The 113034-nt window shown below is 71.2% G+C and carries 108 protein-coding genes (1 of these 108 only partly in view); 62 read left to right on the forward strand and 46 right to left on the reverse strand.

Annotated elements, in window-relative coordinates; genetic code table 11:
* Positions 1-1021: the 3' portion of a hypothetical protein gene (locus RWE79_RS03055; RefSeq protein WP_475938428.1), read on the forward strand. It extends 92 nt beyond the left edge of the window; only the last 1021 of its 1113 coding nucleotides appear in the window; its start codon lies beyond the left edge, outside the window; the stop codon is at positions 1019-1021.
* A 176-nt stretch (positions 1022-1197) separates the two neighbouring features.
* On the opposite strand, the gene RWE79_RS03060 is transcribed toward RWE79_RS03055, so the two are convergent.
* On the reverse strand, positions 1198-1605 hold the full coding sequence (locus RWE79_RS03060) for a DUF3224 domain-containing protein (RefSeq protein ID WP_475938429.1): 408 nt from the start codon (positions 1603-1605) through the stop codon (positions 1198-1200).
* Between the two features lie 315 nt (positions 1606-1920).
* Between RWE79_RS03060 and RWE79_RS03065 the strand changes: the two genes are divergently transcribed.
* On the forward strand, positions 1921-2514 hold the full coding sequence (locus RWE79_RS03065) for a flavin reductase family protein (protein ID WP_475938430.1): 594 nt from the start codon (positions 1921-1923) through the stop codon (positions 2512-2514).
* A gap of 116 nt (positions 2515-2630) precedes the next feature.
* Here the strand turns inward: RWE79_RS03065 and RWE79_RS03070 are convergent, their stop codons facing one another.
* Complete coding sequence (locus tag RWE79_RS03070) at positions 2631-3488, reverse strand: SGNH/GDSL hydrolase family protein (protein ID WP_475938431.1); 858 nt, start codon at positions 3486-3488, stop codon at positions 2631-2633.
* Positions 3475-4044, reverse strand: a complete 570-nt coding sequence (locus tag RWE79_RS03075; RefSeq protein WP_475938432.1) for a PadR family transcriptional regulator — start codon at positions 4042-4044, stop codon at positions 3475-3477. The genes RWE79_RS03070 and RWE79_RS03075 overlap by 14 nt, the downstream gene beginning before the upstream one ends.
* 94 nt (positions 4045-4138) lie before the next feature.
* On the opposite strand from RWE79_RS03075, the gene RWE79_RS03080 reads away from it, so the two are divergent.
* Positions 4139-4555, forward strand: coding sequence for a nuclear transport factor 2 family protein (locus RWE79_RS03080; protein ID WP_475938433.1), 417 nt, complete (start codon positions 4139-4141; stop codon positions 4553-4555).
* A gap of 49 nt (positions 4556-4604) precedes the next feature.
* Here the strand turns inward: RWE79_RS03080 and RWE79_RS03085 are convergent, their stop codons facing one another.
* Entirely contained in the window at positions 4605-5324 is a 720-nt protein-coding gene (locus RWE79_RS03085) for a DUF998 domain-containing protein (RefSeq protein WP_475938434.1), read from the reverse strand.
* 303 nt (positions 5325-5627) lie between these two features.
* Between RWE79_RS03085 and RWE79_RS03090 the strand changes: the two genes are divergently transcribed.
* Positions 5628-6215 carry an AMIN-like domain-containing (lipo)protein gene (locus tag RWE79_RS03090; protein ID WP_475938435.1) on the forward strand — a complete coding sequence of 196 codons (588 nt, stop codon included), beginning with the start codon at positions 5628-5630 and terminating at the stop codon, positions 6213-6215.
* Positions 6216-6252: 37 nt separating this feature from the next.
* Here RWE79_RS03090 and RWE79_RS03095 read toward each other — a convergent pair whose 3' ends face one another.
* Positions 6253-6777: a hypothetical protein gene (locus tag RWE79_RS03095; RefSeq protein ID WP_475938436.1), complete on the reverse strand. Its 525-nt coding sequence runs from the start codon at positions 6775-6777 to the stop codon at positions 6253-6255.
* A gap of 436 nt (positions 6778-7213) precedes the next feature.
* Here RWE79_RS03095 and RWE79_RS03100 point away from each other — a divergent pair, with 436 nt between their 5' ends.
* The 12 genes from RWE79_RS03100 to RWE79_RS03155 all read left to right on the forward strand — a co-directional run bounded on the left by RWE79_RS03100 (position 7214) and on the right by RWE79_RS03155 (position 23783).
* Positions 7214-9592, forward strand: coding sequence for a penicillin acylase family protein (locus tag RWE79_RS03100; protein ID WP_475938437.1), 2379 nt, complete (start codon positions 7214-7216; stop codon positions 9590-9592).
* 172 nt (positions 9593-9764) lie between these two features.
* Positions 9765-10379 carry a uridine kinase family protein gene (locus tag RWE79_RS03105; protein WP_475938438.1) on the forward strand — a complete coding sequence of 205 codons (615 nt, stop codon included), beginning with the start codon at positions 9765-9767 and terminating at the stop codon, positions 10377-10379.
* A gap of 433 nt (positions 10380-10812) precedes the next feature.
* Entirely contained in the window at positions 10813-12912 is a 2100-nt protein-coding gene (locus RWE79_RS03110) for a hypothetical protein (protein ID WP_475938439.1), read from the forward strand.
* A gap of 32 nt (positions 12913-12944) precedes the next feature.
* On the forward strand, positions 12945-14489 hold the full coding sequence (gene pelF, locus RWE79_RS03115) for a GT4 family glycosyltransferase PelF (protein ID WP_475938440.1): 1545 nt from the start codon (positions 12945-12947) through the stop codon (positions 14487-14489).
* Complete coding sequence (locus tag RWE79_RS03120) at positions 14486-15970, forward strand: hypothetical protein (RefSeq protein ID WP_475938441.1); 1485 nt, start codon at positions 14486-14488, stop codon at positions 15968-15970. Before pelF ends, RWE79_RS03120 begins: the two co-directional genes overlap by 4 nt.
* Before the next feature lie 45 nt (positions 15971-16015).
* Complete coding sequence (locus tag RWE79_RS03125) at positions 16016-17017, forward strand: SDR family NAD(P)-dependent oxidoreductase (protein ID WP_475938442.1); 1002 nt, start codon at positions 16016-16018, stop codon at positions 17015-17017.
* A 63-nt stretch (positions 17018-17080) separates the two neighbouring features.
* Positions 17081-17794, forward strand: coding sequence for a nucleotidyltransferase family protein (locus RWE79_RS03130; RefSeq protein WP_475938443.1), 714 nt, complete (start codon positions 17081-17083; stop codon positions 17792-17794).
* A 9-nt stretch (positions 17795-17803) separates the two neighbouring features.
* Positions 17804-18718 (forward strand): NAD-dependent epimerase/dehydratase family protein, encoded by a 915-nt coding sequence (locus RWE79_RS03135; protein ID WP_475938444.1) that lies wholly within the window; start codon positions 17804-17806, stop codon positions 18716-18718.
* A complete protein-coding gene (locus tag RWE79_RS03140) occupies positions 18715-19416 on the forward strand; it encodes a spherulation-specific family 4 protein (RefSeq protein ID WP_475938445.1) in 702 nt (233 codons plus the stop codon). The genes RWE79_RS03135 and RWE79_RS03140 overlap by 4 nt, the downstream gene beginning before the upstream one ends.
* On the forward strand, positions 19413-20267 hold the full coding sequence (locus tag RWE79_RS03145) for an endo alpha-1,4 polygalactosaminidase (RefSeq protein WP_475938446.1): 855 nt from the start codon (positions 19413-19415) through the stop codon (positions 20265-20267). Before RWE79_RS03140 ends, RWE79_RS03145 begins: the two co-directional genes overlap by 4 nt.
* A 155-nt stretch (positions 20268-20422) precedes the next feature.
* Entirely contained in the window at positions 20423-22006 is a 1584-nt protein-coding gene (locus tag RWE79_RS03150; protein WP_475938447.1) for an FMN-binding glutamate synthase family protein, read from the forward strand.
* A gap of 13 nt (positions 22007-22019) precedes the next feature.
* Positions 22020-23783 carry a thiamine pyrophosphate-dependent enzyme gene (locus tag RWE79_RS03155; RefSeq protein ID WP_475938448.1) on the forward strand — a complete coding sequence of 588 codons (1764 nt, stop codon included), beginning with the start codon at positions 22020-22022 and terminating at the stop codon, positions 23781-23783.
* 123 nt (positions 23784-23906) lie between these two features.
* Here RWE79_RS03155 and RWE79_RS03160 read toward each other — a convergent pair whose 3' ends face one another.
* On the reverse strand, positions 23907-24980 hold the full coding sequence (locus RWE79_RS03160) for a mechanosensitive ion channel family protein (protein WP_475938449.1): 1074 nt from the start codon (positions 24978-24980) through the stop codon (positions 23907-23909).
* Positions 24981-25228: 248 nt separating this feature from the next.
* On the opposite strand from RWE79_RS03160, the gene RWE79_RS03165 reads away from it, so the two are divergent.
* On the forward strand, positions 25229-25717 hold the full coding sequence (locus tag RWE79_RS03165; RefSeq protein WP_475938450.1) for an N-acetyltransferase family protein: 489 nt from the start codon (positions 25229-25231) through the stop codon (positions 25715-25717).
* 30 nt (positions 25718-25747) lie between these two features.
* Here RWE79_RS03165 and RWE79_RS03170 read toward each other — a convergent pair whose 3' ends face one another.
* Positions 25748-26305 carry a DinB family protein gene (locus tag RWE79_RS03170; protein WP_475938451.1) on the reverse strand — a complete coding sequence of 186 codons (558 nt, stop codon included), beginning with the start codon at positions 26303-26305 and terminating at the stop codon, positions 25748-25750.
* A gap of 603 nt (positions 26306-26908) precedes the next feature.
* On the opposite strand from RWE79_RS03170, the gene RWE79_RS03175 reads away from it, so the two are divergent.
* The 3 genes from RWE79_RS03175 to RWE79_RS03185 all read left to right on the forward strand — a co-directional run bounded on the left by RWE79_RS03175 (position 26909) and on the right by RWE79_RS03185 (position 30068).
* Positions 26909-27538: a hypothetical protein gene (locus RWE79_RS03175; protein ID WP_475938452.1), complete on the forward strand. Its 630-nt coding sequence runs from the start codon at positions 26909-26911 to the stop codon at positions 27536-27538.
* Positions 27539-27654: 116 nt separating this feature from the next.
* On the forward strand, positions 27655-29352 hold the full coding sequence (locus RWE79_RS03180) for a hypothetical protein (protein ID WP_475938453.1): 1698 nt from the start codon (positions 27655-27657) through the stop codon (positions 29350-29352).
* Positions 29349-30068 carry a TIR domain-containing protein gene (locus RWE79_RS03185; protein ID WP_475938454.1) on the forward strand — a complete coding sequence of 240 codons (720 nt, stop codon included), beginning with the start codon at positions 29349-29351 and terminating at the stop codon, positions 30066-30068. Before RWE79_RS03180 ends, RWE79_RS03185 begins: the two co-directional genes overlap by 4 nt.
* A 36-nt stretch (positions 30069-30104) precedes the next feature.
* Here the strand turns inward: RWE79_RS03185 and RWE79_RS03190 are convergent, their stop codons facing one another.
* Positions 30105-30926: a macro domain-containing protein gene (locus RWE79_RS03190; protein WP_475938455.1), complete on the reverse strand. Its 822-nt coding sequence runs from the start codon at positions 30924-30926 to the stop codon at positions 30105-30107.
* Between the two features lie 176 nt (positions 30927-31102).
* Between RWE79_RS03190 and RWE79_RS03195 the strand changes: the two genes are divergently transcribed.
* A complete protein-coding gene (locus tag RWE79_RS03195) occupies positions 31103-32446 on the forward strand; it encodes a macro domain-containing protein (protein WP_475938456.1) in 1344 nt (447 codons plus the stop codon).
* Between the two features lie 303 nt (positions 32447-32749).
* Here RWE79_RS03195 and RWE79_RS03200 read toward each other — a convergent pair whose 3' ends face one another.
* Positions 32750-34318, reverse strand: coding sequence for a flavin-containing monooxygenase (locus tag RWE79_RS03200; RefSeq protein WP_475938457.1), 1569 nt, complete (start codon positions 34316-34318; stop codon positions 32750-32752).
* Positions 34319-34729: 411 nt separating this feature from the next.
* Between RWE79_RS03200 and RWE79_RS03205 the strand changes: the two genes are divergently transcribed.
* Positions 34730-35260 carry a hypothetical protein gene (locus tag RWE79_RS03205; protein ID WP_475938458.1) on the forward strand — a complete coding sequence of 177 codons (531 nt, stop codon included), beginning with the start codon at positions 34730-34732 and terminating at the stop codon, positions 35258-35260.
* Between the two features lie 69 nt (positions 35261-35329).
* Here the strand turns inward: RWE79_RS03205 and RWE79_RS03210 are convergent, their stop codons facing one another.
* Positions 35330-35758 carry a hypothetical protein gene (locus RWE79_RS03210; protein ID WP_475938459.1) on the reverse strand — a complete coding sequence of 143 codons (429 nt, stop codon included), beginning with the start codon at positions 35756-35758 and terminating at the stop codon, positions 35330-35332.
* 229 nt (positions 35759-35987) lie between these two features.
* Here RWE79_RS03210 and RWE79_RS03215 point away from each other — a divergent pair, with 229 nt between their 5' ends.
* Complete coding sequence (locus RWE79_RS03215; RefSeq protein WP_475938460.1) at positions 35988-36665, forward strand: hypothetical protein; 678 nt, start codon at positions 35988-35990, stop codon at positions 36663-36665.
* Positions 36666-36846: 181 nt separating this feature from the next.
* Here RWE79_RS03215 and RWE79_RS03220 read toward each other — a convergent pair whose 3' ends face one another.
* On the reverse strand, positions 36847-38415 hold the full coding sequence (locus RWE79_RS03220) for a M1 family metallopeptidase (RefSeq protein WP_475938461.1): 1569 nt from the start codon (positions 38413-38415) through the stop codon (positions 36847-36849).
* A gap of 299 nt (positions 38416-38714) precedes the next feature.
* Between RWE79_RS03220 and RWE79_RS03225 the strand changes: the two genes are divergently transcribed.
* The 3 genes from RWE79_RS03225 to RWE79_RS03235 all read left to right on the forward strand — a co-directional run bounded on the left by RWE79_RS03225 (position 38715) and on the right by RWE79_RS03235 (position 41300).
* On the forward strand, positions 38715-39182 hold the full coding sequence (locus tag RWE79_RS03225) for a DUF6924 domain-containing protein (protein WP_475938462.1): 468 nt from the start codon (positions 38715-38717) through the stop codon (positions 39180-39182).
* Positions 39183-39478: 296 nt separating this feature from the next.
* Positions 39479-40432: an IS481 family transposase gene (locus tag RWE79_RS03230; protein WP_475938463.1), complete on the forward strand. Its 954-nt coding sequence runs from the start codon at positions 39479-39481 to the stop codon at positions 40430-40432.
* 265 nt (positions 40433-40697) lie between these two features.
* Entirely contained in the window at positions 40698-41300 is a 603-nt protein-coding gene (locus RWE79_RS03235; RefSeq protein ID WP_475938464.1) for a DUF4328 domain-containing protein, read from the forward strand.
* A gap of 115 nt (positions 41301-41415) precedes the next feature.
* Here RWE79_RS03235 and RWE79_RS03240 read toward each other — a convergent pair whose 3' ends face one another.
* Both RWE79_RS03240 and RWE79_RS03245 read right to left on the reverse strand, forming a co-directional pair.
* Positions 41416-42618: an acyl-CoA dehydrogenase family protein gene (locus RWE79_RS03240; protein ID WP_475938465.1), complete on the reverse strand. Its 1203-nt coding sequence runs from the start codon at positions 42616-42618 to the stop codon at positions 41416-41418.
* A gap of 360 nt (positions 42619-42978) precedes the next feature.
* Positions 42979-43737, reverse strand: a complete 759-nt coding sequence (locus tag RWE79_RS03245; protein WP_475938466.1) for a TetR/AcrR family transcriptional regulator — start codon at positions 43735-43737, stop codon at positions 42979-42981.
* 90 nt (positions 43738-43827) lie between these two features.
* Here RWE79_RS03245 and RWE79_RS03250 point away from each other — a divergent pair, with 90 nt between their 5' ends.
* Positions 43828-44700, forward strand: coding sequence for an NmrA family NAD(P)-binding protein (locus tag RWE79_RS03250; RefSeq protein WP_475938467.1), 873 nt, complete (start codon positions 43828-43830; stop codon positions 44698-44700).
* Between the two features lie 78 nt (positions 44701-44778).
* Here the strand turns inward: RWE79_RS03250 and RWE79_RS03255 are convergent, their stop codons facing one another.
* Positions 44779-45834 carry a helix-turn-helix transcriptional regulator gene (locus RWE79_RS03255; RefSeq protein WP_475938468.1) on the reverse strand — a complete coding sequence of 352 codons (1056 nt, stop codon included), beginning with the start codon at positions 45832-45834 and terminating at the stop codon, positions 44779-44781.
* 63 nt (positions 45835-45897) lie between these two features.
* Here RWE79_RS03255 and RWE79_RS03260 point away from each other — a divergent pair, with 63 nt between their 5' ends.
* The gene (locus tag RWE79_RS03260; RefSeq protein WP_475938469.1) at positions 45898-46641 is read left to right on the forward strand and encodes an alpha/beta fold hydrolase; all 744 of its coding nucleotides are present in this window, start codon (positions 45898-45900) and stop codon (positions 46639-46641) included.
* Between the two features lie 73 nt (positions 46642-46714).
* Complete coding sequence (locus RWE79_RS03265; RefSeq protein ID WP_475938470.1) at positions 46715-47467, forward strand: SDR family NAD(P)-dependent oxidoreductase; 753 nt, start codon at positions 46715-46717, stop codon at positions 47465-47467.
* Positions 47468-47615: 148 nt separating this feature from the next.
* Here the strand turns inward: RWE79_RS03265 and RWE79_RS03270 are convergent, their stop codons facing one another.
* Positions 47616-48194, reverse strand: coding sequence for an EF-Tu C-terminal domain-related protein (locus RWE79_RS03270; protein WP_475938471.1), 579 nt, complete (start codon positions 48192-48194; stop codon positions 47616-47618).
* 131 nt (positions 48195-48325) lie between these two features.
* Here RWE79_RS03270 and RWE79_RS03275 point away from each other — a divergent pair, with 131 nt between their 5' ends.
* Positions 48326-49069, forward strand: coding sequence for a hypothetical protein (locus tag RWE79_RS03275; protein ID WP_475938472.1), 744 nt, complete (start codon positions 48326-48328; stop codon positions 49067-49069).
* Between the two features lie 251 nt (positions 49070-49320).
* Entirely contained in the window at positions 49321-50208 is an 888-nt protein-coding gene (locus RWE79_RS03280) for a Ppx/GppA phosphatase family protein (protein WP_475938473.1), read from the forward strand.
* A gap of 106 nt (positions 50209-50314) precedes the next feature.
* Here RWE79_RS03280 and RWE79_RS03285 read toward each other — a convergent pair whose 3' ends face one another.
* A complete protein-coding gene (locus RWE79_RS03285; protein ID WP_475938474.1) occupies positions 50315-50941 on the reverse strand; it encodes a TetR/AcrR family transcriptional regulator in 627 nt (208 codons plus the stop codon).
* Between the two features lie 123 nt (positions 50942-51064).
* Here RWE79_RS03285 and RWE79_RS03290 point away from each other — a divergent pair, with 123 nt between their 5' ends.
* A complete protein-coding gene (locus tag RWE79_RS03290) occupies positions 51065-51976 on the forward strand; it encodes an alpha/beta fold hydrolase (RefSeq protein WP_475938475.1) in 912 nt (303 codons plus the stop codon).
* 171 nt (positions 51977-52147) lie between these two features.
* Here RWE79_RS03290 and RWE79_RS03295 read toward each other — a convergent pair whose 3' ends face one another.
* Positions 52148-52822, reverse strand: a complete 675-nt coding sequence (locus tag RWE79_RS03295) for a TetR/AcrR family transcriptional regulator (protein ID WP_475945565.1) — start codon at positions 52820-52822, stop codon at positions 52148-52150.
* A gap of 85 nt (positions 52823-52907) precedes the next feature.
* Between RWE79_RS03295 and RWE79_RS03300 the strand changes: the two genes are divergently transcribed.
* On the forward strand, positions 52908-53930 hold the full coding sequence (locus RWE79_RS03300) for an NAD(P)-dependent alcohol dehydrogenase (RefSeq protein WP_475938476.1): 1023 nt from the start codon (positions 52908-52910) through the stop codon (positions 53928-53930).
* A gap of 204 nt (positions 53931-54134) precedes the next feature.
* Here RWE79_RS03300 and tpg read toward each other — a convergent pair whose 3' ends face one another.
* Complete coding sequence (tpg, locus tag RWE79_RS03305; RefSeq protein WP_475938477.1) at positions 54135-54689, reverse strand: telomere-protecting terminal protein Tpg; 555 nt, start codon at positions 54687-54689, stop codon at positions 54135-54137.
* Positions 54690-54698: 9 nt separating this feature from the next.
* Positions 54699-56660, reverse strand: a complete 1962-nt coding sequence (gene tap / locus RWE79_RS03310) for a telomere-associated protein Tap (RefSeq protein WP_475938478.1) — start codon at positions 56658-56660, stop codon at positions 54699-54701.
* A gap of 1065 nt (positions 56661-57725) precedes the next feature.
* On the opposite strand from tap, the gene rox reads away from it, so the two are divergent.
* The 3 genes from rox (at position 57726) to RWE79_RS03325 (ending at position 61564) form a co-directional block, all read left to right on the forward strand.
* Complete coding sequence (rox, locus tag RWE79_RS03315) at positions 57726-59204, forward strand: rifampin monooxygenase (RefSeq protein ID WP_475938479.1); 1479 nt, start codon at positions 57726-57728, stop codon at positions 59202-59204.
* Positions 59205-59603: 399 nt separating this feature from the next.
* Positions 59604-60824, forward strand: coding sequence for a riboflavin synthase (locus RWE79_RS03320; RefSeq protein ID WP_475938480.1), 1221 nt, complete (start codon positions 59604-59606; stop codon positions 60822-60824).
* Positions 60821-61564 carry a class I SAM-dependent methyltransferase gene (locus RWE79_RS03325; RefSeq protein ID WP_475938481.1) on the forward strand — a complete coding sequence of 248 codons (744 nt, stop codon included), beginning with the start codon at positions 60821-60823 and terminating at the stop codon, positions 61562-61564. Before RWE79_RS03320 ends, RWE79_RS03325 begins: the two co-directional genes overlap by 4 nt.
* A 58-nt stretch (positions 61565-61622) precedes the next feature.
* On the opposite strand, the gene RWE79_RS03330 is transcribed toward RWE79_RS03325, so the two are convergent.
* On the reverse strand, positions 61623-62138 hold the full coding sequence (locus RWE79_RS03330) for a GNAT family N-acetyltransferase (RefSeq protein ID WP_475938482.1): 516 nt from the start codon (positions 62136-62138) through the stop codon (positions 61623-61625).
* A 93-nt stretch (positions 62139-62231) separates the two neighbouring features.
* Positions 62232-62675, reverse strand: coding sequence for a DUF4232 domain-containing protein (locus tag RWE79_RS03335; protein ID WP_475938483.1), 444 nt, complete (start codon positions 62673-62675; stop codon positions 62232-62234).
* Positions 62676-63610: 935 nt separating this feature from the next.
* On the opposite strand from RWE79_RS03335, the gene RWE79_RS03340 reads away from it, so the two are divergent.
* From RWE79_RS03340 to RWE79_RS03365, 6 genes are all read left to right on the forward strand, one after another.
* Positions 63611-64333, forward strand: a complete 723-nt coding sequence (locus tag RWE79_RS03340) for a VOC family protein (protein ID WP_475938484.1) — start codon at positions 63611-63613, stop codon at positions 64331-64333.
* Positions 64334-64597: 264 nt separating this feature from the next.
* On the forward strand, positions 64598-65101 hold the full coding sequence (locus RWE79_RS03345) for a hypothetical protein (RefSeq protein WP_475938485.1): 504 nt from the start codon (positions 64598-64600) through the stop codon (positions 65099-65101).
* On the forward strand, positions 65101-66498 hold the full coding sequence (locus tag RWE79_RS03350) for a hypothetical protein (RefSeq protein ID WP_475938486.1): 1398 nt from the start codon (positions 65101-65103) through the stop codon (positions 66496-66498). The genes RWE79_RS03345 and RWE79_RS03350 overlap by 1 nt, the downstream gene beginning before the upstream one ends.
* The gene (locus RWE79_RS03355; RefSeq protein WP_475938487.1) at positions 66495-67934 is read left to right on the forward strand and encodes a VWA domain-containing protein; all 1440 of its coding nucleotides are present in this window, start codon (positions 66495-66497) and stop codon (positions 67932-67934) included. The genes RWE79_RS03350 and RWE79_RS03355 overlap by 4 nt, the downstream gene beginning before the upstream one ends.
* Positions 67935-67946: 12 nt before the next feature.
* Complete coding sequence (locus RWE79_RS03360) at positions 67947-69059, forward strand: ATP-binding protein (RefSeq protein ID WP_475938488.1); 1113 nt, start codon at positions 67947-67949, stop codon at positions 69057-69059.
* Entirely contained in the window at positions 69056-71866 is a 2811-nt protein-coding gene (locus RWE79_RS03365) for a DUF5682 family protein (RefSeq protein ID WP_475938489.1), read from the forward strand. Before RWE79_RS03360 ends, RWE79_RS03365 begins: the two co-directional genes overlap by 4 nt.
* Positions 71867-71905: 39 nt before the next feature.
* Here the strand turns inward: RWE79_RS03365 and RWE79_RS03370 are convergent, their stop codons facing one another.
* Positions 71906-72850, reverse strand: a complete 945-nt coding sequence (locus RWE79_RS03370) for an alpha/beta fold hydrolase (protein WP_475938490.1) — start codon at positions 72848-72850, stop codon at positions 71906-71908.
* A gap of 335 nt (positions 72851-73185) precedes the next feature.
* Positions 73186-73776, reverse strand: a complete 591-nt coding sequence (locus RWE79_RS03375) for a TetR-like C-terminal domain-containing protein (RefSeq protein ID WP_475938491.1) — start codon at positions 73774-73776, stop codon at positions 73186-73188.
* Between the two features lie 98 nt (positions 73777-73874).
* Here RWE79_RS03375 and RWE79_RS03380 point away from each other — a divergent pair, with 98 nt between their 5' ends.
* Positions 73875-74246 carry a DUF4267 domain-containing protein gene (locus RWE79_RS03380; protein ID WP_475938492.1) on the forward strand — a complete coding sequence of 124 codons (372 nt, stop codon included), beginning with the start codon at positions 73875-73877 and terminating at the stop codon, positions 74244-74246.
* Positions 74247-74279: 33 nt separating this feature from the next.
* Entirely contained in the window at positions 74280-74774 is a 495-nt protein-coding gene (locus RWE79_RS03385; RefSeq protein WP_475938493.1) for a cupin domain-containing protein, read from the forward strand.
* A 39-nt stretch (positions 74775-74813) separates the two neighbouring features.
* Here the strand turns inward: RWE79_RS03385 and RWE79_RS03390 are convergent, their stop codons facing one another.
* The gene (locus tag RWE79_RS03390; RefSeq protein WP_475938494.1) at positions 74814-76001 is read right to left on the reverse strand and encodes a sulfotransferase family protein; all 1188 of its coding nucleotides are present in this window, start codon (positions 75999-76001) and stop codon (positions 74814-74816) included.
* 230 nt (positions 76002-76231) lie between these two features.
* Between RWE79_RS03390 and RWE79_RS03395 the strand changes: the two genes are divergently transcribed.
* Positions 76232-77719, forward strand: a complete 1488-nt coding sequence (locus tag RWE79_RS03395) for an FG-GAP and VCBS repeat-containing protein (RefSeq protein ID WP_475938495.1) — start codon at positions 76232-76234, stop codon at positions 77717-77719.
* 124 nt (positions 77720-77843) lie between these two features.
* On the opposite strand, the gene RWE79_RS03400 is transcribed toward RWE79_RS03395, so the two are convergent.
* Positions 77844-78500, reverse strand: coding sequence for a TetR/AcrR family transcriptional regulator (locus tag RWE79_RS03400; protein WP_475938496.1), 657 nt, complete (start codon positions 78498-78500; stop codon positions 77844-77846).
* Positions 78501-78662: 162 nt separating this feature from the next.
* Here RWE79_RS03400 and RWE79_RS03405 point away from each other — a divergent pair, with 162 nt between their 5' ends.
* From RWE79_RS03405 to RWE79_RS03415, 3 genes are all read left to right on the forward strand, one after another.
* A complete protein-coding gene (locus tag RWE79_RS03405; protein ID WP_475938497.1) occupies positions 78663-79217 on the forward strand; it encodes a cysteine hydrolase family protein in 555 nt (184 codons plus the stop codon).
* Between the two features lie 125 nt (positions 79218-79342).
* A complete protein-coding gene (locus RWE79_RS03410; RefSeq protein ID WP_475938498.1) occupies positions 79343-79789 on the forward strand; it encodes an SRPBCC domain-containing protein in 447 nt (148 codons plus the stop codon).
* Positions 79786-80151, forward strand: coding sequence for an ArsR/SmtB family transcription factor (locus RWE79_RS03415; protein WP_475938499.1), 366 nt, complete (start codon positions 79786-79788; stop codon positions 80149-80151). The genes RWE79_RS03410 and RWE79_RS03415 overlap by 4 nt, the downstream gene beginning before the upstream one ends.
* Positions 80152-80211: 60 nt before the next feature.
* Here the strand turns inward: RWE79_RS03415 and RWE79_RS03420 are convergent, their stop codons facing one another.
* Both RWE79_RS03420 and RWE79_RS03425 read right to left on the reverse strand, forming a co-directional pair.
* Entirely contained in the window at positions 80212-80673 is a 462-nt protein-coding gene (locus tag RWE79_RS03420; protein ID WP_475938500.1) for a hypothetical protein, read from the reverse strand.
* A 57-nt stretch (positions 80674-80730) separates the two neighbouring features.
* Positions 80731-81561: a class I SAM-dependent methyltransferase gene (locus RWE79_RS03425; protein WP_475938501.1), complete on the reverse strand. Its 831-nt coding sequence runs from the start codon at positions 81559-81561 to the stop codon at positions 80731-80733.
* Positions 81562-81641: 80 nt separating this feature from the next.
* On the opposite strand from RWE79_RS03425, the gene RWE79_RS03430 reads away from it, so the two are divergent.
* Positions 81642-82241: a TetR/AcrR family transcriptional regulator gene (locus tag RWE79_RS03430; RefSeq protein WP_475938502.1), complete on the forward strand. Its 600-nt coding sequence runs from the start codon at positions 81642-81644 to the stop codon at positions 82239-82241.
* Between the two features lie 43 nt (positions 82242-82284).
* Positions 82285-82755, forward strand: coding sequence for a GNAT family N-acetyltransferase (locus tag RWE79_RS03435; protein WP_475938503.1), 471 nt, complete (start codon positions 82285-82287; stop codon positions 82753-82755).
* A 47-nt stretch (positions 82756-82802) separates the two neighbouring features.
* Here RWE79_RS03435 and RWE79_RS03440 read toward each other — a convergent pair whose 3' ends face one another.
* Complete coding sequence (locus RWE79_RS03440; RefSeq protein WP_475938504.1) at positions 82803-83603, reverse strand: hypothetical protein; 801 nt, start codon at positions 83601-83603, stop codon at positions 82803-82805.
* 102 nt (positions 83604-83705) lie between these two features.
* On the reverse strand, positions 83706-84449 hold the full coding sequence (locus RWE79_RS03445; protein WP_475938505.1) for a GNAT family N-acetyltransferase: 744 nt from the start codon (positions 84447-84449) through the stop codon (positions 83706-83708).
* A gap of 146 nt (positions 84450-84595) precedes the next feature.
* On the opposite strand from RWE79_RS03445, the gene RWE79_RS03450 reads away from it, so the two are divergent.
* Positions 84596-85210: a DUF6461 domain-containing protein gene (locus RWE79_RS03450; RefSeq protein WP_475945567.1), complete on the forward strand. Its 615-nt coding sequence runs from the start codon at positions 84596-84598 to the stop codon at positions 85208-85210.
* Between the two features lie 212 nt (positions 85211-85422).
* On the opposite strand, the gene RWE79_RS03455 is transcribed toward RWE79_RS03450, so the two are convergent.
* The 6 genes from RWE79_RS03455 to RWE79_RS03480 all read right to left on the reverse strand — a co-directional run bounded on the left by RWE79_RS03455 (position 85423) and on the right by RWE79_RS03480 (position 91031).
* Positions 85423-86109 (reverse strand): response regulator, encoded by a 687-nt coding sequence (locus RWE79_RS03455; protein WP_475938506.1) that lies wholly within the window; start codon positions 86107-86109, stop codon positions 85423-85425.
* Positions 86106-87410 (reverse strand): sensor histidine kinase, encoded by a 1305-nt coding sequence (locus RWE79_RS03460; protein ID WP_475938507.1) that lies wholly within the window; start codon positions 87408-87410, stop codon positions 86106-86108. Before RWE79_RS03460 ends, RWE79_RS03455 begins: the two co-directional genes overlap by 4 nt.
* A gap of 89 nt (positions 87411-87499) precedes the next feature.
* On the reverse strand, positions 87500-88354 hold the full coding sequence (locus RWE79_RS03465; protein ID WP_475938508.1) for an ABC transporter permease: 855 nt from the start codon (positions 88352-88354) through the stop codon (positions 87500-87502).
* On the reverse strand, positions 88351-89286 hold the full coding sequence (locus RWE79_RS03470) for an ABC transporter ATP-binding protein (protein ID WP_475938509.1): 936 nt from the start codon (positions 89284-89286) through the stop codon (positions 88351-88353). The genes RWE79_RS03465 and RWE79_RS03470 overlap by 4 nt, the downstream gene beginning before the upstream one ends.
* Positions 89287-89418: 132 nt before the next feature.
* Entirely contained in the window at positions 89419-90588 is a 1170-nt protein-coding gene (locus RWE79_RS03475) for a metallophosphoesterase (protein WP_475938510.1), read from the reverse strand.
* A 170-nt stretch (positions 90589-90758) separates the two neighbouring features.
* The gene (locus tag RWE79_RS03480; protein WP_475938511.1) at positions 90759-91031 is read right to left on the reverse strand and encodes a hypothetical protein; all 273 of its coding nucleotides are present in this window, start codon (positions 91029-91031) and stop codon (positions 90759-90761) included.
* A 139-nt stretch (positions 91032-91170) separates the two neighbouring features.
* On the opposite strand from RWE79_RS03480, the gene RWE79_RS03485 reads away from it, so the two are divergent.
* Both RWE79_RS03485 and RWE79_RS03490 read left to right on the forward strand, forming a co-directional pair.
* Positions 91171-91512: a hypothetical protein gene (locus RWE79_RS03485; protein ID WP_475938512.1), complete on the forward strand. Its 342-nt coding sequence runs from the start codon at positions 91171-91173 to the stop codon at positions 91510-91512.
* 338 nt (positions 91513-91850) lie between these two features.
* The gene (locus tag RWE79_RS03490) at positions 91851-92570 is read left to right on the forward strand and encodes a ribonuclease H family protein (RefSeq protein ID WP_475938513.1); all 720 of its coding nucleotides are present in this window, start codon (positions 91851-91853) and stop codon (positions 92568-92570) included.
* Between the two features lie 37 nt (positions 92571-92607).
* On the opposite strand, the gene RWE79_RS03495 is transcribed toward RWE79_RS03490, so the two are convergent.
* Entirely contained in the window at positions 92608-93063 is a 456-nt protein-coding gene (locus RWE79_RS03495) for a DUF2000 family protein (protein WP_475938514.1), read from the reverse strand.
* A 52-nt stretch (positions 93064-93115) separates the two neighbouring features.
* On the opposite strand from RWE79_RS03495, the gene RWE79_RS03500 reads away from it, so the two are divergent.
* Entirely contained in the window at positions 93116-93973 is an 858-nt protein-coding gene (locus RWE79_RS03500; RefSeq protein WP_475945570.1) for a helix-turn-helix transcriptional regulator, read from the forward strand.
* Here the strand turns inward: RWE79_RS03500 and RWE79_RS03505 are convergent.
* The 3 genes from RWE79_RS03505 to RWE79_RS03515 all read right to left on the reverse strand — a co-directional run bounded on the left by RWE79_RS03505 (position 93926) and on the right by RWE79_RS03515 (position 97017).
* Positions 93926-94885, reverse strand: a complete 960-nt coding sequence (locus tag RWE79_RS03505; RefSeq protein WP_475945572.1) for a phosphotransferase family protein — start codon at positions 94883-94885, stop codon at positions 93926-93928. The two genes, RWE79_RS03500 and RWE79_RS03505, sit on opposite strands and share 48 nt — an antisense overlap.
* A gap of 160 nt (positions 94886-95045) precedes the next feature.
* A complete protein-coding gene (locus RWE79_RS03510; protein WP_475938515.1) occupies positions 95046-96050 on the reverse strand; it encodes an NHL repeat-containing protein in 1005 nt (334 codons plus the stop codon).
* Between the two features lie 64 nt (positions 96051-96114).
* A complete protein-coding gene (locus tag RWE79_RS03515) occupies positions 96115-97017 on the reverse strand; it encodes a helix-turn-helix domain-containing protein (protein ID WP_475938516.1) in 903 nt (300 codons plus the stop codon).
* Positions 97018-97149: 132 nt separating this feature from the next.
* On the opposite strand from RWE79_RS03515, the gene RWE79_RS03520 reads away from it, so the two are divergent.
* Positions 97150-97692 (forward strand): SRPBCC family protein, encoded by a 543-nt coding sequence (locus RWE79_RS03520; RefSeq protein ID WP_475938517.1) that lies wholly within the window; start codon positions 97150-97152, stop codon positions 97690-97692.
* A gap of 27 nt (positions 97693-97719) precedes the next feature.
* On the opposite strand, the gene RWE79_RS03525 is transcribed toward RWE79_RS03520, so the two are convergent.
* Entirely contained in the window at positions 97720-98379 is a 660-nt protein-coding gene (locus RWE79_RS03525; RefSeq protein WP_475938518.1) for a PadR family transcriptional regulator, read from the reverse strand.
* A gap of 69 nt (positions 98380-98448) precedes the next feature.
* Between RWE79_RS03525 and RWE79_RS03530 the strand changes: the two genes are divergently transcribed.
* Together RWE79_RS03530 and RWE79_RS03535 are read left to right on the forward strand one after the other, a co-directional pair.
* Entirely contained in the window at positions 98449-99147 is a 699-nt protein-coding gene (locus RWE79_RS03530; RefSeq protein WP_475938519.1) for an ABC transporter ATP-binding protein, read from the forward strand.
* Positions 99148-99152: 5 nt separating this feature from the next.
* Positions 99153-101963, forward strand: coding sequence for an FtsX-like permease family protein (locus RWE79_RS03535; RefSeq protein ID WP_475938520.1), 2811 nt, complete (start codon positions 99153-99155; stop codon positions 101961-101963).
* A gap of 226 nt (positions 101964-102189) precedes the next feature.
* Here the strand turns inward: RWE79_RS03535 and RWE79_RS03540 are convergent, their stop codons facing one another.
* Together RWE79_RS03540 and RWE79_RS03545 are read right to left on the reverse strand one after the other, a co-directional pair.
* A complete protein-coding gene (locus RWE79_RS03540; RefSeq protein WP_475938521.1) occupies positions 102190-102756 on the reverse strand; it encodes a cysteine hydrolase family protein in 567 nt (188 codons plus the stop codon).
* A gap of 115 nt (positions 102757-102871) precedes the next feature.
* Complete coding sequence (locus tag RWE79_RS03545) at positions 102872-103438, reverse strand: GNAT family N-acetyltransferase (RefSeq protein WP_475938522.1); 567 nt, start codon at positions 103436-103438, stop codon at positions 102872-102874.
* Positions 103439-104091: 653 nt separating this feature from the next.
* Here RWE79_RS03545 and RWE79_RS03550 point away from each other — a divergent pair.
* The 3 genes from RWE79_RS03550 (at position 104092) to RWE79_RS03560 (ending at position 107106) form a co-directional block, all read left to right on the forward strand.
* A complete protein-coding gene (locus RWE79_RS03550) occupies positions 104092-104652 on the forward strand; it encodes a GNAT family N-acetyltransferase (RefSeq protein WP_475938523.1) in 561 nt (186 codons plus the stop codon).
* 346 nt (positions 104653-104998) lie between these two features.
* Positions 104999-105760, forward strand: coding sequence for an NUDIX hydrolase (locus RWE79_RS03555; RefSeq protein WP_475938524.1), 762 nt, complete (start codon positions 104999-105001; stop codon positions 105758-105760).
* A gap of 614 nt (positions 105761-106374) precedes the next feature.
* A complete protein-coding gene (locus RWE79_RS03560) occupies positions 106375-107106 on the forward strand; it encodes a hypothetical protein (protein WP_475938525.1) in 732 nt (243 codons plus the stop codon).
* Between the two features lie 30 nt (positions 107107-107136).
* Here RWE79_RS03560 and RWE79_RS03565 read toward each other — a convergent pair whose 3' ends face one another.
* Together RWE79_RS03565 and RWE79_RS03570 are read right to left on the reverse strand one after the other, a co-directional pair.
* Positions 107137-108336, reverse strand: coding sequence for an MFS transporter (locus RWE79_RS03565; RefSeq protein WP_475938526.1), 1200 nt, complete (start codon positions 108334-108336; stop codon positions 107137-107139).
* A gap of 139 nt (positions 108337-108475) precedes the next feature.
* Positions 108476-109447 (reverse strand): NADP-dependent oxidoreductase, encoded by a 972-nt coding sequence (locus tag RWE79_RS03570; protein ID WP_475938527.1) that lies wholly within the window; start codon positions 109445-109447, stop codon positions 108476-108478.
* Positions 109448-109516: 69 nt separating this feature from the next.
* Here RWE79_RS03570 and RWE79_RS03575 point away from each other — a divergent pair, with 69 nt between their 5' ends.
* A complete protein-coding gene (locus RWE79_RS03575; RefSeq protein ID WP_475938528.1) occupies positions 109517-110569 on the forward strand; it encodes a GlxA family transcriptional regulator in 1053 nt (350 codons plus the stop codon).
* Here the strand turns inward: RWE79_RS03575 and RWE79_RS03580 are convergent.
* Complete coding sequence (locus RWE79_RS03580; RefSeq protein WP_475938529.1) at positions 110556-111719, reverse strand: FAD-dependent monooxygenase; 1164 nt, start codon at positions 111717-111719, stop codon at positions 110556-110558. The genes RWE79_RS03575 and RWE79_RS03580 overlap by 14 nt on opposite strands.
* Before the next feature lie 150 nt (positions 111720-111869).
* Between RWE79_RS03580 and RWE79_RS03585 the strand changes: the two genes are divergently transcribed.
* Positions 111870-112139, forward strand: a complete 270-nt coding sequence (locus tag RWE79_RS03585) for a Thoeris anti-defense Tad2 family protein (RefSeq protein WP_475938530.1) — start codon at positions 111870-111872, stop codon at positions 112137-112139.
* Positions 112140-112346: 207 nt separating this feature from the next.
* Here the strand turns inward: RWE79_RS03585 and RWE79_RS03590 are convergent, their stop codons facing one another.
* On the reverse strand, positions 112347-112931 hold the full coding sequence (locus tag RWE79_RS03590) for an NADPH-dependent F420 reductase (RefSeq protein ID WP_475938531.1): 585 nt from the start codon (positions 112929-112931) through the stop codon (positions 112347-112349).
* Positions 112932-113034: the final 103 nt, after the last annotated feature.

Genomic DNA, 113034 nt, shown 5'->3' on the forward strand with positions numbered 1-113034 from the left:
TCTGCAGCTCGACGCGGGCGGGAGCGCCGCGCTGGACTTCTCGGTGGAGCCTGACGAGACGATCATCGAGGCGACGCTCAAGGTGACGGCGCTGGCCTCCAGACTCGGGCGCTCGCCCGGCTTCGCTCCGATGGACATCGAGGTCAACGGCCGGACCGTGGTGGAGGCCCTGACGCTTCCCGGGGGTGGCGACCTGCCGCAGACCATGGTGTTCGCGGTGCCCGGCGAGCTGCTGCGGCCGGGGACCAACACCGTGACGGTGCGCAGTTCCCCCAAGGCCGCGACCATGCTCTGGCTCTACCGGGTCACCCTCGACTCGGTGTACGAGCGAGACCGCTCCGAGCGGGCGATGGGCGCCAAGGCCGCCGAGCGTGCGGTGTTCGTCTTCCGTACGGAGCGCCATGCCGCCGGCACGGCCGACTGGGCGCCCGCCGGACAGCTGCACCTCTACGTCGAGCGGGGCGAGAACTCCCTGCCCGCGCAGATTTCCTGGCGCAGTGTCGACGGCGCCGAGGGGGCGGCCAGCTTCCAGTCCGCCATGACCGACTTCCTGGGCCACCACCGGGACGCGGACGGCACGATCGCCGAGTTGCGCGGTCGGCTGGAAAGCCGCCGGGCCTTCCCGGAGGGCACCGCTGACGCGCCCCTGCATCATTTCAGGACCGAGGAGGGCTGGGGTGGTGGCTGGCACACCTCCGGTGACCTGCGCATCCTGGTGGACCACGGTGGGGTTGCCATGGAGCGCATCACCTGGCGCGACCAGCGCACCAACGGCGGCTCGATATGCCTGCACGCCGACGGCTCCGGCTTCGTCGGGTTCTACCAGCGGATCAACGAGGGCCCGATCGGCTACCGCGGCACCGCCGTACCCGCCGCGCCCGCCGCTCCGAAAGCCACGGGTGAGCAGATTCCCGCAGGGCGTGGCGAGTTGTCCGAGGAGCTGCGGCGGACGGCCCGCCAGCTGGAACGCGTCGCGGATGCGGCAGTCGGCACGTTCACCGACTGGCTCCGGGCCCGCTGATCCGAGACGACGAGCAAACATCGCGGCGCGCGGTCAGAATGGCGGGATGCGCCCGCCCACTGACCACGCCCACCCGCCATATCGGCTCGCGGTGGGGGTGAGCCCGACGAAGTCCGCGCCGGTGAGGCCGGTTTCATGAGCGGCCGGGCGAGGCATTCGCCAGTGGCCGTGCGTACTCAGCTGAGCTGGTAGTCGAACCAGATCCGATGTGTGCCGTCGGCGTCGACGGTCATTCCCCCGGCACCGGAGATCCCGGCCAGTTCCCCGGTGCCGCTCGATGGCACGATGGTGAAGAACTCCGCGGTGCGGTCGCTGCCGGACGTCGTTGCCGAGTGCACGAAGTTGAAGGCACCGTCGCGGCCGTGCAGCGAGCCTTCGAAGGACTCCATGGCCACATAGGTGCCGACGCCCGTTGCCTGGTCGAACGCGGCGGTGAACAGGGTCGCCGAGCGGCCGGCGGTCTCGCCCTCGAAGCGTTTCTCCATCGTCGCGACACCCACCGGGAGCCCGGTGGACACGGCCGGGTCCGGCTTCAGCTCGGTCGGGACGAACGCTTCGACGGTGAACGTTCCAGTAGCTCTCATGGACTGACCGTATCGCCGCTGTCTGACAGCGCGCGGTCGTCAAGAGCCGTGGAACGGTGTGTTCCGGGTCAAGGTCCGGCTTCGGCTTGAGGCGACATCCCCGTCACCTGGCGCGGCCGGGGGCGGGGTGATCGTTCCGACCGCGGCCGGAACGTAAGGTCCGATTCCCGCCAGCGCCCTTCACCTGGTTCGCGGATAGTCGATGACGGCACGGCTCGTGCACCGCATGGCGAGTCTCTTCAGCTCAGGTCCCTGCGAAAGGCGTAAAGAATGCACGTGGTCCCCGGGCTCAAGGTGTTGTACTTCGGGACTCCCGTGGTGCTGATCAGCTCACGCAACGAGGACGGCACTGTGAACCTCGCGCCGATGTCCTCCGCCTGGTGGCTCGACCAGTCCTGCATGCTGGGTCTCGGCAACAGCGGCCAGACGACGGCGAACCTGCTGCGCGAACGCGAGTGCGTGCTGAACCTGCCGTCATCGGCGATGGTCGACGCCGTGGACCGAATCGCGCTGACCACCGGGAAATCGGCCGTCCCTGATCACAAGGTCAAGCAGGGCTACCGATACGAGCCGGACAAGTTCTCGGCCGCGCAGCTGACCGAGCAGGCATCGGAGCTGGTCCGGCCGCCCCGAGTCGCGGAGTGTCCGGTCCAGCTGGAGTGCAAGGTTGTCTCGACGCACCCCTTCGGCAGTCCCACGCCTCATGCGACCGCTGTCCAGGTCGAGGTCCTTCGCACCCACGTCGAGGAGGACCTGATCATCCCAGGGACGCATTACGTGGACCCCCTCCGATGGGACCCGCTCATCATGAAGTTCTGCGAGTTCTTCGGCGATGGACACAATGTGCATCCGTCGAAACTCGCCGAAGGCTGGAACATGCCGCATCAACTCCTGCCGACGGTCGTCTGAGCCGGTATCGCTCACCGGTAGGCGCCCGCCCAGCCTTCCGACCCCTGCCACTGACCCGAACGCCGTCCCCACCGGCCGGGGCCCACTGACCGCCGGCTCGTTACTGACCCGCGCTCCTAGCGTGCCCGGCCCTTGCGCGGCGTGTCGCCGCCGGTGTCCTCCCGCAGGTCGTGGAGAGTCGTCGGCGCTTGGACGGGGAGGAGGAGCGGGCGCTTGCTTGTGCGGCCGTCGCCGGAGGAGCGTCCGCGTAGGCGTCTGCCCAGCCAGGGGCCGAGGAAGGCCGCGGCCCAGCGCACTTCATCGGCGGCGGCCCCGGGCCATCCGGTGGGGCGGGCTGTGCCGGGTGGGGGCAGGGGGTGGGTCCAGGAGTCGTCGCTGCCGGGCAGGCCGAGGGCGTGGGCGGCGGCGGCGGCGATCAGCCGGTGGCCGAGCGGGCTGGCGTGGAGCCGGTCCGCGCTCCAGACGCGCGGGTCGCTGGACACGGGGTACAGGTGGGTCTCGGCGACGGCGACACCATGGCGGCGGGCGGCTCGGCAGACGCGGTCGTTGAGGGCGGCGACGCGGGAGCTGATCGGGCGTGCGAGTGGGCTGATCCGCGCGGGGTCGGGGAAGGTGAGCGTGGCGACACGGGTGCCCTGGGCGGTGAGCGCGGCGAACATCGCCTCCAGGTGCCCGGCGACCTCGTCGATGTCGCACCGCGGCCGCAACAGGTCGTTGACCCCGGCGACGACGGTGGCCAGGTCGGGCCGCAGCGCGAGGGCGGGCGCGAGTTGCTCGGCGTGGACCTGTCCGGCGAGCCGCCCGCGTACGGCCAGATTGGCGTACTGGAGGCCGGGGCTGTGCGGTGCGAGCTGCTCGGCGAGCCGGTCGGCCCATCCGCGCAGGCCCGCCATGTCGTCGCCGTCGCCGACCCCCTCGGTCTGACTGTCGCCCAGCGCCACGTAACGCAGGTACCGCGGGTCAGTGCCGGGCACGGGTGGCCTGCCTCTCCCGGAGGACGGTGACCGTGCGTTCGCACCAGTCGCGGTTGCCCTGCTCGAAGGCGAGGCCGCGCATACAGGTCAGATAGGGGCCGATGCGCTCGCCGTCGCGCAGGAACTCCTCCTCGGTGCGGTCGCTTCGCATCGCGTGGAGCAGCTGTCCGAACAGGTCGATCTTGGCCTGGGCGAAGGCGGCGCGCTCGGTGAGCTGCGCGATCAGCTTCCCGGGATCGACGTGGTCGGCGGCCTGGACCTTGACGAGCAGGTCGTCGCGGATGAAGGAGGGCTTGGTGGCGGTGGCCGTGAACCGCTCCAGCTCGGCCAGGCCGGTGTCGGTGACCTTGAACAGGCGCTTGTTGGGGCGGGTGTCCTGGACCACGTCCCGGCCCGTGATCATCCCGTCCTTCTCCAGGCGGGTCAGCTCGGCGTACAGCTGCTGCGGCAGCGCGTGCCAGAAGTTCGCCACACCCAGATCGAATGCCTTGGCCAGCTGGTATCCGCTCAACTCATCGTCGAGCAGCGCCGCCAATACGGCGTGTCGCAACGCCATCGGATCGCCTCCTCACGTGCCACTGTCCACGGATGCCCTCCTTATGATACTCAAGAAACTGACTAGTCACATTCTTGAGTATGAAGGTGAAGCCGTGACCACAGCAGACCGCTTCCGCGCCGCCGTCGACAGCCGCGACCTCGCAGCCCTGGACACCCTGTTCGCCGAGGACATCCGCTTCTACAGTCCCGTGAAGTTCAAGCCGTTCGAGGGCAAGCCGATGGTGCTGGGTCTCTTCGGTGTCCTGCTGCGCGTCTTCGAGGACTTCCGCTACCTCGGGCACCACGACGGCACGTCCGAGACGAGCACGGACGGCACCGAGGCCCCGTCGGCGGTCCTGCTCTTCCGGGCGACCGTGAACGGCAAGCAGATCCACGGCATCGACCTGCTGCACTTCGACGAGGACGACAGGATCAAGGAGTTCACGGTCATGGTCCGGCCGCAGTCCGCCGCGCAGGCCCTCAGCGAGGCGGTCCTCGCAGGCCTGGTCGCCGACGGCCTGGTCCCGTAGACAGCCGGTCAGCAGGCCGACCGCCCGCCCGGACGCATCTGTCGCCGTGCTACGGACCCTGGCGCGCGGGTGGCTGCTTCGGGCTGTCCTGCTGGAGCAGGTGAAGAGCCAACAGGCTCAACCAGCACCAGCCGGCAGTGACCGCCACCCGCTGGAACAGTCCGCCGAGGCCTACGAGCCCCTCGGTTTGGCCGAAGCCCAGGTTGGAGAGGGCGAACGTCACCAGGAAGACGACGCCGGTGAGCGCGGAGCAGACTGCCCAGGCGCGCTTGCCCCATCCGGCGAAGCGCCGGGCGAAGACGAAGCAGGCCGCCGCCAGCGCCACGAAGCCGACAAGCGAAACGCCGTCGTGCAGCGCGGCGTGCGTGCTGCCGTAGTGGGCGAGCTTGTCGGGAGTGCCCACCGGATAGCCGCTGACCGGGTCGGTGACAAAGACCCCCGCACCGAGCAGGCCCGCCCCCCATGTCCCCACCAGCAGCGGCCCCCAGGTCGAGCCTCCGAGGGGTCGCAGCGCGCGCCGTAATCCAGTGGCGAAGGCGAGTCCAAGGGTGCCTGCGATGAGGAAGTTGACCACCTGTATCCAGCCAAGGCCGCCCAGGGCGAGTGAACTGATCGGATGGCGCCACGAGTTGTAGTCGGCACGGGTGGCACCCGCGACGACGAAGGTGACGACGAAGAGCGGACCGGCGATCGCACCGCAGACCAGGAGGGGGCTGGTCCGGGCCGCGACGGCCCATCGGGAGATTGTCTGGCCTGCTGTTGGCGGCATCGTTCCTCCAGGGACGGATGGCGAGCGGCGTGAGGCTCACCCCTCCCGCGGCCCCGCGGCAGGAACGCCCCCGCCGTGCGGGGACACACGGACACACGGGTAGCGGGGAAGGCGAGCGTCACACCGGATCGTCTGTCAGTCTGGGTTGACACTGCCTTCACGTCAACCCAGACTGACAGACGTGGGGACCGCCGGACCCAGGGTGCGCGCACCTTCGGTGGCGGGGGCGCACAACCCATCGGGTGTCTGGGATGTCCAACTCATGACCAGAATTCCATGAGTTGTCACACAAGGGGGAATGACATGCGCACACAACGCTGGGGCGTCGTGCCGGCCATCCTGCTGATGGGCGGCGCGCTCCTGGGCGCGGCCGTGCCCGCTGCCGCCGCCGCTCCGGGCACGTCCGCCCGGGCCACGGCGTCCGCAACCGCCTGCCCGACCGGCTGGGGCAGCCTGCCCAAGTCCGCGTCGACAACGGCGTACGCCGACCCGCTGACCGATATCCGTTCCGGCACGCATGAGTGCTACGACCGCCTGGTGTTCGACGTTCCCGGTGGGGGCACGTCGGTCGGCTACCGGGTGCAGTACGTCAGCGAGCTGATCCAGGACGGGTCCGGCAACACGATCCCCGTCTCCGGCGGGGCGATCCTGGAGATCGACCTGTCCGCTCCGTCCTACGACCCCAACACCGGCACGTCGACGTACCCGGGCGTGGCCGGGCACTCGTTGCCCGGCATCAGCCTGACCGGTTACCCGACCTTCCGGGACACCAAGTTCGGGTCGAGCTTCGAGGGCGTGACGCAGGTAGGCCTCGGCGTAAGGGCCAGGCTGCCGTTCCAGGTGCTGCAACTCTCCGACCGCGTGGTGGTCGACGTGGCCCACACCTGGTGACGGACCCGAAGCCCCGGGCCGCCGGTCGCCCGGGGCTTCAGTTGGTGATCAGTGGCGAGTAGGGCTCCCCCTCCGGCGTGAAGACGAGAACGAAGTCCTCACCGGCCCCGAGGGCCACCTCCCGCAAACGGGCCAAGGCATCCGCCTCCGCGGGAAGGACGAGGCCGAGGGCCGCGGCCGCGCGGTCCCGGCGGGCCGGCAGGTCCGGTATGTCCTCCAGGTACTCGGCCGCCGACTCCCGGCTCTCCTGCGCGGTGAACTCACGGCAGTCACGCCACCACGGGGCGACCAGCAGGAGCCGTAGGAGTTCGGGCAGGCCGATCGCGATGAGCGCCGCGCCTCCTTCGGAGTCCGCGTACAGCACAGGACGCTCCTCGCCGCCCTCACCGCAGAAGAAGAACGTTCCCCCGGCGCCGTCGCCCGCGAATCCCTCCAGCACGGCGCCCGAGGCGAGGTGGACGTCCTCGACGTGGTCGCCCCGGTCCAGGTCGAAGTCACCCGGCCAGGCGAGGAAGCGGGCGGCCTCGTCCTGTTCGCGGACGACAGTGATCAGTGACTCCATGCTCGGCACCCTAACGGCGCCCACTGACAACCGAGCGGCACGGGCCGAACCGAGCGGGCCGAACGGCGCCCGTCCCACGATGTCACCCGCCTCGTAGCCGGCCCGGAGGCTGCCGGCCGAACGCGCGCCTCCCCCCGCAGCCGTAGGGCGACACAGCACATGGCACCCAGGGGTTACATCCACAGGCTGACGTACTCGCCGTAGGTCCTCCGACGGTCCGATGCCGAATGGGTGTCACCGGCGGCACGGTTACCCCATGCATGACACCCAGCAACTGACGTTACGTCACAGAACTCCCGGCCGATCGAGGCGGCGGTGGCGGCCGGCATCCGGGCTGTCCGCCCTCTGCCTCGCCTCCGTCACGACGGCACTGCTGCCGGCCTCACCGGCGTCCGCGTCCGTGTCCGACTCCGCGTCCGCGTCCGCGTCCGGCTCCGTGTCCGACTCCGCGTCGGCCGCAGCGGGCCGGGGCGGCGAGACCGTGGCCGGACCGGGGTTCACGGCCCGGATCCGCCGGACCGAGTACGGCATCCCGCACATCCTGGCGCACGACTACAGCGGCCTCGGCTACGGATACGGCTACGCCTTCGCGCAGGACAACCTGTGCGCGCTGGCCGACCGGGTGGTGACGCTGCGGGGCGAGCGCTCCAGGTACTTCGGACCGGACGGAACACCCGCCGCCGACGCACCCGGCACCAGCAACCTCCTCAGCGACACCTACTACCGCGGGCTGCGGCAGGCGGGCACCGTGCAACGGCTACTCGACCGTCCGGCGCCCCTGGGCCCGACGCCCGATCTGCGCAGGCTGGTCGACGGCTACGCCGCCGGCTACAACCGCTACCTGCGCGACACCGGCGCCGCCAAGCTGCCGGACCCCACCTGCGAGGGCAAGCCGTGGGTCGGGCCGATCACCGCGCTGGACATCTGGAACGTCGTCTACGACGTCAACGGCGCGAACGGGGCGGCCTCGCTCGCGGACACCATCGCCGCCGCGACACCCCCGACGGCGGGCAGCACGCCCGCCGCGACCACGTCGAAGGCACGGGCCGCCCTCACCGCGCTGACCAGCCCGGCCGCGAACGACACCGCTGACGCCTCAGGCTCGGGCTCCGACGCCGGCTCCGGCAACCTCGGCAGCAACGGCTGGGCCCTCGGCCGTGACGCGACCCGCGACGGCGACGGGATGCTGCTCGCCAACCCGCACCTCAGCTGGGTCGGCGGTTTCCGCTTCTATCAGGTCCAGTTGACGATCCCCGGGAAGCTGGACGTCGCCGGCGCCGCCCTGTACGGCACGCCCGTGATCGAGATCGGCCACACCCGGGGCCTCGCCTGGACGCACACCACCACCCACGCGGACCACGCCTCCCTCTACCGGCTGGACCTGGTGCCCGGCGACCCGACCAGCTACACGGTCGACGGCAGGACCGAGCACATGAAGCGCCGGACCGTGCACGTCACCGTACGCGGCACGGACGGCGGACTGTCCAGCGTCAAGCGGACGCTGTACACCTCGCGCTACGGCCCCGTGCTGTCCTTCGGATGGACGGACACCACCGCGCTGTCCCTCCGCGACGCCAACGCCGACAATCTGCGCTCGATGAACGAGTGGCTGGCGATGGGCACTTCGCAGAGCGTGACCCAGCTGCGCGCTGCCCAGCGGACCTACCAGGGCAACCCCTGGACCCACACGATCGCCACCGACACCAGCGGCACGACCTGGTTCACCGACTCCTCCGTCGTCCCGCACCTCACCGACGACCAGCTGACGCACTGCACCCTGCCCGGCGGCGACGACCTGCCCGACGCCCTGGACGGCTCGAACTCGGCCTGCGCCTGGGGCAGCGACCCGGACGCGGTCGTGCCCGGCATCTACGGTCCCGCCAACCAGCCGACGCTGACCCGGACCGACTACGTGGCCAACTCCAACAACGGCCCGTACCTCGCCAACCCCGACGCCCCGATCACCGGCCTGCCCGGCGTGTACAACACCGGGACCAGGCTGGGCCTGCGGGCTCAGCTGGGGCTCCGGATGATCGTCCAGCGCCGTGACGGGACGGACGGACTCGGCGCCCCCGGTTTCACCCTGGACACGTTGCGGGCGACGATGCTCGGCGACCGCGTCCACTCGGCCGAGCTCGGCCTCGCGGACGTGGTCGCGATGTGCCGGGCGAACCCCCGGCTCACCACGAGCGACGGAACGCCGGTCGACGTACGGGCGGCCTGCGACACCCTCGGGCAGTGGGACACCCGCGCCGATACCGACAGCCGTGGCGCCGCGCTCTGGGGGGCCTTCTACGAGCGCCTGGCCGACAGCGGTCCCGACACCTGGTGGCGCGTGCCGTACGACCCGGCCGATCCGCTCAGCACGCCGCGCGGCATCGACGGCGACGACGTGAACGTGCGGCACGCCCTCGCCGACGCCGTCGAGTCGTTCGCGTCCGCCGGCCTCGCGGTCGACACCCCCCTCGGCGCCGTACAGCGCTGGGCCGGGATACCGCTGCCCGGCTGTGACGGCGGCGCGGGGTGCTTCAATGTCGTCGAGGCGACCGCGGACTCGGGCAGCAGCGGCGCGGTGTACCCGGCATCGCCGGACGACTACGCGTTCGGCGCCGGTTTCGTCATGGCCGTCGAACTCACCCCGCACGGGCCCCGGGCCCGTACGATCCTCACCTACGGCGAGTCCGCCGACCCCACCTCGCCCCACTTCGCCGACCAGACCACCCTGTTCTCCCGCAAGCAGTGGGTGACCGAACGCTTCACCGACGCCGAGATCAAGGCCGACCCGTCCCTGCGGGTCACAACCCTGCGCCGCTGAGCCCTGAGGCGGTCCTCGGCGAGCCGGTTGGTTCGCCGAGGACCGCCCGGTGGCCGGTTTCGTCCCAATCGCCGGACGGGCCGCATATTCAGCGCCCCCAGTACCGCTGGGTGGGATGCTCCCCCGGCCCGGCGGTCTCGTCAGGCCCGCGGCCCTGCGCCACACTCTCTTGGTGACCACACAGCGGAACGAGACGGAACACGTCGCCTCAGCCATCGCGGCCCTTGCCGGGCACGCGCCTGACGGCTTCGTTCTGGTCGCGATCGACGGCCCTGGCGGAGCCGGAAAATCGACGCTCGCGACAGCGGTCGCCGAAGCCCTGGGCGGAGCGGAGCGGACCACCATCGTCCATGTCGACGACTTCTACCGCCCGATGGCCCCGGAAGAGCGGCTGCTTCTCGGCCCGGAAGAGGGCTACCACCGGTACTTCGACTGGCAGCGGTTGCGCGACCAGGTACTCGTCCCGCTCGTCGCGGGCCGGGCGGCGGACTACCAGCGCTACGACTGGGCCACGGGCGCGCCGGCCCCGGACGAGCTCCGTCACGTCCCACGGAGCGGCACGGTCATCGTCGAAGGCGTGTTCACCGCACGCCCGGAACTGGCGGCCTACTACGACCTCACCGTCTCTGTCGAGACACCTCGTGACACATGTCTGCACCGGCAGTACGCACGTGGACACGACCACGGTCCCGGAAACTGGGTCGATCGCTGGCGTGCCGCCGAGGAGCATTACCTCACGACAACGTGTCTCGGTGACCGGGCAGACCTGACCGTCAAGGGCTGCTGACACCGGGCACACATGTGCCGGCGGCATTCGGGCCGGTCACACAGCCAACTCAGATGTGGCTGCCGCCCATGTGTGTGGCACGGCGCTGAGCGGCCTCCTTGTCTCACGGGCAGGTCAGTGACCCCGCCCGCACGCAACCTGTCCGGAACACATGTGTTGCCGGCGGTGCGCCTGCGGCAAGCTGGCCTCACGAGACTGGGAGTGAACGCGAGAGTACGCAAGGTGAACAAGGGTGAGATGTTTCCGAAATTCTGACGAATTGCCCACAACGCCTCCTGATCTCGTCGGAGTATGTGTGCGGGAAGAACCGGGGCCGCGCTCGCGACCCTGATTTTGCATTTGTTTCGGCGCAGGTACGCAAGAAGGTTTCTCGCTGTCCGGGTCCGGTAATTCGCCATGCCGCAATTCACGCTGCGGTACAGGGGGGCACATCATGCAGGGGTTTTCACGGAAGGCCGCGGTCTGCGCGGCGTCGTTGTTATTCACGCTCCTGGCGCCGGTGGCCGGGGCCAGAGCCGACGAGTCGGAGCCGAGAATCGACCTGAGGGTGCTGGTGGTCGATGACGGCGGCTCGGCCACGGAGGCCATCGCGGCGGAGCTCGACGGGGCGGGCACGCCCTACACGGTGGTCGACCTGAGCGACGCCGGCAGACCGCGGATCGACGCGGCGTTCCTGAGCGATACGGTCGACGGGCGGCCGAGGGCGAAGTACCAGGCCGTGGTGCTGCCTGACGACAGTCCCTTCGGGGCGGGTTCCGCGGAGACGGCGGCACTGACGGCGTACGAGCAGACATACGGGATCCGCCAGGTCGACGCGTACACGTACGCGCAGCCCGCCGTGGGGCTGAACTGGGCGCAGGATCCCGGGTACATCGGGTCACTGGACGGTACGACGGCGCAGGTGACCGCCGCCGGCCTGGCGGGGCCTTTCGGGTATCTCGACGGCGCGGTTCCGTTCGAGGACAACGCAGCCGACGTGTCGGAGAGTTACGGCTTTCTGGCGGTGCCGCTCGCCCAGCAGCAGGCGGGGGCGCAATTCACCAGCTTTGTTGAGGCACCGATTCCCGGCACGGCGGTGAACGGCTCGCTGATCGGGGAGTACGCGCATGACGGCCGCCGCGAATTGGTGGTGACGTTCGTCTACAACCAGGCCCAGCAGCAGTACCGGCTGCTCGCGCGCGGAATGGTGGAGTGGATGACGCAGGGCGTCCATCTGGGCGCGGACCGGAACTACTTCGCGGTGCACGTGGATGATGTCTTCGGGGAGGACGACCGGTGGGACACGGAGCTGAACTGCACCCCCGGCGACGTGGACTGTCCGACGGGTGAGGGGACGGCTGATCCGATCCGGATGACGGTGGCGGACGCGCAGTACGCGAAGCAGTGGTCCCAGGAGCACGGCCTGACGCTGGACATGCTGTTCAACGGCGGGGGCAGCGAGTCGTACAAGGACGAGACCGGCGGGCCGGACGCGCTGACCGATCAGCTGGTCGCGGACAAGGACGCCTTCCGGTGGGTGAGTCACACCTACGACCACGCGTTCCTGGGCTGTGTGCAGAACGTGACGGTGGTGCCGTGGGTGTGCTCCACCGACGCGGCCGGGAACACGCAGTGGGTCAGCGAGGCGGAGATCACCGGGGAGATCACGGACAACCGGGCCTGGGCCACGGCGAAGGGGCTGGACCTCGACGACACGGAGCTGGTCACCGGTGAGCACTCGGGGATGCGGCTGCTTCCGCAGCAGCCGGACGACAACCCCAACCTGGGGCCCGCGCTCACCGCGACCGGAGTGACCGCGCTGGGCAGTGACAACTCGCGTGATCCGCAGCAGCGGCAGGTCGGCCCCGCGCTGACGGTGCCGCGCTTCCCGATGAACGTCTTCTACAACGCGGGCAAGGCGGCGGAGGAGGTGGACGAGTACAACTGGATCTACACCAGCGCGGCCGACGGCGGCAGCGGCATCTGTGACGGCTCCACGACGACCACCTGCCTGGACGCCCCGCTGGACACCGCGACCGGGTACATGTCGTACCTCATTCCGACCGAGAGCCGGATCGCGCTCGGGCATGTGCTGTCGAACAACCCGCGCCCGCACTACATCCACCAGTCGAATCTCGCCGAGGAGCGGATCGCGTACCCGGTGCTGGAGAAGGTCCTGAGCGACTACGCGGGCCTTTTCGCCGACAACGCCCCGCTGGTCAACCCGCGGATGAGGGACATCGGCACCGAGCTGGAGCGCCGGGCCGCCTGGGACACCGCCGTCGACGACGGCCAGGTCACCGCCTACCGGATCGGGAGCACCGTCACCATCAGCGCGCCCAGCGGTGTGGCGGCCCCGGCGACCATGCCGGCCGGGACGGACGGCCTGGGCAGCGCGTACGCGGGGCTGCGGTCGGGGTGGACCGACAGCGGCTCGCTGGAGCTGGCGCCAGGGGAGACGCCCGCCCCGGTGACATCGGCCGCCACAGCCACAGCCACAGCCGCGACCACGGCAGCGACCACGGCCACGGCCACGACTGCTGCCACGGGCTGAACCTGACGGTTCCTTGGGGGGAATGAGACACCGTGTTCACGCGCGAGATCCTGCACGCGGCGCCGCCGCCCGGCGCCGATGACCGGGCGGTGGTGACACTGCTGACCGAAGGAACGTATCCGCATCAGCACGGCGGGGTGAGTGTGTGGTGCGACCAGTTGGTCCGGGGGATGCCCGACATCGGCTTCCGGATCATCGCCATCACCGGGAGCGGCCGGGAGCCGTTGGCGTGGGAGCTGCCCCCTAACGTCGGCGAGGTGGTCCCGCTCCCGCTGTGGGGACCGGTTCCGGCCGGGCGCGCCCCCCGGGGGCGGCGGCTACGCGGCTTCGCCGCCTCGTACGAGCGCTTCCTCTGCTCGTTGCTGGAGCCCGGCTCGCCGGGCACCGGGGCGGACTTCGCCGACGGCCTGTACGCGCTCGCCGCCCGGGCCCGCAAGGGGGAGCTGTCGGCGTCCCTGCGCACCGAGGAGGCGCTGCGCACCCTGACCGGGGTGTGGAACCGGCCGCACATACCCGTGGCCGCTGCCCGGCCGACCCTGCACGACGCGCTGACCGCCACCGACCTGCTGGAGCACGCGCTGCGCCCGCTGGCGGCCGTACCGCGGCCGGGCGGGGTCGCGCACGCCGTGAGCGGGGGGCTGGCGGCGCTACCCGGGCTGATGGCACATCAGATGTACGGGACGCCGCTGCTGCTGACCGAGCACGGCGTCTACCTGCGCGAGCGCTACCTCGGCTACCGCACGGGCCGTTATCGCTGGCCGGTGAAGTCGCTGCTGCTGGGCTTCTTCCGGCTGCTGGCCGCGGAGACCTACGCCCGCGCCGCGCTCGTCACCCCGGGCAACCGCTACAACCGGCGCTGGGAGGAGCACGGCGGCACACCGCCCGACCGGATCCGGACCGTCTACAACGGAGTCGACCCCGGCGCCTTCCCGCCCGCCGGGCCGGAACCGGAGCCGCCGACCCTGACCTGGGCGGGACGGGTCGACCCGATCAAGGACCTGGAGACGCTGATCCGCGCCTTCGCCCTCGTACGGCAGGAGTTGCCGCAGGCGCGGCTGCGGCTGTTCGGTGGCACGCCGCGCGGCGGGGAGGCCTACCGGGAGCGCTGCCGGGCCCTCGCCGACGAGGTGGGGGCCGGGGACGCGGTGGTCTTCGAGGGCCGGGTGGAGGACATCCGCGACGCCTACGCGGCGGGGAACGTGGTGATGCTGTCCAGCATCAGCGAGGGCTTTCCTTTCACCCTCATCGAGGCGATGTCGTGCGGACGGGCCACCGTCTCCACCGACGTGGGCGGGGTGCGCGAGGCGGTCGGCGACACCGGGCTGGTCGTACCGCCCCGCGAGCCCGGGGAGATGGCGCGGGCGGCGCTGGAGCTGCTGCGCGACCCGGGGCGGCGCGCCCGGATGGGCGAGGCGGCGCGGCTGAGGGTGATCGAGCAGTTCACGCTCCGGCAGACCATCGACACCTTCCGGGGGATCTACGGCGAACTCGCCGCGGAGTCCGGGTCCGCCGCCGGGCGCGAGCGGTACCAGGAGCCCCTGGCCGACGGCGTACGGCAGGCGGGTGAGGCGGGGTGAGCGGGCCCTTACGCCTGCTGCCGGGCGACGGCGGCACCGACCAGGACCAGGCCGGCCGACGGCGGTTCCCGGTGGGGCGGCCGGACATCACCGCTTCCGGTGAGGCCGGGCCTCGTGACACCGACGCGCTGCCCGCGCTCGGCCCCCGCCTCCGCACCCGGCCGTCCTGGGCCGAGGATCCGCTCGACGAACTCGCCGAACGGCTGGCGGACGCGTGCGGCGCTGCCGTCCACCCGGACGAGATCGCCGCCGTGCTGGAGTCGGACGGTCTGACGCAGGAGCAGATCACCGGCCGTTACGGGCGGCGGGACCTCTTCGCGGTCGCCGAGGAGCTGTACGCCCGGGTGCCCCGCCGCTTCCCCGACCCGCCACCGCCGCCCGACCCCTGGCGGACCAGCCCGTGGGGGTGCGCGTTGCGCGGGGCGGTCTTCGCACTCCCCGGCCTGGCCTACGTGCTGGGCGCCGGTCTGCTGGCCGGCGGTACCGGCGGTGAGAGCGGCACGGGCGGTGCGATCGGTACGGGCGCGACCGCCGGGCTGGCTGCCTCGGCGCTGATCGCCTGGGCATGGAACCAGGGCCTGGCCCACCGAGCCTACGTACGGCTCGCCGGGGGCGGCCGCCACGCCGCCGCGCACAGCCTGCTCGCCGGGGCGCCTGCCGGGGCGCTGGGTGCGGCGGCCGCCGGGCTGCTGCTGCCGGGGCCGGGCACCATGGCCGCGTTCGCCGCCGGACAGGCGCTCTACCTCGCGGCGGGCACGGTCCTGCTGGTGCTGGGCCGCGAACGGGATCTGCTGCTCGCGCTCACCCCGACGGCCGCCGGAGCGGCCTCGATGCTCGGGTGGCACCCCGGCCCGGTGGCCGTCATTGGGCTGCTGCTGGTCACCGTCGCCGCCGCGGTGCTGCTGGCGGCCCGCGAGATCGTACGGTCGCTGCGCACGGCGGCCTCGGAGAGCGCCGGGAGCACGGCGGGCCCCGGGGACCGGCCGCCGCTCGCGGCCTCCGTTCCGTACGGTCTGTTCGGCCTGGCCGCGGGGGCGCTGACGCTGATGGCCGCGGCGGCCGACGGGCCCGCCGTGGTCACGCTCACTTTGAGCATGGGCCTGGCCGAGTGGCTGCTCTACCGCTACCGGAGCCTGGGCCTGGCCGCCCTGCGGCACAGCACCACGCCCTCGGGTTTCCGGCTGCGGGCGGGGCGGGCCCTGGCGCTGTGCCTCGCCGGATATCTGGCGGTGCTGGCCGTGCCCCCGCTGATCCGCGGGGTGTCGCCGGGGCCGCTGCTGGCGCTGGGAGCCGTCCTGTGGACGGCTCTGCTGCTCCAGGCCTTCGGGACAGCCTGGCCGCCCGCCGCCGTGTGCCTGGCCGCCGCCCTGGGCACGGCCGCGAGCCCCGCCGTCGTCCATCCGGTCGTCTGCGGCTGCGCCGGCGTCGCGCTGGTGAGCGTCTCGTACGTCCTGCTGGGCCGGGCCACGGCCCACCGCTGACAGCACCGCCGACCACAGACCGCCGACCACAGAGGAGACAGACCCGTGACCGAATCCGGACCCGTAGCCGTCACCGGAGCGGAGGGATTCATCGGCTCGCACCTGGTGGAGGCGCTCGTCGCCGCCGGGCACCGGGTGCGAGCGATGGCCCAGTACAACTCCTTCTCCTCCTACGGCTGGCTGGAGACCCTGCCGCAGGACGTGATGGACAGCGTCGAGGTGGTGCTCGGCGACGTACGCGACCCCGGCTCGGTGGACAGGCTGCTGGCCGGCACGGAGGCCGTGTACCACCTGGCCGCGCTGATCGCGATCCCGTACTCCTACCAGGCTCCGCACAGCTACGTGGACACCAACGTCACCGGCACCCTCAACGTCCTGGAGGCGGTCCGCAGGCTCGGCGTCGAGAGGCTGGTCCATACCTCCACCAGCGAGACGTACGGTACGGCCCGTACGGTGCCGATCACCGAGGACCACCCCATCAACACCCAGTCCCCGTACGCCGCTTCGAAGGCGGGCGGCGACCGGCTCGCCGACAGCTACCACGCGAGCTTCGGCACCCCGGTGGTCACCCTGCGGCCGTTCAACACCTTCGGCCCGCGCCAGTCCATGCGGGCGGTGATCCCCACCGTCATCGGGCAGGTCGCGGCCGGGGAACGGACCATCACCCTCGGCGACCTGCGGCCCACCCGGGACTTCACCTTCGCCAAGGACACGGCGCGGGCCTTCCTGGCGGTGGGCACCGCGCCCGCCGGGGCCGTCGTCGGCCGCACCTTCAACGCCGGTACCGGCGGCGAGATCTCGGTCGGCGACCTGGTCACCCTGATCGGCAAACTCATGGCCGTGGACCTGGAGGTCCGCGCGGACCCGCAGCGCATCCGCCCGGCCGGATCGGAGGTGATGCGACTGGTCTGCGACGCGTCGCGGCTGCGCGCCGCCACCGGATGGGAACCCGCCCACAGCCTCGAAGAGGGCCTGGAGGCGACCATCGGTTTCTTCCGCGACCCGGCGAACCTCGCCCGCTACAAGACAGCCGTCTACAACATCTGACGAATGCGCGACCCCACGAACCCACGAATCCGGCGCCGGCCGGAAGGTAAGGAGAAGCCCACGATGCACGCAGTCATCCTGGCCGGAGGCAAGGGCGTACGGTTACGGCCCTACACGACCGCCCTGCCCAAGCCGCTCGTTCCCATCGGCGATCAGCACGCGATCCTGGAGATCGTGATGCGGCAGCTCGCCGGAGCCGGCTTCACCACCTGCACCATCGCCATCGGCCACCTCGGCCACATCATCCGCGCCTATGTCGGCGACGGCTCCCAGTGGGGCCTGCGGGTCGACTACGCCACCGAGGACAGCCCGCTGGGCACCATGGGCCCACTGCTGACCATGCTCGACCGGCTGCCCGAGCACTTCCTCGTCATGAACGGCGACGTCCTCACCGACCTGGACTTCGGCGCCGTGCTGCGCAGTCACCAGAACTCCGGCTCGCCGCTGACCATCGCCACGTACCCGCGCACGGTCGCCATCGACTTCGGCGTGCTCACCACCGAAGTCGGCCGGGTCGTCGGCTTCGCCGAGAAGCCGAGCATGAACTACCGGGTCTCCATGGGCGTCTACGGGCTGTCCCGGTCCACCCTCACCGGCTACACCCCCGGTCTGCCGCTCGGCTTCGACGAGTTGATCCTCGACCTGCTCCGCGACGAAACCCCGCCCGCCGCCTACGAGTTCGACGGCTACTGGCTCGACATCGGCCGCCCGGACGACTACGACCGGGCCAACGCGGAGTTCAGCACGCACCGCCCCGCCCTGCTCAAGGGAGTGTGACCCGGCATCATGCGCATCCTTGTCCTGGGCTCCACCGGATTCCTGGGCGGCCACGTCGCCGGGCAGCTGCGCACCCTCGCGGGTGTGCGGGTGCTCGGCGGCGGCCGCTCCCTGGACGCCGGCGTGCCCGTGACCCTCCCCGTCGACCTGGCCGCCGTCCCCGTCGCCGGGCTCGTACGGTCCCTCCGGGCCCTCGCCCCGGACACCGTCGTCAACTGCGCGGGCGCCGTGACCGGCGACCCCGTACGCCTGGCCGAGACCAACGCACGCGGGCCCGCCGTGCTGTGCGAGGCCCTGCGGGAGGCGGCTCCCCGCGCCCGCCTGGTCCACCTGGGATCGGCCGCCGAGTACGGGCCGACGCCCGCCGGGCAGGCGCTCACCGAAACCTCGCCGGTCAACCCGCAGGGCACGTACGGCGCGACCAAACTGGCCGGGTCGTACGCGGTGACCGAGGCCGGCCGGGCCGGGCTGGACGCCGTCGTCCTGCGGGTGTTCAACCCGGTCGGCCCCGGCGCACCCGCCGCCGGCCTGCCCGGACGGCTCGCCGACGAGCTGGCGCGCGCGCTGCCCGACAGCACGGTCCGCGTCGGCGACCTGTCGGCGTACCGCGATTTCGTCGACGTCCGGGACGTGGCACGGGCCGCCGTGCTCGCGGCCACCGCCCCCGGCCCCCTGCCGCCCGTCCTCAACATCGGCAGCGGCACGGCCACCCGTGCCAGGGTCCTGGCGGAGGAGCTGGCGCGGGTCGCCGGGTTCCGGGGCCGGATCGAGGAGCGCGGCGCGGGCTCGCTGCGGTCCTCGGCCGTGTCCTGGCAGCAGGCGGACGTGACCGCCGCCGCGGCCGCCCTCGACTGGCGGCCCGAACTGACCCTCACCGACTCGCTCACCGGCCTGTGGGCCGAGCACACCCGGATCCCCGCGTGACCGGCACCCGAACGGACGACGGCAGCGGCCACGGGCGGCTGCTCGTCCCGCTCTACGTCCACCCCGCCGTGGACCCGGCCGCCTGGCGCGCGCTGATCCGGGCCGGCCCGCTGCTGTACGGCGTCGTCCTCAACGTCGCCGACGGGCCCGGCACCGCCCCCGACCCGTCCTTCGTCGCGGCCGCCGCACAGCTGCGGGAGGCGGGCGTGCGGGTGCTGGGATACGTCGACACGGCATACGGCGACCGTCCGGTCCGCGCGGTCGTCGGCGACCTGCGCCGCCACCGCCGCTGGTACGACACCGACGGCGCCTTCCTGGACCGGACCGCCTCCGGCGCCGGGCTGCTGGGCTACTACCGCTGGCTGGTGCGCGCCGCCCGCGTCTGCGCGGCCCGTGCCGTGGTACTCAACCCCGGCGTCCATCCGGCCCCGGGCTACGCCGCGTTCGCCGACCTGCTGGTCACCTTCGAGGGCAGCTGGGACGCGTACCGTGACCCCGCCTTCACCGTGCCCGCCTGGACCGCCGCCCATCCGCCCGGCCGCTTCTGCCACCTGGTGCACGGCGTCCCGGACCCGCTGTGCGGCCTCGCCGCACGCACCGCCCGGATCCGCGGGGCCGGCGTTCACTGCGCCGTCCCGGGCAGCGGCGCGAACCCGTGGAGCAGCCTGCCCCCGGGTGTGGAGAGGGTGGCGTCTTGAGGCACCTCGTACGACCGGGCTCCGCGACCGCCCTCCTTGCCGCCCTTCTCCTTCTGCTGCTGGCGGGCTGCTCCACCAGCACCCCGGACTCCCCCGCCCCGCACACCTCTTCCGGCCGCTGGCAGCCGCGCCCCGGCACCGCCTGGCAGTGGCAGCTCAGCGGCCGCGTCGACACCTCCGTACAGGTCCCGGTGTACGACATCGACGGCTTCGAGAACAGCGCCGGCACGGTGAAGGCCCTGCACGCCGACGGACGCAAGGTGATCTGCTACATCGACGCCGGCTCCTGGGAGGACTTCCGCACCGATCGCAAGGCCTTCCCCGCCTCCGTCCTCGGCCGGGGCAACGGCTGGAAGGGCGAGCGGTGGCTCGACATCCGCCGCCTCGGCGTGCTGCGCCCCATCATGGCCAGGCGCATGGACATGTGCCGCTCGAAGGGTTACGACGCCGTCGAGCCCGACCTCCTGGACGGCTACACCAACAGGACCGGCTTCCCCCTCACCGGCGCGCACCAGCTCGCGTACAACCGCATGATCGCGGAACTGGCACACGCCCGGGGCCTGGCCGTCGGGCTGAAGAACGACCTGGACCAGATCCCGCAGCTGGTCGGGGACTTCGACTTCGCGGTGAACGAGCAGTGCGCGCAGTACGACGAGTGCGCGTCACTCACACCGTTCGTCACAGCACACAAGGCGGTCTTCCACGTGGAGTACAACCTGCCCACCCGGACGTTCTGTCCCACCGCCCGGCGTCTGGGCCTCGACTCGATGCTGAAGCGGCTCTCCCTCAACGCTTGGCGCCGCCCCTGCCCGTCGTCGACGGAGCCCGGGTGGGCGCGGCAGCCGCAATGAGAAGTACTGCCGGGCGACGACAGCGACGGCCGACCCGTGGCGTAGGACAACTCCGCCCGCGAGAGCAGGGTCCGACTCCCATATGCGCAGGTCCTTGACGGTCTCTTGACGACACCGCTGCGCATGGAGGGCGGCTGCCGGGTAATGCGCGGGGAGTGACACGTATCGGATTGGTCGTTTTCGCCCTGGCCGCGGCACTCGCGGCGGGCGCCGCCGCGGGGTTGGTTTCGCCGTGGTGGTGGTTGGCTGCCGTCCCGCTCGCCCTGCTGGGTCTGCTGGGCGCGTGGGACCTGTCGCAGCGCCGGCATTCGGTGCTGCGCAACTACCCCGTGCTCGGGCACGCCCGCTTCCTCCTGGAGCGGATACGTCCCGAACTCCAGCAGTACTTCGTCGAGCGCAACTTCGACGGCCGCCCCTTCGACCGGGACGTGCGCAGCATCGTCTACGAGCGGGCGAAGGGCACCGACGCCGAGCAGCCGTACGGCACCGAGCAGGATGTCTACCAGCCCGGTTACGAGTTCCTGATCCCGTCGATGGCGCCGTGTCCGGTGCCGAGGACGCCGCCGCGGGTGCGGATCGGCGGGCCGGACTGCGCCCGTCCGTACGACATGGCGCTGCTGAACGTGTCGGCGATGAGTTTCGGCTCCCTGTCGTCGAACGCGATTCTCGCCCTCAACGGGGGTGCCGCGGCCGGGGGTTTCGCCCATGACACCGGTGAGGGCGGCCTGTCGGAGTACCACCTGCGGGCCGGCGGCGACCTCGTATGGGAGATCGGCACCGGCTACTTCGGCTGCCGGACCCGGGACGGCGAGTTCGACCCGGGCGAGTTCGCCGACAAGGCGGCGCACGACCACGTGAAGTGCGTGTCGCTCAAACTCTCGCAGGGCGCCAAGCCCGGCATCGGCGGGGTGCTGCCCGGGGCGAAGGTCAACGCCGAGATCGCGCGGGTGCGGGGCGTGCCCCAGGGGCGGACGGTGATCTCGCCCCCGTACCACCGGGTGTTCTCCACCCCGCGCGAACTCGTCCGCTTCATCGCCAGGATGCGGGAGCTGTCCGGCGGCAAGCCGACCGGCTTCAAACTCTGCCCGGGCTCGCGCCGGCAGTTCCTCGCCGTGTGCAAGGCGATGCTGGAGGAGGGCACGGCCCCGGACTTCATCGTCGTGGACGGAGCCGAGGGCGGCACCGGCGCCGCCCCGCTGGAGTTCGCCGACCATGTCGGCACCCCGCTGACCGAGGGGCTGCTGACCGTGCACAACGCACTCGTCGGCGCGGGCCTGCGCGACCGGATCAGGATCGGCGCGAGCGGCAAGATCGCCACCGGCACCGACCTGGTCAAACGCATGCTGCAGGGCGCCGACTACGGCAATGCCGCGCGGGCCATGATGTTCGCCGTGGGCTGCATCCAGGCGCAGCGCTGCCACACGAACACCTGCCCCACCGGTGTCACCACCCAGGACCCCCGCCGTGCCCGCGCCCTCGATGTCGGCGACAAGACGCTGCGCGTGCAACGCCTCCAGGAGGCGACCGTGGCCAGCGCACTGCAGATCATGGCGTCCATGGGGGTCACCGATCCCGCGCAGCTGCGTCCGCACATGCTCCACCGGCGCATCGACCCGTACACCGAACGCTCCTACGAGGAGCTCTACGAATGGCTGGCGCCAGGGCAGTTGCTCGCCGAGCCGCCCGCGTCCTGGGCTGCCGACTGGCACGCCGCCGACCCCGACCGCTTCACCGTGTGATCTGGAGGATCCCGTGGCCCGAACCGTTGCCCGTGTCATCGTTGACGCACTGAGTGAGCTTGGCGTGCGCCAGGTCTTCGGCGTCGTCGGCGACGCCCTCAATCCGCTGACCGACGCCATCCGCACCACCGAGGACGTGGAGTGGGTGGGCTGCCGGCACGAGGAGGCGGCGGCGTTCGCCGCGAGTGCGCAGTCGCAGCTCAGCGGCACCCTGGGCGTGTGCATGGGCACCGTCGGACCCGGCTCCGTCCATCTGCTCAACGGGCTGTACGACGCGGCCAAGAGCCGCACCCCGGTCCTGGCGATCGCCGGTCAGGTGCCGCTCGCCGAGATCGGCAGCGACTACTTCCAGGAGGTCGACAACGACGCGCTCTTCAGCGACGTGGCGGTCTTCCGGGCGACGATCACCTCACCCGACCAGCTGCCGCAGCTGCTGGAGACGGCGGTGCGCAACGCGCTGGGCCGCAAGGGCGTCGCCGTCCTCACCGTGCCGGGCGACCTCGGCGACCGGGCGCTGAGCACGGACCGTCCGGCCCGCTTCTCCCTGAGCGCCCCCGTGACCCGGCCGGAGGAGTCCGCCGTGCGCCGCGCCGCGCAACTGCTCGACCGCGCGGAGCGGATCACGCTGCTCGTCGGACGGGGTGCCCGCGCCGCGCGCGAGGACGTACTGACCCTGGCCGACCGCCTGGCCGCGCCGATGGTGCTCACCCTGAAGGCCAAGGAGGGCTTCGAGGGCGAGGCCAATGCCTTCCAGGTCGGCCAGACCGGGCTGATCGGCAACCCCGCGGCGGCTTCGGCCCTGCAGGACGCGGACACGCTTCTGCTGCTGGGCACCGACTTCCCCTACCGGGACTGGTATCCGCAGGGCCGGACCGTCATCCAGGTGGACACCGAGGCCGCCCACATCGGGCGCCGGGTGCCGGTGGAGGTCGGGCTCGTCGGCGACACGGGCGCCACCGTCCGGGACCTGCTCGGCCACCTGGCCGCCGCGCCCGGCGGGGCCGGGGGCGCGCGTGACCGCACGCACCTGGAGCAGGCGCGCAAGCGCTTCACGGAGTGGCGCGCGGGTCAGGCCAGGCTCGCCGACCCGGCCCACGACAAGGGCGTGGTCGGACGAATCCGCTCCGCGCTGGACAACCGTACGCACGACATCCGCCCGGAGGCGCTGGCCGCCGTGGTGGACCGGGTCGCCGACGACGACGCCGTCTTCACCTCCGACACGGGCATGGCCACCGTGTGGCTCTCGCGGTTCGTGGAGATGCGCGGCGACCGGCAGCTGCTCGGCTCGTACAACCTCGGCTCGATGGCCAACGCGATGCCGCAGGCGCTCGGCGCCCAGTGCCTGGACCGGCAGCGCCAGGTCGTGGCCTTCTGCGGCGACGGCGGGCTGAGCATGCTCCTCGGCGACCTCATGACGCTCAAGACCAACCGGCTCCCCGTCAAGCTCGTCGTCTTCGACAACCGCCGGCTCGGCATGGTGAAGCTGGAACAGGAGCAGGCCGGGCTGCCGGAGTTCGGCACCGTGCTGGACAACCCCGACTTCGCCGCGGTCGCCGCGGCCATGGGCATCACCGGTATCCGCGTGACCGATCCGGACGAGCTGGAGGAGTCCGTACGCCGCGCCTTCAGCACCCCCGGGCCGGTCCTGCTCGACGTGCTCACGAACCCGGACGAGATCGCCGTGCCGGCCAAGCCGACCGTCGAGCAGGGCTGGGGCTTCGCGGTGGCCAAGGTGAAGGAGGTCGTGCGCAGCCACGGGGACACCGGCGGGCACTGATCGGGGCGCGACGGGAATGCGAGCGGCCCGCCGCCCGCCGGTCTGCCGCCCGCCGGTCTGCCGCCCGACCGACTGCCGACCGCCGTCCGCCGTCCTTGACAGGCGGACGGCGGACGGCGGGCCTCAGACGGACTCGGGCGTCAGGCGCTGGCGCGGCATCGGCACCTCGTCCTGGTGGCGCAGTGTCACCGTCCGGGTGGGGAAGGCGATGTCGATGCCCTCGGTGCGGAAGCGCTGGTGCAGCCGCTTGATGAACTCGTGCTTGATCAGGTACTGGTCGCTGAACTCCCCGGCCCGCAGGATCACCGAGAAGTCGATCCGGGACTCGCCGAACGTGTGGAAGCGCACCGAGGGTTCATGGTCCGGCACACCGCCCTCGACCTCGGCCATCACGGCCTCGGCGACCTCCGTGGCGACCCGCTCGACATGTTCGAGGTCGTTGCCGTAGCCGACCCCCGACTGGACCATGACCGACATCTGCTGGGCGGGCTGGTGGTAGTTGGTGGTGATGGTGCCCGCCAGCCGAGCGTTGGGGATGATCACCAGGTTGTCGGGCAGCTGGCGCACCACGGTGTTGCGCCAGTTGATGTCGACGACATACCCCTCCTCCCCGCTGCTGAGGCGGATGTAGTCGCCCGGCTGGACGGTCCGGGACGCGAGGATGTGCACGCCCGCGAACAGGTTGGCCAGGGTGTCCTGGAGGGCCAGGGCGACGGCGAGGCCGCCCACGCCGAGGGCGGTGAGCAGCGGGGCGATCGAGATGCCGAGGGTCTGCAGCAGCACCAGGAAGCCGACCGCCAGGACCGCTATCCGCGTGATGTTGATGAAGATGCTGGCGGAGCCGGCGACCCCGGAGCGGGACAGTGCCAGCGACTTCACCAGGTCGGCGACCATCCGGGCCGTGGTGACCGTGATGGCCAGGATGAGGACGGCTATCAGCGTGTTGTCGACGCTGTGGCCGATTCTGGAGGTCAGCGGCAGCGCCGCCGCGGCGGCCCATCCGCCGGCCGCGAGGGCGGTCCAGGGCAGCACGGTCCGCAGGGCGTTGACCATGATGTCGTCGCCGTTCCAGCGGGTTCTGGTGGCCCGCTCCCCCAGCCATCGCAGGGCCAGGCGGAGCAGCAGTCCCGCGGCCAGTCCGGCGGCGATCGCGGCGCCCGCCACGATCAGGTCGTGCGGTGTCAAGGTCCGGTTCACCGGTTCGCTCCCTCTGCTGACGGGAGTTGGTTGTACTGTGTCGTCACCCGCGCCATCCTGCCGTATCCGCGGAGTGCCTTTCCGCCGGTCACAGCCGGTTCCCCCGAACGCGCGACCGGGGGGCGGGGAATACGGCGGACATCAGGATCCCCCGCTCGCCCCTGTCTCCCGCCGCGCCGGCCTCGCCCAGGCGTGCCCCGGCCGGAAAAGGCGTTGGAGACAGGCCGGCCGTACGACATCCTGTCCGCATGTTGATCAGGGAAGCCACCTCGGAGGACTGGCCCGCCATCTGGCCCTTCTTCCACACGATCGTCGCCGCGGGCGAGACCTTCACCTATCCGGTGGATCTTGACGTGGACCGGGGCCGCGACTGGTGGGTGCTGTCACCCCCGGACCGTACGGTCGTCGCCGTGAACGACTCAGGTGCCGTCCTGGGGACGGCGAGGATGAACCGTAACCACATGGGCAACGGGTCTCACATCGCGAGTGCCAGCTATATGGTCGACCCGGCGCACGCCGGGCGGGGCGTGGGGCGCGCGCTGTGCGAGTACACCGTGGAGTGGGCGCGTGCGGCGGGCTACCGCGCGATGCAGTTCAACGCGGTGGTGGAGACCAATGTCCCCGCGGTGAGGCTCTACCAATCGCTCGGCTTCGAGGTACTGGGCACGCTGCCGGAGGGCTTCCGGCATCCGAGCGCCGGCTACGTGGGGCTGCACATCATGCACCGCGCGCTCTGACCGCGACGGCCGCCCCCGGCAGCCCGTGCCTCACAGGCCGGTCGCGCCGTCGATACGCTCACGGAGCAGGTCGGCGTGTCCGTTGTGCCGCGCGTACTCCTCGATCATGTGGACGAGTACCCAGCGCAGCGATACCACCCCGCGCCACGCGTCCTCGCCCTCGATGTCCAGGTGGGGCGCGTCCCTGACAAAGGCGTCGGCGAACCCGGCCTCGGCGCTCCAGGCCTGCCAGGCCTCGGCCACGAGGGCGGGATCGGACCTCGCGCCGTCGAAGTCGCCGTCGGGGTCCGCCGACGACGAGAAGCGCGGTGGTGCGTCCTGTCCGGCGAGAACCCTGCGGAACCATCGGCGTTCCACGTCGGCGAGATGACGGACCAGGCCGAGCAGCGAGAGTGTGGAGGGCTCGACGGAGCGCCGGGAGAGCTCTGCGGCCATGCCCGCGCACTTCAGCTCCAGCGTCGTGCGCTGAGCCGCGAGGAATCCGACGAGCACGGCGCGCTCGTCGCCGGTCGAGGGAGCATCGAACCGGTGGTCGTCGCCGGGTCCGACGAACGTATCGGCTCTTCTGCGTGGGCTGGTCGTACTCATGCGGTCTCTCCTTCGGTTGGGAAGGTACAGCCGGTGACCTGCGGACTGCCAATGATCAGCCCGTCCGGCGGTTGAGGACAGACCGCGGCCGAAGCCCGGGCGACCCCGTGAACGCATCGCCCGGGGCGTCGCAGCAGCAGAAGGCGCCGGCCAGGTCCGGGGAGGGACCTGGCCGACGCCGGTGACGGACGCGGGTGCCGGTGACGGCGGTCGCCACTCGGCGAAGTGCTCCGTGGGGCTTCAGCCGAACGATCGTCCCCACGGGCGGAAGGTGAGGCCCGGGGACACTGTCCCGCCACCAACACCCGCGAAGAGTCCAACCAGCCCGCACCGGGAAACATTCCCGCGACCGGGCCGGCGGAAGCGGATCGGAAGCGGGCGGAGTCTGGTCGCGGAAGCGACGGGACTGGTCGTATCGGCGCGTGGGCGAACCGCACCGCTTGCCCACGAACCGGGGTGGGCCGGGCGCGGTCCCCCGATTCAGCCACCGCCGCCCTACCGGAAATGTGATGATGTATCAGCTCGCGTGCCAGGGATGTCGGGGCACCTGCCGCAGTCACCGGCACGGGCGAGTCGGCACCGTCCGAGACGATGGAGTCCCCTATGAACGACCCCTACCGCCCGGTGGGACTGTTACCCCCGGCCGGACCTGTCCGTGTCCGGGTGCTCACGATCGTGGGCGTACCGCTGCTGCTCATCGTGGCGCTGGCGCTGCTGACGGGGCTCGGTTCCGGTTCGGAGGATCCGTACTCGGGTGCTCCGAGCGGGCAAGGCGGCTTCTGGTCCGGGAGCACGGACGGCACGGACGGCTACGCGTCACAGTCGGCCACACCGCCACTGTTCGAACCTTCGCCCGAGGATCCCGGCACGGCGCTGCCGACCGACACGCCTTCGTACGACTCGTCACCATCGCCATCGGCATCATCGTCCACGGACACCCCGGTCACCGGCCCGGGTGCGACCGTCCAGAGTTACTTCGAGGCGATCGACAGCGGCGACTACGCGACCGCTTGGGACCTGGGTGGCAGCAACCTCGACAGCGACTACGACACCTTCGTCGCGGGCTTCGTCGACACCGCGCACGTCACCGTCACCATCCTGTCGGTCAAGGGTGACGTCGTGAAGGTGACGCTTGAGTCCGTCCAGAACAACGCGACCCGGAACAACTACCGCGGGACGTACACGGTCCGCGACGGAGTCATCACCGACGCGTCGGTGAAAGAGACCAGTTGACCGTCCCGCAATCACCCACAGCACGTCACCGATCGGAGCACGTCCGTGCAGCGACACCCGCAGGGCTCATCGCCGGCGGCCTCCGGCGAAATCCATGAGCGGAGCTCTGACAGACCATGAGCGGTGAAGCAGTCATCCCGGGCTCCCGGGGCCCGCAATCCGCCGCGCGGGACTCGCGGGACGCGCCGGCCGCGCGGGACTCGCGAGCACACGCGACGAGCAAGGCGACCCGGTTGCTGTCGGCGGGCACGTACCTCGATCCCGTCTACCGCAAGTCGGTGATCAAGGAGTTGCTGACGGACCGGTTCAGGATCGTGGCCCCGTCCTACGGATACGACGCCGTCCCGGTGCTCGCGCACGCCCTCGCGGCCCACAACCTCCGACGCCAGCAGTTGACCGTCCTGGGCGTCGGCGCCACCCTCACCGTGGTGCTGATGTCCAAGGGCGTGCTGAACCCCTTCGTCGCCATACTGCTGATCGGCTGGCTGGCCTGGGCCACCGACTACCTTCGGCGGATCGCCACCCTGCAGACCCTGATGACCCGCCTGAAGGAGACACGCCCCGACGGGGGCTTCGACGGCACGTATCCCTTGGCCCCGGGGCTCACGGACGAGCTGATCCGCAAGATCGACCACGAGCAGTCCTCCGGCAGTGGCATCATCTTCTACTCCGGCTACCATCCCTTCGTCGGGGCCGGCAAGCGCGTGCACAACTGGTCGAACACCCAGCTGCTGATCGGCGCTCCCGTCGGCGCGTTCGACGCCGCCGCCGGCTGGCCGACCCACATGCCGGCGCCGGGACCCGCCGCCGGCGGGACGTACGGCGACGGGAACGGGCACCGGGCGCCGGAGGCCGTGCAGCGCAAGCCCGTCATCCCGTTCAACCCTTCCGACCTCACCTCCTACGTCGCCGCCCGGATGACCTCCGAACTGCGCGACGACGCGCGCCAGGAGGAACAGATCCGGGCACTGACCGTCGAGCGCCGCAAATACTCCACCGCGATCAGGACGAACGACGTGACGCAGGGCGGGGGCTGGTCCCGGCTCCCCGGGACGGACGACCTGCCGGACATCCACTGGAGGGAGGACTACGACTCGGCGCGCGAGTACCTGTGCATCCGGATCGGCGCCTGGAACGAGGAACTCGTCACCTCACTGATCGTCGGCTTCGACATCAAGGGAGGCACGCTGCACACCGAGTTCCACACCTTCGTACTCGCGCCGCTCATCGAGAGCTTCCACCTGGTCGACCGGCTGCCCGCGGCACTCGACCTCCCCCTGCTGTGGCGGGTGGCCCGGGACATGACCAAGGAGGCGTTCAGCGCGGTGCTGCTGTGGTCCCTGAGCCCCCTGCTGCTGCTGGCGAAGTTCCTCGGCCCCCTGCAGCGGCGGCTGCCGGCCTTCCTGCGCAGGCCGCTGCCGGGCGGCCTGCGCAGGGGAGGGCTCCGGGCGGAGACGATGCCCGTGGTCGACAGCAGCGAGTTCCGCCTGGGCCGTTACGTGACCACCGCGGTGGACTGCGGCGCGCGGACCAGCGTCCGGGAGATGGCGACGAGCGACACGGTCCACCACTACTTCCAGGAGTCCGACGCGATCAAGTACACGCGCATTGTGGAGCGCCGGCTGCTGCAGACCCTCGGTGTCTTTCTGCACGAGCACAACGTCGACCTCGACGATCACAAGAGGCAGCAGAACAGCATCCTCCAGCAGCACTTCGGTGACAACAACCACAACACGGGTCCGGGAACCATCAACGGCGGCGACCGGTACTCGACATCCGGCGACGGCTCCCCCATCAACGCGACGAGGGCATGAGCACCATGAACGGATATCAGCACTTCGGTGACAACAACCACAACACCGGTCCGGGAACCATCAACGGCGGCGACCGGTTCACGACGACGGGGGCGAACTCCCCGATCACCCCCCAGCCCCGGAGCCGTGCCGCAGAGCAGCACACCGAGCAGCGCGGCGACCGGCCGCGCGCCTCCGACCGGGCCCGCAGTGTGTTCGTCGTGCACGGGCGGGACGAAGAGGTGCGGCGTGAGATGTTCGCGCTGCTGCGCCGTCTGGACCTGCATCCGCTGGAGTGGGAGGACCTGGTCAGGGCGACCGGGCAGACCTCGCCGTTCCTCGGTGACGTGGTCGCCAACGCCCCGTCGCAGGCACAGGCCGCACTGGTGCTCCTCACACCGGACGACGTCGCCAAGCTGCACCCGCAGCTCCTGGGCGATCACGAGCCCCCGTACGAGACCCAGTTGACCGGTCAGCCCCGGCAGAACGTGCTGATCGAGCTCGGGATGGTGCTGATGGCCTACCCGGAACGCACCATCATCGTGGAGATCGGCGCGCTTCGGCACATCGCCGACACGGCGGGTCGCAACGTCATCCGCTTCGACGGTACGCACATCGCCCTCGGGAAGATCGTCGAGCGGCTGAAGCAGGCGGGCTGCAAGGTCAACGACACCGGTTCCGACTGGCGGGACACCTGGCCGTTCGAGCGGTTCGCCGCCTACCGGCGCACGCCGTGAGCACATGAGGGGCGGGCGGGTGCTGCCGTCCGCCCCTCATGCCCGGTCCGGCTCCGAGGAGGCCAGCGTCCGCAGAAAGGCCGCCACCTCCGGCATGTTGATCCTCCGCAGGTCGGCGGGCCGGATGACCACCCGCAGTTCCCGGCAGATCGCGCCCTCCCGGGACCGGGCGACGAACGACAGCAGGATCAGCCGCAGCAGGCTCTCCCGGTCGAGGTAGTCGAGCCGGGACAGCCCCGAGCCGACCAGCGGCATCGCCACGCACTCCAGCTGCGCGTGCCGGCGGACGGCGTCCCACAGCCGGTTGAGGCTGGACCACAGCTCCTCCACGCTCGACGCCGCCACGTAGTCGTTGCTGATGTGGCTGTACGCCGCGGCGAAGACCAGCTGCGGACGCCGTCCCAGCGCGGCGACAGTGCCGATGGGGTACCGGTCGAGTTTGCCGAGCGCCTTGTACTCCCGGTCCTCCCTGGCGACGGGTGCGACCTCGCCGAGGGCGGCGCTGAGTTCCGCGTCCAGGCGCCGCACGTCGCCCTCGTAGCGCCGCATCAGCAACTGCCCCTGCACACTGGCGTCGTTGATGACGACCCCGTCGGCCGAGGCGGTGTCGAAGGTGTCGCAGAAGCCGACGACCAGGTGCCCCTGCTGGTCGAAGAGGTCCCCTTCCTCGACGACCACCGTCATGTCCGGGCATCTGAACTCCTGGCGCACCGGGGAGGTCGGCCGCGCCCGCACCAGCCCCCAGGCCCCGCTGAGTCCCACCGCGGCGATGGTCATCGCGCCCGGCTGCGGCAGCCCGGACGGAAAGAGCTGTACGGCGAACTGGATCACCGCGATCAGGCCGCCGAAGGCAGTCACCGTGTGACGGAGGAAAATCCGCCGTGCGCGCCGCGTGCTGACGATCCGTTGCCGCAGCAGGGCCGGAACAGGCCCGGAAAACGTCAGGCGCCCAGCGCTTCCGGGGCTCATTGGTAGTCTCAAAGGGCGCTCCCGAAGTGACGCGGCGCGTTCGGGCACAGCGTGTGGAGGGGCGAATGGCGCGCATCCGGGTGAGCGTTCTCGGGCCGGTGAGACTTGAGGCCGACGGCGCCGTGGCGCACCTGACCCCGCTGACGACCCGGCTCCTGGTCCGGCTGGTGGCGGCCGAGGGCGAGGCCGTCCCGGTCTGGCAGTTGCGCAAGGAGGTGTGGGGTCCGGCGACCGGGCTGCCCCACCAGGCGCAGCGCAGCCGCAACGAGGTGCAGAAGCGGATCCTGGAACTGCGACGCGCGCTGGACCCCGAGCAGACCGGGGCCGCCGCCCGCATCCTGCGCACCGAGCAGCAACTGACGCTCAGGGGGCCGGAGACGGCCTACCGGCTCGTGCTCCGACCGGAGGAGCTGGACAGCTCGCGCTTCACCGAGCTGGTCAACAGCGCCCTGCACGCGGCGCCGGCGACGGCGGTCCGGCAGCTGGAGGAGGCGCTGCGGCTGGTACGCGGCCGGCCGCTGGCCGATGTCAGCGGCGAGGGCTTCGCCGAGCCCCTCATCCGCCGGCTGACTCAGCTGCAGGCGGTCGCCCGCCGTGAGGTGATCCGCAGTCAGACCGAGCTGGGACGCCACGAACTCGCCCTGCCGGTGGCCGAGATGCTGGCGCGGGAACGGCCGGACGACCCCGAGGCCGCACGGACGCTGGACGGGCTGCGCGCCAGCATCCGCGAAAGGCTCGGCGGGGAACTGCTGCGGCACACGGTGACCGGCCGGTCGGTCGACGTCGTGGTGGTGCGCGGCGACCTGTTCGACCAGTCCGACGCCAACCTCGTGGTCGGGTTCACCGACACCTTCGACACCTCCACCGAGCAGGACCGCGTGATCAGCCGTGGAAGCGTGCAGGGCCAGTTGGTCGACCGGCTCTTCGACGGCCAGCGCAGGCTGCTCGACCAGAGGCTGCGCCTGGGGCTCAAGGCGGTCACGGCCGTAGGCAGGGAGAGCGTCCAGGACAAGCCGCGTGGCCGCAGGATCCGCTATCCGATGGGGACGACCGTGGCCATTCCGGTCGGCGGCCGACGGGTGTTCGCCACGGCGTACTCCCGGCTGGGCAACGATCTGGTGGCCCGTTCGAGTCCGGAGGACCTGCGGTCGAGCATGGAGAGTCTCTGGGCGGCCGTGGCGTTGCACGGACAGTACAAGCCGGTCGCGGTGCCGCTGGTCGGCTCCGGGCTGGCCAGGGTCGTCGAACTGGACCGGGGCCGGCTGGCAGCGCTGATCGTCGAGACATTTGTCCGCGGATGCCTCAGCCATCCGGCGATCGCACCCGAACTGCGGGTCGTCATCCATCCCGACGACCTGGCCAGGACCGACCTGTCCGTGGTCGAGAAGCGTCTGCAGGAGCTGTACTGACCGAGCCGGGGGAGCCGGCCGGTCTGGCTGGAGCCCCTGCTCCAGCCAGACCACGGAGAGGGCGTGCCCCGAGGTGCCCGAACCGGTCGACAGCCTCCCCCGCATCATCGCACCCCCGTTGCGGTGGGCCCCTGACTCGCGGACCCTCGTGGCCGCCCCCGACCTCTCCGTGCCCCAGTCCACCGCGTCCACCGCTTCCGCCGGTAGCCGCTGCCCGCTTCCGGTCCGCTTCCGGTCCGCTTCCGAGGGGGGTCCGTCGTGGGCCCGCGGTGGGCCCGTGGTGGACCCGCGGTGGGCCCGTTCTCAGGCCTCTTCCCGCTCCGCGTTCGCCGCCACCGTACGGTCCCCCTGCTGCGGCGGCCGTGCCTGGGCGGGCAGCGAAAGAGGGCGGGCCGGTACGTCGGCGGTATAGGCCTCGGCGTCGAACCGGCTCAGCCGGCTCACGAGCCGCCCGGTGGACCACGGCCAGGCGAAGGTGTTCCGTCCGGTGGAGGTGAAGTAGTAGCTGGTGCAGCCGCCCGCGTTGTAGACCGTGGTCGCGAGCGCCTCCTGGACGGCGGCGTTGTGCGCGTCCTGCGCGGCCGACCTGACGTCCAGGGAAGCGTGGCCGCCTCGGTCGAGGTGGGTCAAGGCGGCGATGAGGTAGGTGAGTTGGGCTTCCAGGACGGTGACCGCCGAGGTGGAGCCGCCGAGCAGATTGGGTCCCAGCAGCAGGAACAGGTTGGGGAAGCCGCTCACGGTGGTGCCCATGTACGCCTGCGGCTCACCGTCCCATGCCTCGTCGAGTGTCCGGCCGTTCGTGCCGTACAGGGTCTTGGCCAGCGGAAGTTCACCGACGCGGAAGCCGGTGGCCTCGATGAGCACGTCGGCCCGGACGGTGGTGCCGTCGGTGCCGACGACCTCGTTGCCGCGCACGGCGGCCACGGCGGTGGGATGCAGGCGGACGTGCGGCCGGGACAGGGCCCGGTAGAAGGTGCTGGACGTCAGAAGACGCTTGCAGCCCAACCGGTAGTCGGGTGTCAGCTGCCCGCGCAGCTGCTGGTCACGGACCGCGAACCACAGGTGTGCGCGGGCACCCGCCTCCAGAAGCCGGCCGCCCTGAGGGCGGCGGAAGGCGTAGCCGAACCCCTCCTGCAGGGCGTACTGACCGGCGCGCAGCGCGCAGCGCGCACCGGGCACCTGGTCCAGCAGCCGGTTGAACAGCGCGGGTACCGGCAGGTCGGGCTTGGGCAGCACCCATTGGGCGGTGCGCTGGAACAGGTCCACTGCCGCGGCGCGGGCTTCGATGGCCGGGACGATCTGCACGGCGGAGGCGCCGCTCCCCACCACGGTCACCCGCCGCCCGGCCAGGTCGACGCCGTGGTCCCAGCGGGCGGTGTGGAACACGGGACCTTCGAACTCCTCGATCCCGGGGACCTCCAGGCGGCGCGGGACGTGCCACGGGCCGGTGGCCAGGACCAGTACCGCCGCGCGGTAGGGCCCGTCGCTGGTCTCCAGCAGCCAGCGGCCGGCCGCCCCGTCCCACCGGGCGCCCAGCACCCGCACGCCGCAGCGCAGCATGTCACCGAGCCGGTACCGCTCGGCTGTCGCCCGCAGATAGCCAAGGATCTCCCGCTGCCCGGCGAAGACCCTGCTCCAGGCGGCATCCGGGGTGAAGGAGTAGCTGTAGAGCGTCGAGGGCACATCGCAGGCGCATCCCGGGTAGGTGTTCTCCCGCCAGGTGCCGCCGAGTTGCGTCCCCTTCTCCAGCACGAGCACATCGCCGAACCCCGCCTCGCGAAGCCGGACGGCGGCGCCGATCCCGGAGAACCCCGCTCCGACGACCACGGCCCGCACATCCCTGACGGTCCGCGCACTCTGGGCCGGGATCACCGCGACACTCCCGCCGGGCGGCCGGCGCACGTACGGCGGCCCGATCCCGGCTCCGGCCCGGTCACAGCGGTCAACGTGCTCAAGGCGCTCAACGCGACCAACAGCGGAGGTGCCTGCATCATTCTTCCCCTTGCTCCGGATAGCTGCCGTCGAACCGGGGACGGACGCACTGCATGATCCCGAACCGCTCGCACCGGCGGCGCCGTGACCCCGGCGCCGGATAACGGTGAAGAAACCTCACATGCTGGCCATTCACTCGGTCCCGGATGCCGAGAACATCACTCGAACGAAGCATGCGCGCGAGGCAGGCGCTGGACAGCCCCGCCGCACCCGGGCAGCCAACTGCGGAACAGCGCCCTGGATGCGGGGGCGGGGGCCCGCGCTCAAGGCTGGAGTGGCATGATCCGGGCCATGGATCAGCTCGCGTACTCGGCCGCATGGCTGTCACGGTGGCGTGACGAGATCACGGGTGCGGTCGACTCCATGAGCTTGACGTTCGAGGAGACGTACGGCTACGAGCCGGGCATGAACGAGGTCCGGGTCGCCGTCGAGGAGGACCTTCGGGCTGCCCATGACTACGGTCGGGAGCCCCTGGGATTCGAGGATCTCCTGACGTTCTACGAGTCGATCGGGGAGGTCGTGCTGCCCGACGTGGGCAACGGCTACTTCGTCCATTCGGCACGCGATGTCCTGCACAGCCTCGCGGAGGAAGGGCCGCTCTTCATTCCGGAGGCCGATGACCCCCAAGGGATGGTGATCGCATCGAACGGCGGGGGCATCCTCTACGTCGCCGACTGGGGCGGCGCGATCCACCGGTCCAGGACCGCCTCCCTGGACGATGCGGAGTTCGACAGGGTCGCCGACGACCTGCCGCAGTTCCTTGATCACATCCGTCGCTGTGTCATCGGTTTCGTGGAGACGGGCGCCCCGGGAGACCTGTAGCGATCACCGGTTGTGGTCCCCACGGCCATAACGGCTCCGGGTGTTGCCGGCTTGGTCCCCCTGGGCCGGTCACGCCTCGTCGCACAGGGCGTTGAGCCGCTCCGCGATCCGGTCGACCCGCGAGGTGCCCTCCCTGCGCAGCCCGTACACACCGGTGAGCGGCACGCGGCTCCCGTTGAACAGAACCGCCGTCGGGCACTCCAACGGGGATCGCGTGATCAGGTAGTCGAGCTCACCGTCGACCTGCACCAGGTCCTCCCAGGCCACGAACCGCGTCCGCCAGACCCCGTGACTGCGAATACCCTCCGGCGAGACCCGGATCCGCATGGCCGTCGCACGCCAGGTGAGCCAGGCCCAGGCCGGACCCAGCAGTCCGTACAGCCACGGCCGCACAGCCCCCGGCGAGCCTTCGGCACCGCCGAGGGCGCACAGCGTCATCATCTGAACGCCGAGTGTCGCGAGGGCACTTGTCCACCACACCCGGATGCTCTCGTGCATGCTCCCTGCATACCGCCGACCGGGGCCGCCGGCATCCCCCCGGACACCGTCATCCCGTTCCGGCCGGGGCCGGGCAGGCCGGGCTGAGGGGTGAGCGATGTGAGCCGACGAGGCAGACTCGGTGGATGACTCGCGAGACCTGGTCGCGGGCGTCAGAGGGGACGGGCCGTCAATGAACGACGACGAAGCGAGGTACCGCCGGGCCGCGGAGACAGGAGCCCCCCACACGATGGCGATTCTGGCCGAGTTCCTGCATGCCCGGGGCGCGACGGACGAAGCCGAGACCTGGTACCGCCGGGCGGTGGAAGCAGGTAGCACCTACGCGATGGCGAAGCTGGCCGGGTTACTGCATGAGCACGGCAGGACGGATGACGCGGTGGCTCTGTATTTCCAGGCTGCGGAGATGGACTCGGACCGGTGGACCGACGGCTTCGCCCCCTTTGTGGGCGGGTGGATCAACACACTGCTGGCTCAGCAGAGATTCGACGCGGCCGAGGCGCTCCTGGCGGAGAAGGAGCGTCAGGAGAGACGCCGGACGGAGCGCCTCCAGGGCCGGTACGAGGGTGCCCTGGGCGTCCCTGACTGGAGCACGGTGGTGCCGACGATGATCGTCACGGCGGCAGTGGTCCCGTTTCTGCAAACGATCACGGCCAAGGCGGGTGAGGACGGCTACGCGGCGGTGCGCTCCGCGATCCAGCGCCTGTCAAGACGCCGGCAGCGGCAGCCCGAGGAGCACGAGGGCATGGACAGCGTGATTCTCCATATACCGACGAACGTGCCGGACGACGCGCTGCGTCGCCTGCTCAGCATGGACCTGGCGGCCCTCAGGCGGGCCGGCAACGCCCGTACCGTCGAAGTGTCCTGGGATGACACCCGACAGGAGTGGAAGGTCGTCACCCGCGACTGATGCCGCCCATCGGGCCGCCGTGCCGCTCGACTGGGCAGCGGGGTCCGGCGAGGCAAGGTCGACCCTGGACACGCGCCTGTGTACGTCGACGTCCGCCCTTCGCCGGACGGGCCGGGCCCCCGGCCCGTCCGGCGATTCAGCCGTGCCCATGGGCACGCCCGGGGTACCGCTGGACGGCCGGCTACAGCGTGGCGCTCGCCGCGTCGTGGGGCTGACCGGCGGCGTGGCGCGGGGCGGCCACCGAGGGGGTGACCGGGGTGACCGTCCAGTCCGGGTGGCCGGGCATGCGCGGCGTCGTGGTGCCGTAGAGCCAGTCCCGGAGGAAGCCGGTGAGGTCCTGTCCCGAGACCTCGCTTGCGACCGCGATGTAGTCGTCGGTGGTGGCCGACTTGTTGCGGAAGCGGTTCAGGAAGGTGCGCTCGGTGCTGTGGAAGGCATCCTCGCCGACGAGCCGGCGCAGGGCGTACAGGACGAGGACGCCACCGGTGTAACGCTGGTTGTCCCAGAGGTTGGTGGCGTTCGGTGCGGCGACCGGGCCGGAGGACTGGCGCCACTGGTCGCCGAGGGCGTACGTGTACTTCATGCGGTCTTCGAGCGTGGTGAAGCCGCGCGAGTCGGCCCAGCCGCGTTCGTAGCGGTAGATCAGGCCGTAGAAGTCGGCGTGGCCCTCGTTGATCCACAGGTCGGACCAGGTTCCCGGGGAGACCAGGTTGCCGAACCAGGAGTGGACGAGTTCATGCATCATGTGCGAGCCGATCGCCGACTCCGGCTGGAGCAGGTAGTTCGGTTTGTAGAGGGTCAGGGTCTGCGTCTCCAGGCCCGTGAAGTCGAACGCGTTCGGGTCGTCGGTGTTGGCGGGCAGCAGGCCGTACGTCTCGAACGGGAAAGCCCCGAGGTACTGCTCCAGCCACGTCACCAGGCCGGGGGTGAGCGCCAGGGCCGGTTCGAGGGCCTCGGCGCGCGAGGTCGGGACGATGTCCCGCAGCGGGAGCCCGCCCGGGCCCTGGCGGTGCTTGACGATGTAGTCGCCGACCGTGATCTGCACGATCTCGGTGGCGATGGGCTCACGCGACTGATAGGTGAACGTGGTCAGGCCGTCACCGTGCCGCACCGTGCTCACGAGGCGGCCACTGGCCACCCCGAGCAGACCGTCCGGGACGGTGACGCGGAACCGGAAGTGCGCCTTGTCGCTCGGGTGGTCGTTGCACGGGAACACCGTGTGCGCCACGTCGGGCTGGCCGGCGATCGCGAAGCCGTCGGGCGTGGGCACCCATCCGGTGCGGGGCAGCGAACGGCGCGGGTCGGCACCGTACTCCACGCGAACGTCGAACCGTCTGTCGCGGCACAGAACGGACTTCGGGGTGATGACCAGTTTCTCCCCCTCCTGGACATACGTCGCCGGGCGCCCGTCCACCTCGACACCGCCGATGTCCAGGCCCAGACAGTCCAGGGAGAATTGAGACAGGTCCTGGGTGGCCCTCGCGTTGATCGTCGCGGTGGCCGCGATCAGCTTGGTGGCCGGATCGTAGGTGAAGTCCAGCAGATACGCGTCGGCGCGGTAACCGCCGTTGCCCAGGGTGGGGAAGACCGGGTCACCCACCGTGCCGGCGCCGGGTGCGCCGGTATCCGGCGCGTGGCCGCCGGCGCCGGTGCCGCCGGCATCCGCGGCTTGGGCACGTGCGGCCGGTGCCGCCATGGCGAGCAGAGCGGCTGCGGCCAGTGGGGCGGTCACTCGGGTTCGGTTTCGCATGGTCCTCCGTCGGGCCTTGGAACGCACTTGGACAGCATGAGCAGCAACAGGGCTTCCCTGTACGCGTGTTCGTAACTCCACACGCCTGTACGCCGGGATAGGTTGCATCACCGGACGGATGGTGTCGCGGGCCCGGCCGCGGTGCCGGCCCACGACATCCGTGACGGCGCGTCCACCCGTACGGCACCGCGCGGCGCTGACTGGCATCCTGTACCGGTCCGTGGCGACGGTGCTCTGCCCGAGAGGTGTCCGGAACCGCGGGACCGCGTCCCGTTCACCATGCCCGTGGGGGTCACAACATGAAGGCGCTGCCCGCCGTCACCGGTCGCGACGCGTTCGCCGCACTGATCGTCAGAACCGACTACAGCGACGAGGGGGCCTGGCAGAGCGTACGAGCGGAGCTGTCGGAACCGTGGGGCGACGGCGACTACGAGCCCCTGGTCCACGTGGTGGACGATCCGGCCTGGGCCGAGGCCACCGCCGATGAGGTGGTCGTCGCCGTATCCGCGGACGAGGACCTGAGCGTCGTCTTCCTGGCGGATCGCACCACGATGCGGTCCGCCCACCGCGCACTGCTGGCGGTGGCCGTCCTGACCAGGGAGGAATGCGAGAGCGACGAGGAGTTCGAAGCCTACGGCGGTTCGGTCCGCGCCGTCCCGTCCGGGATCCACGACATCCACGCGAATCTGTCGATCGCCAACCTGGACTTCGCAGACGTCACCGACGCCGCCCGCACCGACCCGGAAGGCGTCTTCCGGTCCTTCTAGGGCGTGTTGCGAAAGTCCCGCCTGCTCCACGACGCCTGGCACGCACGCTCGCCGCGTTGTCGGGATCATCCAAGTACGTCCAGTACGAGGACGACCCTCCGCCTTGCGATCGCACGCACCAGACGCCGCGGAGCCCGCCCTGCGGGCGGACGGCGCTACTTTCGCAACACGCCCTAGATGTTCTGTCCCGGGAGGTTGTGGACGGTGAGCAGGATCTCGGTTGGGGGATCTTGAAATGGGTGAGGGCCTTCCGGTTCGGTGTGGATTGCGACGTCTACACCAACAGAAAGGCCCTCGTGTCCCACCGTAATGCACCCCTGACCGAGACCGGACGCCTGCGCCTGGCCCGCTGCGTGGTCGAGGACGGCTGGCCCCTGCGCCGGGCCGCCGAACGCTTCCAGGTCTCGCCCACCACCGCGCAGCGCTGGGCCGACCGCTACCGGCGACTCGGCGAGGCCGGGATGCGGGATCTGTCCTCCCGCCCGCACACGAGCCCGCGCCGCACCCCGACCCGCATCGAACGCCGGATCATCAAGGTCCGCATCCTGCGCCGCTGGGGCCCGGCCCGCATCGCACACCTGCTGCACCTGGTGCCCTCGACCGTGCACCGCGTCCTGACCCGCTACGGCCTGGCCCGCCTCACCCACCTGGACCGGGCCACCGGCCGTGTCATACGCCGCTACGAACGCGAGCGGCCCGGCGAACTCGTGCACGTCGACATCAAGAAGCTCGGCAACATCCCCGACGGCGGCGGACACAAGGTCCTGGGCCGCCAGGCCGGCCGCAAGAACCGCAAGAACGCCGGCTACAGCTACCTCCACACCGCCGTCGACGACCACTCCCGCCTCGCCTACAGCGAGATCCTCTCGGACGAGAAGAAGGAGACCGCCACCGGCTTCTGGACCCGCGCCCACGCGTTCTTCGCCCAGGCCGGGATCACCGTCGAGCGGGTCCTGACCGACAACGGCTCCTGCTACCGCTCACGCGACTGGCGCGACCTGCTGGCAGCAGCCCAGATCACCCACAAACGCACCCGGCCCTACCGGCCACAGACCAACGGCAAGGTCGAACGCTTCAACCGCACCCTGCTCGACGAATGGGCCTACGCCCGCCCCTACCGCTCGGAGACCGAACGCCGCGAGGCGTTCCCCGGGTGGCTGCACACCTACAATCACCACCGCGGACACACCGCGCTGAAAGGCCAACCACCCGCCAGCCGCGTCCCCAACCTCTCAGGGCAATACACCTAGAACCGCACACCAGCACCCCTTGCTCCCGCGCTTTCACCAGCCGGAGTTCGGACGTTGTCCTGGGCACGCTTTTCGGCCGTCCGCTCGATCCCGCCATCGTCCAGGCCATGGCCGTGGACGACGGCTTGCGGAAACCACTGGCCGTGGGCTTCGGCCGCTGACCGAGGACCCGACAGTCTTACGCGCGTGCGACGATCAGCCCCTGTGATCACTCCGCCCCGGCGTCCGCCGCGGCCGCACACGCCTCCGAGACAGGCCCAGGACGATGACGAGTACCGCCCGCAAAGCTCCCTGGATCCTTGCCCGCTTGGCGCAGGCGGCGACAGCGGCGGCCGCCGTGGGGGACGCGTTCCGCGCGGCGGCGGTCCGGGATCACTACCTGCACCACACGGAGGCGTCCCTGCACACCTCGGGCTTCATCTCCATGATCTTCCTCTATCTGATGACTCTCGCGATCGTGCTCTTCCTCGTGTGGCTCGCCCGGTCCCGGCGCAACGCCCAGGAGCTGTCCCCCCAGGCCTCGCTCCCGGGTCCGGGCTGGACGATCGGCGCGTGGTTCATACCGGTGGTCAACTTCTTTGTCCCGCGCCGGTTCGTCCTCGACATCGGGCGCGCGAGCTCCACGTCGTGGGAGCAAAAGCGAGACACGACACTGGTGAACCTGTGGTGGGTCGCCTGGATCACGCACGCGCTGGTACTCGTGGTGGCGGGCCGGGTGGCCCCGGGGTCAATGGCCTTCCTCGTGGTGGCGGAGGCGCTCATGATCGCGGCGGCCGTGCTGCTGGGGCTCGTCATCGAGCGCGTCACGGCGCTCCAGAGCACCGCGCTCGGAGCCACCGTTCCCGTCGCACCTCTCCCCCAGGCCTGAGGCGGTCCCCCCGAGGCGCTCGGGCCGGTGACCTCCGGCCCCACCGTCTCCTGGCTGATCGCCCACGCCGGCCAGGTCCGGGCCCGCGGACGGGCGCGGGGGCATGCCTTCCACATCAGTTCGGTCCGGACAGGTCGCCGAAGATCCAGCGCGCGTCGTCGGGGGCCAGGCCCGCGAGGTGGCGGCCGGCGTTGTGCAGGACGACGGGGCCGGAGGTGACGTGCTGGCCGCCGGCGTGCATGTCGCGGAACACCCGCTGGAGGTCGCCGTCACGGAGGGCGGCGGTTCCGGCCCACTTGTACGCGGTCGCGCACACGCTCTGCCCGGACCGGGTGGCGTTGTTCAGGGCCAGCCGGGCGAGGGTCTGCTGCTCGGTGCTGAGCGGCGCGCCCGTGTCGAGGGTGGCCTCGATACCGGCCCAGACCTCCAGGGCCCAGGCGCGGGCGGAGCGGAGGGCGATCTCGGCGCGGGCGTAGTCGGCGTGGAACTCGGCGGTGTCGGTGGTCGCGCCCGGTGCGCCGGACTTGCTCCGGGCGAGGGTGCGCAGTTCGTCCAGGGCACGGCGGCCGACTCCGAGGGCCCATCCGGTGAGGGCGATGCTGGCGATGTTCCATACGCCGACCCGGTACAGGGCTCCGCCGTTGACGGGTTCGGTGCTGGTGATGTCGTACGCGTACGCGTCGGGTACGAACACGTCGTCGAGGCGGTAGTCGATGCTGCCGGTGGCCCGCAGGCCCATGACGTTCCAGCCACCCAGCAGGGTGGCCTGTTCCTTGGGCTGGATGAGGATGAGTACCTGGCCGGTCTGCTCGACCACGGCCGCGCTGTGGAGGTAGCCGGCGTGGTGCATGCCGGAGGCGAAGGACCATGATCCGGTCAGCCGGTAGCCGCCGTCGACCCGGACGGCCGTGCCCGGGCGGGTGCCCTGGCCCGCGACCAGCGTGAGGCGGCCGTCACCGTAGAGGTTCTGGGCGGCCTCCTCGCCGATGTACGCGGCGGTGGTGCCGGAGCAGACGTACACCGCGTGCACGATCCAGCCGGTGGAGGCGTCCTCGTAGCTGACCTTCTCGACGGTCCGGATGGCCTGGCGGGGTGTCAGTTCGTAGCCGCCGAGCGACCGGGGAACGCAGATCCGGAACACGCCGCTGTCGTGCAGGGCCTGGACGACGGGCGGGGTGAGCCGGCCGGCCGCCTCGGCCGCCTCCGCCTCGCGGCGTATCAGCGGTCCGATGGCGTCCAGTCGGGCGCTCAGCGGGCCGAACTCTTCGCTGACGTGCAGGCGGCCGCCGGAGACGGCGGTGGTCTGCTGGTCGGTCATTCGTCAACTCTCCCTTGGATGGGGGGCTTTGCGTACCGTGCCTTGCTCGCCGTTCCGTGCCTTATGGGTGACGCGGTGTCAGCGTGGCTGGACCCGCGCCCCGCAAGTCAATCGCGGGCATGTGCCTTCCGGCAGCCGTACGGTGAGTCTTCCGCGGAAGTCTTCCGGGTCTCCGTCCGCGAGCTCAACGGCATTTCGCCCCCGGCCTGGCCACGGCGTACAGCGTGTCGTCGTCGCGGCCGAAGGAGGGGCACGGCCCGGGTGTCCGACGACACCGAGGCGGCCGGCCCGGGGCGGTCCCTCGGTCCTGCCGGACCAGGAGAGGGGCGTGGCCCGCGAGAACGCGCGTGCCCTGGCGTGTCAGCCGTCGGAGGCGAGGCGGTCCAGCCACTCCCTCAGCAAGTGCTGCTCCGCGCCACTGAGAGACGTCTGCTCGGGCAGCGCGGCGCGCAGCGCGCGGGCGGCGCCGGCCGGGCCGGCGTCCTGCACGGCCGGCTCCTGGTTGGTCACGGCGGCGACCATGGACTCCCGCAGAGCGGTCAACAGGGCCGGATCGCGCCGGTCTTCGGGCAGGGACAACCAGGTGAGCACGGCGCCGCGTGCTGTGGCGTGGATGAGCGCGGCCGCAAGCTCCTCGTCGACGCGGAGCCAGCCGCCGGCGGCGAGGCGACGGATACGGCCCATCAGGATCTCGACGCCGGCCTTGAAGGCGGCCGATGCGGTTCCCCTGGGCTCGCTGTACATCAGCGTGAACAGAGCGGGGTTGGTCAGACCGAACTCGACTGCCAGGTCCCAGCCCGCCCGGAGGTCCTCGATGAGGTCCTGCGGGTCCGGGTCGACGTGCTTGGCCGCGAGAAACGTGGCGAAGCCGTGCTCGGCGACCGCTTCGAGCAGCCCGTTCTTGTCTCCGAACAGTCGGTAGATGGCCGGCGCCTGCACGCCTGCCGCGACCGCGACCGCGCGGGTGGTGACGGCGTCGCGGCCTTCGCGTGCCAGCAGGTCGGCGGCGGCCTCGATGACGCGTTGCCGGGTCTGCTCACGTCCTACGACTGCGGTGTCCGAGTCAGTGTCCGAGTCGGGGTCGGCGGCCGCGTCCCTGACGCGTGAACGTGGTGGCATGTATCAACGATACAGCACCTGGGTTTCCGTCGTTAGTATCAGTGATACGGTAATTGCGATTCCACTGGAACCAGATCATTGGAGCGCGACATGATCATCGTTACCGGAGCCACCGGACAGCTCGGACGCCAGATCGTCGAACGGCTGCTGTCCCGCGTGCCGGCGGACCAGGTCGGCGTCAGCGTCCGCGACCCGCAAGGCGCGCAGGCGTTCGCCGACCGGGGAGTACGGGTGCGGCAAGGCAGCTTCACCGACGCCGCCGGCCTCGCCCACGCCTTCGAGGGCGCTTCCCAGGTGCTCATAGTGTCTGTCGACAAAATGGGCGAAGAGTGCGTCAAGCAGCACCGCACCGCGATCGAAGGGGCCGTCGCGGCGGGTGCCCGTCGCATCCTCTACACCAGCCAGATGGGGGCCGGCGCCTCGTCGCATTTCCAGGCGTGCCGCGACCATGCCGCCACCGAGGAAGCACTGCGCGCCTGTGGCGTGCCGTTCACCTCGCTGCGCAACGGCTTCTACGCCGCCAGCGCTGCGCACTTCCTCGGCCACGCGGTGGAGTCCGGCCGGATCGCGCTCCCCGCGGACGGACCGGTCAGCTGGACCGCCCACGCCGACCTCGCCGAGGCGGCCGCCGCCATCCTGGCCGACGAGGGCCGCATCGACGGCCCCACTCCCCCGCTCACCGCGGCGCAGGCGTTGACCTTCGACGACATCGCCCGCATCGCCACCGACGTCACCGGCCGCCCCTTCACGAGGACCACCGCACCCGACGACCAGTTCCGGCGGCAACTGGTGAGCAGCGGCGTCCCCGCCGAGGCGGCAGACCAGTTGCTCGGCATCTTCACAGCCAGCCGCGCCGGCGAATTCGCCGCCGTCGACCCGACACTGGCCACCTTGATCGGCCGCGAACCCATCGCCCTGAGCACGGTCCTGCGGGAGCGACTGGCCGAGAACGACCGGCACTGACCGACTCGGTACGTGCGACACAGAACGGTGCGGCGCCGTCGAAGCCGCTTGCACCGCTCAATTCCGGTGTCCGCGGAACTATCCGCCTCCCTCAGCTGTCCGGCCGTCGGCGCCCGGGACGTCGTCGGCGCCGGCGGCGAGCCGGCGGGCCAGGGCGTGCACGTGGTCGCGCAGGGCGTCCGGATATTCGATCACGAACGGGCGGTCCAGCCAGGCGAGCAGGGAGGGGATCCACTCCAGCCGCTCGGCCCGCAGCCGCAGCCGCACCCACTCTCCCCCGGCCTCCGGCGGGTCATGGGCCGTCTGCCCGCCGGGCTCCCGCAACGGAGCGGCCGACAGTTCCTGCACGGTGGCGATCCCTGCCGGGAGCCGAGCGCGGACCTGCTCGGCCGTGCCCCGGACCCGTAGCGACACCTCGTGCGGACAGGGCACCTCGGCGAGCCCGGACAGTACCCGGGTGGCCGGATCGAACCCCGCGGGGATCTCGAACGACCCCGGCAGCACCGTGGGGCTCTCGATCCGGTCCAGCCGGAACGTGCGCACCTCGCCACTCGCCGAGTCCGCCCCGGTCACGTACCAGCGCCCGGAGTGGACGACGATCCCGTACGGGTGCACGGTGCGTTCGCTGCGCCTCCCGTCCCGGGCGGTGTAGCCGACGGCGACCGGCCGGCGGTGCCGCACGGCCTCCGCGAGCATCAGCAGCACGCCCGTCTCCTGGGTGGCCGCCGAACTGGCCGAGGCGGTGAAGTCGACGGTCGCCAGCAGCGCGTCCAGCCTGCGGCCGAGCGCCTCGGGCAGCACGCGGCGCATCTTGGCGGCGGCGCTCTCCATCGCCGTGGCGGACGTGGGTACCAGCCCGGCCCGCCGGCCGGCGACCAGGCCGAGGGTCACGGCCAGTGCCTCGTCGTCGGTGAGCATCAGCGGGGGCATCCGGTAGCCGGGGGCGAGCCGGTAGCCGCCGTACCGGCCGCGCACCGACCGGACCGGGACGTCCAGGTCGATCAGGTGGTCCACGTAGCGCCGGACGGTGCGCTCGTCCACGTCGAGCCGCCGGGCCAGATCGGCGACGGTTCGGGTGCCGCCGGCCTGCAGGATCTCCAGCAGGGCGAGCACTCGGGCGGTCGGTCGGGTCATGGGCGAAAGTATCCCGCGAATACCGGGCGGATACTGTCCGGTATTCGTCCTAGCGTGCCTGTCATGGCAACTTACGTACTTCTCCCCGGCTTCTGGCTCGGGGCCTGGGCCTGGCGCTCCGTGACGGCCGATCTGCGCGACCGCGGCCACGACGTCCACCCGCTGAGCCTGACCGGAATGGGCGAGCGGGCACACCTGGCCCGGCCCGACACCGACTTGGAGACACACGTCAGCGACGTGCTCAACCTGATCCGGTACGAAGACCTGCACGACGTGGTGCTGGTCGGGCACAGCTACGCCGGTGCGGTCGTGGTCCCGAGCGTGGCGGACCGGATGCCGGGACGGATCGCCCGGCTGGTGTTCATCGACAGCGGACCGCTGCCGGACGGAATGTCCCAAGCGCGGTTCGTCCCGCCGGAGGAGCAGACCCGCAACGCCGAACTGGTGCGCACGACGGGCGAGGGCTGGCGGCTGCCGCCCCCGTCGTGGCCGCAGTTGGCCGCCGCGCTGCCGGGGCTGCCGGGGCTGCCCGCCGACACGATCGAACGGCTGACCCGGCTGTCCGTACCGCAGCCGTGGGCCACCGCCACCACCCCCGTCCGGCTGACCGAGACCTGGGAGAAACTTCCGCGGCTGCACGTGCTGTGCAGCTTCGGGGAAGAACAGGTCCGGGCGAAGGCCGCCTCCGTACCCGCCTTCCGGCACATGGCAGCCGACGGCCTGGCCTACCGGGAACTGCTCGGCTGGCACTGGCCGATGTTCGACCGGCCCACCGAACTGGCGGCGATCCTGCACGAGGCGGCCTGACCGCCAGCCCTCCCGCCGCGCCCGGCTGCGGCGTGACACATACAGCGAAACCCACACCACGAGAGGAACCTTCATGACCTCGACCGACCTCGCCGGTGCGACCGCGCTGGTCACCGGCGCCACCAGCGGCATCGGCCGCGCGGTGGCCCGCTCGCTCGCCGGACGCGGCGCCCACGTGCTCATCAGCGGCCGGGACGTTGCCCGTGGCGACCAGGTCGTCACCGCGATCCGCTCCTCGGGCGGCAAGGCCGACTTCATCGCGAGCGACCTCGCCGACGCCGACGACGTCCGGGCGCTGGCCCGCCGGGCCGTCGACCTCGGCGGCGGACACGTCGACATCCTCGTCAACAACGCGGGCATCTTCCCCGTCGGCCCCACCCCCGGTACCACCGCCGAGGACATCGACTCCGTATACGCGGTCAACGTCCGGGCGCCGTTCATCCTGGTCGCCGAGCTTGCTCCCGCGATGGCTGAGCGCGGCCAGGGGGCCGTCGTCAACGTGCTGACCATGGTCGCCCGGTTCGGGGTGGCCGGGATGGCTCTCTACGGCTCCAGCAAGGCGGCGCTGGCCCTGCTCACCAAGGCATGGGCAGCCGAATTCGGGCCGAGTGGCGTGCGGGTCAACGCGGTCAGCCCGGGGCCCACCCGCACCGAGGGGACCGAACGGTTCGGCGAAGCGATCGACCAGCTCGCCGCACTCGCTCCCGCCGGGCGACCGGCGGCACCCGAGGAGATCGCCGCCGCCATCACCTACCTCGTCGGTAAGGACGCGACCTTCGTCCATGGCGCCATCCTCGACGTCGACGGCGGCCGCAACGCGGCGTAGCCGAGCGGCAAGCCGCGACCCGGTGATCGCTGCGGGAGGGCCGGCGCGGCTGATGGTGACCAATGACGGCTGCCACCATGTGCGGACGGAAGCTGAAGCGGCATCGGCGATCCGGCACCTGCACCTGCACCTGCACCGCTCGTGAGGCTCACCGCAGGAGTTGGGTGACGGTCCCGGAGCCGGCGGCACGGCCGTGGTGACGGAAGGCGAAAGGCTGGTCTTCCTCAAGGGCCACGGGCTGTTCGAGCGTCACCGTCACCGCGGCCGTCCCGAGCGGCCGCATCACGTCGGCGCCGAGGGGCAGGGGCGCCGTCACGACCCCCCACACGGCGGCGGCGCGAACGTAGAAGCAAAGACGCTCACCGGAGAACACTTCCGCACCGTCCTCTTCCTCGGACAGCAGGGTGATCTCCGCTGCGAAGCCGACGTGTACGTTGACCGAGCCCGGCGCCGCGAGCACCTGGCCCCGTTCAAGCGCGCCCGCTGCCGCACGACGCAGGACAAGCCCCACGTTCATGCCAACACCTGCCTCGTCGGTACGGCGGCCGCCTGCGTCGATGTCCGCGACAACGGCGTTCGTGCCGCCGCCGAAGCCGGCGATCTCCACTTCGTCACCCCGGCGAACCCACCCGCGCTCGATCCGGCCCGTCGCCATGAGCACCCTGCCCTGCCTCAGGCGGAAGACATCTTCGACAGGCATCAGGAAAGGCTTCTCCGCCGCAGCCATACGGGCTCCCCTTCCAACCGGGCACACCGGTCAGGCACAGACGGCCGAGGCTAACAGCGGTCACCGGCCATGCGGGCACCCACAGGCCGGCCGGTCACACGATCGGCCGGTGAGCCGGGACAATCGTCGCCATGACCGACGGTATGGACGACACCGAGAGCCGCCTGGCCCGGATCGAGCGGCTGGTGGAGCGTGGCGAGCACGAGGTGGCGCCCGCGTGGCGCCGGGCGACGCACGGTGAGCCGCGCTGGGCGGTGACCGGGGTGATCCTGGTGGCGGTCTGCTTTCAGCTGATGCTGCCGCACCGGCTCACCTTCCAGCCGTACTGGGCGCTGCCCTTCCTGGAGTTGGTGCTGCTGGCCGGCCTGATCGCCGCGAACCCCCGGCAGGTCGAGCCCCGGACCCGGTGGCTGCGGTGGCTGGGTCTGGTGCTGATCTGCGTGATCAGCCTGGCCAACGGCTTGGCGGCGGTCCGGCTGGTGGCCGGCCTGGTGGACGGCACCGAAGGGTTGGACGCCGGGCCACTGCTGCTGACCGGCGGCGGCATCTGGCTGACGAACGTCATCGTCTTCGCCCTGTGGTACTGGGAGTGGGACCGCGGCGGACCGCTGGCGCGGGCCCGCGGTCACCACCAGTTCGCCGACTTCCTCTTCGTACAGATGCAGAGCCCGGAGACCGCGCCGCCGGAATGGGAACCGGCGTTCCTGGACTACCTGTACCTGTCGTTCACCAACTCCACCGCCTTCAGCCCGACCGACGTGATGCCGCTGTCGCGCTGGGCCAAGATGCTGATGATGCTGCAGTCCTCGGTCTCCCTGGTGACCGTGGTCCTGGTGGTCGCCCGGGCCGTCAACATCCTGCAAGGACCGGGCTGACAGGCCGGACCGGCGTGCGACGGGCAGTCCCTGCGGGTGCGGATGCCGGCGGGGTCATGTCCGCCGGCTGGTGCGGCGCGACGCGGTGGGCACCATCGGTGACATGATGGTCACGCAATGAGCCGATACGGTCCAGGACGTGGCGGTGACTCGATCCGGTCCGGCCTGGGGGAAGTGCGTGGGGCAGGGAGGGGGGTTGGATGCGGCAGGCAAGTGTGCTCGATGTCGGGTGTCACAGTGCTCTGCTCACCGTGGTGAGATGGCGAGGTGCGGTACTGGAACCCGTCTTTTCCCACAAGGTGCGGCTGAGACTGCACGAGACACTCGACCGGAAGGGGCGCCTGGGCAAGGCCGGCGTCGAGAGCGTGCAGCGGGCGGTGGCGGAGGCGGTCGCCGCGGATCCGCAGCTCCGCCGGTCGGAGGTTTTCCCGTTCGCCACTTCCGTCATCCGGGACGCCCCCAATCGCGACGAGGTCATCGCGCGGGTGGCCCGGACCACCGGCACCCGGCTGCGGGTGCTGACCGGCGAGGAGGAGGCGCGGCTGGCCTATGTGGCCGCCCGGCAGTGGACGGGCTCCGGGGCAGGCCGCCTGTTGGTCCTGGACATCGGCGGCGGCACCGTGGAGATCGCCTCGGGTACGGGCGATCAGCCCCGCATCGTGCGTTCCCTGCCGCTCGGCGCCCGCAGGATCACCCGGGACTGGCTGCCCGGAGGCACCGGCTCGTCGCAACGGCGCCTGACCGAGGTCCGGGAGCATCTGAGTAAGTCCCTGAGTGCGGGGCCCGGAGTGCCCCGAGCCGAGCCGGGTGGACGTGTGCTCGCCTGCTCCAAGACCTTCGAGCAGCTGGCACGGCTCGCCGGCGTGCCTCGGCACAAGACACCGGGAGCGCGGGGGAAACTGAGTCTGGCCCAGCTACGCGCGTCGATCGCCCTTCTCGCCGACGTGGGCCCGGACGGCCGCGCCGGGCTGCCCGGTATCTCCCGGCACCGCGCCGAACAGTCACTGGCGGGCGCCCTGATCGCCGAGAGCCTCATGACCGCGTGCGGAGCGGAGAGCGTCGAGATCTGCCCCTGGTCCACCCGGGAAGGGCTGCTGCTCGAACGCCTCGGAGTGATCCACCGCCCGAAAGCCGGCTGACCCGGCTGACCCGGCTGAGCCGGCTCGACCCGGCTGACCCCAGGGGCGGGGCCGGCGGTTCGAGAGCCGCGGCCCGGGCAGGTCCGGTCCGCGGGGCGCTCGCACCTCAGCTCTCCGCGGAAGCGGGCCCGGCGCCTTGGAAGATCCGGTCCAGGTGGTGGCCCAGGACCGCGGCGGCGGACTGCGGGCTGCGCTGGCCGACAAGGATGCTGATGCCGAGTCCCGCCGACATGGCGAGCAGGCTGACCGCCTCCAACCGCGCGTTCACGCCGGGCTGAAGGAGGTCCGACTCCTGTGCCTGCCGGAGGAGTTCGGTCAGGGTGTCCTCGGCGGCATCAGGGTTTCGGATGAACGGCTGGGCGGCGAGCGCCGGGTCGGTCACGGCCAGAACGGCGTACGAGGTGTAGACGAGGTGGAAGGCGCGGCTCTCCTCGTCGATCGGCAGCGACGCCATCAGCAGCGCCTCGATCGTCGCGCGCGGTCCCGGGCTGTCCCCGGCGGCCCGAACCCGGCCGGCGACCCGTTCCCCGAATCGCTCAGCCAGCTGCTGCAGTCCGTGGAGCAGCAGCTTTTCCTTGGTCTCGAAGTAGTACTGCACCAGTCGCAGTGACACCCCCGCCTCCGCCGCCACGTCGCGCATCCCCACGGCGTGCAGGCCGCGTCGGCCGGCGACCCGGACGAGTGCGTCGGCGATTTCGGTACGCCGTTCCTCGTGGTCCACGCGCTTGGGCATCGGGCGCCCCTCCACTCGTCCGTGGCCCTGGTCCAGGGCCCCTGCGACTCATGATGATACAGCCGTACCACCAACATGGTACGTTCGTATCACGAAGAATCGACCTCTTGGAGGTGGCCGTACGTGTCCGAGACCACGACCCGAGCCCAGGCCGACGTCGGCCGCTATGTGAGCGAGGCTTTGCGGGACCGCTACTTCGCGGCCTGTGACGCGGTGTACGCACTGGGAGCGCCCGCGCTCGCGGAAGCGGACGTGGAGACCTCGTTCGGCACCACACACGTCTACCGGTACGGCCCCACGGACCCGGCCGCGCAGTCCCGCACCCCCGTCGTCCTGGTGCACGGAGCGGGCTCCTGTTCGGCCATGTGGTACCCGAACACCGCCGCCCTCAGCGCCGAGCGCCCGGTCTACGCGATCGACACCCCGGGCGATCCCGGACGCAGCGTGCAACGCGAACCCATCCAGCAACCCGAACGTGCCGCACGGTGGCTGGACGAGACGATCGCCGGGCTCGGGCTCGACCGCGTGCACCTTGTCGGCTCTTCGTACGGCGGATGGCTCGCCCTCAACCAGGCGCACCGCAGGCCCGGCCGTCTCGCCTCGGTCACATTGCTCGACCCCGGCGGACTGGAGAAGGTGAGTCTGCGCTTCTTCGTCTGGATCTTCGTCAGCCTGTTCGCGACCTTCGCACCCAAGGCACTGCGCCCGCGACTCGCGGCCTGGCTGGAGCAACCGGTCCTCGTCGTGCCCGAGTTGCGCAAAATGATCCAACTGGGTGTCCGTGCCTACCGCATACGCCGCCCGGCTCCACTGCCCCTGTCCGAGAGCGAACTGTCCACCATCCGTACCCCGCTCCACCTGGTGCTCGGCAAGCGGAGCCTCCTGGTGCACCCGCAGCGCCAAGTGGAGCGTGTTCCGCGCCTGATACCGGGTGCTCGGGCCGAAATCGTCTCGGACACCGGCCACGGACCTCAGATCGACCACGCGGAGGAGACCAACCGCCGGATGCTGAGCTTCATGGACTCCGTCAGCTGACAACATCCGGCCGGGTCCGTCGGCGAGCCGGTGGATCCCAGGGATGTCGCCGGCACGGGGCGCGAAGGTGCACGGTGTGACTGAGCACTTCAGTTGGCCTGAGCGTCACAGTGGCCATCACGTGATTGCGCTCGGGCCGGGTCGGGCTGGCCGTGGTACGCCGCTGGCTCGTCAGCCCGCCGCTTGCTGGAGGCCGTCGAGGATGAGGTCCAGTCCGAATTCGAACTCGTCGCCGTAGGCGTACCCGGGACGCATGACGTGAGCGGTCGCGATCTCGGTCAGGTACGGGTACTCGCCATCGCCGAAACCGCTCATGATGGAATCCGCCAGTTCGGCGGTCTCCTCCGGGGAGTCAAAGGGCAAGATCTTCTCCTGCAGGGCGAACCCGTAGATGTAGCTGTCGAGAACCGAGACGGCGTGGGCAGTCAGGGTGAGGGAGAACCCGCCCTGACGCAGGCAGCCGAGAACGGCGTCGTGGTGACGCAGAGTCGCCGGGCCTGGAGTGGACCGTGACTCCATCAGCCCGATCGCCCAGCGGTGGCGGGACAGCACGAGGCGCATGGAGATTGCCCGCTGCCGCATCGCCTGTCGCCAGCCGTCACCCGGCGTGGGCAGTTCGACCTCGCCGAACACCAGGTCAACCATGCCGTCGAGCAAGTCATCCTTGTTGGCCACATGGTTGTACAAGGACATTGCCTCGACTCCGACGGCCTCGCCGAGCTTGCGCATGCTGAGCGTCTCCAGGCCGCCGGCGTCGGCGAGTTCGACGGCGGCACGCAGCACCCGCTGCCGGGTGAGCGTCTCGCGGGTCGGCTGCGGGACGGTACGTCGGGTCACGGTGGACATCACTTCCTCTCGTGGTCGCCCAGCATTGACGAGCTTACGCCGTAAGTACGCGGGAGACGGAACGGGAGCAGTGACGATGCGGAACATGAGCGAGCCGATCGCAACCGCAGGCGGGACCAAGACGATGGCGGCCGTCGTACAGGAGCGTTACGGCACCGACCCGGAAGCCGTGCTGCGCACGGCGCGGCTCGCCCGGCCCAGCATCGGGCCGGCCGAGGTACTGGTACGTGTGCGCGCCTCCAGCGTGGACCGGGGCACCTGGCACATGATGGCCGGCCTGCCGTACGCGATCCGGCCCGTGAGCGGGCTGCGCAGGCCGAAGCTCCCCAACCCCGGCCGCAACATCGCCGGTGTCGTCGAGGCGGTCGGCCCACAAGTGGCCGGGTTCGCGCCCGGCGATGAGGTCTACGGCACGACAGTGGCCGCGTTCGCCGAATACGCTGCCACCCGTCCTGACAGGATCGCCCCCAAGCCGACCGGACTCACCTTCGAGGAGGCGGCGACGGTACCCGTCAGCGCGCTCACCGCACTCCAGGCGGTTCGCGACAAGGGCCATGTCCAGGAGGGCCAGCAGGTCCTGATCACGGGAGCCGCCGGCGGCGTAGGCACCTTCGCCGTCCAACTCGCCCACGCCTTCGGCGCCCGGGTCACGGCCGTCGCGAGCACCCCCAAGCTCGACGCCGTACGAGCGCTGGGCGCCGACCACGTGATCGACTACACGCGCGAGGACTTCCTTGCCGGCCCGCGACGCTACGACGCCATCATCGACATCGCGGGCCACCGCGGTCTGCGGGATCTGCGCCGCGCGCTCACGCCCCGCGGCAGGCTGGTCATCACCGGCGGCGAGACGAACGGCTCCTGGCTCGGCGGCACTGACCGGCAGCTCCGCGCCCAGATGCTGTCCCCGTTCACCGGCCGGCACCTGGGCACCTTCATTTCCTCCGAGCACGCCGATGGGCTGCGCGACCTGACCGTTCTCATCGACACTGGCACGCTCAGCCCTGTCGTGGACCGCGTCTACCCACTCGCCGAGACCGCCGCAGCCGTCCGACACCTTCTCGACGGCCGCGCCACGGGCAAGGTGGCGCTTGCCCTGCCCGCGGAGTGACGCTGCAGGCCGGCGCCGGCAACGTGCCATCCATTCGCAGCTCCCGGACATCGCCACGCCTGACGACTGACTCCCCTGCATACCCGACAGCCGCAAGGCGACCACAGTCGGCCACTGAGCGCAGAGCGGCCAACTGAAGCGCTCACTGGCCAGCTGAAGCGCTCAGTCACAAACGGACGCGCCCCGGAGCGCACCTCGCCCGCGTCAGAAGTCGAGCTCCACGTAGTCGATGTCGGTGAACTCGACCAGGAGCCCCTGGGCGCGGCGGCCTCGGTCCTTGAAGTACTGCTCCTGGAGTCCTTCGGCGACGACCGCCTGGAGCTGTTCGTCGGTGGCCCCGGCGGCCTGCTGGTCGAAGAGACGGGCCGCGTACGCGGGTGGAAGGTGCTGGGTGATCAGCCGGATCCGTCCGTCGTCCGTGGTGCCGGGCGCGGCGGTGAAGCCGAATCTGGCCCGGGTCTCCACGACGATGCCGGTGGAGGTGGCTGCCTGCTTCTTCGCCTTCTCCTTCACACGGGGCTGCCACCGTTTGCGGACCTCACCGGTGATCCGGGCCGCGAGGTCCGCGCGCGGCTTCTTGATCTGGCCCTTGACGTACCGTTCGACGGTGCGCTGGGAGATGCCCAGCAGCTCGGCGACGGCCTTGGTGCCCTTCTCCTGCTTGACCAGGAACCGCATCTGCGCGGGTGCGCTCTTGGGGGCGGGGCGGGTGGCGGTGTTCGCCGCGGCCTTGTCGAGGCTGTCGCCGAGGATGCCCATCAGGTGTCCCTACTCCCCGCTGTCTTCGGTGTCGCCCTTGATGTGCCGGGCGGGGTTGAGTCCTTCGTCGAGCAGTTGCACGGCCCACAGCAGCTCCTGGGTGCCCTCGTGCTTGACCATGCCTGGGCTCACGCCGAGCCGGAAGGTGCCGGGAGCCGGCTTGCCGTCGGCGGTGTGCGGCAGCACATCCAGCGGACTGGGCCCGTCGGACAGGTAGACGGCGCAGTCCGACAGCAGCGCGACCGGGATCAGCGCGTCCTCGGCGAGCATCAGGTGACCGGCCGGGGCCGGGGCCTGCTGCGCGGCGAGGGCGGTCTTGAGGAGCTTGCGGTGCATGTTGACGCGGGCCGCGGCGATGACAGCGGCGCGGATGTCGGGGCGCCAGGTGGGGCGCTCCAACGCCGGCCACCGCTCGCCGAAGGTGTAGGACGTGCCCTGCGGGCGCTCGCGCAGCTTCCCGATGCCGCCCTTGACCGTCGACTTGATCGCCGACAGCACCGCCGTCATGTCCGGGTCGTTCTGCTTGTGCGTGGCCATCGCCGCCAGGAACTCGGCCTCGCTCATCCCGGAGACCACACCGAGGTCGGCCATCGTCGCCTTGTACGCCTCACTGAGGTGCTTGTACCAGGGATCCAGGTACGGGCCGGACCGGTGACGGATCCACGCCTCCAACGGCCTTGGACGGAACGGCAGTCGGAAGGTGTCGACCAGTTCCTGGGCGTAGGCGACGGTCGGCGTCGCGTACCAGGCCGGCCCCGCCGGGCGGGTGCCCTGCGGCGTGAACGGGTTCGGCAGCCGCGGGTCGAGCTCGATCCCGGACAGGTCGACCAGCCACGCGCCGGGCGTCTTCTTGTCGAAGGCCGGCGCCTTGACGTGGACCGGCGCCGACAGGCCCACGACCAGCCGGTTGGCGGCGGCCAGGAACGCGGTGTTCACGTCGATGCCGACCGCGTACCGGCGCTCGCACTCGGCGTCGGTGAGCAGCTGCGGGTCACGGGTCCACTCGTACGCCTCCTCGTCGAGGACCTCGTCCGGCGTGCGCTGGTGGGTGCGCGGATACAGAGCGGCGACGATCGGGTGCTCGGACGGGGCCTCCGCCGGGGCCGGGTCGACGGCTTCGGTGAGCGAGCCGGGCACCGGTCCGGACACCCATGCGCCGGTCTCCTCGTCCTTCACCGCGCGGGTCGGCGGACGCAGCGCGGTCATCGTCTCCAGGCCGCAGACGGCGGTCGATCCGCGCGGGGTGATGACCCGGGTCGCGTAGGTGCCCAGCACCTGGGCGAGGGCCGCGGGCGGCAGTTGACCGGCGTCGCCCCAGGAACGGGAGTCGAGCGCGCCCCAGGACAGGACCGCGAACTGCACGCAGCTGCGCCGGCCGGCCTGGGCCGGGCGGTAGACCCTCGCCCATGGGCCGAAACCACGGCGGGTGAGCTGCCACTTGGCCTTGACGATCTGCTTGACGGCCTTGTGGTCGTCCGGCAGCCGCAAACCGCGCCGGTCCTCCAGGCGATCGGGGAGCCCGAGCCGTTCGGCGGCCGTGGCGGTGAGGACGATCAGCGGGTCGGCGTCCTTGCCCGAGGGGTGCAGCCGGGGCGCACCGAGCCTGGCCTCGGCCAGCGTCCATTCGACCAGCGCCGGGAGAGTCCTGGCCGGGCAGTCCAGTACCAGGCCGCCCACGCAGTACACCGAGCCGTCGCCGTCCAGCACGCCGAGCGGCCCGTTGGCGAAGCGCGGATCCGCCACGGAGGCCGGGGAGGCGGCGGCAGTTTTTGCGGGCGGGCCGCTCCGCGGCCGGACGCCGTGACATCGACGGCGGCTCGACCGCGGGCGCCGCCTCGGGCTCGGGGACGCCAGGAGGAGCGGGCGCGGGTGCCGCCGATACCTCCGGGGAGCCGCTGAACACCTCGGACCCCGGGGCGGGTTCAGCCGGGTACTTCGCCGCCCAGCCGTCCAGCAGCCGCTGATAGGCACGCAGCCGCGGGGGGCGTGGCTCGCTGCGGCCGTTCTCCCAGTTCTTCACCGTCTGCGTCGTCGTGCGCAACACCTGCGCCAGACGGGCCTGCGTGACACCGGAAGCCTCCCGCAGCCGCGCCCGCTCCTCCGGCGACGGCAGTGGCGGCTCACCCTCCAGCAGGGCGTCGACCGCCTCGAACAGCTCTTCCTCGGTGGGCAACTACTTCACCTCCACCCCGAGCCTACCACTCTTTAGCCTTGGAATTACCCATATTTTTAACCTAGAATTACTGACATTCGGTGTAGTCGCCGGCGGGCTCGGATCCTGCGTGAGGCTCTCTGACCTCTGACATGAGATCTGACGACCAATAGGTTTCTGCCACTTGGTGCGCAGGGGATGCCTGTGGCCGTTGCCGCGCCGGCATGCTGGGCCTTGTCGACAGCGGGCAGCGTCATCAACTGCCTCTGGGTCAGGGCAGGAACCGCCGGTTCGGGACAGCTGAAACGGTCCCGGACCCTCACCCAATGAGGACTGTCCTGCCACATCGAAGGCGCCACCGGGCAATGGAGTGATCTGCACCTATAGGCCGGCGTCTGCTTGGCGGGCCCTCACCCAGTGTTCCTCGAACTCGCTCCGGCTGATCTCTTGGCCCGCGAGTGCCGGGTCAAAGAGGTCCACAGTCTCCGGGTCGGTGACCACTTCAACCCAGGCGAACGTTCCGAGGACCTCCTGCTCGGAACGCACTCGGACCCACCACCACGAACCGCCCATGCCGTAGTCGTGCAGAGCGAGGAAGGAGCGCTTGTGCGCGGCACCTCAGGCCGGCCTTGCCGAAGAAGGTGGACCGCCGGCATCGCCGTACGCGGCGCGGCACCGGACAAAGGGCGCGGCACCGGACAAAGGCAAAGGCAAGGAGGTCACCCACTCCTTGCCACTCTTAACATATAGCGCACCGGGGGGCTTGCGGCAAGGGCCGGGGCGTGCCGCAGAATGGCCGGCCAAGGCCAGGAACTGCGGAAATGACGGATTCGCGAATGCGCGGAGCAGCCGGCCGAAATGCAATCTCGTTGAATGGGCATTTGATGATTGACGTGATCGTGGTCGGCGCCGGACCGACCGGCTTGATGCTGGCCGCCGAGTTGCGGCTGCACGGCGTGCACGTGGTCGTGCTGGAAAAGCTGGCCGAGCCGACCATGGAGTCCCGCGGGCGCGGCCTGCACACGCGGAGCGTCGAGATGATGGACCAACGCGGCCTGCTGGAACGGTTTCTCGCGGTCAGTGAGAAGTTCCAGGTCGGCGGTTTCTTCGGCGGCATCCTCAAGCCGTGGCCGGACCGCCTGGACACCGCGCACCCGTACGGCCTCTCCACTCTGCAGCCGGTCACCGAGCGGCTGCTCAACGAGCGCGCGCTCGAACTCGGTGCCGAGATCCGGCGCGGCTGCGAAGTGGTCGGGTTGAGCCAGTCCGATGACGGGGCCGGGGCCGGCGTGACCGTCGAGCTGGCGGGTGGGGGCACCTCCGCCAATGAGGGCGTAGCCGGCGGGGGAGGCACGTACCTGCGCTCGCGCTACCTCGTCGGCTGCGACGGCGGCCGCAGTGCGGTGCGCAAGCTGCTCGGCGTCGGCTTCCCCGGTGAGCCCACCAAGGTCGAGACGCTGCTGGGCGACATGGAGATGACCGAGGAGCCGGAGACGGTCGCCGCCGTCGTCAGGGAAGTCACCAAGACCCAACTGCGGTTCGGCACCATCCCCAACGGGGACGGGACCTACCGCGTCATCGTGCCCGCCGAGGGCGTGGCCGAGGACCGCGCGACCGCGCCGACTCTGGAGGAGTTCAAGCAGCGGCTGCGGGCCCTGGCGGGCACCGACTTCGGCGTGCACTCGCCGCGCTGGCTGTCCCGGTTCGGCGACGCCACCCGGCAGGCCGAGCGCTACCGGATCGGCCGGGTGCTGCTGGCCGGCGACGCGGCGCACATCCACCCGCCGACCGGTGGGCAGGGGCTGAACCTCGGCGTGCAGGACGCCTTCAACCTCGGCTGGAAGCTGGCCGCCGCGGTCAACGGCTGGGCACCCGAAGGGCTGCTGGACAGCTACCACACCGAACGGCACCCGGTGGGCGCCCGCGTGCTGGCCAACACCCGCGCGCAGATCACGCTGCTGGGGACCGATCCGGGTGCGACCGCGCTGCGGGAGCTGTTCTCGACGCTGATGGACTTCGAGGAGGCGAACCGGTACGTGACCGGGATGATCACCGCGGTCGGGGTCCGCTACGACTTCGGCGAGGGCCATGACCTCCTCGGCCGGCGGCTGCGGGACATGAAACTGAAGCAGGGGCGCCTGTACGAGCGGATGCACGGCGGCCGCGGCCTGCTGCTCGACCAGACCGGCCGGCTTACGGTGTCGGGCTGGGCCGACCGGGTCGACCACGTCGTCGACGTCAGCGAGGAACTCGACGCGCCCGCGGTACTGCTGCGACCGGACGGCCATGTGGCGTGGGTCGGCGATGAGCAGGCCGATCTCCTCAGCCGGCTGCCCGAGTGGTTCGGCGCTCCCGCCGGCTGAGCGCACCGTCGTGGTTCGAAAGGGGCGAGCTGTCTCCGGCCAAGTCCGGCGCGGTCCGGTGCCGTCCGGCGCGGCCCGCTGCGGTCCGGCGCCGTACCTCCCGCTGAGTGCCGCGCCACCGGGCCGGACACCCATGGCGGGCCCCAGCCGCGGGCCGGGGCGTGCAGGCGGGCCGCGCGCGCTGCTTGATCCCCGGATCTGCCGCGTGTTAGATGGTGACCGGTGCGATTCCAAGGTGCGGCGGTGAAAGCCCGTCGGTTCCGCCGTTCGCGGTGGGACGATCCGGTGTGATTCCGGGGCCAAGCGGTGATACCCCGCCACCTCTCGGGCCCGACGTGGGCTCCTGCTTTTTCTCCCTGCGGCCAGGTTCTGCCTGCCGCTGTCGAGAGGTGGTGCGAGATGTTCACCGGACACATCCATGAGATCGGCACGGTCGTGGCAGCAGGCCAGGACCACATCATGATCAGAGCTCCCAAGGCCGCCACACGGACGCCCGATTCCATCTGCGTGAACGGGGTGGGGCTGACGGTGGCGCCGGTCGCCGGAGAGCAAGGCGTCCTGGCCGCGGCGGTGTCGGCCGACACCCGCCGCAGGTCGACGCTCGGCCAGGTCCCGCCCGAGACACGTGTCAACGTGGAGACACCGCTGAGATTTGGTGACCCCAGCAGCGGGCATCTGGTGCAGGGTGACGTCGAGGCCGTGGGCAAGGTCGTACGGATCGACGACGAGGGAACCATGCGGCGGATGTGGATCAAGCCGCCCGAGCGGTTCCACTCGCTGATCACCGCCAAGGCCCAAGTGGCGGTGGACGGGGTCAGCCTCACCATCGCCGAGGTGGCCCGCGACCGGTTCGCGGTGGCGCTCGTCCCGCTTACGCTGCGGGCCACCACCCTGGCGGACCTGTCCGTGGGGGACCGCGTGAACCTGGAGCCCGACCTGGTCACCCGCCTCGCCCGGCGCTGGCCCTGCGCCCCCGGCCGGGCGGTGGCCGAAGTGGTCGCCGCACTGCCTTGGGCGGGACGGGTCACGGGCGCCCGGGGCGTACAGCAGGCGGTGGCGCAACTGGCGGCCGGTGGCGCCGTCGTGATCTGGGATCCGGACCGGGAGGGCGAGGGTGACGTGGTGTTCGCGGGGGCGCGGCTCCGGCCGGAGGCGTTCACCTTCCTGCTCACCCAGGTCTGCGGCCATTCGACCGTGCCATGTGCGCCGGAGGTCCTCGAACGGCTGGAGATCGGACCCGTTCCCGGGCCCGGCGACCGGCATGGCACCCGGCCGCACATCCCGGTGGACCTGGCGTCCGCCACAGGTACCGGCGTCTCGGCGGCCGAACGTGCCGCGACCGTACGGCGTTTGGCCCATCCCGACGCCCGTCCGGAGGACTTCCTGCGCCCGGGGCACGTCTTCCCGCTGGCGGCCCGGCCCGGAGGCCTGGCCGAGCGGGCCGGTCACACCGAAGCCACCGTCGCCCTGTGCGTGGCGGCCGGACTGCCTCCGGTGGGGGTGTGCTGCGAGGTCATGAACCATGACGGCACGATGGCCAAGGCCGCCGACCTGGAGATCGCCGCGCTGGCCTGGGGCCTGCCCATGCTGGACGTGGCCGACCTGACACGGCACCTGTGACACCCGTCGACGGCCGGGACCTCTACGACGACCCGCGATTCTTCGAGGGCTATCGCCGTCTCCGGGCGACAGGGGCAGGCGTCAACGACGCCGTCGAGATCCCCGCTCTGGCCCGGATGCTCCCTCCGGTGCATCGCGCGTCGGTCATCGATCTGGGCTGCGGCACCGGGGCACTCGCTCGCAGCCTGGCCGACGAGGGTGCCGAAGACGTCCTGGCCGTCGACGCCTCCGAGCGGATGCTTGCGGCTGCCGCGCCGCACCCCAAGGTCCGCTATCTGTGCGCGGACCTGGAGACACTCGCGCTGCCCTCCGGCTGCGCCGACCTGGTCGTCAGCAGCATGGTCCTGCACTACATCGCGGACTACCCGGGCCTGGTGGGCCGCGTCGCCACCTGGCTGCGTCCCGGCGGAAGGCTGGTCTTCTCCCAGGAACACCCGGTCTGCACGGCCCACCGGCTGATGCCCGGCTGGATGCGGACCGGCGACGGCACGATCTGGCCGGTCGACGACTACGCCGCCGAAGCGCCCAGGACCCAGAACTGGATCGTCGAGGGAGTCGTGAAACACCACAGACGGACGGCCACCTTGATCAACGCACTGCTCCAAGCCGGCCTGGAACTCACCGGAATCGACGAACCCACCCCCGGCACCGAGGCGCTCAACTCCCGTCCCGAGCTGGCCGAACACCTCAGACGTCCCCCGATCCTGATACTCGCCGGAGTCCTGCCCGTCCGGTCATGAGGCCGTCGGTCCGGCCTGTCACCTCGGCTTCGGCCGGTGTGCGGCGTCGGCCCGCAGGCTAGACGTGGTCGAAGGGTGCGGCGTACGCGAAGGTGCCGCGCAGCGTCGGCTCGTACGCCGTGAGGGTCCGCACCTGGAAGTACTCGCCATAGCCGGGGTCCGGCGGGATGATGCCGTACTGCGTGCTGGGGCGAAAGCCGTAGCGGCCGTAGTACGCGGGGCTGCCGAGCAGGGCGACGAGCGGCTCGCCGAGCGCGTCCGCCGCGCCGAGCACGGCGTGGACGAGCGCCAGCCCGACGCCGCGACGCTGGTGGTCGGGGCGCACGCTGAGCGGGCCGAGTCCCAGGGCCGGGGCCGCGTCGATGTGTCCCCGGGTGCAGATCACATGCCCGACGACCTCACCCGGCTCGCTCAACGCCACGAGCGACAGCTCCGGCAACCAGCCCTCGCAGCCGCGCAATTCGTCCAGCAGGGTGGCCTCGACGGGGATCGGGGTCCCCTGCTTGGCGAACGCGGCTGTGGTGACAGCGCGTACGGCTTGAATGTCGGCGGGTACTTCGCGTCGGATCAGCACCGGCACAGTCTGAGTACGGAGCGGTGCGGGCGCAAACGAATTAGGTGCTGTCGAAGCGACGGGGACACGGCGCGCGGCGATGCCGGTCAGCGACTACTTCTCCGCCGCGCCGCCGGTGACCGTCCTGCTCGTCTCGTCCTTCTTCCAGGCGCCGACACCGAGCTTCCCCGTCGTGCCCAGATCGAGTTCCGGGATCACCGTCACGGGGGCGGCACCGGGCTTCTCCCGCACCCTCACGTACGGGACGTTCACAGGATTGCCGACACCGGCTTCGACGGTGTTGCGCCAGACCAGCCCTGCCTGCGCGCGCTCGCCGGGCTTGAGGACCAGCGGCCGGGGCAGGTCGTCGGCTCCGGTGCCGGTCGCGACGGCGCTGCCGCCGTGGAGGATCTTCACACCCTTGACCGGCTTGTGCCCCTCGTCGAGGAGTTGGAGCTGCGGGTAGCCGTTGAGCCGCATGGTCCGGGTGCCGCAGTTCTCCAAGTGGAGACCCACGACACGGAGGCCCATGGCGGCATCGCCTTGGTCGGCGTACACGCGCACTCCCGAGGACGGGCAGGGTCCCCCTTCGGAGGATGCTTCGTCGGCGGGAACACTCCTCACCACGGCGATCCTGACTCGTCCCCCGCCGCTCAGGTTCCAGGCGATCCCGCCGACAGCGACGGTGCGCTTCACGGTCCGGCCCGGTTTGACGGACGGCACTGTCTGCTTCGTACTGCTCAGCGCCTCTCCGGCATCCGACAGGAACTCGAAGGTGATCGTGTAGGTGAAGGGTTCGGCCTCATGGTTGGTGACCTCGAACTCGGCGCAGGCGCGGGTGCCCGCCGCTCGATCCGGTGATCCTGACTCCGTCCTTCTCCGCGTCTGAGGGGTCTCCAGCCGGGGCCGCGGTGCCGGGCGCGGCCTGCGTGCCGGAGTTGCCGGCCCCGCAGGTGGACTCGCCCCGCGAATCGGCCTGCTGGGATCCGCAAGCCGTGAGCAGCAGGACGCCGGCGGCGACGGGAAGGACGACGGAGGCTCTACGCATCAGCCGAGTCGACCAGCACCAGGGCAGGTCAGGCCGTGACGGAAGCCATACTTCCGGTAACAGGCCTGTCACAGTCAAGTGAGCGCTACGGAAGGGGACTTGCCGGAACCGGTGGTGCTGCGCCCCGAGGCCGACCATGCCTGGCCGTTGCTGTTTCGACCGGTCGTGAAAAGCCGCGCGCCGGGACGGCGTTCTCGACGAGGCCGACCAGCCTCACCGCCCCACCGGCAACACCGCAGCCCAGGGCGCATCCGCCCCATCCGGCGAGAACACCCCCACCGGCGAGCAGCCGCCGCGGGACGGCGAAACTTCAGCGACCATGCGCCCTCCGGCTTATTCGCGTTGCGTCGCAGGACCCGAGCGTCCTAGCGTTGTCCTCCTCATGGGCGGGGAGGATGTGCCCTGTCTGCAGCTGCGAGTCAGCAGATCGGAGATGCGGAACGGGATGACTTCTCACCTCCTGGCACTCTGCTTCGACGCGAACGACCCCCTCCTTCTCGCGCGCTTCTGGGCCGGTGTCCTGGACTGGGAGTTGACCGACGATACCCACGACGGCATCGCCCTCCTGCCGAGCGACGACACCGGGTTCCGGATCGGGTTTCTCCCGACCAAGGAGCAGAAGTCCGGCCAGAACCGGATGCACTTCGATCTGACCAGCGCGTCCCTCCAGGACCAGCAGGAGACGGTGACGAGGGCACTCGGGCTCGGCGCCCGGCACATCGACATCGGTCAACGCCCGGAGGAGGGTCATGTGGTGCTCGCCGACCCCGAAGGCAATGAGTTCTGCGTCATCGAGCCGGGCAACAACTTCCTTGCCGACTGCGGATTCGTAGGAGCGCTCGCGTGCGACGGTTCGCAGGAGGTCGGGTACTTCTGGAGCAAGGCGCTGGGCTGGCCGCTGGTCTGGGACCAGGAGCAGGAGACCGCGATCCGTTCGCCGCACGGCGGTCCGAAGTTCACGTGGGGCGGTCCGCCGCTGATGCCGAAGACCGGGAAGAACCGGCTGCGTTTCGACCTCGCTCCCCCTGCCGACGGTGATCAGCAAGCGGAGGTCGACCGTCTCGTCTCCCTGGGGGCGACCCGAATCGACATCGGCCAGGACGAGATCAGCCGGGTCGTGATGGCCGATCCCGATGGCAATGAGTTCTGTGTCCTGACCCCCCGATAGCGCGCCCAGGTCCGGGCTGGGCGCACTCCCCTCCCTGAAGGGCCTCGGCCCCTGAGCCCGACGCCCATGGGGCCGGTCCGCTGCGGCGGACCGGCCCCGTCTCCCTGTCCGGGCACTCCACCACAGGTGGCGACCACCGCTGTGCGGCCTGTGCGTGACGCGGCTGTGCGTCCGCGATCCGGCGTTGTCAGTGATCGCAAGTATGTTCAGTCGTGTCCCGCCGTTGTGGCGCGGACGTCCCCTTGGCGCAGAGGAGATGGCGCGTTGTCAGACTGGGAGAGGTCGAGCACGGCACGGGTGACAGCACCCGCACGGCCGCGCAAGCTCGCCAAGGTCCCGTTCGTCGAACTGGCCGACGGACGCTTGCAGGGCGTGGTGTCCAGCGGCTCGGACATCGAGCGGGTCTATGTCTCGTCGGTGGCGGCCGGCACCTACGCGTTCGCCTGCAGCACCAACAACAACCGGCCCTGCGGCGGCGCGCGGGGCTCGTTCTGCAATCACATCCGGGCCCTGATCAACGAGGCGGTGCTGCAGTACGGTGCCGGGCGCGTCGCCCGCTATCTGCGGGTCGAGAGCGTGGACGGGGAGCCGAGCCCGGAGACCATCACCACCGGCATGAGCGCCACCCGTCCGGCGCAGGGCGACACCCAGGCCGCCGCGCCCGTCTTCAGCCGGTTCCTTCGCCATCTGGCCTACCTGGAACTCGAACCGACCACCGCACCGTTGCCGGAGATGCAGTGGTTCCCGCCGACCAGGGCGGTGGCGTGATGCGCGCAGATCTGCTCTCCGAGCCCGTCAACGGGATCGACGGGCTCGACGAGGCCCTGGCGGCCGTCGACGCCTTCGACCGGGTTCTCGTCGCGGGTCTGCTCCGTCCCCGGCCCGCCCAGGCCGCCGGTCTGACAGAGCTCGCCCAGGCCGTCGCGGGGACGCCGCTGGCCGCCAGGGTCGCCGAGGCGGCGGAGAAGGCGGCGGCCGGAACGGCGGTCGAGGACCACTTCGTCGCCCTGGCCGCCGCCCGCACCGCGCTGCTCGGTTCCGTCCACGACGCACTGATGACCCGCGTCGAGGAGGCGACCGGTCGGCCCCGCAGCGCGGAGACCGTCCCGGCGTCCGGCGGGCAGCGGGCGGCGAATCTCCTCGCCGCCGCCCGCTCCTGGCTGTCCGATCTGGCGCGCGCCGGGTGGCAGGGCATCGACCACGACGTGGTCTCCGGGGCGGCGAACGTCGTCTCCGTGATGCTCCCCGACCCGGCCCTGCGCCGCCTGGCGACGCTCCTCGACGGCTTCGCCGGCGAACTCGCCGCATCCTGCCCGGGCGCGGCCCTGGAACGCGTCCCGGCGCGCCGCTGGGCCGACCTGTGGTCGCGCGCGATGTTGCTGACGCTGCCGGGTGCGGCGGACGTGCCCGTCACCGGTACGGCCACCGGCCGGCTGCTGCCCCTCGGAGTCGACCTGACGGAACACCCCAGCGCCGTGCAGGCCCAGGTCCACGCGGTGTTCGAGCCCGCGGACGGCGCCGCGCCCCGTCTGGTGCGTGCCGGCGTGTCGGTGCCCAAGCCCGACACGGTCGTGGGAGCCGGCCTCTGGCAGCTGCTCCGCCCGCACATGTCGCTCCTGGCAGCCGTCAGCGAGGGCCGCTCGATGGACCTCGCGGGCATGCCTCTGACCGCCGAGGGCGACTTGCTCTGGAGCGACGAGCACGCACGCCCGGGCGAGCCCGCCGACGCCTTCGCCACCGCCCGCGTCGCGCTGCCCACCGCCACCGACGCCGCGACCGCACCCCTGGACCGGCACCCGGCCCGGATCGCCGTGCCCGTGCTCCTGGAGGGCTACGCCGCCCAGGAGGACGACGGCACCCTGACCTTCACCGTCGCCGGACACCCTCTCGCCGTCGACACCGACCGCGTTCCGACCGCCGGTCCGCTGACCCCCGAGGCCGTCGCGGCGTCCGGCGCGTGCATCGGGCTGCTCCGCTGGGACGCCGGGACGTATCGCGTCCAGCCTCTGGCCGTCGAGACGACCGTACGGAAGAAGGCCGTCGCGATCCACGCCGGCGGCTGGGCCGGAGGCACGACCGACAAGGCCGGAGTCAGGGCCGAGAAGGCCGCCACCGACGCCGTGGCCGTGCTGCGGGAGCGGGCCGGAAGGCTGTTGAGGAAATGACGGAGCACACGACCGAACAGCCGGCCGAGTTCGCGTCCTCGCTGGACCCCGGGGCGGACCCCGACGACAACCGCCGCCAGGTCCTGTACTGGCGGCTCCTCGCCCGGCTCTTCGACCACGAGGAGCAGGCCACCCTGGAATCGGCGAGCCTCGCCGTCGTCGAGGACATCGGCCTGCCGTCCGCGCTGCTGGACCCGCAGGCCTCCGTCGACTCGATCGTGCAGCGCCACCCGGAGCTGGCCGCCGAGTTCGACGGTCTGATGGCGCCCGGCCCCGATGACGGCAGTGCCACTGCCGAAGATGCCGACGACGGTGCCCGCGACCGGGCCGCGGAAGTGCGGCGTGCGGCGCTGGTGTCGAAGGTGCTGCTCAATGTCTTCGCCTCAGGCTCCGGCACGGTCACCGCCGGGCAGCTGACGCGCTGGCAGTCCGACGCGGGCTGGCTGGAGCGCGCGCTCGGCTGCCGGCCCGGGGAGCTGCGCGGCGGCCGCGCGGGCGGAGGCGCCGGAAGAAGCGCCGCAGGACTGGGCGCCGGCCGGTTTCCGTCGATCAGCCCGGAACTGGGCGCCATCGAGGCCGACCTCGTCAAGCGGATGCATCTGCGCGAGGTACTGGCCGACCCGAGGCTGGCCGCGCAGCTGACGCCGAGCATGTCGCTGATCGAGCAGCTGCTGCGGGACAAGAGCAACCTGTCGGGCGTGGCCCTGGCCAACGCCAAGGCCCTGATCCGGCGTTTCGTCGACGAGGTCGCCGAAGTGCTGCGCACCCAGGTGGAGAAGGCCACGGCAGGCGCCCTGGACCGCTCCGTCCCGCCCAAGCGGGTGTTCCGCAACCTCGACCTCGACCGCACGATCTGGAAGAACCTCACCAACTGGAGTCCGGAGGAGGAGCGGTTGTACGTCGACCGCCTCTACTACCGGCACACCGCCCGCAAGACGACACCCCAGCGGCTGATCGTCGTCGTGGACCAGTCGGGCTCGATGGTCGACTCGATGGTGAACTGCACCATCCTGGCGTCGATCTTCGCCGGCTTGCCGAAGGTGGACGTGCACCTGATCGCGTACGACACCCGCGCCATCGACCTGACGCCTTGGGTGAACGACCCGTTCGAGACGCTGCTGCGCACCAACCTCGGCGGCGGCAACGACGGTCCCGTCGCGATGGCCATGGCCCGCCCCAAGATCACCGATCCCGGGGACACCGTGATGGTGTGGATCTCGGACTTCTACGAGTTCGACCGCTCCCAGCCGCTGTTCGAGGGCATCGAGGCCGTCCACCGCTCCGGAGTGAAGTTCATCCCGGTCGGCTCGGTGACCAGCTCCGGCCGCCAGGAGGTCAACCCCTGGTTCCGGGAGCGCTTCAAGGCCCTCGGCACGCCGGTGGTCTCCGGCCACATCCGCAAGCTCGTCCACGAACTCAAGACGCTTCTCGCTTAGAAAGGCCCTGTCATGTCCGACCTGCTGCGCGCCCCCGCCGAGACCAAGTACGCCGAGGAACTGGACTGGCTGGAGTCCGTCGACGACAACCCCAAGCCCTTCTCCTGGCGCCTGTCACCGAAGATGGTCCGCCTGTTCATCCTGGGTTCCGAGCGCTCCGACGGCCTGGAGCGGGAGATCCCGCAGAAGTGGTACGGCGACCGCAGTTTCGTCGAGCGCTCCATCGTCACGCTGGCCTCGGACCGCGGCCTGCTGCTCATCGGCGACCCCGGCACGGGCAAGAGCTGGCTGGCGGAGCTGCTGTCCGCCGCGATCTGCCGCAACTCCACGATGGTCGTGCAGGGCACGGCCGGCACCACCGAGGACCACATCAAGTACTCCTGGAACGTGTCCATGGTCATCGCCAAGGGCCAGTCCCGGGAGTCGATGATCCCCTCGCCGATCATGACGGCGATGGAGACCGGCGCGATCGGCCGTTTCGAGGAACTCACCCGCTCCACCAGCGACGTCCAGGACGCGCTGATCTCGATCCTGTCCGAGAAGTACATCTCGGTCCCCGAACTGGACAGCGACAGCATCGTCTTCGCCAAGCCGGGCTTCTCGATCATCGCCACCGCCAACAGCCGCGACCGGGGCGTCAACGACCTGTCCTCGGCGCTCAAGCGCCGCTTCAACTTCGTCCGCATCCCGGTGGTGACGAACAAGAAGAGCGAGGCGGAGATCGTCCGCTTCCGCACCGAGGAACTGCTGCGCCGCCACCAGATCGAGCTGGACGTGCCGCCGACGCTGCTCGACGTGCTGCTGCGCAGCTTCGGCGACCTGCGCGCCTCGGCGGCCGCGGCCGGCAGCGACGACGAGAAGCTGGAGTCCGCGCTGTCCACCGCCGAACAGATCGGTGTACTGGAAGACGCGATCCTGCACGGCAACTTCTTCGGCGAGCGCGCCCTGACCGCCCACACCCTGGCCTCCTCGCTGGTCGGGTCGCTGGCCCGGCGCGAGCCGGAGGATCTGGCCATCCTCAACAAGTACCTGCACGGGGTCGTCGAGCCGCGCAGCAAGGAAGAGGGCGGATCCTGGCCGGAGTTCCTGGAGGGCGGCCGCGACGCGATCGCCACCCTGTCATGAGCGGCACGCACGAGGGCACCTTCGAAGCACTGCGCACGCAGCTTCAGGAGGCCGCCGCGACGTTCGCCGACGGGCCCGGCGCGCTGGAGGGCATCCTCCTCGGCATCGTCGACGACGTCGACCGCGCGGTGCGCGAGCCGCTGGAGATCTTCCCCGTCTGCCACCACTCGCCCGCCTCGGCGATCGCGATGGCACGCCGTCTGCGGGAGAAACAGCCGAAGGTCGTGTACCTGGAGCTGTGCGAGGACATGGCGCCGCTGCTGACCGAACTGCGCAACTGCAGGCTTCCGGTGGCGGTCCAGTCGTTCGCGACCGAGGTCGACGGCTTCCCGGCCGAGTGGTCCCCGCTGTCGGTGGTCGCACCGGTCACCGAGGCCTCGGCCGAGTACCAGGCGATCGCCTACGCACTGGACACGCCCGGCGTCGAACTGGTCCTCGTCGACCGTTCCTCGGACCATGTCTTCCAGTGGGACGCGCGCGCCGGTGAGCCGGCCGGGCCGGCCGACGCGGACGCGCCGGCCGCCGAGGAGGAGGCCGGGCTGCACGGCGACGCGGTCGGCGTGGAGATCGGCGACCTGCGGCCGCGCTTCGCCGAACTGGAGGAACACCTGCTGCGTCACGGCAGGGTGCGGCACTGGTCTGAGTGGTGGCACCAGTACGTCGAGCTGCCGCTCGGCGACAGCGACCACGACACCTACCGCCAGGTCATGCTCCTGATCGGCAGCCTCTTCCGGCGTCTGGCGCCCGGCGACACCCATCGGGTGCGCGTGGACGAGGACCGCGAGCGCTACATGTGGACCAGGATGCGCGAACACCTGGCTGCGACGGGCACCGATCCCGGGGACTGCCTCTACGTCTGCGGTGCCTTCCACGCGGCCAGCCGCGTCGCGGAGTTCGGCGTCCAGGGCGCCGACGGCTTCGAGATCGGCCCGCGCAGTGCCACCAAGTGGCAGCACGGCCTGATTCCGTCCAGCCACGCGGCGATCGAGGCGCAGTTCGGCCTCGCCGCCGGCTCGGTGTCGATCGCCGCGACGCTCTGGGCGAAGAACGTCCGGCGCACGCGCGTGGAGCCGTACCGCCTGGCGGGGCAGGCGGGTGCGAAGAAGTCGACGGCCAAGAAGAGCGCGGCCGCGGCGGCTCCCGTACCGGCGGTCCCGCCCTCGGACAAGCTGACCGGCTTCTTGCAGCGACCGCCCGCGCTGGACCGGCTGGACGAGGCCGAACTGCTCGGCTGGTCGGTGGAGATCGTGCGCGCCGCGCGCCGCAACGGGTATCTCGCCTCCACCGCCGACGCCATCGCGGTGTTCGAGACGTCGATCCTGCTGGCCAGGATGCGCGACCGGGCCAAGCCCACGCCGTACGACTTCCAGGACGCGGCCGTCACCTGCATCGAGAAGGACGCCGTGCCCGGCCGTCGCGACGTGCGTCGCCTCGTGGAGATCATGATGGGCGGCGACCGGGTCGGCCAGGTCGGCTACGACGCGCTGCCGCCCCTGGCCCGCGACGTGCACGACCGGCTCGCGCCGCTCAACCTCGGACTCCAGCAGCGCGGCGTGCAGCGGGCGCTGCTGGACATCGCCTCCCAGCCGGAACTGGGGCGGTGCTCCGACGTCTTGTGGATGCTGCGCTATCTGATGCCGCAGGGCACCGCGCGGCCCATCATGGGCGAGCGGAGCCTCGGCGAGCGGTCGATCCAGGAGTCGTGGGACCTGGCACTGGGCACCCACCAGCGTGCGCTGATCGAGCTCGGCTACGAGGGCGTCAGCATCGAGCAGGTCCTGGAGCAGCGCCTGCGCCGCACGGCGTACGGCCCGCAGGCCACCACCGCGACCGTCCTGGAAGCCGTCGAGGACGCGACGCTGTACCTGCGCGGCAGCCGCCGCCTCACCGACGAACTGGGCACACGCGCCCTGGAGGTGCTGGCGGCCGAACGCAGCGTCGACGGCGCACCGGAGGTGCTGAGCCGGGTGCGGCGGCTGCTGGCGTACTACCGCACCAGCGAGCCGGTGCTGCCGCCGTGGATCGAGTCCTTCGTCAAGACCGGATACGCGCACTACTGCACCCTGCTGCCGACGGCGTTCACCGACGACGACGCCACGGTCCGCCATGTGGCGGCGATGCTGGGCTTCCTGTTCAGCATGGAGAGCATGGCGCTGTCGCTGGGCTGCGACCGGACCCAACTGGAGCTGGCGGTCACCCAGTCGCATCCGCGGGAGCAGTTGAAGACGGCGCTGCTGTGGGCCGCTCAGGTGCAGCTCGGGCACCTGAGCCGCGGGGACCTCCGGGCGAGGTGCGACGAGCTGCTGGGCAATCCCATGCTGGTGCCCGCCTATCCGCGCTACCTCAGCGGTTTCGTGCACGCCCTGGAACCCGTCCCGGGCCTCACGGACTTCGTCGTGGAGGCAGTGTCGAACGCGTTCGGACGGCTGCCGGACCCGGTGCTCCTGCCGTGGCTGCCGACCCTGATCACCGCCCTGCGATCGGGCGGCGCCGAGCTGGCCCCGCTGCTGATCCGTGAGGCCGGGCGGATCTTCCCCGGCCGGCTCGCGGTGCTGGACGAATGGGTGCCGCCGTGGCGGGCGCAGCCGCAGGCGGCGCCGGTGCCCGGGCTGCCGGCGCGGCGCGCGGACGGCAGCGGTGGTTGCACGCTGCTCGCCGCCCACCCCGCGACGTGCGACGCGGTGGCGGCCCTGCTGGGCTGCGACGGGACCTGGGAGACGACGGATCCTGCCCCGCCGGGCGCGGCACTCGCCGGTCGCTATCCGGATGCGGCCGTGGCGCTGGAGGTGCTGCTGGCCGGCGCATGACGTCGGCGGGGTGCGAGCCCACGGCCCGGGTCCGTCAGTTCACCTGTGGGGCGTCCGGCCCACCGCGAGCCTGATCGCGCCGATCGTGAGGTCGGGGTCGTGGATCTGCACATAGTGGTCACTCCCCGTGGCGAGGAGGTGAGGGGTCCGCGGTGCGAGTTCCACCAGCGCCTGCTGCACCCGTGGCCAGGCCCGTTCCAGGCGCTTCAGCAGCGGTTTCGGGGTTCCGGCGGCTGCTGCGAAGGGCTGGGTCTTGCTGATGACGACGACAGGCACCTTCGGCAGCGGACCGGCACGGTCGACCGCCGCGACGGCACCGTCGATGTCGACCTTCTCGAATCCCGGGTCGTCGTCGAAAGCCGTTCCGGGACGGTTGAGCAGTCGCACGTACGCGGGCCAGTCGTTGCCGAGGAACGGCTTCATGTTCGTACCGAACGAGTCGACGAAGACCAGGCCGCTGGTCCGTTCCGGGTGCCGCTGCGCATACAGCCGCGTGATCATTCCCCCGATGGAGTGGCCCACCAGCAGATAGGGGCCGGGCACATGCCCCGACGTCAGCACCTTGTCGAGGTCGCGCACCAGGCCCGGGAGCGAGCGCGTTCCGTTCACCGGGGTGCTCCGCGCGCTCAGGGCGGGGGGTTCGGTGTACCGCAGCGTTCCGGGCCGGTCGTAGGCGCAGACCCGGGTGAACGCCGCGACACCGGGGAGGACCGCGGGCGCCTTCGGCACCGGCGGCCGGGTGTCGGTGATGCTCCAGGTGTCGGACGAGTCGTGGAGACCCGACACCAGGACGACGGTCGGGCTGCCGCTCCCCCGGCAGTGCAGATAGATCTTCCGGCCACCGCCGATGTCCACCTGCCGGGCCACGTCACCGGTCGTCGCGGCGGCGGCGGCACGGCCGGCCGGGACGGGATGACAGGCGGACAGCAGCATCAGCGCCGCCGCGGCCGTCGCCGGCACCCCGACGGGCACACGTTGTCGCATGGCACCAGCCTGACCGCGGGTGCGGTCGCCCGCCACCGAGCCGGCCTGCGGAGCGGCGGCCGCGCCGGCCCTTGTCGCGGGTGTCAGCCGGCCGGGTCTCGGGTCTGTTCGGGGGCCTGCCGCCCGGTGCCGGACGGGACATGGAAGAGCGTGAGCGGCTGGCAGACGGGCGATGCCGTCAAGCTCGCCGGGACCCTGCTGACCATCGCCGGCCAAGGCCAGGGAACTGCCGGCACAGGCGCAGGCCTCCCGCGAGCTGGGCGGCGACCTGGCACACGACAACGCCAACGCCTGAGCCGCCGGCTTCGGGGACGGCTGCGCGCGCGACGCGATGGTCAGGCGTGATCGGCGGGCCGACGCGAGAAGCGCCTGATCAGGAGCGCCAGCCGTTGGTCGTGGTACTGGCACGGTAGTCTGCCGCCGCGCGTGAGGGTGATGAGTCCGTGCGGCCCGCTCCAGAGGGTTTCGGTGAGCAGGGCGAGGTCGTCGTTCCCGGCGTGGGGTTGTACGGCTTCGTGCAGTTCACCGAAGGCCGCTGTGAGGGCGGTGGGTGCTTCGGGGGTGACGAAGGGCAGAGCCGTGTTCTGGCGGAACATGGCGTCGTAGAGCGCGGGGCGCCGTTCGGCGAACGCGGCGTACGCGGCGCCGACGTCGGCGAGGGCCTGCCAGGGGTCGGTCACCGGGCCTCGGGCGGTGCGCAGTTCGGCGGTCAGGTCGGCGAAGCCTTCCACCGCGACGGCCGCCATGATGGCGCCCTTGCCCTTGAAGCGGCTGTACAGCACCGGCTGGCTGTACTCGGCCTGTTCGGCGAGGCGCCGGGTGGTGACCGCCTCCCAGCCCTCGGCCTCGGCAAGTTCGCGGGCCGCTGTGACGATCAGCCGCTCCCGCTCCGCACGTTCGCGTTCTCGGCGCCCCCGAATCGACATAACTCGACTCTAGCAACGCTAGTACTTCTGCCGATGCTCTGATAGCGTCACTTTCATTCCTAGCGCCGCTAGAATACCGACCGGGACTGGAGAAGATCATGCTCACTCCCATCGCCTACGGACTCGCCGTCCTACTCGTCCTGTTCGTCGTCTTCATCGGCGCGAGGTTCCTCGTGAGCCCCCAGGCAGCGGCCGCCGGCTTCGGTGTCCCCGCCAAGCCGGACGGAGACACCGCCTACCTGACCGTCAAGGGTCTGCGCGACTTCACCTCCGGCATCATCGGCCTCGCGCTGCTCGCCTTCGCCGACGCGCACGCCGTGGCCTGGTTCATGCTCGCCGTGGCCCTCACACCCCTCGGCGACACCCTCATCGTGCTGCGCCACGGCGGTACCAAGGCCGCCGCCTTCGGCATACACTTCGCGACCGCGGTGATCGTCCTCATCAGCGCCGCGCTCCTCTTCGCCGTCTGAACCTCAGAACCGACTTCCGAAGGAGTCCCTCAGATGTCACTGATCGTGCCGGAGTCCGGCAAGTCCGTGGTCGTCCGCTCAGCCGATGCCGAAGTGATCGGCCGGGCCCCGACCACCGTGCGCCTGCTCGCCGACAGCAGCGCCACCTCAGGCGCGCTCTCCGCCCAGCGGGTCACATTGACCGACGGCGCCGACGGCGCCAAACCGCACCACCACTCCACCTCGGCCGAGCTGTTCTACCTGCTGGACGGCACCGCCCAACTCCTGTCCGGCGACCAGGTGGTGACCGCGGAACGCGGCGACCTGGTCATCGTGCCGCCAGGGCTGGCACATGCCTTCGCCGCCGCACCCGGACACGACGCCGACATCCTCATCGTCATCACCCCCGGCATCGAACGCTTCGAGTACTTCCGCCACCTGGAACGCATCGCCTACGGCAAGGTCCCGCCCGAAAGCCTGCTGGACGTCCAGGAGTTGTACGACACCTACTTCCTCAACAGCACGACCTGGAGCGACGCCAGATCCTGACACCGGTGGCGCCGGGCGTCCGTACGGTCCCCTCGGCCGTCAGGCGCGGTCGACCTCGGCCCGCAGGGCGTTGTAGCCGGCGAAGGCCGACTCGACATCGGCGCGGGTCAGGCCGTAGCGGGACAGGTCGTAGCTGTGGCGGCGGGTGCCCTTGGTGCGGGCGGCGACCTCGGGAAGCCGGGCGGCGTCGGCATCGGTCCACCGGGCTCCGATGGACGCGTAGAGCTTCGGGGCGCCCGCGGCCGGGTCGCGTCCGAGCCAGGAGTACGGGACGTCCACCAGCGATTCCCGGGGGATCGAGGCACGGGCCGCCATCCCCCGCGTCACGGAGCGGCTCAGCAGTTCGAGCCAGGTGGCGCCGATGGCGTGCAGGTCGAGGGGGCGGACGGTGATGGCCATGCCGTGCTCGACCAGACTGCAGAACGACGGCACGACGGCGACCGGATCGCGGTGGGTCCACACGATCGTGGCGTCGGGGAAGACGGTGCGCAACGCGTCGAGGTTCTCGGTGTGCAGGGGGGACTTGAGCACCCACCGGCGGCGCGGACGGCCGTACTGGAGTACCTGGAAGACCTGCTTGAGGTGACGGTAGTCGGGGACGAAGTCCCGTTCGTCGTGCCAGGCCCGGTACTCGGGGATGCGCGCCTGGGACAGCGGCATAACGGTGTGCGGAAGAGCGAAGGTGCACTCGTCGGGGCCCTCGGCGCGCAGGGGGTGGATGTCGCGGAAGCGCGGGGCGAACAGATTGATCCCGCCGACCAGCTGACGCGCGGCGGTGATCGCCTTCCGCCGCTGCGCGGGCGGCACGTCCAGGTCGGGCGCGAGTAACTCCCACAACAGCGGACATCGGTGCTCGTCCGAGAGGGACAGCACTCCATGGGTGAGTGTGGTGGCCGTGCGCGGCAGGCCCACCACGAACACCGGCTCGTCGATGGGCTCCCGCTCGATCGCGGGATGCGCGGCGATCAGCCGGCGGATCCGGGCCCGGTTGGCGAGGTGCCTGCGGACGTGGCCCTGCGCGGACAGCCAGCCGACCGGAGTGAGGTTCTCGTCGCCCGCCCAGTGGCGCAGCAGGAACCGGAAGTCGTCGACGAACCGCTGGTCCCCCTCCGCCTGCCCGGTCTCGGCGACGAGGCGGTCGAAGGTCCGGTCAGGGGCGCGACGGGAGCCCAGGCGCGGCCGGAGCAGCAGATTGGCCAGGGTGAGGGCGAGGGGGGCGGAGGACACGGTGGCGGGTTCCTTTCGGAGGCAGGGCGAACAGGGCACAGCATCATGGAACTGCCTTGCTGTGCACGAGAGTTGACGGAGGCTGCCCATCTCGCCGACCGGACAACCTTCGCCCCGGGCGGTCCGGCGCGAACAGGCGCGGACCCGGCGCGGACCCGGCGTACAACCCTTTGGTCGTCCGGTGAGTCAACTCCGGACACACACAACCCTCCTGGAACGGAAAGCCCCCCTTGCAGAAGAGACTTCTGGCAGTCACCGCCATGGCTGCCGCGGCTGCCGCCGGCGGCCTGGCCCTGCCCCTCGCCGCCCCGGCCATGGCCGCGGGCGACGGCGCGACCGCGGCGACCGCCGCCCGCGACGACTTCAACGGGGACGGCTACGCGGACCTGGTGGTCGCCACCCCCAAGGCCAAGCTGAACGGTAAGTCGCAGGCGGGGCAGGTGACGGTCCTGTACGGCTCGGCGGCCGGCGTGTCGACCGGCCGGTCCGCCACCATCAGCCAGAGCACCGCCGGGGTACCCGGAGCGGCGGAGGCATACGACAGGTTCGGCTATTCGTACGCGACCGGTGACCTGGACGGCGACGGCTACTCGGACCTGGTGGTCGGCGTACCGTTCGAGGAGTCGTCCGGCTCCGACTACGGCATCGTCCAGATCCTGTGGGGCGGCAAGAAGGGGCTGGTCAACGGCGCGCTGACGGTTTACGGGGCGGCGGGCGCGGGCTCGACGTACCTGTACGGATCCGGCCTGGCCGTCGGTGACTTCGACGGCGACGGGCGGGACCAGCTCGCCGTGACGGGCTACGCCGGGCTGTCGGTCTTCGGCAACGGCTTCACACGGACCACCGCCCCGGCCCGGACCGAACTCGCCACCTGCCTGCCTTCCTCCGCCTGCGACGAGTACCGGGCCACCGGGTCGATCGCGGCAGGCGACTTCGACGGCGACGGCGCCGACGATCTCGCCGTCTCCGGGGCCGACGACACCGATGCCGACGAGCCCGGCATGTGGCTCGGCTACTACGCCGGGGGCACCGGCTCCATGACGTACACCGAGGACCCCGCCACGGTGTCGCTCGACGCCGCCTCCGTACGGACCGCCGGCGACCTCGACCACGACGGCTACGACGACCTGGTCACCTTCGGCAAGGGAACGGACGACGCGGGCACCGTGGCCGTCCACTACGGCGGCACCGGCGGCATACCCGGCAGCTCCCGCAGCACCCTGATCGACCAGGACACCGCGGGCGTCCCCGGTGTGAGCGAGGCGGGCGACTACTTCGGCGCCGCCGCCGCGATCGGCGACGTCGACGGCGACGGCTACCCCGACCTGGCCGTGGGCGCGCCCAACGAGGACGTCGGCAGCCTCGGCAACGCCGGATCCCTGTGGCTCCTCAAGGGCTCCGCCTCCGGTGTGACCGGCGCGGGCGCGCAGGGCTTCACTCAGAAGACCTCCGGTGTGCCCGGCACGGCGGAGAGCTCGGACACGCTCGGCTCCGCCGTACGGCTGACGGACCTCAACGGCGACGGCCACGCGGATCTCACCGCCGCAGCCGCGGGCGAGGACGTCTTCGACGACGGCCACCACTACGCCGACGGCGCCGACCTGATCCTGCGCGGCAGCGCCTCCGGCCTCACGACGTCCGGCGCGCTGTCCTTCAGCGAGAAGGCCTTCGGCCTGACCTACGGCAACAAGTCCTTCGGCTCCGTGCTCGGCAGCTGACGCCGGCAGACCCCGGGGCGTTGGCGAGGCGGCCCGGGGCCCGGGTTCTTCCACGCGTCTTACGGAAGCGGGCCGGGCGGAGCGGGGCAGCGCAGCGCAGGGCCGGGGGCAGGCCCCGGTCTGCTCAGTGCGGGGGCGCGAGCAGGACGTCGACGACATCGCGCAGCGGGCCGATCAGGTCCTCGGATGTCGCGTCGCGCAAGGGCTGAAGGCCAACGGCGGATCGTACGACAGCGACGCCGACGCCCAGCGCGACCAGGAGTTCCGCCCTCAGCAGGCGTTCGTGGTCGTCCTGCGCCGGCCGCGTGCCCGAGGCTTCGAGCACCTGTCGGCTGAAGTCCTCCAGGGCCTGCCTGCGCAGGCTGTCCACCCGCTCGTCGCCGGAGACGCGCAACAGCATCAGCACCGGGTGCTCGCCGAATTCCGGCCAGGCGTCGGCCGACAGCTGGTGGCTGAGGGCCTCGGCGAGGGCGGCACGGTCTCGGGGGAACTCGCCTTCGCCACCCGTGAACCGGGGTCTGGACGCCAGCGCCGCCTTGAACAGACCTTCCTTCGAGTCGAAGTACCGTTTGATGAGCGCGAGGTTGACCCCGACGTCGGCTGCGACGTCGCGCAGTGTCGTGCGGTCGTACCCGAGGCGGGTGAACCGGCTGTGCGCGGCCTGGAGGAGCGCCTCGCGGGTCGCTGCCGCGTCCCGCCGCCGGCGCCCCCCGGCGGGCTGTGCGTCGGTACGCGGATCGGCGGCGGCGTCCGGAGACCCGCCGGTTTCTCTCGTCGCCACCGGCGACCTCCCCTGCCAGCCGTCCCGCACCAGAATCCGACATGCCGCCCCAGCATAGCTCTGCGACGACAGCAAGTAATCACTCGTTGACATAGCCCTGAGCCGCGACTACGTTGCCAAGTAATCAAGCGATGACTTACCTCCGCGGTACGGAAGGCAACAGTGGCCAAGCAGGCTCTTCTCGTCATGGATGTCCAACGCGTCATAGTCGACCGTTATCCCGATCCGGCCTACCTGCCGCGCCTGCGCGAGGCAATCGGCGCCGCCCGGGCGGGTGGCATCCCGGTGATCTATGTGACCGTCGGGTTCCGCGCCGGGTACCCGGAGGTCAGCACCCGCAACAAGATGTTCGGCCCGATGCTCGGGCGCGCCACGGGAGCGGCCGGCGGCGACCAGGCCACCCAGGTCCATCCGGACGTGGCACCCGAGCCCGGCGACATCCTCGTCACCAAGCGACGCGTCAGCGCCTTCGCCGGCAGCGACCTCGACATGGTGCTGCGGGCCGGCGACATCGACCACCTCGTCCTCACCGGCATCGCGACGAGCGGCGTCGTGTTGTCCACCGTGCGCCAGGCGTCCGACCTGGACTTCGGCCTCACCGTCCTGGCCGACGGATGCCTCGACGCCGACCCGGAGGTGCACCGGGTACTGGTGGAAAAGGTGTTTCCCGCCCAGGCGGAAGTCACGACCGTGGCCGACTGGGCAGCCGCACGCTGACCACACCCGCGCTCATGCGGGAACTCCTTGACCACCACACCAGCGCAACCCCGGGGTTGCACCTGGAGACTCCGACGTGCAACTCTGGGGTTGCACACAATGGTGACCGACGAAGGAGTCCCCTCATGAGCGAGGACCGGATCGAACGCGAGACCCTGATCGCGGCACCCCTGGAACGGGTCTGGTCGCTGGTGGCCCAGCCCGGGTTCTGGGTGGCCGACCCGGCCGGTCTGCCCGGCACCGCCGCCGTGGAAGGCGAGTCGATGGTGGCGAAGAACGCCGAGTTCGGCGACTTCCCGGTGCGCGTGGAGAAGGTCGAGCCGCCGACGTACCTGGCGTACCGCTGGGCCAGCGCGTTCCCCGGGCAGGAGCTGCGCGAGGACAACAGCACCCTGGTCGAGTTCACGTTGACCCCGGAGGGCGGCGGGACGCGACTCCGTGTCGTCGAGAGCGGGTTCGCGGCGCTGGCCGGGTCCGAGGAACTGCGCCACCAGGCGGTGAAGGACAACACCGGCGGCTGGCCGCAGGTGTTCGACGCGCTCAGGACGCGCGCCGAACAGCGATCCGCGTGACGGAGGACCGCCACGGCGCCGTCGAGGCGGTCGACAGCGTCCTCGTCGCGCTGGCCGACCCGACGCGACGTCAGTTGCTCGATCTGCTCGCCGCACAGGGCGAGGCCACCGCGACGACACTCGCCGAACGAGTTCCCGTCTCGCGGCAGGCGGTGGTCAAGCATCTCGGCGTCCTGGACGCCGCCGGGCTGGTCTCCGGCAGCCGGGTCGGGCGTGAGGTGCGGTACGCGGTGCGGCCCGCCGCGCTGGACGCGACGGCGCGGTGGATGGCCTCGCTCGCGGCCGACTGGGATCGGCGGTTGGCGAACATCAGGCGTGTCGCCGAGGCGGCGGAGGCAACCGAGCGGGATTCGCGCGGGTAGTCGGACCGGTCGCCCCGGTCGCCGTCATGGCCGTCATGGCCGTCATGGCCGTCATGGCCGTCAGTCCCAGGAGTTGAACAGTGCCGCGCCGAGACTCCCGGGCCGCCAACGCCTGATCTGCTGCCACTCGGCAGCCGACAGGGCCGAGGTGTCCGCGTCCATGAGCGGGGAGTGCAGTTGTGCCGCGCTCAACACGACGAACCCCAGTTCAGCGAGGGTGCCGGCCCAGGCCGGGGCCTCCCGGAACTCGTCCGTGTACCAGTACTGCCGACCGGTGACGAAGGCGGTCAGCGGCTGGTGGGCATGGAACAACACGACGTGCCGGCCGTCGAGATCGTTGATCGTGGCGGTGTGGAAGTTCTGCGGGTACTGCCGCTCCGCGAACTCTCCGGTCCGGCCGCCGCGCGCGGCTCGGGCCGCGGCGTGCCACGCGGTGCGGCACGCCGCGAGGCCGGTTTCCGGGAGAGCGGCGTCCGTCTTGTCACGGAAGCCCAACGTCCCTCTTTCAAGGCGAAAGCCCATGCGTTCTCCTGTGCACCGCGGTCAGGGACACCCCCGGCACGCGAAGGTCTCACCGCGTCAGGCGCCGCCGGTTCGGGCCGCGGTGACCGCCACCGTGGCGTAGCTCATCGTGAAGCTGCCGCCCATCGCGTCGACAGCGGCCCCGACGCACTCCAGCACGTCCGCCAGCTTGTCGGAAGGGAGTTGAGTGAGTGCGCCGTGGGTGGGCATCTGGTCCAGCCAGGCGTCCCGGGTGTAGGTCGACTCCCAGTCGAATCGCCACTGCTCCGGGTCGCCGAAACCGCCCGCCTGCCGGATGCCTTCGGCGGCCTTGGTGAGAAACACCTGGTAGCCGTCCAGGGCTTGCTTCGTGATCGCCTGGAGGTTGAACGGCGAGTCGGGTATCACCCGCCGGCAGACGGAGGCGAAGGCTTCCGCCACGTCGGGCGGCAGCTGGAACACGTTCCAGAACGCGGCCAGTCGGCCGCCGGGCCGCAACACCCGCGCGGCCTTGGCGGCTCCCGCGATCGGGTCCGTCCAGTGCCAGGCCTGGCCGGCGACGACCGCGTCGAACTCCCGGCCGGCCGGGTCCCAGGCTTCGAATGTCGCTACGTCGACCTCGACCCCGAACCGCCGCGCCAGGTCGGCCATCCGCGCGTCGGGGTCGACCCCGAGCACTCGGCAGCCGGCCGCCTGGAGTTGCCGGGCGGCGATGCCGGTCCCGCAGCCGACGTCGAGGATGTCGGGCCCGGGACTGCCGGCGACGATCCGGTCCATCAGCGCGTCGGGATAGCGGGGCCGGGCCCGGTCGTAACGGTCGGCGTCCGAACCGAACGACTCGGCGGCCTGCCGGTACTGGTGGGACTCGTTCCCTGAAAGGCGGGCTCGCGCCGGGGGTAGAGTGGGCATGTGCCCACGGTAGTGGGCGAGTGCCCACTCGTCAACGGGACAGGGCCGACCAGGCCCCGCGAGAGAAGGAGAGCCGTACGGTGCCAACAGGGGTAGCCATCCGCGACGTGCGCGAGCAGCTGTTCGACGCCGCCGAGCGCGTCCTGCTCAGGGACGGGCCGAACGCACTGACCAGCCGGGCCGTCACCACCGAGGCGGGCTGCGCCAAGGGCGTCCTGCACCGGCACTTCACCGACTTCGACGCCTTCCTCGCCGAACTCGTACGGGACCGCATCGGCCGGATCGACAACCAGGCCGCCGCCCTGCGCGACTTGGCCGGGACCGGTACCGTCGCCGGCAACGTCACCGGTGCGCTGACGGACCTGTTCGCGACAGTGGCCGTGGCGATCGTCGGCCTGGTCACCTCCCGGGACGAACTGCGTGCCCGGCTGCGCCAGGCCACGCCGTCCGGCATCCCGGTCCTGACGGAGGCCACGGCGATGATCGCCGCCTACCTCACCGCCGAACGCGAGCTGGGCCGTATCACGGCCGACGCCGACGTGGACACAATCGCCCCCACCCTGATCGGCGCCGGGCACCTGCTGTTCGCCGACCGGAAGGGCGCCCCGCCGGAGGCCGGAGCCGTGCGCAAGGTCGTGACCACGGTCATCGCCGGCGTCGCAGCGGAACCGCTGCCGTGAACCGTCCTTGCCGTAAGTGTCATAGCTGCCCTACAGTCATTACATGTTACGCGTGCGGAAAGCAGCGGAGGACGATGTCGCGGAGCTCGTACGCCTGCGGGCCTTGCTGTTCGAGACCCTCGGCGGCGACTTCTTCAACCCCGCCTCGGCGGACGACGACTGGCGCGACACCCTTGCCGCCGTACTGAAGGAACAACTGACAGCGGACGCCGTGCGGATCCTCGTCGTGGACGGCGACAACGGGCTCGCCGCCTGTGGCATCGGCACGATCGAGCAACGGCTGCCCGGCCCGCACCTGCGCAACGGCCGGATCGGGCACGTGATCGGCGTGGTCACCGATCCGGCGTACCGACGGCGCGGCCACAGCAGCGCCGTCATGCGGGGCCTGCTCGACTGGTTCCGGGAACGCGAGGTCGCCCGAGTGGACCTGTACGCCTCTCCCGAGGGTGAACCGCTCTACCGTGCGCTCGGCTTCACCGACCATCCCGATCCCGCGCTGTGCCGGCGTCCGTGACGGGCGACCCGCCGGGTCGCCGCCCCGCCGCTGCTGCGGGCCCGGGCTCAGGGGGCCCAGGGCAGCCGGACCGCCTCGATCTCGGCGTCGCGCAGAAGAGCCTCGACCAGCGGTGCGGGGCCGGCCACCTTCGTGGCCCACAGGTCGTAGCCGGTGCAGGCGACCCATGACCGGTCCTCGGCCCAGAGGTTGGAGGGGCTGAACCCGGCATCGGGGTTGTCGTACAGGATCGCGGCATCGCCGAGCCGACCGGCTCGTACGTGCAGGTTCTCGAAGTCGGTGTCCCCGAACATCAGCGGGGAGTAGTAGGCCAGGCAGCGGGTGTTCGCACCCGCCGGGCCGAACCCGGTGAGTATCCCGATCAGCCTGTTCCAGGTCTCACGGTCCAAACTGCCCTCCGCGGGCGGCCTGATGCCGAGTGGCCAGCTGCCCGCCTTCCTCGCCGAGGGAAAACAGCGGTGCGAGGGCAGCTGGCCGTCGGCCACGATCGGGTCGCCGATCCGCCGGGCGAGCTCGGCCCGGCGCAGCCGCCGCCAGCCGGGGCCAGGATGTCCGGCGCGGCCCAGGCCGCCCCCCGTCGCGACGCCCACGGCTTCGACATCGATGCCCGCGACGATGCGTGGATCAATGCTGCCGTCCGCCAACCGGGCCCGGTGGTACTGGTCGTACGACACATCGGTCGGGCCCTGTTCGTGCTCGTACATGGCGTTGAGCACCCAGGCCGCCTCGGGCAGCGGTGGCGGCATGAATCCCGTGATGCCGTCACCGGCCGGCTCAACCAGCCAGTCGGTACACCTGGACGGCACGAGCGGCCATCGGGCGGCCATGAGTACGGATGTCTCGGGCATCCCTCATGCTCCCACCCCGAGTCCCGCACCACTTCCGCCTCACGCCCGCGCCCGGGCCCGGGCCCGGGCCTGGCGTCAACACGGCCGCGGACTGAGGAGAGTTCAGCTGTCCGCGGCGAGCTCGTCCAGGCACAGGCGGATGCTCAGCTGCGTCCCCAGTTCCCGGAAGCCCAGTGCGGTCGCGACCCGACGGGATGCCGGCGGCCGGGCCCGCCACTGAGGCAGCAGGTCCGCCCCCAGTGCGTGCGCCACCGCCGCGGAGGCCACCTGCCGGCCCAGTCCGCGGCCCCGATACCGCGGAGAGGTCAGCACGCTGACGTGCGCGGTCGAGGCCGGCCAGATTCGGTAGCCCGCTGCGGCCGCCACGTCCGCACCCTCGCGCACGACGAACGCTGGGGAGGTGATCTCCTCCATTCCGCTCTCGCCCGCATCCTCCGGTCCGGCCGACTCCGTCAACGCCAGGAGGTCGCGATGCCCGGGGGCCACCTGCCCGATCGCCCGGTCGGCCCGTGCGGGGCGAAAGTCGTCCCGGGACAGGTATCCCAGGGTGGCCGGGCCGAGCACCTCGGTCACGGGCAGCACCGTCCGGACCGCTTCGGCACTGGTGAGCGAGCGGGTCGGCACCGAGGCCATCGCCCGGCTCAGCGTGTGCGCGGCGCTGTCCGTCGGCGCGGTGACGATCGCCGCGTCGCCCAGCACCACGATGCCGACCCAGGACGGTGGGCACAGAAGCGATTCGGGCGAGGCGACCACCGTCAGGCCGCCGGCCGGTGCGAAAGACACGGACACAGCGGCCAGGGCCTCCCACAGGCCACGGGCACGGGTCAGCAGCGGATCAACGCTCACGACCTGATCCTGCCACCCCGGGATCGCCGGGCACCGGGGAATTCGATCAACGCGGAGTACGGCCGGACGGCTGACCGGAACTGATGCCACGGCATGGGGAACCACACCGGGAGTCCGGCCCACGGGCCGAGCGGCCCGCGGGGATGATGGGGGAGGTTGGTCATGCGGATGGGGAGGGTGCTTTGGCAGGTGGTATCGGATGGCTTCTTGAGCCGTACCTGGTCGACTGCGTGACGCTCGCGCGCGGCGTCGAGCCGGTTGATCTCGTCTCACGTCTGGGAGCTCGCCCCGGGCAGGAGCCGCCGATGTCCTCCGGGCAGGACGCGGCGGACGCGCTCGCCACCTCGGGCGTCCTCGGTGTCGCCAGGGTGGGCCGGGCCGGCGACTGGTCCTTCGCCGTCGAGTACGGCGAGGCGGCCGGCAGCACGACGGCCGGGCTGCGGGCCGCCTCGCGCGACGGGGCGGAGGTGGTCAACTTCTCGCTGACCCCCTGGCATCCGCCGTCACAGTTCGCCCACTACAAGGCGGGGGTGCACATCTGCTCCTTCGGCATCGGGGAAGAGACCCGGCGGCGGGGAGACGATCCCGACCTGCTGGTCCCGGCGCTGGAACAGGCCGGGGTCCTTCCCGCTGGGCCGCGACCCGGCGCCCGCGCAGAGCGGTTGAGCATGCTGGTGATCGAGGAACACTTCGGGCTGCGGCTGCCCCGACGGGACATCGTCGAGGGCCGGCTCCCGCTGTTCCGGGTGCGGGAGGGATAAGGGGCCCATGGTCGTCGCGGTCCCCGCGCGCGACGGCGCGGAGCAGGCCGGGCACCCCGGCCCCGGCCGGAGTCGCCGGATCGTCGACGAGTGCGGCCAGCAGCCGTACACACGACGGGGTCGGGCCCGGTCGACCGAGCGCCGGTAGCGCGGCGAGTACGGGGATCAGCAGCACGGCGACGCACGCCGGACGGACTGGCGAGGCAGCGCCGTCACTCGCGCTGGTCGGGTGCGTTGGGGCGGGCGAGGCCGAGGTCGTAGGCGAGGATGACGGCCTGGATACGGTCGCGGGCTCCCACTTTCGCCAGGACGCGGCCGACGTGGGTCTTCACGGTGGACTCCGACAGGAACAGCCGCTCGGCGATCTCGCGGTTGGCCCAGCCCTGGCCGATGGCGACCAGGATCTCGTGTTCGCGATCGGTCAGGTCGCGGACTCTGGGGTTGTCGGCCGCCGTCCGGCCCGACGGTTCGCGTGGCAGGTGCTGGGCGTAGGTGTCCAGCAGGCGGCGGGTCAGTGCGGGGGCGATGACGGCGTCGCCCCCGGCGACCGCGCGGATCCCGGCCAGGAGTTCTTCGGGGTGGGCGTCCTTGAGGAGGAAGCCGCTGGCGCCGGCCCGCAGCGCCGCGTGGGCGTATTCGTCCAGGTCGAAGGTGGTCAGGATGAGGACGCGGGAGCGGTCACCGGAGGCGACGATGCGGCGGGTGGCCTCGATGCCGTCCATGCCGGGCATCCGGACGTCCATGAGGATCACGTCGGGGCGCAGTTCCGCGGCCTTGCGGACGGCCTCGCCGCCGTGGTCCGCCTCGCCGACGACCTCGGTCCCGGGGGTGCTCTCCAGGAGCATGCGGAAGCCGAGGCGTTGCAGTGGCTGGTCGTCCACGATGAGCACGGTCGTCACGCCGCACCACCACCGGTGTCGGAGAGGCCGGGAAGGGGGGTGAGGTCGAGGGCGGTCCGTACCGCCCAGCCTCCGCCGGGGACGGGGCCCGCGGTGACGGTCCCGTTGTAGAGGGCCGCGCGTTCTCTCATGCCGGCGAGTCCGTGTCCTTCTCCGTGGGGCTGTCCGGGGTTGCCGGTCGCAGCGCCCGGGCCGGTGTCGTGGACGTCGATGTGCAGACGCGTGTCCTCGACGGTCAGCGTCAGCTGGACCCGGGTGTCGTGGCCCGCGTGCTTGAGGGCGTTGGTGAGGGCCTCCTGGACGATGCGGTAGACGGCCAGCTGGACGCCACGGTCCAGGGTGCCCAGCTCACCGACGGTGCGGTAGACGATCTGCGGACCGGCGGCGCGGATGCGCGCGCACAGGCTCCCGATGTCCGCGATGCCCGGCTGGGGGCTGAGCTCGGGGGTGTAGGTCTGCTCCCGAAGTACGCCGAGCGTGCGGCGCAGTTCGCCCAGGGCCTGGCGTCCGGTGTCACCGATGAGCAGCAGCGCCTGCTTGCCGCGTTCGGGGGCGACATCGGCCGCGTACGCGCCACCATCGGCCAGGGTGATCATGACGGAGAGGTTGTGGCCCACGATGTCGTGCATCTCGCGGGCCACGCGGGTGCGTTCGGTCGCGGCGGCCAGTTTGCTGCGCTGGTCGCGTTCGATCTCCAGTCGGGCCGCGCGCTCGCGCAGGCCGGCGAGCTGGGCGCGCCGGATGCGCATGGCCAGGCCGAGCGCGACCGCGGCGATGATCGTGCTGACCAGGAAGAACAGGGCGTCCAGGATCGACACTTCCTGCGGCAGCCGCACGACGACCAGAACCAGCGGGCCGGCTGTGACGGCGCAGGCCACCGGCAGATGCCGGAGGCGGCCGTGCAGTGCCAGGCTGTAGAGGGCGATCAGCACGGCGACGTCCGCGCGCAGCCAGACGCCCAGGACCAACTGGACGAGGAACACCGCGGCGATCGCGCAGAAGGCCACGGTCGGCCTTCTGCGGCGCCACAGCAGGGGCAGCACCAGTCCGGCCTGCAGCGCGACCGTCCCCGGCCAGGGCAGATGGGTGAAGTCGAGGTCGAGGTCGTGGGACCGGCCGCCGCCGCCGTGGTGTCCCAGGTCCGGCAGGCAGAACAGCAGGACCATGGCGGCGACCAGGCCCGCGTCCAGGATCCACGGGTGGTTCTGGTCGCTTTCCTTGAGTCGCTGGCCGAGCCGGGACAGCCCGCTGACCAGGGGGTGACTCCACAGGGGGTCTGCCGCTGCGGGTGGCGTGCTCATGGGTGTCACCTGTCCATCGTGGCTCAAGCGGCCGGGCGGGGGGGGTCCGGCCGGGTGGCCGCCCCGCCCGGGCGGAGGGGGTGCCGGGGTCAGGCGTCGGTGCGTACGAGCCGGTAGGCGGCGCCTGCCAGTGCGAGCGCGGTCCAGCCGAGGAAGACCAGGAGCCCGGCGGTGGGCGACAGGGTCGTGGAGTCGTGGGTCAGGGCGAACATCGACTCGCCCGCGTTGCTGGGCAGGTACGGGCTGATGTTGTCCTGCCACGAGGTGGGCAGCAGCGAGATCAGGCCGGGGATCAGCATCAGCGCGGCGACCAGGACCGCGATGCCGCCGGCGACCGAGCGGAGCAGCGCGCCCAGGGCGGTGCCGATGACGCCGACCAGGCCGAGGTAGAGGCCCGCGCCCAGCAGGCTGCGGATCACGCCGGAGTCGGAGAGCGAGCGGGCCGCGTCCGTGCCGGAGACGATGCCACTGGCGATCGGGAACGCGACGAGCAGGCCGACGGTGGCGAGGACCAGGGCGACCAGGCCGAACACCGCCGCCTTGGACCACAGCACCGGCAGGCGGCGCGGGACCGCGGCCAGCGTGGAGCGGATCATGCCGGTGGAGTACTCGCCGGCGGTGACCAGTACGCCCAGTACCCCGAGGGCCAGCTGCGCGAAGTTCACACCGAACACGGAGAGGCTGAGCGCGGTGGCCCCGACCTCGTCCGGGTGCATGGGACGACCGGAGTCGAGCTCGGACTTGTACTGCAGGGCGGAGATCACGCCGAACGCGATCAGGAACAGCAGGCCCAGGCCGAGGGTGATCCAGGTGGAGCGAAGGGACCACAGCTTGGACCACTCGGAGCGCAGCACCCGGCGCCCGGTGACCTTGTACGGCGGACGTGCCGCGGGTGCGGGGGCTGGGGCGGGCGCGGAGCTGTCGGTCACGGTCATGGTGCTCATGCCGCCCTCCCGGGGGCCTCGACGGTGGTGGTGCCGTGGTACTCGACGGCGTCGCGGGTCAGGTCCATGAACGCCTGCTCCAGGGAGACGGTCCTGGAGCTGAGCTCGAACAGGGCGATGCCGTTTGCGGCGGCCTTGATGCCGATCTCACGCGCGGACACCCCGGTCACCTGCAGTTCCTCGGAGCCGGCCTCGCCGGTGATCTCGACGCCGGCGCCCGCCAGGACCTCGCGCAGGCGGGCTGGCTGGTCGCAGCCCACGGTCACGGTGTCGCCGCCGGCCTGGCGGATCAGTTCCCGCACGGTGGTGTCGGCCAGCAGACGGCCGCGTCCGACGACGATCAGGTGGTCGGCGACCAGCGCCATCTCACTCATCAGGTGCGAGGAGACGAAGACCGTACGGCCGTCCGCCGCGAGCCCGGTGAGCAGGTTGCGGATCCACAGCACACCCTCGGGGTCCAGTCCGTTGACCGGCTCGTCGAGCATGATCGTGGCCGGGTCCCCGAGCAGCGCCGCCGCGATGCCCAGGCGCTGGCCCATGCCGAGGGAGAAGGCGCCGGCGCGCTTCCTGGCCACGGTCTGCAACCCGGTCAGCTCGATGACCTCGTCCACCCGGCGGCGCGGGATGCCGTGGGTGTGGGCCTGCGCCATCAGGTGGTCGAACGCGGACCGGCCCGGGTGGATCGACTTCGCCTCCAGCAGCGCGCCCACCTCCTGCAGGGGCGCGCTGTGCCGGTCGTAACGCCTGCCGTTGACCGTCACGGTGCCGGCGGTGGGCGCGTCCAGGCCGACGATCATGCGCATGGTGGTGGACTTGCCCGCGCCGTTCGGGCCCAGGAAGCCGGTGACCGTGCCGGGCCTGACGACGAAGTCCAGCCGGTCCACCGCCGTCTTCTCCCCGTACCGCTTCGTCAGCTGCTGCGCCTCGATCATCGTTCTTCCCTCACGTTCGGGTGCCGCCCGTCACCGGGCCTCCTCACCTGCCACGTTAGGAGCCGCCGACCCGGAATCCGTCGTACCCCGGGGTCGTTCGAGGGGAGCGCGTAGTACCGCGGTACTACAGGGTCAGGACGCCGCCGACCGCAGTGTGAGGAGAGTGATCTCGCTCGGCGCGAAGATCCGGAACGGTGGTCCCCAGAAGCCGGTGCCCCGGCTCGTGTAGAGCTGGGTCCGGTCCCCGTGCCGGCTCAGGCCCTGCACCACCGGCTGATCGAGGCGGACGAGGAAGTTGAAGGGCCAGATCTGCCCGCCGTGGGTGTGCCCGGAGACCTGGAGGTCGACCCCGGCGCTCACGGCCTGCCCCACCTGCTTGGGCTGATGGGCGACGAGCAGTACCGGCAGTGCCGGATCCGCGCCGGCCAACGCGCCCGCCAGGTCGGTACGGTGACCGGCCAGCCCGGAGGACGCCGCGGTCACGTCGTCCACACCGGCGAGAACGAGCCGGTCGCCGCCGCGCTCCACCACGACATGACGGTTGTGCAGTGACTCCCAGCCCAGCTGCCCCATGTGGTCGAGCCACCCCTGGGCCTCACCGAAGTACTCGTGGTTGCCGGTGACGTACACCTTGGCCAGCCGTGAGCGCATTGTTCCCAGCGGCGCGGCCTGTTCCCGGCGCCGGGACGGCGTGCCGTCCGCGATGTCGCCCGCGTGGCAGACGATGTCGGGGTCGAGGGCGTTGACGGCGTCGGCGACCCGGGCCGACCATCCCGCGCGGTCGATCGGCCCGTAGTGGGTGTCGGCCAGGACGACGACCCGCGTACCGTCCAGGCCGCGGCCCAGCCGTGGGACGGTGACATCCACCCGCCTGACCCGGGGCAGGCGCATCGCCTCGGTGAACCCCCAGGTCAGAAGCCCGAGCGCGATGGCGGCGACCCCCACGGCCACAGCCCTGGCCACGGCCCGGTCGCCGACACCGAGGACGAACAGGGCGAGCCGCAGCACGCCGCCCAGCGCCGACCAGGCGAACAGCACCCAGATCACCCCGAGGATGCTGTCGCCGACGACGGCCGCCCGGTCCAGACTCCCGCGGCCGTGCCCCAGCACCATCATCACGGGCAAGAGCAGCGGCCCGGCCCCGAAAAGGGCCGTGCCCGCCACGACGACCGGGAACGGCCAGTCGGTGCCGGAGGCCAGCAACACCCACCACGGCAGCCAGAACAGGAACACGAGCACGGCCAGGACGACGAAGCCGCCCAGCCATCGGCGTACGGCCCGCCCAACACCCTTACCATTCAACGCCGGTGACGGCCGGGGCGGGGCCGCGGAGGCAGCCGCGGCAGCACTGTCCGCCTGCCGATCGCCCCGGAGCGGAGCTCCCGGGACGACGGAAGCCTCTCCCCCGGCCACCACCGGCGATCCACCGGGATCCGACCGGCGGGACTCGCTGTCCGGCACCTGTCCGCACCTCACATCCACTGTCCGGCACCACGCGCCCGGGCCGTCGCATCGCCGGCGGCTCCACTCGTCGCGAGGTGAACGGTGACATCCTCGCAGAGCACGCCCGCAGGGTGACGAGCACGTCCGCCGCCCATGTCGCAACGGTCGACACCACCTTCGCCACGGCCCTGCACAGCCGCATGCAATGCCTCCACTGGCACATTCGGGACAAATGTGACTACTGTGGAGACGATGCGTCGAAGGCCCACGAATTCGTGAAACAGCACGATGAGGCCACGCATCCGGGCCACCTGGAAGGCCGCCCGATACCGGATGAGGCTGCGCTCACGATCGCGCGGCGCCCGGCCAGGCGGGATTCATCGGAAGCACGCCGCCCCGGTATTCGACCCGGGCTACGGGAACCCAGAGGAAGTAAGGCTTATGCACGCAACCAACCTCAAGCGGATCTGCGCGCTCGCGGCCGCAGGAGGAGCACTGGCCGGCGGAGCAGTTCTGGCAACCTCTGCTACCGCCTCAGCGGCACCGGCCCATGCGACTTCGGCGTCCCAGCCGTACGACCACCGCGGTGACCACGATCACGGCGACCACGACGGGCACGACGGCTGGAACAACCACCGCGGCGACTGGGACAACAACTGGAACCACCGCTGGAACAACGACTGGAACAACAACTGGCACAACAACTGGAACCACAACTGGAACCACTGGAACAACTGGAACAACAACTGGAACGACTGGAACAACAACTGGAACGACTGGTAGGCGACTGCTGAACCAGAGCTGTGCGTCGATCAGAGACCAGCGGGGGCGACTGCCAACGTCCAGGCAGCCGTCCTCGCTGCCTCGCGAACCGCCCCGGGGTCCGCAGCGGACCGCGGGGCGGTGTGCTGCGCGCCCCGCCCGTACGGCGTGCGCCACAGGCGCGCGGTGACGGAGCGTCAGGCCAGGGCGCGACGATCCCGGCGACAACGACCCGGCTCCTCGGCACGACCGGCAGTACACCGCGCCGCGTCAGGTACGGGCCGTGAAGCGGTCGGCGGACGGACGTGATCGCGTGATCGGCGTGATCGGCGTGATCCACGACCTGGCATCATCGGGGCATGGTCGAACGAGTCATCGCAGCGTGTGACGGAGCAGCCAAGGGCAACCCGGGCCCGGCGGCGTGGGCCTTCGTGGTCGCGGACAGCCACGGGGTACCGCAGCGCTGGCAGGCCGGTCCCCTCGGCAACAACACCAACAATGTGGGCGAGTTGACCGCCCTTGAGCAACTGTTGGCCGCCACGGACCCCGCCGCGCCGCTGGAGGTACGCCTCGACAGCACGTACACCCGCGACGCGGTGACGAAGTGGCTGGCCAACTGGAAGCGCAACGGCTGGAAGACCGCCGGCGGCAAGCCGGTCGCCAACCGCGAGCTGATCCAGCGCATCGACGAACTGCTCGAAGGGCGGGACGTCACCTTCCGCTATGTCCGCGCGCACCAGACGGACGGCGACCCGCTGAACGCGATCGCCGACAAGGCCGCCAGCGACGCCGCGCGCAGCCAGCAGGCCGCCGGGGGCACCGGCGCCGACCTGCCGGTACCGGACCCGGTCGGCCCGGCCTCCGCGCGCGGTGCGCGGCCCGCCGCCAACGGCACCGCAGGCTCCGCAGCCGGCTCCGCAGCCAACTCCGCGGCCAGGAAGCCCGGGGGCGGATCCCGCACCATCTCGGCGCGCTACCCCGGGACCTGCCCCTGCTCCCGCCCCTATGCCAAGGGCGCCCCGATCACCAAGGTCGGAAAGGGCTGGGGCCATCCCGAATGCGCCACGGACCAGGCCTGACGCCCTCGGACAGCCCCTCTTCGGCCTCGGGCCGGCCTCAGGGGTGCATCCGCGCACCCTTGAGGACCTTGTCCACCGCGTTGCGCGGCCCGTGGACGGCCATCCCGACCAGATCGAGCCGGTCCCTGCCCACCGCCTTCACGGCGGCCCGGTTCTCCCGGTCGTGGCCCGTTCCGAACAGATCCGAGGTGAACACGGCCGTCGGCAGCGAGCGGGACAGCGCACGGCCGTGCGCGGCGGTCAGCGTCTCCTTCGTCCCCTGGAAGACCAGCACGGGCTGGCGGAACATCGGCAGATAGGCGGTGTCGTCGGCGTCCGCGTACGGCTCGCCGATCACCTCGGGTGACACCGTGCCGAGCCCGCTGACCAGGAAGGCGGTCACATTCAGCCGCTGCCAGGGCTCCAGGTCGTCACGCAGCAGTACGGCGATCTTGGTGTCGAAGCGCACAGCCGGCTTCTCGGCTCCGGTCCGGGTCTCATCCGTGGTTCTCATGCTTCGAGACTCCCCGGTGCGCGCCATCCGCGTCTTGTACGTTCTTGGCGTGATGCCCCGGCAGGAGGTCCGTGCCTGGCGCCCGCCGGTCGCGGGCGTCGTGGAGGTCTTCCACGCCCACTTCACCGAGCACGCGTACCCCATGCACGTCCATGACGCCTGGACCCTGCTGATCGTCGACGACGGCGCTGTCCGCTACGACCTGGACCGCCACGAACGCGGTACCCCGGACGACACCGTGAGCCTGCTCCCGCCGCACGTCCCGCACAACGGCTCCCCCGCCACCCCGCACGGCTTCCGCAAGCGGGTGCTCTACCTCGACATGACGCAGCTGGACGAGAGCTTCATCGGGCCGGCGGTGGACGGCCCGGACCTCACCGATCCCGTCCTGCGCGGACATGTCGGGCGGCTGCACACGGCCCTGGCCGGCCGGGGTGACGAGTTCGAGGCGGAAAGCCGTCTGGCGCTCATCGGCGAGCGCCTGCGCGCGCACCTGCGCCCCGGGCCGGCCGCCGGCGGCGCGGTGCCCGGCCCCGGCGTCGCCCGGAATCTGCGCGACCTCCTCGACGAGCGGCTGCTCGACGTCGTCACCCTGGAGGAGGCCGGGCGCCTGGTCCACGCCCACCCCACGCACCTCGTACGGGCCTTCAGCGCCGCCTTCGGCATCGCGCCCCACCAGTACGTGACGTCCCGCCGTGTCGACCTGGCCCGCCGTCTGCTCCTCGACGGACAGCCACCGGGCGAGGTCGCGACCGCCGCCGGTTTCTACGACCAGCCCCACCTCACCCGGCACTTCAAGCGGATCGTGGGCACCACCCCGGGCCGGTACGCCCGTACCGGAGCCGGATCCCGGTGGGAGGGGTCAGCCGAACCGGTCGAAGAGCCCCGCGATGTACTGCTCCAGCCTTGAGGTGAGCACACCCGGTGTCAGGTCGGACCGCCCCAGCTCACGCCAGGGAACGGCGACCTTCTCCGCGTCCGGGGCGAAGGCCAGTGCGTCGAGCAGCCGCCAGTACAGGTGGTCGGCCCGGTTGCCGGACAGCTGACCGCCCGCGGCGGTGTACAGGTCGGCGAAGCGGAGGCCGGCCCGCGGTCCGTGCAGCAGCGCGAGCGCCGTCGAGCAGTGGGCGACGTCCAGCTCCGCCGGGCCCCATGATGTCTCGACCCAGTCGACGACACCGCTGATGTGCAGACCGGCGCCGTCCCCGGCGAACAGGACGTTGCCGGGGTGGAAGTCCCGGTGCAGGAACCGGGGTTCGTGCACCGGGGGCCGGCCCCCGATGACGTCCACGGCCCGCCGCCACAGCTCCGGCCGGCCGGTGCGCCCGGGGAGGCGGACGTGGTCGGGTGAGGTCCACGCCTGGTACGGGCGGGGGCGCGTCTCCTCGGTCACCTCGATGTCGTGGACGCGCACCAGCTGCCGGGCCAGGAGCCCGGCGCGTGTTCCGGCGCCCTCGTCGCCGAGGCGCACCTCGCCGGGGAGCAGGGACATCAGCAGCGAGGGGTGGTCGCAATGCTCCCCGGCCGCGTCGACGGCCCGCAGCTCGGCCACGGGCACATCCGTACCCCTGAGCAGGGTGAGGACCGCCGCCTCGCGGGCGAGCAGCGCTTCCGCGTGCCGGAGGTAGAACGGTTTCACGAAGGAGCGCAGGACCAGCGATCGCCGGCCGTGCGGCCCGTCGATGCCCAGACGACGCGTCTGCGAGGTCCACCCACCGCGCAGACGCTCCACGTCCCCGACGCGCTCCCCCGGGGGCAGGCCCTTCTCCACCCACGCCCGTGTAGCGGCCCAGTCCTGACCGTCGCTGTCCGCGCCTCTCATGCGCACAGCGTACGAAGTGACGGTCTCCTCGGCCTTCGCCGGGTCGAGTTGTGTCCGGCCGTCCTCCCGGTGGGCGCTCGCCGGACCGATCAGATCGGCCGACGCGCCCAGGCCGGCGGCCCTGCTTCCGGCCGGCCCGGGCTCGCTCACGGTCCCGCCGTCAGCGCGCTCGCGGTGCCCTGACGCCTTGTCCGGCCGCCGTCCTCGCCCGCAGCAGATTGGGGTCGGTGGCCGTGGTGTAGGCGGCGCTGAGTACGTACACCTGCGTGCCGTGCAGTGCGACGGAGGTGGGGTTCTGCAGTCCGTCGCCGGCGTCCAGAACGGTGGTGTGGGTGCCGTGGGAGTCGATGCTCACGACCGTGTTGGGGCCGTTGAGGGCGGCGAGGACGTCGTCACCGCGACCGGTGAAGGCGAAGTCGTCGATGCCGGCCAGGCCCGATGCCCTGACCTGCGGCGCTCCCGCGCGGTTTCCGGGGCGGATCGGTATGCGCAGGAGGGTGCCCCGGTCGAGGTTGGTCACCCACAGCGCGCCGCCGTGTACTTTCGCGCCGTTGGCCCCGAGGAAGCCGGTCGAGGCCAGCTCGGGAGCGGTGGACCACGCGGTGGGTGTGCCGCCGGTGGTGGGGACGGTCCACACGGTGCCGAGTACCGAGTCGGTGATGTAGAGCTGGTTTGCGTGCTCGTCCAGTGCCAGCCCGTTGGGCAGGCCGTCCGCGGGCAGTGCGGCGATCCGCTCCGCGGCCTGCCCGGGGCGCAGCCGCCACAGGCCTGTCAGGTCGGCGGTGCCGGTCGCGTACAGCACGTACACGGTGCCGTCGAGGCCGTGGACGATGCCGGTGGCCAGTGGGAAGCCGAGAACGGGTGTGTGGACTCCGCCGTCGGCGGGTGCGGGCAGCGTCGCCAGGACGCGTGTCGCGCCGCGCGGGGTGACCTGGGCGACCTGACGGCTGGCGGCGAAGGTGATGTCGGCCGTGCCGTCGGGCAGCACGGTGATGTTCTCCGGCATCTGGCCCGCGGACAGGTCGAAGTGGGTGGCGACCCGTACGTCGCTCAGTTGTCCGCCGGGGGACGCCGCCGGGTTCGCGTCGGCGGGCGTGGCCGCCGTAAGGGCGGCCGCGGCCAGCAGGACGGCCGACAGGGTGATCGTGGTGTTTCGCCGGGACATGGTTCCTTCTCTGTTTTCGGGCATGCGGCAGCCGCGGTGCGGTGCCGTGGTCGAGGGGCTCGGTTCAGGTGGTGCGGGGTTCGGCGCCGTGGCGTGGCCGGACCGCGTCGTCCCGGGGTGCGGTGGCGTGGGTGAGCAGGGTCAGGGCGGTCGCGGAGGGGGAGCCGGGTTCGGCCGTGGCCACCACCAGGGCCGGGCCGTCTCCTTGGGGGCTCTGCAGCGTCTGCTGGGTGACGGTCAGCGTCCCGACCAGGGGGTGGCGCATCTCGTAGTCGGCGACATCGCAGGCCACGATCTTGTGGTCGGCCCACATCGCGGCGAACTCCGCACTGCGCATGCTGAGTTCGCCGATCAGTACGGCCAGCAGCCGATCGTCCGGGTGGCGTCCGGCCGCCAGGCGCAGGTTGCCCACGACGGCCTGGGCCTTGGCGGGCCAGTCGCTGTAGAGGTCACGGGTGTGCGCGTCGAGGAACACCAGCCTGGCCATGTTCGGCCGCTGTCCCGGGGTGTCGGGGCCGGCCGGGTCGAGATGGCCGGCGAACAGGGCGTGTCCTTGACGGTTCCAGGCCAGGACGTCGCTGCGGCGGCCGACGACGACGGCCGGGGTGCCCTCGATGGCGGCCAGCAGCGCGCCGGTCGCCGGGGTGATGTGTTCGGCGCGCGGCCGGCCGGCGGGTCCGCCGCGTCCGGGTGCGCGGGCCAGGGCGTGCAGATGGGCGCGCTCGGCCTCGTCCAGTCGCAGGGCGCCGGCTATGGCGTCGAGTACTTCGCGTGAGGCGTTGCGTGACTGGCCCTGCTCCAGCCGCGTGTAGTAGGGCGTGCTGATGCCGGCGAGCATCGCGAGTTCCTCGCGCCGCAGCCCCGGTACCCGGCGCCGCTCGCCGTAGGTCCGCAACCCGACGTCTTCGGGCCGTAGTTGGCCCCGGCGTGCCTGGAGGAAGTCGGCGAGGTGCCCGTGCTTGTTCATGGAGCCGAGTATGTGCGGCGCCGGCGATCCGCGCCTCACCCCGCCGGGGTGGGTATCGGCGGGGTCTGGCTCGCCCCGGCCACGTTCTCCAGGATGAGCCGCGTACCTCTTCGTCCTCGTTCGGGAGAATCCATGAGCTGCGCCCCCGCCCCCGTCCCCGCCCCCACCCCTGCCGGTGCCCCTGCCCCGCGGCACCCGCTCGCCGGGCTCGATCTGGCTCCCTTCACCTTCACCCGGCGGTGCTGGGTCGACGCGGCGCCGGACGCCGTCTACCGCCTCGTCAGCGACGTGTCACTGATCGAAAGATGGAGTCCGAGCGCCGACGCGGTGAGTTACGCGCCGGGCGACGGTCCGCGGGTCGGCGCCAGGTTCAGCGGCCGCAACCGCAGGGACGGGCGCGAATGGGTGTCCCGTTCCGAGGTGGTGCGGGCCGATCCGGGCTCAGCGTTCGCCTTCGTCGTCGGCGGGGCCGAGGACGGCATCGTGCGCTGGAGCTGGAACTTCCGCGAGCAGGGCAGGGGCAGCGTCGTCGAGCAGTCCTGGCGGCTGCTGCGCACCGATCCGGTCCTGGGCGACACCCGTGAGGACGTCGAGGCGTTGCGGGACCACATGGCCGACAGCGCGGAGGCGACGCTGCTCGCGCTGGCCGAGTGGATCGCCGGCCGCCGCGGGTGAGGGTGGGGCTGGGGGTGGGTACGCGGCTCAGCCCGTCCGGCCGTGCTCCCGCCCCTGCCCCTGCCCCTGCTCCCGCTCCTGCTCCTGCCCCTGCCCCTGCCCCTGCTCCTGCTCCTGCTCCTGCGGCTCGCCCGCGTCCTCCCGGGCCGCCGCGCCGGCGTTACGCTCGGCGAGCGGGGCGAGCCGGGCGGCCGCGCTGTCGACCAGTTCCAGGTCGGCCTTCGTATGGGCGATGGCGGCGTCGATGAGGAGGCCCACCAGGGGGTCGCCCACATGGGAACGGCGCAGCCGCGTCAGGCCGGCGAGCTCCGAGAGGTAGGCCTGGCGTTGAGCCGTCACGAGGGCGGTGAGGGCCTGCGGGCCGAGCGATGAGGCGCCGAACAGCTTCAGGAACAGTTCGTCGCGGAACCCGCCGGTGCGCACCCACGCCCCGGTCGCCCACTCCCCCAGCTCCTCCCGGCCGGCCGGGGTGAGGGTGTACCGGGTCTTGTCGGGCCGGTCCGACTGCGTCACCTGGGATCCGGTGACCCAGCCGTCGCGGACCAGGCGGTCCAGAATCTGGTAGAGGTGTCCGATGTTGAGCCCTCCCCACTGGGGGCCGACGGCCTCCTCGAAGCGCCCCTTCAGCTCGTACCCATGGCTCGGTCCCTCGTTGAGCAGCGCGAGCACCGCGTGATGCAGTGGCATTTACACACCTCCCTAGATTGTGACAATGTACTCCTGCATTGCCACAATCTAGAAGAGGTGGGGAACGCCATGGGCGTGAGACTGCGCGGCGTGACCCGCCGATATCCGGGGCTGACCGCTCTGCACACCGTCGATCTGGAGATCCAGGACGGCGAGGCCGTGGCGGTCACCGGTCCGTCGGGGTCCGGGAAGTCCACGGTGCTGCATCTGCTCGGCGGCATGGACCGGCCGGACGAGGGGACCGTCGAGGTCGACGGCAGCGAACTGACGGCACGTCAACTCGATGCGCACCGGCGCCGGATCGGGTTCGTCTTCCAGCGCTTCCACCTGCTGCCCGCACTGACCGCCATCGACAACGTACTCGCGCCCGTACTGCCCCGCCGGGTGGACTTCGACCGGCGGGCCCGCGCGACGGAGCTGCTGGAGGCCGTGGGCCTGGCGGAGCGTGCCGACGCGCTGCCGTCCGAACTCTCCGGCGGCCAGCGTCAACGGGTCGCGATCGCAAGGGCGTTGATCAACCGGCCCGGGCTTCTCCTGGCGGACGAACCCACCGGCAGCCTGGACAGCGTGACCGGCCGGGAGATCATCGACCTGCTTCTCTCGCTGCGCGAGCGCTACGGCATGACGATGCTCATCGCGACGCACGACACCGAAGTGGCCGCGAGCTGCGACCGGATCGTCCGCCTGCACGACGGCAGGATCGTGGCCGACGACCGGGTGGCACCGGCCACCGACCTGCTGAACCGGCTCGGGGGCCTGCGTCCGTGATCGCCATGATCTGGTCCCAGCTGTGCCGCCGGCGGAGCCGTGCGCTCGCCCTCGCCGCAGGCATCCTGGTGGCCGCCACCAGCTTCACCCTGCTCACCTCCACGGTGACCACGAGCCAGGCCCGGACCACCGGGATCGTCGAGGGCAGCTCCCGGTCCGCGTACGACATCCTGGTCCGTCCGCCCGGTACGGAGACCACCATCGAACGCGAACGCGGCCTGGTGCAGGCCAACTTCCTGTCCGGTGTCTTCGGCGGCATCACCCTCGACCAGTACCGCCGCATCAAGGACATGGCCGGGATCGACGTCGCCGCTCCGGTCGCCAACATCGGGTACCTGATGGTGAACAGCACCGTCCCGGTCGACGTGTCGGCGTTCCTGGACAGCCGGGCGCCCGCCCAGCTGCTGCGCATCACCCCGACGCTGGCCGCGGGGCTGGGCACGTACAAGGTGGCCGACCAGTACGTCTATCTCACCCGCAACCCGGTCGCCGGGTACAAGAAGTTCAGCAGGACCACCTGGCCCGGCCTCCAGCACGAGAAGACAGCCGGCCGCAAGTACGCGGTCTGCTGGTTCTACAACGAGGACAAGAGCGGGCAGTCGACCGACCTCACCGGCGCCACCCTGCCCCGGCCCATGTTCGACTGGAACCCCCTGCCGGACTCGCCGTACTCCCACGACGCCCGCTCGCGCATGACCTGCGCCTCGGGCAAGGGGAAGGCCACCGCGCAGATCCCGGTCACCTTCCCCGTCCTGCTGTCGGCGATCGATCCCGGTGCGGAGGACCGCCTCGTGGGGCTGAAAGGCGCCGTCACCTCGGGCCGGATGCTCACCGCGCTCGACCGGCCCGTCTGGGGCACCGACGTCTTCGACCTGAACCCGGTCGCCGCCGAACGGCAGCACGACTACCAGGTACCGGTCATGCTCAGCAGCCACTCCCCCGCCACCGGCACCTTCAGCGCCACCGTCGAGCGGCTCGACGCGGGCGACCCGGCCGCTCTGCCCGCCACGTTGGGCAGCCCGGGTGCGCACGACTTCGTCAACGGCCTGCACGGTACCGACGTCGGCAAGGTCACCGCCGACCTCAGCGCGGGCTTCCGGTCCGTCAGCTCCGTCTACGGCTTCGACACCACGGACTACTGGACGGTCGGCCCGGTCGACTACCGCAGCACCAAGGACGGCGCCCTGGCCGTCCGGACACGGGCCGCCCAGCCGCCCGGCATCTGGAAGACCAACATCAACGACACGCTGGTGCCGTACGTCCCCGAGGAGAACACCGGCACCCAGTTCCGGACCGTCACCAGCCACCCCTCGACGAGCTGCCTGGGATCGAAGACCTGCCAGTACGAGGACAGCGGACGTGCCCCCTATCCGGTGCTGAATCTCGTCGGCCGCTACGACCCGGACCGACTGCACAACTTCTCCACGCTCTCCCAGGTCCCCCTGGAGACCTACCGGTCCGCCGAGGTCACCGGCGCGGACCCGGCCGGCCGGGCCGCCCTGGACAACCAGCCGCTGCGACCCGATCGCAACCTCGGCGGCTACCTCAGTCCGGCGCCCGCCCTGCTCACCACCCTCGACTCGATCTCCGCCTTCACCCACAGCCGCCGCGAGCCCAGCGCGCAGGAGAAGGCACCGGTCAGCGCCATCCGCATCCGGGTGGCCGGCGCGACCGGCGTCGACCCCGCCTCCCGGGCCCGGGTCAACGCCGTCGCCGGCCAGATCCGCGCCGCCTACCCGCGACTCGACGTGGACATCACCATCGGCAGCTCACCCGCGCCGCAGACCGTCGTACTGCCCACCGGCATCAAGGTCAGTGAGCGCTGGGTGGCCCAGGGCGTGGCCCTGCGGATCCTGCGGGCCGTGGACACCAAGAGCGCCGTGCTGTTCGTGCTGGTGCTGGTGGTCTGCGGGCTCTTCCTCGGCCAGGCCGCCCTGGCCTCCGTACGGTCGCGCCGGACCGAGATCGGCACGCTGCGCTGCATGGGCTGGAGCGCCCCCGAGGTCCTCCGGCTGATACTCGGCGAGCTGACGGTGATCGGCCTCGGAGCGGGCGCCCTGGGCTCCCTGCTCGCCTACGCTCTGGGCGCCTGCTTCGACCTGTCCGGCGCAGCGGTGAAGGCGGCCCTGGTCCTGCCCGTCGCCCTGCTGCTCTCCCTGGCCGCGGGGACACTGCCCGCCTGGCGGGCCACCCGCATGGGACCGCTGGACGCGGTCACGCCCCCGGTCACCCCGAGCCGCCGGGCGGTCCCCGTCCGCTCGGTCGCCGGCCTCGCGGTGCGCAATCTGCTGCGCACCCGCGGCCGGACCCTGCTCGGCGCGGCCGGGCTGGCGCTCGGGGTGGCGGCCTTCACCGTGCTGCTCTCCCTCACGCTCGCCTTCCGCGGGGAGGTGGCCGGTTCACTGCTGGGCAACGCCGTCGTCGCCCGGGCCCGCACCGCCGACTACCTGAGCGTCGCCCTGTCCCTGCTGCTCGGCGCCGCGGGCGCGGTGGACGTACTGGTGCTGTCCCAGCGCGAGCGCGCCGCCGACCTCGCCGTACTGCGCGCCACCGGCTGGACCAACCGCGAACTGGCCCGGCTCACCCTCTACGAAGGTGCCGGCCTCGCCCTCCTGGGCGGCCTGACCGGGGCCGCCGCCGGACTGATCACCGTCCTGAGCATCGGACAGGGCCTCTGGGAGGGACGGCTGCCCGCCGTGGCCGGCGCCGCCCTGCTGGCCACCCTCGCCGCGATCGGCCTGGTCTGCGGCGTCCTGGCCGTACCGATCCGGGCCCAGTCCCGGACCGCCCCCGCCAGACTGCTGGCAACGGACTGAGCGGTCCGGTAAGTTGCCGATCTTCGAGGGTCAGAGGCCTCCGGAGTCCCCGAACGCGATCACCATGACCAACCCCGGCCGGCCCGACGAGCACAGCACCTACACCGGCGAACAGACCAAGGACCCCGTCAACGACGGAGCCATCCCGTACATCGACATCAGCCGGACCGAACCGGTCCCGGCACCGGACGATCCCTACGAGAGCCCGCCCAACTGGCCGCGCGGCTCAGCCCGCGTCGGCCGCCGCGAAGCTCACCTCCGCCGTGTCGACGGTCCCGCCGGTGCGCCCGGGGGCGCTCTGCCACTGCCAGTAGAGATTGGTGTGCGCGATCACCTGCTCCGGGGGCGGCGCGCCGTACGTGGTGAGGTCCTCCGTCGTGTGCGCGTCGCCCACCAACGTCACGTCGTACCCGCGGACGAAGCCCCCGTGGAGCGTCGAGCGGATGCACGCGTCGGTCTGGGCCCCCGTGACGACGATCCGGCCCACCCCGCGCTCCGCGAGCTGCGCCTCCAGGTCCGTGCCCTCGAACGAGTCGCCGTAGTTCTTGTGGACGAGAGGCTCCGAATCGCGGCGGACCAGCTCCGGCACGTACTGCCAGCTCTCGCTGTCCCGCTTGAGACCGTCGTCGGCATGCTGCACCCAGACCACGGGCACATCCTCGGCGCGGGCCTTGTCGATCAGGGTGTTGATGTTCGCGATCACGCCGTCGCGGTCATGGGCGTCGGCCACCACGCCGTTCTGCACGTCGATGACGAGCAGCGCGGTGTTCGGCCGATCGGGCAGGGTCGTCATGGGAAGCTCCTGTTTTTCGTCACCGGTCCTGCGTCACTCCACAGTAGATCGGGCCACTGACAGTCCTACGGGGTCGCGCGGGCGGTACGTCAGGCGCCGCGGTCGCCGGCGCACTTCACTCCGGACGACCCGACCCCGTCCCGGCACGCCATTCGGGCGCGAGTACCGACCAGATCTCGGTGTCCTGCCGTACGCCCCGGTAGGGGTAGTCCTCACGCAGGACACCGTCGCGGCTCATACCGAGCCGCTTGGCCAGATTGATGCTCGGGGTGTTCTCGGAGGAGACATGCCACTCCACGCGGTGCACTCCACGCTCCTGGACCGCCCAGTCGATGATCACGCGTGCCGCGCGGGTGACCAGGCCGCGTCCGGCGGCGGCCGGTTCCAGCCAGCAGCCCGCCTCGCAGGTGCCCTCTGCCGCGTCGAAGAGCCGGAAGAGGACTCCACCGACGAGGAGGCCGTCGAGCCGGATGCCATAGAGCCGGCCGGTGTCGGCGGCGGCCTTGTCGGCGTACGACTGGAGCCAGTTCCGTGCGGAGTCGAGGTCGGTCACGATGTCGGGGAGCCCGACGTACCGCCCGATGTATTCGCGACCGCGCTCCATGTGCGCGAGGAACTCCTCGGCCTGCCAGGGCTCAAGCGGCCGCAGCTCGGCTCCGTCGCCCAGGGAAATCGCGAACATACTCATCCTCCGATGGCCGTACGTGGTGCCTGAAGCCTCGCACAGCCACCGCCCCGGGCCCGCTGAGTGGCACAGGGTGCGACCAAGTGCTCCGCCGTGCGGCCCCTGAGCCGCTGCCGTCCGCGTGGCCCGCTTCGATTGATCGCTACCGACACCTACCGTTTTCAGCCATCGCTGTTGCAGACTGTCCGAAGACGGCCTTTCGCACATCCCCCCGGATGAGGCGGTGCCGTCAGCTCCACGCCATGACCCCTGGCGCGTCGAGCGACTGGGCCGTCCGCTCCCCAGGACGGCCCAAAGTCATGCCCAGCAGCCCGCAGCCGGACGGACCCGGTGAACCCGCCCGGTCACCGCACTGAAGCGTGTCCTGTCGAGCACCTGAGTGCGCTCATGACCTGCCGGGTCAGAGCAGTCAGGAGGCACATCCGGACAGCGGACGGTGCCGTCCACCCCGCTGACGAACACATCGACCGACAGACTCATGACTTCAGTGGAGCAGACCGCCGACCCGTCCGGCCAAAGGGGGCCCTGACGAGTCCGAATCGCGTTCGCGGAGCATCAACCCGCGCATCGCCCGCAGGTGTACGGAGCCCTCCGAGCGGCTGGGCCGTCGCCGTTTGCCGAGAGCCGTCGTGCGAACCATCATGACCGTCATGGCGCGACCGAGGCAGATCATCGGGTGTGGAGACTTCGTCCTGCGACGCTGGCGGGGGCAGAGCGACTTCGCCCCGGCATTCAAGCTGATCGAGGAGTCCGTGGACCACCTGCGCCCCTGGGAGCTGTGGGTGGCCCGTCACAGCGAGGAGAACACCCGGGACTTCCTCGCGAAGTCCGAGTCGAAGTGGGCAAGCGGTGACGTGTACAACTACGCCATCGCCAAGGACGGCAGTCTCATCGGCATGTGCCAGACCTACCGCGGGGCCGAGCCTCAGGGCTGGGGCATGGGGTACTGGCTGCACCCCGCCGCCACCGGCCGGGGCATCGCCACAAGAGCGACAGCGGCCATGGTCACCGAGATGTTCACCCTGCCGGACGTGGAGTACCTGGAAATCTCGCACGATCTGGCCAACACCTCCAGCGCCGCCGTACCGCGCCGGTTGGGCTTCACCGAAGTGCGGCGTGGACAGGCAACGCCGCCCGCGGCTCCCTCTGGCAGCGGGATCGACGTGGTCTGGCGGCTGTACCGCCCCGGAGTTGATCGAGGGGACCAGTGACCAGGAGGCGGCCCGGCGTTGCCGGGTGACCCGGACATCGGCGAGCCGCCGGCCGCCCGCGGCGGGCCCCGCGCGACTGCGAACGCCGGGGCTACGGAGTCGCCACCCAGGTATGGACGGCGCCGGCGAGTGACGCGAGTACACCGATGGCCACCAATGCTTTCACTCCGGCCAGGGCCAGGCCCACCTGCGCGCTGTGTGGAGCGCCTGTTCGCGTTCCACCAGGCGTAGTGATTCGAGCGCGAGAGTGGTCGCCAGTCGCTCTTCGATGATGTCAACCGGATCCGCGTTCGGGCGGTGCTTCCCGAAATTCAGCGGAGCGACTCTCGTGTGCCAGCATGAGCCGGTGACGGAACCGCTGCTGCAACCCGCCGGCGTCAGCCTCCTGGAGGTTCGCCGACTCCGCCTGGTCGAGGCCGCCATGCCCTCGGTGTCGCCCGAGGACCGGCTGGCCATGGACCGCGTGTGGGACGAGGCGGTACGGGCCAACCCGAGCCTGTTCGACGGGCCCGCGGTGGCGTGCGCCGGGATGGCCATGGAGGGGCCGGACGACCTGGTTCTCACCTGGGCGAGGAGCACCTACCGGCACCGGGCCCTGCGCCAGGTCCCGGGCGTCACCTCGTGGCTGCGCTCGCTGTTCGTCGCCGTCGTGCAACCGACGCACGACGGGGGGCTGCTGGTGGGGCGGATGTCGTCGTGGACGGCCGCTGCCGGTCGCTGGCAGCTGCCGGGCGGGTCCGTCGAACCGCCGGATGACCACGAGTCCCTCGACGTGGCCGCGTTGCGCGGGCATGCGGCTCGGGAGCTGGTCGAGGAGACCGGTATCGACACCAGGCCCGACGACCTGGCCCTGTGGGTTGTCACGCGCGCCGAGAACGGCAACATCGGTGTCCTGTTCCTGGCTCCACGGCTGCCGGCCTCGCTGGTGCACGAACGATACGCGGCCCTGGTTTCCTCGGAGACAGCGCAGGGCCGCGACCCGGAACTGGACCGGATCGCCTTTGTCGGCTCCACCGCCGAACTGGCGGGCCTCGGCGGGCCGCACGTGGACTACCTGGAACCGGTCGTTCGCCGGTACGCGGAGACAGCTCTCCGGCGCGATACCTGACGGTGCCGCCGACTCTCCCAGGCACAGCGTGCACGAGCCCGGGCCTTCGCCGACGGACGACCGGCCGGCAACGGCAACGGCAACGGCAAAGACGGATTTCGCGGATACCAATGGACACGAAACGAAGCGAGCCCAACGGCTGCGCCCCGCCTCACTCGTAGACCCGGCATCGCGATCGGGGCGGCCCGCGCCGCGAACGTAATACACCGTCCCCGAGATCGTCAACAATCCTGCTTTACTCATTGCGAACACATAGGTTCGCCGGATTGGCACCCCTCACCGGGGCCGCGAGGTGACTCACCCTCAGCAAGCCCTGCGCCGACGCGCGTTCGAGGAAACGGTCTCCGACCGCAACGCCTGAGAGGACACAGGAAAGTACGGAGTCAGGAGTTACTCATCCACCGGACCCCTTACTCTGAATGGGGAGAGAAGTCTCACCCGACAGGAACATTCCGTTCCACCCGTGCGTATGATCTCTAGGCCGTTGCAGGCCGCAGCGGTTGTGCCCTGCCGGTGACCCCGTCACCGCGGACGGGGCGCGTTCCTCCCTCCATTCGCGACCTCGGCTTCTCCGTTTCATCACCGTGGCCGCGAACTGATGAAAGGCCGATGACATGTCTCAAAGCCAGATCCAGGCAACAGAACTGACGTCGCATTACATCTCCCAGGTCACCGGCGACCTTGAGCGCAATGCCAAGGAACAGGAACGCATTGGTGCCGACATCGAGGCCCTGCAGGAGCAGTTGCATGCCCTGCGGCACGACCACACCGTGCTGGTGAGCATGCAGCAGGCGCTCGGCGGTTCGGGTACCGCGGGCGTCGCGGATGTCACGGCGGTATTGCCCGCCGCGCAGGAACTCACCACGGCTGTGCCCTCCGTGCCTCAGCAGACCTCCGTCGAATCCAAGCGGAGCAGGGCGAGGAAGGCAGTCGGCACGAGCGCGAAGAAGACGGCGCCCAGGAAGCCCGAAGCCAAGAAGCCCGAGGTCGGGAAGCCCGAGCCGAAGAAGGCCGAAGCCAAGAAGCCCGAGCCGAAGAAGGCCGAGGTCGGGAAGCCCGAGGCCAAGGCGGCGAAGGCCGCCGCCCAGCCGACCCTTGTCGAGCTGATCCGCGGCCACCTGGAGCAGCAGAGCGAGCCGCGCTCCGCGGCGGAGATCTCCGCCGCGCTCACGCAGACCCACCCCGACCGCTCCATCAAGATCACCGTCGTGCGCACCACCCTCGAAGGGCTGGTCGCCAAGAGCCACGCCCACCGCACCAAGCAGGGCACTTCCGTCTTCTACACCCCCGCCACCGCCTCGACCCCGGCGGCGGCCGAGCCGAAGCCGGAGGCATCGGCCGGCTGAGCGCGGGGCGGCCATGGCGGACCGGTCGACTCATGCCAGGTCGCCCTCGGGGAGCAGCGCGGTCGAGCGGACGACCAGGGGCCGCGTGCCTATGGTGATCGCCAACGACAGCACGGCGACGACAGCCATGGCCGGCCCGGGTCGCAGGTACTGGGCGATCGCGCCGCCGATGCCTGCCCCCAGGCCCTGCCAGGTCATGCGCCCCGCTGATTCGACGCCCTGGACCTGGCCCAGGACGCTGTCCGGGGTGAGCTCGATGAGTTGTTCCTGCAGGGGCAGCGTGGCCGCGAACCCGGCGCCGGCCACGAACACCGCTGCCGCGGCGAGGACGACCGACGGACGGACGGCGAACACCAGATAGGGCGCGGCGAGGACGACGCGCAGCGGGAAGGCGGCCCGGCGGCGCTGACCAGCCGTCAGAACGCGCCCGACGACGAGGTCGCCGAGCAGCATGCCCGCCGAGCCCGCCGCGAGGAACAGCCCCGCGTGATGTCCGTCGTAGGAGATGAACAGCGCTTCGCAGCCGACGATGAGCCCGTTGGGAACCCAGAGGTTGAGCAGCAGGGCCCGCTGCCCGCGATGCCGGACCAGCGCCAGGTTCGTGACCCATGTCTGGCGCAGTCCGGGCCTGGGGGTCATACGGATCGAACGTTCCCGTACGGACGTGGCGACCGCCGTCAGGCTCATGGCTGTCAGGCCTGCGCTGATCACGAACACCCCCTCCGGTGAGGTGTGTTGTACGAGGACCGCCGCGACGGCGTAGCCCATGACGGACATCCCGCCGGAGGTGATGTTCATCAGTGACCGCGCCATCGCGTATCCGGATGCGGGCACCACCTCGGCGAGCAGCCCGAGCCGTGCGCCGGTGCTGAGTGACTGGAAGAAGCCCAGGAGGAGCAGAAGCCCGAACCGGGCCGCCAACGGCAGCCCCGGGACGGCCTGCGCGGCGACGCCGAGCAGCGACACCGCCTGCAGGCTCAGGATGAGGCGCCGCGGGTGCCGTCCGTCGGCGAGCGACATCAGTGTGAGCGCCCCCAGCACGGTCGCCAGGGTGGCCCCGTACATGCTGATCGCGGTCAGGAGCGGTGAACCGGTGCGCCGGCTCACCAACGTTCCCAGGGCGAAGCCCGACAGTGTGCCTGCGGCGACGGTCAGGGTGAAGCCGGCGTACAGGGCCCCGAACTCACGATTGCGCAGCAGCGCTGCGTATCCGCCGGGGCGATCCGACATGGACTCGGGAGAGGTTGAAGGCATGAAAAAAGCCTCCGGCGACCGCGAGGGCGGGGCCGAAGGCTGAAGACACCGCATTCTAGCAGTCATGCGCGTCCCGCCGCCGGGCGCCCGGCCCGGCGGGTGCCTTGGAGCTCCCTCAGGGCACCGTCAGCACGAGTTTGCCCGCCGTGCGGCCTGTCTCGCCGGCCCGGTGGGCCTGCGCCGCCTCGGCGAGCGGGAAGGTCCGGGCGACCGTCGGGGAGAGCGCCCCTGCCGCTGCCAGCCGGGCGATCGCGGCCATCCCCGCCTGGTCGTGCTCCACCAGCATCGACGCCGTCCGTACGCCCTGCCGGGCCGCTGCTTCGGCCAGTTCCCGCAAGCCGTAGGGCAGGAGGGTCACCAGGATGCCGCCGGGCCGCAGGGTGGCCAGTGAACGGTCCCGGGTGTCGCCGGCCATGGTGTCCAGGACGATGTCGACGTCCTTGACCACGGCTGCGAAGTCGGTGGTGCGGTAGTCGATGACCTCGTCCGCTCCCAGGGAACGCACGAAGTCGTGCTTGCTCCGGCTGGCCGTGCCGATGACCTGCGCGCCGCGCTCCTTGGCGAGTTGGACGGCCAGATGGCCGACGCCGCCGGCCGCCGCGTGGATCAGGACCCGTTGGCCGCTGCTCAGGTGCGCGGTGTCCACCAGGGCCTGCCAGGCCGTGAGCCCGGCCAGCGGAAGCGCGGCGGCGTGGATGTGGTCGAGTGAGGGCGGCTTGCGGGCGAAGGCCCTGGCGGGGCCGGTGACGTACTCGGCGTACGCGCCGGCGCCGGAAGGGTAGGGCAGCATCCCGAAGACCTCGTCGCCGGGCACGAACAGGGTGACCCCCAGGCCGACGGCCTCCACCACTCCGGAGACGTCCCAGCCCAGGACGTACGGCGGCTCGCCCAGGAACAGACGCATGGCGCGGTGCTTCCAGTCCGTCGGGTTCACCCCGGCCGCGCGCACTGCCACCAGGATCCGGCCGGGCCCCGGGAGGGGGCGCGGCACCTCGATCTCCCGCAGCACCTCGGGGCCGCCCAGGACGTCCTGGCCGATCGCGCGCATGGAGGCGGCAGCGGGAGCGGTACGCGTGTTGTCCGTCATGTGACCAGCCTCGTCATCCGGCCCCGGGCGGGCAATGGCCACGAGGACAACAACCGCTAGGATCGTGCCATGTCCCGCGGTGCCTCCTCCCATGCCGTCCGTGCCACCCGCCCGGCGGTGCGCTCACCGGACCTGGCGCCCCGCCGCGACGCCCACCGGGTCGCCGTCCTCGCCCTGGAGGGTGTCTATCCCTTCGAACTGGGCATCCCCAAGCGGGTGTTCGGCTCGGCCGACGGACGCTACGAAGTCCTCACCTGCACGGCCGACGGTCAACCGGTGCGTACCGACTCCGACTTCGGCATCGCCGTCGAACACGGCCCCGAGATCCTGGAGACCGCGGGCACGGTCGTCGTCCCGCCGTACTCTCTCCGCCGGATCGGGCACGAGAGCACGCCGGCCGTGCGAGCCGCCCTCGCCCGCATCGCGCCCGGTGCCCGTGTCGTCTCCATCTGCACCGGCGCCTTCGCCCTCGCCGCCGCCGGGCTCCTGGACGGACGGCCGGCCACCACACACTGGGCGCTGGCCGACACCTTCCGGCGGATGTTCCCGCGGGTGGCGCTCGACCCGGATGTGCTGTTCGTCCACGACGGCGACCTGCTCACCTCAGCGGGCGCGGCCTCGGGCATCGACGCCTGCATCCATCTTGTCCGCCAGGACCACGGCAGCGAACTCGCCAACACCGTGGCCCGGCTGTGCGTCGTACCGCCGTGGCGCGACGGCGGCCAGGCCCAGTTCATCGAGCAGCCGCTCCCCCGGCCGGGAACGGCGAGCACCGCGGCCACCCGCGCCTGGGCGCTGGAACGCCTCACCGTCCCGCTCACCCGCGCCGAACTCGCCGCCCACGCGGGCATGAGCGGCCGGACCTTCGCCCGCCGCTTCCAGCAGGAGACCGGTACCAGCCCGGGCCGCTGGCTCGTCGAACAGCGCGTTCAACGCGCCCGCCGTCTGCTGGAGACCACCGGCTGGCCGGTCGACCGCATCGCCGGCGAGGTCGGCTTCGCCACAGCCGCCTCCCTCCGTCACCATCTGCACGCCTCGATCGGTGTCTCCCCCCTCACCTACCGGCGTGCCTTCGGTGCGACGCACACCGGCCGGCCGGCCAGGGCGGTCAGTAGTCCTTGAGGGTGAGGGCGTCGGTGACCTGGCCGAAGTCCTTGGTCTCGATCTCGGCGATGGTCTCGCCCTGGGCGGCGCCGCTCTGGGCCTCGACGCGGGCCTTGTTGGTGAGGGCGAGCCGCTGGTTGTCCGCCACGTAGCCGCGCAGGGCGTCCTGGTAGGCGGGGAAGGCGGCGCGGTGGTCACCGTGTGCGGCTTTCAGCTCGCCGGCCAGCACATAGGCGCCGACCATGGCCATGCTGGTGCCCTGGCCGGACAGCGGGGAGCCGCAGTAGGCGGCGTCGCCGAGCAGCACCACACGCTCGCGCCACCACTGGTCCAGGTGGATCTGGCTCATCGAGTCGAAGTGGAAGTCCGTCGCGTCCCACATGTACCGGAGTGCCCGGGGGAACTCCCAGCCAACGCCGGCCAGGTGGTCGTGGACGAGCTTCTTCTGCGCCTCGGTGTCGCGGTAGTCGTAGTCGAGGGGCTCCGGCGCCTCGAATCCGGCGAAGACCCGGAGTTCGGCGTTGTCGCGGGCCGTCATGATGGCGCCGCCCGCGGTGCCGCCCTGGTGCCAGACCTGCCAGCGGTCCAGCCCGAGGTAGTTGGGGGCGGTGAAGACCGAAAGGTAGGTGCCGAGATGGGTGATGTACTCGGACTCCGGGCCGAAGGCCAGTCGCCGGGTGTTGGAGTGCAGCCCGTCGGCTCCCACCATCAGGTCGAAGGTGCGCGGGGCGGCGTTCTCGAAGGTGACATGGACGCCGTGGGCGTCCTGGACGAGGGCGGTGACGGAGTCGTCGAAGAGGTATTCGGTACGGTCGGCGGCGCCGCGGTGGAGCAGGCGGCACAGATCGTCGCGGAGGATCTCGACATCCGGGGAGGCGAAGTCGCCCCCGCTGATGGTGCCTTCGGTGGTGCGGTAGAGCTCCTCGCCGCTCGCGTCGACCATCGACATGCCGCGCATGTGGGTGGCCAGGCCGCGCAGTTCGTCCAGTACGCCCATCCGCTCGGCGACCTCCAGTGCCGGGCCGCGTACGTCGACCGCCTGACCCCCGGGCCGCAGGGCGGGGGCCCGCTCCACGACGGTGACCTGGAAGCCGTACTCGGCCAGCCAGTACGCGAGGGCCGGGCCGCCGATGCTGGCTCCGGAGATGAGGACGGTGGTGTTCTGCATCGCGAGCTCCTGGTGAGTGCGGCACGGGCCTGCCCCGTGCGCCTGTCAGAAACTCCCGGAAGCCCCGCACCACTCGCTGACCGTTCGCTGACGGACGTCCGCTCAGCGGGCCCCGGGGCGCGTTCCCCGGGAAGGCCGTACGCTCCCGGCATGACCGACATGACCTGGGCGCAGGTGCTGGCGGCCGGACAGGCCGATCCGACCCTGACTTTCGCCCGCCGCACCTGGCAGCAGCCGGGCAAGTACGTGTGGATCCAGCCCCCCGCCGTCATCACGGCCCCGGACGGCCGTACGTATCCGCTCTGCGCCACCGTCTACTTCAAGGACGTCGACGATGTCGTCAAGCCCTACTTTCCCAGCATGAACGCCATGACCCAGGCCAGCGACTGGTACATGGGAGTCTCCGGCCAGGACCGGTGACAGCGGTTGCGGCACCGCGGTCGCTCACCGGGTCGCGCGTCCGCCGGCCGCACGTGTCCTGGGTCGCCGGACGGACCCGCTGAGCCGACCCGGGCGGCGGCGATGTACACGGCGGGGAGCCCTCTCGGTGGTTCTGCTCAGACCGGTCGGTCCGGACCTGAGTGATGTGCCGACGGGCACGAGGGCACGGGTGGCGGCACGCGTGGGTCAGCGCAGCGGGCGCTCGATCAGGTTTCTGAGCACGAGGGCGTTACGGGCCTGGATGAGGCGGCCCCCCTCGTCGAGTCGTCCGACGTCGATCGACGCGAATCCGAGGTCGTCGACCAGGTGCGCGATCCTGGCGCCGGCGTCTTCGGAGTTGCTGGACACGAAGATCACCCGCTTCCCCTGGCCGGCCGGCAGTTCCTCCGCCAGGACGTCGGCCGGGAGCTGGTTGAACGCCTTGACGACATCGGCGCCGGGCAGCGTCTCGGCGACGTACTCGGAGGACAGTCGGCCCCGGAGCACCTCGTCGGCGTCCGGCACCCAGAACGCGTTCGTGGTGTCGATGACGATCTTCCCCGTCCAGTCCGGCAGGAGGCGTCCGAACTCCTCGACCGCGAGGAACGGTATCGCCAGGAGGATGACGTCGCACTTGACCGCGTCGCTCAGCGTCACCGCCCGCACCACGGGCGCGAGCGGGGCTGTGAGCTCACTGATCGACTCGGGTCCGCGGGTGTTGGCAATGGAGACGTCGATGCCGGCCCTGGCGAATACGTGCGCAAGTGCGGAACCGATGTTTCCGGTCCCCACGATCGCGTACCTCATATGTGTTTCCAGCCTTGTCGGATGCTGCGGGTTCGTCGCTGCCGGAGACCCGTGCGTGCGACGACAACCCAGTGGTTGATGAATCAAC

Source organism: Streptomyces sp. RLA131, assembly GCF_056270125.1.

Coding starts and splice junctions, on each gene's coding strand:
- RWE79_RS03075 (WP_475938432.1), bottom strand. CDS start 4,044: ATGGCGTTGCGACACGCCGTATTGGCGGCGCTGCTCGACGATGAGTTG.
- RWE79_RS03295 (WP_475945565.1), bottom strand. CDS start 52,822: ATGTCCACCGTGACCCGACGTACCGTCCCGCAGCCGACCCGCGAGACG.
- RWE79_RS03240 (WP_475938465.1), bottom strand. CDS start 42,618: ATGACCGACCAGCAGACCACCGCCGTCTCCGGCGGCCGCCTGCACGTC.
- RWE79_RS03570 (WP_475938527.1), bottom strand. CDS start 109,447: ATGACGGACAACACGCGTACCGCTCCCGCTGCCGCCTCCATGCGCGCG.
- RWE79_RS03580 (WP_475938529.1), bottom strand. CDS start 111,719: ATGCAGAACACCACCGTCCTCATCTCCGGAGCCAGCATCGGCGGCCCG.
- RWE79_RS03175 (WP_475938452.1), top strand. CDS start 26,909: ATGAACGACCCCTACCGCCCGGTGGGACTGTTACCCCCGGCCGGACCT.
- RWE79_RS03385 (WP_475938493.1), top strand. CDS start 74,280: ATGTCACTGATCGTGCCGGAGTCCGGCAAGTCCGTGGTCGTCCGCTCA.
- RWE79_RS03365 (WP_475938489.1), top strand. CDS start 69,056: ATGAGCGGCACGCACGAGGGCACCTTCGAAGCACTGCGCACGCAGCTT.
- RWE79_RS03380 (WP_475938492.1), top strand. CDS start 73,875: ATGCTCACTCCCATCGCCTACGGACTCGCCGTCCTACTCGTCCTGTTC.
- RWE79_RS03435 (WP_475938503.1), top strand. CDS start 82,285: ATGTTACGCGTGCGGAAAGCAGCGGAGGACGATGTCGCGGAGCTCGTA.
- RWE79_RS03495 (WP_475938514.1), bottom strand. CDS start 93,063: ATGAGAACCACGGATGAGACCCGGACCGGAGCCGAGAAGCCGGCTGTG.
- RWE79_RS03220 (WP_475938461.1), bottom strand. CDS start 38,415: ATGCGAAACCGAACCCGAGTGACCGCCCCACTGGCCGCAGCCGCTCTG.
- rox (WP_475938479.1), top strand. CDS start 57,726: ATGATTGACGTGATCGTGGTCGGCGCCGGACCGACCGGCTTGATGCTG.
- RWE79_RS03285 (WP_475938474.1), bottom strand. CDS start 50,941: ATGCCCAAGCGCGTGGACCACGAGGAACGGCGTACCGAAATCGCCGAC.
- RWE79_RS03355 (WP_475938487.1), top strand. CDS start 66,495: ATGACGGAGCACACGACCGAACAGCCGGCCGAGTTCGCGTCCTCGCTG.
- RWE79_RS03500 (WP_475945570.1), top strand. CDS start 93,116: ATGCCCCGGCAGGAGGTCCGTGCCTGGCGCCCGCCGGTCGCGGGCGTC.
- RWE79_RS03425 (WP_475938501.1), bottom strand. CDS start 81,561: ATGCCCACTCTACCCCCGGCGCGAGCCCGCCTTTCAGGGAACGAGTCC.
- RWE79_RS03515 (WP_475938516.1), bottom strand. CDS start 97,017: ATGAACAAGCACGGGCACCTCGCCGACTTCCTCCAGGCACGCCGGGGC.
- RWE79_RS03300 (WP_475938476.1), top strand. CDS start 52,908: ATGAGCGAGCCGATCGCAACCGCAGGCGGGACCAAGACGATGGCGGCC.
- RWE79_RS03410 (WP_475938498.1), top strand. CDS start 79,343: ATGAGCGAGGACCGGATCGAACGCGAGACCCTGATCGCGGCACCCCTG.
- RWE79_RS03480 (WP_475938511.1), bottom strand. CDS start 91,031: ATGCGTGGCCTCATCGTGCTGTTTCACGAATTCGTGGGCCTTCGACGC.
- RWE79_RS03340 (WP_475938484.1), top strand. CDS start 63,611: ATGACTTCTCACCTCCTGGCACTCTGCTTCGACGCGAACGACCCCCTC.
- RWE79_RS03565 (WP_475938526.1), bottom strand. CDS start 108,336: ATGTCGGATCGCCCCGGCGGATACGCAGCGCTGCTGCGCAATCGTGAG.
- RWE79_RS03540 (WP_475938521.1), bottom strand. CDS start 102,756: ATGACGACCCTGCCCGATCGGCCGAACACCGCGCTGCTCGTCATCGAC.
- RWE79_RS03530 (WP_475938519.1), top strand. CDS start 98,449: ATGGGCGTGAGACTGCGCGGCGTGACCCGCCGATATCCGGGGCTGACC.
- RWE79_RS03205 (WP_475938458.1), top strand. CDS start 34,730: ATGGATCAGCTCGCGTACTCGGCCGCATGGCTGTCACGGTGGCGTGAC.
- RWE79_RS03250 (WP_475938467.1), top strand. CDS start 43,828: ATGATCATCGTTACCGGAGCCACCGGACAGCTCGGACGCCAGATCGTC.
- RWE79_RS03210 (WP_475938459.1), bottom strand. CDS start 35,758: ATGCACGAGAGCATCCGGGTGTGGTGGACAAGTGCCCTCGCGACACTC.
- RWE79_RS03225 (WP_475938462.1), top strand. CDS start 38,715: ATGAAGGCGCTGCCCGCCGTCACCGGTCGCGACGCGTTCGCCGCACTG.
- RWE79_RS03525 (WP_475938518.1), bottom strand. CDS start 98,379: ATGCCACTGCATCACGCGGTGCTCGCGCTGCTCAACGAGGGACCGAGC.
- RWE79_RS03440 (WP_475938504.1), bottom strand. CDS start 83,603: ATGCCCGAGACATCCGTACTCATGGCCGCCCGATGGCCGCTCGTGCCG.
- RWE79_RS03360 (WP_475938488.1), top strand. CDS start 67,947: ATGTCCGACCTGCTGCGCGCCCCCGCCGAGACCAAGTACGCCGAGGAA.
- RWE79_RS03450 (WP_475945567.1), top strand. CDS start 84,596: ATGGGGGAGGTTGGTCATGCGGATGGGGAGGGTGCTTTGGCAGGTGGT.
- RWE79_RS03575 (WP_475938528.1), top strand. CDS start 109,517: ATGTCCCGCGGTGCCTCCTCCCATGCCGTCCGTGCCACCCGCCCGGCG.
- RWE79_RS03585 (WP_475938530.1), top strand. CDS start 111,870: ATGACCGACATGACCTGGGCGCAGGTGCTGGCGGCCGGACAGGCCGAT.
- RWE79_RS03545 (WP_475938522.1), bottom strand. CDS start 103,438: ATGTTCGCGATTTCCCTGGGCGACGGAGCCGAGCTGCGGCCGCTTGAG.
- RWE79_RS03215 (WP_475938460.1), top strand. CDS start 35,988: ATGGCGATTCTGGCCGAGTTCCTGCATGCCCGGGGCGCGACGGACGAA.
- RWE79_RS03350 (WP_475938486.1), top strand. CDS start 65,101: ATGCGCGCAGATCTGCTCTCCGAGCCCGTCAACGGGATCGACGGGCTC.
- RWE79_RS03550 (WP_475938523.1), top strand. CDS start 104,092: ATGGCGCGACCGAGGCAGATCATCGGGTGTGGAGACTTCGTCCTGCGA.
- RWE79_RS03270 (WP_475938471.1), bottom strand. CDS start 48,194: ATGGCTGCGGCGGAGAAGCCTTTCCTGATGCCTGTCGAAGATGTCTTC.
- RWE79_RS03370 (WP_475938490.1), bottom strand. CDS start 72,850: ATGCGACAACGTGTGCCCGTCGGGGTGCCGGCGACGGCCGCGGCGGCG.
- RWE79_RS03195 (WP_475938456.1), top strand. CDS start 31,103: ATGGCGCGCATCCGGGTGAGCGTTCTCGGGCCGGTGAGACTTGAGGCC.
- tpg (WP_475938477.1), bottom strand. CDS start 54,689: ATGGGCATCCTCGGCGACAGCCTCGACAAGGCCGCGGCGAACACCGCC.
- RWE79_RS03560 (WP_475938525.1), top strand. CDS start 106,375: ATGTCTCAAAGCCAGATCCAGGCAACAGAACTGACGTCGCATTACATC.
- RWE79_RS03510 (WP_475938515.1), bottom strand. CDS start 96,050: ATGTCCCGGCGAAACACCACGATCACCCTGTCGGCCGTCCTGCTGGCC.
- RWE79_RS03520 (WP_475938517.1), top strand. CDS start 97,150: ATGAGCTGCGCCCCCGCCCCCGTCCCCGCCCCCACCCCTGCCGGTGCC.
- RWE79_RS03245 (WP_475938466.1), bottom strand. CDS start 43,737: ATGCCACCACGTTCACGCGTCAGGGACGCGGCCGCCGACCCCGACTCG.
- RWE79_RS03420 (WP_475938500.1), bottom strand. CDS start 80,673: ATGGGCTTTCGCCTTGAAAGAGGGACGTTGGGCTTCCGTGACAAGACG.
- RWE79_RS03375 (WP_475938491.1), bottom strand. CDS start 73,776: ATGTCGATTCGGGGGCGCCGAGAACGCGAACGTGCGGAGCGGGAGCGG.
- RWE79_RS03060 (WP_475938429.1), bottom strand. CDS start 1,605: ATGAGAGCTACTGGAACGTTCACCGTCGAAGCGTTCGTCCCGACCGAG.
- RWE79_RS03180 (WP_475938453.1), top strand. CDS start 27,655: ATGAGCGGTGAAGCAGTCATCCCGGGCTCCCGGGGCCCGCAATCCGCC.
- RWE79_RS03090 (WP_475938435.1), top strand. CDS start 5,628: ATGCGCACACAACGCTGGGGCGTCGTGCCGGCCATCCTGCTGATGGGC.
- RWE79_RS03470 (WP_475938509.1), bottom strand. CDS start 89,286: ATGATCGAGGCGCAGCAGCTGACGAAGCGGTACGGGGAGAAGACGGCG.
- RWE79_RS03275 (WP_475938472.1), top strand. CDS start 48,326: ATGACCGACGGTATGGACGACACCGAGAGCCGCCTGGCCCGGATCGAG.
- RWE79_RS03135 (WP_475938444.1), top strand. CDS start 17,804: ATGCGCATCCTTGTCCTGGGCTCCACCGGATTCCTGGGCGGCCACGTC.
- RWE79_RS03085 (WP_475938434.1), bottom strand. CDS start 5,324: ATGCCGCCAACAGCAGGCCAGACAATCTCCCGATGGGCCGTCGCGGCC.
- RWE79_RS03260 (WP_475938469.1), top strand. CDS start 45,898: ATGGCAACTTACGTACTTCTCCCCGGCTTCTGGCTCGGGGCCTGGGCC.
- RWE79_RS03235 (WP_475938464.1), top strand. CDS start 40,698: ATGACGAGTACCGCCCGCAAAGCTCCCTGGATCCTTGCCCGCTTGGCG.
- RWE79_RS03535 (WP_475938520.1), top strand. CDS start 99,153: ATGATCTGGTCCCAGCTGTGCCGCCGGCGGAGCCGTGCGCTCGCCCTC.
- RWE79_RS03185 (WP_475938454.1), top strand. CDS start 29,349: ATGAGCACCATGAACGGATATCAGCACTTCGGTGACAACAACCACAAC.
- RWE79_RS03505 (WP_475945572.1), bottom strand. CDS start 94,885: ATGAGAGGCGCGGACAGCGACGGTCAGGACTGGGCCGCTACACGGGCG.
- RWE79_RS03320 (WP_475938480.1), top strand. CDS start 59,604: ATGTTCACCGGACACATCCATGAGATCGGCACGGTCGTGGCAGCAGGC.
- RWE79_RS03490 (WP_475938513.1), top strand. CDS start 91,851: ATGGTCGAACGAGTCATCGCAGCGTGTGACGGAGCAGCCAAGGGCAAC.
- RWE79_RS03255 (WP_475938468.1), bottom strand. CDS start 45,834: ATGACCCGACCGACCGCCCGAGTGCTCGCCCTGCTGGAGATCCTGCAG.
- RWE79_RS03460 (WP_475938507.1), bottom strand. CDS start 87,410: ATGAGCACGCCACCCGCAGCGGCAGACCCCCTGTGGAGTCACCCCCTG.
- RWE79_RS03095 (WP_475938436.1), bottom strand. CDS start 6,777: ATGGAGTCACTGATCACTGTCGTCCGCGAACAGGACGAGGCCGCCCGC.
- RWE79_RS03485 (WP_475938512.1), top strand. CDS start 91,171: ATGCACGCAACCAACCTCAAGCGGATCTGCGCGCTCGCGGCCGCAGGA.
- RWE79_RS03130 (WP_475938443.1), top strand. CDS start 17,081: ATGCACGCAGTCATCCTGGCCGGAGGCAAGGGCGTACGGTTACGGCCC.
- RWE79_RS03110 (WP_475938439.1), top strand. CDS start 10,813: ATGCAGGGGTTTTCACGGAAGGCCGCGGTCTGCGCGGCGTCGTTGTTA.
- RWE79_RS03170 (WP_475938451.1), bottom strand. CDS start 26,305: ATGAGTACGACCAGCCCACGCAGAAGAGCCGATACGTTCGTCGGACCC.
- RWE79_RS03165 (WP_475938450.1), top strand. CDS start 25,229: ATGTTGATCAGGGAAGCCACCTCGGAGGACTGGCCCGCCATCTGGCCC.
- RWE79_RS03465 (WP_475938508.1), bottom strand. CDS start 88,354: ATGAGCACCATGACCGTGACCGACAGCTCCGCGCCCGCCCCAGCCCCC.
- RWE79_RS03265 (WP_475938470.1), top strand. CDS start 46,715: ATGACCTCGACCGACCTCGCCGGTGCGACCGCGCTGGTCACCGGCGCC.